Consider the following 111,001-nt stretch of genomic DNA (forward strand, 5'->3'; position numbering starts at 1 on the left):
AGGGGTTTCCACGGCGACATCGTAGACGCGGGAGGTGAGGATTTTCTTGACGTACTGTTCGAGCATCGGGAGAGCATCACTGACGAAAAGGGCAAGGCCGAGAAGTCTACCCCGCGCCCCGACCGACGACCACACGAAGACCCGAGTTTTAAAGGCGGCATATCGCTATAATGCCCGCCCTCAACAGATAGCCTCCTCGTTGTAGGAGCGTGCTTGCCCGCGATTGCGGTGTGTCATTCAACTTACCAGCGCCTGACACGACTCAATCGCGGGCAAGCGCGCTCCTACGAGAGCATTCCTCACCGGAGCCAACCCCGCATGACCCAGGATCAACTCAAACAGGCCGTCGCCCAGGCCGCGGTCGATTTCATCCTTCCGAAACTCGACGACAAAAGCATCGTCGGCGTCGGCACGGGCTCCACGGCCAACTGTTTCATCGATGCCCTGGCCAAACACAAGACCGCCTTCGACGGTGCGGTCGCGAGCTCCGAAGCCACCGCCGCACGTCTCAAAGGCCACGGTATTCCGGTGTACGAACTCAATACCGTCAGCGACCTGGAGTTCTATGTCGACGGCGCCGACGAAAGCGACGAACACCTGAACCTGATCAAAGGCGGCGGCGCGGCCCTGACTCGCGAGAAGATCGTTGCAGCCGTGGCCAAGACATTCATTTGCATCGCTGACGGCAGCAAGCTCGTCCCGGTGCTGGGTGCATTCCCGCTGCCGGTCGAAGTCATCCCCATGGCCCGCAGCCATGTGGCGCGGCAGTTGGTCAAGCTGGGCGGCGACCCGGTTTACCGCGAAGGCGTGATAACCGATAACGGCAACATCATTCTGGACGTGCACAACATGAGCATTACCGATCCGGTGGCGCTTGAAGCGCAGATCAATGCGATCGTCGGCGTGGTCACCAATGGCCTGTTCGCGGCGCGGTCGGCCGATCTGCTCCTGCTGGGCACACAGGAAGGGGTGAAAACCCTGACGCGCTGATTGCTCGGACGCAAGTCCTGTAGGAGCGCGTTTGCCCACGATAGCGGTGTATCAGTCACCATTGAGGTGTCTGGTTAACCGCCATCGCGGGCAAGCGCGGTCCTACAAGAAATACCTAGTCGTTTTCGAGTCATCGTTTCTTGAACACATAAAACAGGTTCGGCTCGCTCACCAGGTACAAGGTACCGTCATCGCCCATGGCAATGCCCTCGGCTTGCGGCACGGTCTTGCTCAGGCCCATGTTGCCCTTGGTCAGTGACACATTGCCCACTGGTCGGCCCTCGATATCCAGCTCCAGTATCTGGCGTGACTCGTCGGACAGCGCGAGCAGGTGCCCACTGCGCTCGTCGAACTGAAGGCTGGACAGGTCCCTCACGAACAGGCCCGCATCCCGGCGCCGACTCGAGGTGACTTCAAGACCCGCGCCCTGCTGGTAAGGAAAACCGCGCACCTCGATGATCTGCACAGGTCTGCGCTCCTTGGCCACGAAGAGGCGCTGGGCCTTGTTGTCATAGGCCAGCCCTTCGAAACCGCTGTTGCCTCCGGCGTCTATTCCCAGCGTGAGCTGCTCGGCATCAGCAGCGTCGAGAAAACGCGTCTCGTCGTCCACCTGGACTTTGATCAGCCGCTGGCTGTGCTCGTCGCTGATGACATAGACACCTGGGCTGATGTACTCCACGGCTTCCGCATCCCCGAAACCGCTCAGCGGGATGCGCCGCAGCACACGGCCATCCAGGCTCAGCTCGATCAATTCCGGATCTTTATTGGTGACGGTAAACAGGGTTTTGCGGTCGGGATCGAAGCTCAACGCCGACACGTTGTCCTCCAGCCCTTCGATCACCCTCGCCTCGACCGCCACCTCGTAGTCGTCCAGGCCCAGCGCCTGGGCGTCATTGGACTGCCAGAACACCTGCCAGTTGAACCAGAGATGCTCGGGGACTCGAAATTCGCGAGCGGCGACGTAGGAAATGGCCAGAACGACCAGAAGCAATAACGCGAACGGAACCGTTTTCGGGCTAGACAGATAACGCATGCATGACGCTCGGATTCAGATGACAGCGTATTAATATCACGCAAAACTGAAATGAAGCTGAAAGCAGGCGCAGCCCTGCATCAGGCCGGCATCATTTTTTCTTGAAGGAGTAGAACAGGTTCGGCTCACTGACCACATAAAGGGTGCCGTCATCGTCCATGGTCACACCCTCTGCACGTGGGATAGTGTGGTCCAGGCCGTTGAGCCCACGCACCAGCGCCATGAAGCTGACGGCATCGCCTTGATCGTCGAGCTCCAGCAACAGGTGCGACTCCGCCGACAGGGCCACCAAATGCCCGGTTTTTTGATCCACGTGCAGGGCCGACAGGTTACGCATGATCAGGTTGTCATTGACCCACCTCTGCTTGTCGCCCTTAAGCATCGCGCTGCCATCGGACTTCCAACTGAACAGTGCGGGCGGACGCTCTTCCCCCAGCAGAAGACGCTGGTTGCGCGCATCCCACGCCACGCCTTCAAAGGCTTTGTTCTGGTCGGCCGATGGGCCGAGGTCGTATTTGGGAAAATCGTTGATGTTCAGCTTGTCCGTATCGGGCGACACCGTGACCATCGACAGCATGTGCTCACGCTCATCGACAATCGCGATCAGGCCGTTGCCGAGAACCGCCACGCCCTCGGGATTGCCCCAGCCAATCAACGGAATCTTGCGCAGCACGTCCCCCGTCAGGCTCAACTGGACCAGAAGCGGGTTCTTGCCCATGACCGAGTAGAGGGTCTTGGTGGACGCATCGTAAGACAGGTCGGAGGCCTCGTCCTTCTCCAGTCCTGCCAGCGGCTTGCCATCGATGACCACCCGATAATCCGGCAACCAGATACTCGCATTGCGCTGCGCGGCCGACGCCGTCTGCTCCCTTAGCCACAGCAGGCCACGAGCATCCCAATGCCAGGCATAAGACAACCCAGCCAGAATCACCACCAGGGCGATCAATAACCAGGCCCCCCGAAAGCGCAGCCGGCATGCGGGAGGAGTCAAAGACTGGGTGTCAAAGGACATGGCAACCATCCAGAAAAGTCGATGGGCGCAGCAGAGGCGCTGCGATCGGCGGACGATTATCCACATCGTTTGTGAAAAAAACGGCAACTCGCTCGCCAACCGCGGACATCAGGCTCGCCGATGAAATGCCAATGCCGCGTGCGTGAACCCACTGCCAAAATGGTTCACGCAACGCGTCGGCAACTCAGCGCACGTCGCTTTCGAAACGGCTCTGGCCAGGCAGCTCCAGCACGATCTGGTCACCCACATTGAACGGGCCTACCCCCGCAGGCGTGCCCGTGAGGATCACGTCACCGGCCTGCAGCGAGAACTGCGACGCCATGTGTTGAATCATCGGCACGATAGGGTTGAGCATCTGGCTGCTGTTGCCGTCCTGACGCAATTCGCCGTTGACGGTCAGGCGGATGGCGATATCCGTCAGATCCGGATAGGCGTCCGCCGATACGAAGGGAGCGATAACCGCTGCACCGTCGAACGACTTGGCTATTTCCCACGGCAGGCCTTTCTCTTTGAGCTTGGACTGCACGTCGCGCAGCGTCAGGTCCAAAGCCGGTGCAAAACCGGAGATTGCGTCGAGCACCTCCTCGCGGCTGGGGTTCTTGCTCAGCGGCTTGCCAATCAGCACGGCAATTTCGGCTTCGTAATGCACCGATCCACGGTCCTGCGGAATGCTGAAACCGCCTTCGAGCTCGACGACGCAACTGCCTGGCTTGATGAACAGCAATGGCTCGGTCGGAACCGGGTTATCCAGCTCCTTCGCATGCTCGGCATAGTTACGGCCGATGCAGACCACCTTGCCCAGCGGGAAATGGACCTTGGTACCGTCGAGGTATTTGTGCTGATAGCTCATGAGCGTTCCTCTATTTGAGCGTCTGTTCTGGGATCGGCGCTTACAGCGCGAATATCTTGCCGGGATTCATGATGCCATTCGGATCGAACACCGCTTTGACCGCCCGCATGTAGTCGATCTCCATCGGCGACCGGCTGTATTCGAGGTAGTCACGCTTGACCAGCCCTACGCCATGCTCGGCGGAGATGGAACCGTTGTACTTCTCGACGATTTCGAACACCCACTTGTTCACCTTCGCGCAGGTGGCGAAGAACGCTTCCTTGGGCAGGTTTTCTGGCTTGAGGATGTTCAGGTGCAGGTTGCCATCGCCGATGTGGCCGTACCAGACGACCTCGAAATCAGGGTAGTGCGCGCTGACGATTGCGTCGATTTCCCGGAGAAAGGCCGGCACCTTGGAGACCGTGACCGAGATGTCGTTCTTGTAGGGTGTCCAGTGGGAAATGGTTTCGGACAGGTATTCGCGCAGCTTCCAAAGGTTCTGCAACTGCTGCTTGCTCTGACTCATCACCCCATCGATGACCCAACCCTGTTCGACGCAGTGCTCGAACGTCGCCAACGCCTGATTGGCGATTTCTTCGTTGCTGGCTTCGAATTCCAGCAACGCATAGAAAGGGGTCTTGGTCGCGAACGGCTCGGGGACATCGCCCCGGGCCATGATACGGGCCAGGCCTTTGTCGGAGAAGAACTCGAAGGCGGTCAGGTCGAGCTTGCCATGAAAGGCATGCAGCACCGGCATGATGGAGTCGAAATCCGGCGTGCCGAGCACCATGCACGTCAGGTTGTTGGGCGCGCGATCCAGACGCATCGTGGCCTCGACGACGAAGCCCAGCGTGCCTTCGGAGCCGATGAATAGCTGACGCAAGTCGTAGCCGGTCGCGTTCTTGATCAGGTCTTTGTTCAACTCCAGCAGATCGCCCTTGCCGGTCACCACCTTCAGCCCCGAGACCCAATTACGGGTCATGCCGTAGCGGATGACCTTGATCCCCCCGGCATTGGTGCCGATGTTGCCGCCAATCTGACTGGAGCCGGACGACGCGAAGTCCACGGGGTAATACAGGCCGTTTTCTTCGGCGAAGTTCTGCAACTGCTTGGTGATCACGCCCGGCTGGCAGCGCACAGTGCGATCGGTCACGTTGAGCTCGAGAATCTGATTCATGTAGTCGAACGAGACGACCACTTCACCGTTCATCGCCACTGCGGCGGCAGACAGGCCGGTGCGCCCACCCGAGGGAACGAGTGCCACCTTGTGCGCATTGGCCCAGCGCACGATCGCCTGAACCTGCTCGGCGGTTTTCGGGAACACGATGGCGCTGGGCGCAGGATCGAACTGACGGGTCCAGTCCTTGCCATACGCCTGAAGCGAATCGGGGTCGGTCAGGACCTTTCCAGGCTCGACCAATGACTTCAGTTCATCTATCCACGCAGGCTGGGTCATCAACGGAACTCTCGAACAATTCATGGTCATCCTGAGAACGGCTCACGTCGCAGGAGCAGGTATTTAGCGGGGCACATATGCTAGCATACCGCCCCCGCAGCGACGTGCCTGAGGCCGACCTGCGATGGCGCCGTTGCGCCGTGAGGCCAACCTCCCAGCTGGCCACTCCCTGCCATTTTTCTCCGGGACACAGGTTTACGCAGATGAGCAAGACTTCCCTCGACAAGAGCAAGATCAAGTTCCTTCTTCTCGAAGGCGTCCATCAATCCGCCGTCGACGTCCTCAAGGCCGCGGGTTACTCCAACATCGAGTACCACACCAAGTCCCTGCCTGAAGCCGAACTGAAGGAAAAGATTGCCGACGCTCATTTCATCGGGATCCGCTCACGCACGCACCTGACCGAGGAAATCTTCGACGGCGCCAAGAAATTGGTCGCGGTGGGCTGCTTCTGCATCGGCACCAACCAAGTGGACCTGAATGCGGCCCGCGAGCGCGGCATCGCGGTGTTCAACGCCCCATACTCCAACACCCGTTCGGTAGCCGAGCTGGTCCTGGCCGAAGCCATCCTGCTGCTGCGCGGCATCCCGGAGAAGAACGCTTCCTGCCATCGCGGGGGCTGGATCAAGAGCGCCGCCAACTCCTTCGAAATCCGTGGCAAGAAGCTTGGCATCATCGGTTACGGCTCGATCGGTACGCAGTTGTCGGTCCTGGCCGAGAGTTTGGGCATGCAGGTGTTCTTCTACGACCCGCTCACCAAGCTGCCGCTGGGTAACGCCACTCAGGTCACCAGCCTGACCGAGCTGCTGGGCCTGGCGGACATCGTTTCGCTCCACGTGCCCGAATTGCCGTCCACGCAGTGGATGATCGGTGAAAAAGAAATCCGCTCGATGAAGAAGGGCGCGATCCTGATCAACGCCGCACGCGGCACCGTGGTCGAGCTGGAAGCGCTGGCCGCCGCCATCAAGGATCAGCACCTGATCGGCGCAGCCATCGACGTGTTCCCGGTCGAGCCTCGTTCCAACGATGACGTGTTCGAAAGCCCGCTACGTGGCTTGGACAATGTGATCCTGACGCCGCACATCGGTGGTTCTACTGCCGAAGCACAGGCCAACATCGGTCTGGAAGTCGCCGAGAAGCTGGTCAAGTACAGCGACAACGGCACCTCGGTGTCCTCGGTCAACTTCCCGGAAGTCGCCCTGCCCGCTCACCCTGGCAAACACCGCCTGCTGCACATCCACGAAAACATTCCGGGCGTGCTCAGCGAAATCAACAAAGTGTTCGCGGAAAACGGCATCAACATTTCCGGCCAGTTCTTGCAGACCAACGAGAAAGTCGGTTACGTCGTCATTGACGTCGATGCCGAATACTCGGACCTGGCCCAAGAGAAGCTGCAACAGATCAAAGGCACCATTCGCAGCCGCGTGCTGTTCTGAACCTCTGACTGAAATGAAAAAGGAGACCTTCGGGTCTCCTTTTTTTGTACCGGCTACTGCGTAACTGGGGATCACTTCACGGTGATGGTGATCTTCTGAGACTCGACCACCGGGTTCAGCGGGATGTGACTCTTGTCACCCACCAGCAATTGCAGGGTGTGTTGGCCGGGTGCGAGGGTCAGTTCGGTTTCGGTCTGGCCTTTGCCGTAATGGCGGATGTTGTCTGTGGTCGGCAGCGGAGCGTTCATGTCCGGCTGATCCTTCACGTCGATCAACAGGTGGTGATGACCGGTATCAGGGATGTCGACACCAGCGGGCGCAACGCCCATGCCCTTGAGGCCGAACTGCACTTTGAAAGTCCCGTTGACGGTCGCGCCATCCTTGGGCGAGATGATGTAAGCCTCAGCGCCCGCAGGCGACGGCGTGCGCGGCACATCGGCGGCGTGGACCAAAAACGTCGAACCGAGCAACAGTCCAGCCAAGGCAGTTCTAGCAAATGAGGTGTTCATGGTCTCTCCCGTTATTGAGGTGATGCGTCGACCGGGCTGGGACCACGGGCCTGCCGGCCCGGTTCAGGGTCGATCGCCAGACGGTCCGGCACGGTGAATACCTTAGCCCGGTCTGCTGCACGGGGTCTCGGAAGAGCGGGCTCATGCCGAAAATTTCATCTTGGGGCCAATTGCGCCACGCGGTGCAGGGCAGCGGCAATGAACACGCCCTGCCCCAATATTTAGAAGGGCTCGTTTCCTCGCCGTCGAAACCATCCGGTCAACGACAGACGCTCACGGCTCGCAGGCAAGACTTCATGGGGCATGTCACCTGACAGGAATACCGCCAGGCTGCCACCGACGGGCAGCACATCGAGGACTCCGCCGCCCTCTGGAAACATGCGCAGTTGCCCACCCTGCTCTGGCAGCCAGTGATCATTGAGGTACACCACGGCGGAGACCATGCGCTTGTCGTCATCCTGAAAGCGGTCCACATGCCTGCGATAGAACGCGCCCGGCGGATAAAGCGCGAAATGGCTCTCGAAGTCTTCCAGCCCCAGAAACAGGCCGCGATTGAGTGCTTGACGCAAGCTGTCCATCAACTCCAGGTACTGATCGCAGGAGGCAGACTGGCCCGGCTCCAGCCACTGGATATGATCGCCGCGAATCCCCTCGCGCACCTCCTGCGCGGCACCGCGCCCGACACCCGCGGGTGCCAGCTCACCTTCAGCCGCACGCTTGCGGCACTCGCGGGCCAACTCACCGGTCAGCGATTCAGGCAAAAACAGGCGTTGCCGCGACCAGCCGCGTTCGGCCAGGTCGTCGACGATGTGCGTCAGCAGTGAGTCATCGGGAGATAGGTGCATGCCGCGCATAGTATCCATACGGCGCCCGCTCCAACAGAGCCTGCAGGCCGGGAACCGAAGAATCTTTTCCAGGGTTTGACGCGGCAACACCCGTTTGCCCAAAACACGGCCGAACCCTCGGATTTTATTGGGGTCTGGCGACTGTTAACTCGACAAATCCCTGCCACCCCACCGAGAATAGCCGCCTGCCGACAGGAGTCCCTAATGCGCCGTCTGTTTTTCCTGCTGTTGATGTTCTGCACGCTGCCCGCATGGGCAGACGGCTACGACCAGTTGTATAACGTCGCGGGCTGGCCAGAACAACGCGCGCACTTTAACGACGCCCTCAAGGCGGCGCAGCAGCGCTACAAAAACAGCCTGCCGCCTGCAGTGTTCGATGCCCTGGTGAACAACAGCAATCAGCGGTTCGCGCCGCAAGCCATGGATCAACGGGCCGCACAGAAGTTACGCCAGACGCTTCGGGATCCGAACCCGGCCCTGCAATTTTTCCAGTCACCGTTGGGGCGCAAGATCGTCAATGCCGAGTTGACCGCTACCCGCCCGGATCAATTGGCGAAGAATGCCCAAGGGTTGCCAAAGATGCAGGCTGACGACAACCGAGTGTTGATCATCGGTCATCTGGCCAATGCCCTGCCTGCCAAGGAAGCGGGGGCCGAGGTGAGCCTGGCAATCGCCGGGGTGGCTGCCGACAGCCTGAGCTCGATGATCCCGGGCCTGATGGGGGGTGGCTCGACCCAAGGCATGCTCGAAGGTCAACGCCAACGGTTGATGCAACAGATTGCCGCCGACATGAGCAATACCATGCTGTATGTCTACCGCGACCTGACCGATGCCGAACTGGAAGAGTTTTCGACTTTTGCCGAGTCGTCTCAGGGCCAGGCGTATTACCAGGCGGCGCTGGCCGCGATTCGGGCGGGCCTTGCAGTCGGGCAAAACCTGAACTGATACCCAGCGCGCTGCTAGCGTACTCGACGGTCAGCGCCCAGCGTCATAGCCCTGCCCCATCCGCGAAGTCAGAAACTCGAAGAATCGCGCTCTCAGCTCAGGCAATTCATTGGCCAGATGATGCCGGGCTTCATGCATCATGAAGATCTGGGGATGGGCGAATTTTTCATTCAGCACCGCCAGGTTGTGGCTCCAGTCCACGGTCATGTCCGATTCGCCCTGCACGATCAGCGGGCTGCGCGCGCTGTGCGGGGCGCTTTCGATGCGCACGATCCACTTCGCCAGGGCACCCACCCACTCGGTGGGCAAGCGTCGAGGCTGCAAAGGGTCGGCCATTAGAAAGGGCAAAAACGCAGGCGCGTTGGAATTCTCACTGAAGCGTCGATCGATGCCTTTGACGAACGCCCGCAGCAGGTAGTAGCTGACCTTCGACCACGTCCAGCCGCGCGGCCGCACCAAGGGCGCCAACAGTATGGACTGGCCATCGATCGGGCTTGCATCGCCGTGGTGGAGCAAGTGATCGATGACAATTGCACCGCCTGTGCTTTGCCCGCAAATGTGCCACGGCTTGGGTAAACGGAGAGCGTCAGCTTCGGCGAACAGCCGCTCCAGCACCGCTTGGTATTCGGCGAAATCGGTAATACTCGCCCGCGTGCCACTCGACAGACCATGGCCCGGCAGGTCGCAGGAAATCACTGCGAACCCCAGTCCCAGGGCCCATTCGATGACATGCCGATACAGGCCCATGTGGTCGTAGAAGCCATGCACCAGGACCAGCGTCGCGACCGGCTGTTCCGGGGTCCATAATTGGGTGACGATTTCATAGCCGCCGACCTCGAAACGCCCGAGACGACTGGTAATCCGACCCTCACGTCCCAACCCCGCCAAGCTGTAGAAACGCTGGTAGGCCTGTTCCTCCTCGGAGGGCATAAGCCCGGCAATCAGAGGTTGCAGACCGGCTCGCAGGCGTTCAGGGTCGAAGGTGTTGGACATCGGCATTCCAGATCCGGCAAATAGGCACACAGTGACGCAGCGTGGTGAGTTTCTTCTGTCCGCAGAGGCGTGGCAAGCTACGTCACCCCAATCGAAGCCCGACCATGACCGCCCGATCACTCGCCCGACGCCGTACTGTTGCAATCGCGCTGGTCGCCATCCTGTGTGCAGCGGCCCTTTGGCTGGGATTCCGGTGGTTTGAGGGCCGATACGTCCGGGCGTTCAGTGACCGAGCCGTTCTTTTTACCGGAGACAGTCTGGGTTTGCCCGAAGACATGGCCGGCCCAGGGCGCATTCGGGTCGTGCATTTCTGGGACCCGGCCTGCCCCTGCAACGTCGGCAATCAGGAGCATTTGAGCGAATTGGTGGCCCGGTTTTCCACCGACCGCGGCGTCGATTTCTACGCCGTACAAAAGCCGGGCTCGCAAGGACGGTTGCCTGCCAGCCTGAGCGCGATCAAACCCCTTGGCAGTGTGCCGGGCGCGGATCGAATCCCTTCGAGCCCAGCCATCGCCATCTGGGACCGTCAAGGCCGACTGGCCTATTTCGGGCCGTACAGCGAAGGGCTGGTCTGCAATTCGCAGAACAGCTTCGTGGAGCCGATTCTGCAAGCGCTCATGGCTGACAGAACCGTGAGCGCGACCCATACGATGGCGGTGGGTTGTTACTGCCCGTGGCTTGAGCATTGAACGGGCTCCTCAGCGGATACCTCACGAGATACGCGCCGAGATACGAAGATCATCACGGGACGGAATGCTTCTACACAGGCCGACCACAAATCTGTAGCCTTCCGGGCTTATCTCTGATCGTTCGGGCCTTTGGATGAAACGCAGCCTTTTCGTCATCGCAGCCGTACTTGTCCTGCTCGCAGGCGGCGGGGCCTGGTATGTCCACAGCAAGCAACCGATGCGCAATGGTGAAATGGCCCTGGCCCATCTTCGCGCCCCGGTCAGCGTACGTTACGACGAGCGCGGCGTGCCGCACATCAAGGCCGAGCATCAGGACGACCTGTACCGCGCATTGGGGTATGTGCACGCGCAGGACCGGCTCTTCCAGATGGAAATCCTGCGTCGACTGGCCCGGGGCGAGCTCGCGGAAGTGCTGGGGCCCAAGCTGGTCAACACCGATAAACTGTTCCGCAGCTTACGCATTCGCGAGCACGCCGATGCATACGTCGCCCGGCAGGACAAGAACACCCCGGCCTGGCAAGCCTTGGAGGCTTATCTCGACGGCGTGAACCAGTATCAGGCCAGCCACCCGAGGCCCATCGAATTCGATGTGCTGGGCATCGAGAAACGGCCGTTTACCGCCGAAGACACGCTGAGCATCGGGGGCTACCTGGCGTACAGCTTCGCCGCGGCCTTTCGAACCGAACCGCTGCTGACTTACGTCCGGGATCAATTGGGCCCCGAGTATTTGAAGACCTTCGACTTGGGCTGGCAGCCCGATGGCGCGCTGCCCTCCAAACCCGCCCTGAGCGGCAATGACTGGAAGGGGCTGAGCGACCTGGCGCTGCTCAGCCAGCAAGCGTTGGAAGACGCAGGGTTGCCTCAATTCGAGGGTAGCAACGCATGGGCCGTATCAGGCCGTAGGACCCAAAGCGGCAGACCGCTGCTGGCGGGCGATCCGCATATTCGCTTCTCGGTGCCAGCGGTGTGGTACGAAGCACAACTGACCTCCCCCGATTTCGAGCTGTACGGGCATTTCCAGGCCCTCAACCCCTTCGCCCTGCTCGGCCATAACATGGACTTTGGCTGGAGCCTGACCATGTTTCAGAACGACGACCTGGACCTGGTCGCGGAAAAGGTCAACCCGCAGAACCCGAATCAAGTCTGGTACCACGGCGCCTGGGCGGACATGACCTCACGCCCTGAACAGATCAAGGTCAAAGGCGAGTCGCCGATTACCTTTACCCTGCGTCAATCTCCCCATGGTCCGATCATCAACGATGTTCTGACGGCCAGCGGCATTCAGGATCACGCCGACACGCCCGTGGCGATGTGGTGGTCCTTTCTGGAATCGGACAACCCGATCCTGCAGGGTTTCTACGAGGCGAACCGCGCCGACACACTGGACAAAATGCGCACTGCCGCCGCGAAGATCCATTCGCCAGGTCTGAATGTGGTGTACGCCAACGCGAAAGGCGATATCGGCTGGTGGGCAGCCGCCCAACTGCCGGTGCGCCCGGACGGTGTCAATCCGGCGTTCATTCTCGACGGGAGCACTGACCAGGCAGACAAGACGGGTTTCTACCCTTTCAGCGCCAACCCGCAGGAAGAAAATCCGGCGCGTGGCTATATCGTCTCGGCCAACTTCCAGCCGGTGTCGCCGACTGGCATGGAGATTCCCGGCTATTACAACCTCGCCGAGCGAGGCCGTCGTTTGGACAGGCAACTGAGCGACGGGACGGTCAAATGGCACCTGGAGAACAGTAAAGCGCTGCAATTGGGCACCCAGACCGATTATCCGCAGCAAGTCTTGACGCCGCTGCTTCCCGTGCTGCGTCGGGTGATCAGTGATCCCGAGGAGCACGACCTGATCGAGCGTCTGGCCGCCTGGAAGGGTGACTACCCTCTGGACTCGGTGGGCGCCACGCTGTTCAACCAGTTCCTGTACAACCTGTGCGATCAGACGTTCCGCGACGAGTTGGGTGACGGCCTGTTCGCGACGCTGCTGTCCACACGCGTGATCGACATGGCGCTGCCCAGACTGGCCGCCGATGCCAAGTCGCCGTGGTGGAACAACCGCAATTCCAACGAGACCGAGAGCCGCGACAATACCGTCAAGATGGCCTGGCATGCAGCCGTTTCCCACTTGCGTTCGCTGTATGGCCAGAACCCGAGTGAGTGGACATGGGGCAAGGCCCATACCCTGACCCATGAACACCCGCTCGGTCGCCAGCCACCGCTGGACGCACTGTTCAATATCGGTCCGTTCGCCGCACCGGGCACCCACGAAGTGCCGAACAACCTGTCGGCCAACATTACCACCGCGCCGTGGCCAGTGACTTATGGGCCTTCGACACGACGGCTGATCGACTTCGCCGATCCGGCACACGCGCTGGGTATCAATCCGGTCGGACAAAGCGGGGTGTTGTTTGACAAGCGCTATGCCGACCAGGCCAAAGCCTACATCAGCGGACAGTACCTGCCGGAGCGGTTCAGTGAGGACGATGTGGCGGGGAATAGCAAAGAGGTGTTGAGGTTGGTGCCGTCCGACTGACACACCCTATCCCGATGATCGTCCCCACGCTCCGCGTGGGGACGCAGCCCAGGATGCTCCGCGTCCAGCATCTGGCGACGCGGAGCGTCGGTGGATGCGTTCCCACGCGGAGCGTGGGAACGATCAGTGCGCAATCGAACCCGGAATTAAACCGTTTCCACCTGCGGGCGACGCACCTGCGGCTGTTTCCAGCCGTCGGCCGCAGCTTCCTCGATGGCCTGCTGAATGGCCTTCTTGCGGTTTTCTTCAGCGCGGCGGCTGAAGAACCACACCAGAAAGGTCGCCAGTGACACTGCCAGCAGGATGAGGCTGGCGATCGCGTTGATCTCAGGCTTCACGCCCAGGCGCACCGCCGAGAACACCTCCATCGGCAGGGTCGTCGAGCCTGGACCGGAAACGAAGCTGGCCAGCACCAGATCGTCCAGCGACAGCGCGAACGACATCATGCCGCCCGCGGCCAGTGACGGCGCAATCATCGGGATGGTGATCAGGAAGAACACCTTCCAGGGACGCGCGCCGAGGTCCATGGCCGCCTCTTCGATGGACAGGTCCAGTTCTCGCAGGCGCGCCGACACCACCACTGCCACGTAGGCCGCACAGAAGGTCGTGTGGGCGATCCAGATCGTGACGATACCGCGTTCCTGCGGCCAACCGATCAATTGCGCCATGGCGACGAACAGCAGCAGCAGCGACAGCCCCGTGATGACCTCGGGCATGACCAGCGGTGCGGTGACCAGACCACCGAAAAACGTGCGGCCCTTGAACCGAGTGACGCGGGTCAGCACGAACGCCGCCATCGTACCCAGCGCCACGGCAGCCACCGAGGTGTAGCAGGCGATTTCCAGAGAGCGCGCGACAGCGGCCATCAATTGGGTATTGTCTAGCAGACCGACATACCACTTGACCGACCAGCCCCCCCAGACAGTTACCAACTTCGAGGCGTTGAACGAATAGATCACCAGGATGACCATGGGCGCGTAGATGAATATCAGGCCAAGCACCAACATCAGGTTCGAGAATCGGAAGCCTCTCATGCCTTGCCCTCCAGTTCTTTGGCCTGGCTGCGGTTGAACAGAATGATCGGGACGATGAGGATCAACAGCATCACCACCGCCAGCGAAGACGCCACCGGCCAGTCGCGGTTGTTGAAGAACTCTTGCCACAAGACTTTGCCGATCATCAGCGTCTCGGGGCCGCCGAGCAGTTCAGGGATGACGAACTCACCCACCACCGGAATGAACACCAACATGCAGCCGGCGATGATGCCGTTCTTGGACAATGGAACGGTGATCTTCCAAAAGCTGTTGAAGGTGCTAGAACCCAGGTCGGACGCAGCCTCGAGCAGGCTGGGATCATGCTTTACCAGGTTGGCGTACAGCGGCAGAATCATGAACGGCAAATACGAGTACACGACGCCGATATAAACCGCCAGGTTGGTGTTGAGGATCTGCAGCGGTTCGTTGATCACACCAAGCCACAACAGGAAGCCATTGAGCAGGCCGTTGTTGCTGAGAATCCCCATCCACGCGTAGACCCGGATCAGAATCGCGGTCCAAGTGGGCATCATGATCAGCAACAACAGCACCGTCTGCATGTCCTTGCGGGCAATGGAGATGCCATAGGCCATCGGATAGCCGATCAACAGGCACAACAGGGTGCTGAAGAACGCCATCTTCAACGAGCCCAGATACGCCGAAATGTACAGGTCGTCCCCGGTCAACAACGCGTAGTTGGCGAAGTTGAGCACAATGTCGAGCTTTTGCTCGGCGTAGGAAAACACTTCGGTATACGGCGGAATCGAGACGTCAGCCTCTGCGAAACTGATTTTAATAACGATCAGAAATGGCAGAGCGAAAAACAGGAACAACCACAGGAATGGCACCCCGATCACCGCTTGGCGGCCATTGGGTACGATGCGATTGAGTGCGCGTTTGACTTTGCGAATTTTCATGAGCGAAGCACCACGCCGCTGTCGTCTTCCCACCAGACGTAGACCTCGTCTTCCCAGGTCGGACGCGCGCCTCGGCGCTCGGCGTTGGCGACGAACGACTGGACCAGCTTGCCGCAGGCCAGTTGTACGTAGAACACCGAATGGCCGCCCAGGTACGCGATGTCATGCACCTTGCCGCGCGACCAGTTGTACTCGGTAGTGGGCTGCTCGGTGGTGATCAGCAGCTTTTCCGGGCGGATCGCGTAGGTGATGTGCTTGTCTTCCACCGAGGTGCTCACGCCGTGGCCGACGTAGATGTCACGCTCCAGCTCGGGGCTGCGGATCCGCGCAAAGCCTTCCATATCTTCGACGACCTCACCGTCGAACAGGTTGACGTTGCCGATGAATTCACACACCAGACGGCTGGTCGGGGTCTCGTAGATGTCCACAGGACTGCCGATCTGCGCGATCCAGCCCAGGTGCATGATCGCGATGCGTTGGGCCATGGTCATGGCCTCTTCCTGGTCATGGGTCACCATCACACAGGTCACGCCCACGCGCTCAATGATCTCCACCAGTTCCAGTTGCATCTGCGAACGCAGCTTCTTGTCCAGTGCGCCCATCGGCTCATCAAGCAGCAGCAGTTTCGGTTTCTTGGCCAGCGAACGGGCCAGTGCCACGCGCTGACGTTGGCCACCGGAGAGCTGATGCGGCTTGCGCTTGGCGTACTGTGTCATCTGCACCAGCTTGAGCATCTCGGCCACTCGGGCCTCGATCTCTTGCTTGGGCAATTTGTCCTGCTGCAGCCCGAAAGCGATGTTCTGCGCCACGGTCATGTGCGGAAACAGCGCGTAGGACTGAAACATCATGTTGATCGGGCGGTCGTAGGGCGGCATGTCAGTGATGTCGACGCCGTCGAGGAAGATCCGACCCTCGGTCGGACGCTCGAATCCCGCCAGCATGCGCAGCAGTGTCGACTTGCCAGAGCCGGAGCCGCCGAGCAAAGCGAAGATCTCGCCTTTGTTGATCTGCAGAGAGACATCGTCCACAGCAACCGTCTCGTCGAACTTCTTCGTGACCCGATCGATCTTGACCAACACCTGTTTAGGTTGCTGACCACCCTCAAGGGCTTTTTTGTAGGCGCCGGAGGCAACTGCCATGGGTGAAACTCCCAACTGTTCGTGCGTCCGGCCGGTAGAGCCGGGCGCCAGGTCTTTATTTACCGGATTTGATCTTGGTCCAGCTGCGGGTCATCACGCGCTGGATCTTCGGTGGCAACTCGGAGTTGACGTACAGCCGCTTCTGCACGTCTGCAGAGGGATAAACCGACTCGTCGTTACGGATTTCCTGATCCATCAGCTCCCCTGAAGCCGGGTTCGGGTTGGCGTAACCCACCTGGTCACTGACCTTGGCAATCACGTCCGGTTTCAGGATGTAGTTGATGAAGGCATGAGCGGCTTTGACATCCGGCGCGTCAGCGGGGATTGCCAGCATGTCGAACCACAAGTTGCCGCCTTCTTTCGGGATCGAATAAGCGATATTGACGCCTTTACCAGCCTCTTGCGCCCGCGCTTTGGCCTGGAAGACGTCCCCCGAGAAACCGGCCGCCACGCAGATGTCGCCGTTGGCCAGGTCCGTTATGTATTTCGAGGAATTGAAGTAGGTGACGTACGGCCGCACCTTGAGCAACTTGTCTTCGGCCTTCTTGTAATCCTTTTCGTCGGTGCTGTTAGGGCTCAAGCCCATGTAGTTCAGCACGGCAGGCATCATCTCGTCGGCCGAATCGAGGAACGCGACGCCACACTTTTGCAGCTTCTTGATGTTCTCGGGCTCGAACAACACCGCCCAGGAGTCGATGGTGTCGACGCCCAGGGCTTTCTTGACCTTGTCGACGTTGTAACCAATCCCGTTGGTGCCCCACAGATAGGGGACCGCGTACTGATTGCCCGGATCGTTCTTCTCCAGGCGCTTCATCAGTTCGGGATCAAGGTTGGAATAATTGGGGAGCAACGACTTGTCGAGTTTCTGGAACGCACCGGCCTTGATCTGCTTGCCAAGGAAGTGGTTGGAAGGGACCACAACGTCATAACCGGTGTGGCCGGCCAGCAGCTTGCCTTCCAGGGTTTCGTTGGAGTCGAAGACATCGTATTTGGTCTTGATCCCGGTGGTGGACTCGAAGTCGGCGAGCGTCGTGTTGCCGATGTAGTCGGACCAGTTGTAAATACGAACGGTGGATTCCGCGTAAGCCCCGACGGCGAGGGTCAGACCGGCGCCCAGCAGCAAGCCTTTGGAAAATAAAGAAATAGACACGTTTGCAGTCCTTTTCAGTGGGTGGGCCTGAAGGCCGTGCCGACGACAGTAGTGGCTGCCTGTGACAATTCCGGCGCGCAACTTACCGTCGATGAACGCTTCTCGCAAAAAAAACTTTTGAATACGCAGATTATTGTGGGGGGGTGAGGACCTGAGCCCTCACCCCGCCAGGCTTATTTGCCCGACTTGATATTGGTCCAGCTGCGGGTCAGCAGGCGCTGAGTCGCGGCAGGCAGGTCTGCGATTGCATACAGCTTGGCCAGGACATCGGCGGGTGGGTAGACACCTGGGTCCGAGGTGATTTCCTTGTCCACGAATTCGGTCGCCGCTTTGTTGCCGTTAGGGAAGTGGACGGCATTGGTGATTTCGGCCATCACTTTAGGCTGCAGGATGAAGTTCATGAACTTATAGGCGCCCTCGACGTTTTCAGCGTCTTTCGGGATGGCAACCATGTCATAGAAGCTGCCCGCACCTTCCTTCGGAATGTTGTAGCTGACCTTCACCTTGCCACCCGCTTCTTCGGCGCGGGCTTTGGCCTGATAGATGTCACCCGAGTAGCCCACGGCTACGCAGATGTTGCCGTTGGCCAGGTCCGAAATGTACTTGGACGAATGGAAATAGGTGATCGAAGGACGAATCTTCTTGAACAGTGCTTCGGCTTTCTCGATGTCTTCTTTCTTCTGGCTGTCGGTTGGCAGCCCCAGGTAATGCAGCGCTACCGGGATCATTTCGGTCGGCGAATCGAGGAAGCTAATGCCACAGCCTTTCAGCTTGGCCGCGTTTTCAGGCTTGAAGAGCAGGTCCCAGGAGTTGGTCGGTGCGTTGGCACCCAGCGCGGCCTTGACCTTGTCCGGGTTGAAGCCAATGCCGATCGAACCCCACATGTACGGGAAAGCGTGCTTGTTGTCCGGGTCACTGACCGAGACGGCTTTCAGCAGCGCGGGGTCGAGGTTCTTGTAGTTAGGCAGCTTGGACTTGTCCAGCTCCTGATAGACGCCGGCCTTGATCTGCTTGGCCAGGAAGTTGTTGGACGGAACGACGATGTCGTAGCCCGATTTGCCTGCCAACAGCTTGGCTTCCAGGGTCTCGTTGCTGTCGAAGACGTCATACACCACTTTAATGCCCGACTCTTTTTCGAAATCGGCGATGGTGTTCGGCGCGATGTAATCGGACCAGTTGTAGACGTGCAGAGTTTTGTCATCGGCGTTCGCAGCGGCCACTGCGCCCATCAGGGACAAGGCGAGAAGGGTTTTGCCAAATTTCTTCATTCGTACAGCTCCAATGTTTTATGTTAGCGGCGACTGAAACAACCGTTAGTCTGGCAATTTCCCGGGCGGCGTTACAAGCAGAGCGGCCTGCCTTAATGCATAACTTTCAAAGATTTCATCTGCACGCCAATAGCCCTCCGGACCTTACAGGAGCGCGCTTGCCCACGATTTGCGACATACCTGCAACGGATGTGTGGCTGACACATCGCAATCGCGGGCAAGCGCACTCCTACAACGAGTGACCGTTTATCACGCAATCACCGGCTCAATCACTTCTGCAACTCGGCCAGCGTCAGGTCCAGGCATTTGCGTGCCTTGTCCACCAGTTCATCGATTTCCGCGAAGCTGATCACCAACGGCGGCGAGATGATCATCGTGTCACCCACCGCACGCATGATCAGTCCGTTATTGAAGCAAAACGTCCGGCAGATCATGCCCACTCCCCGGCCGGCATAGCGCTCCCGAGTGGCCTTGTCCTTCACCAGTTCAATGGCGCCCAGCATGCCGACGCCGCGCACTTCCCCTACCAGAGGGTGATCGTTCAACTCGCGCAAACGCTTTTGCAAGTATGGTGCCGTTTCTGTTTTCACCCGCTCGACGATCCGCTCTTCCCGCAGGATGCGGATGTTTTCCAGGCCGACCGCCGCCGCCACCGGGTGACCGGAGTAGGTGAAACCATGGTTGAAATCACCCCCTTCGTTGAGCACGCTGACCACGTCATCGCGCACGATGACGCCACCCATGGGGATGTACCCCGAGGTGAGCCCCTTGGCGATGGTCATGAGGTGTGGCTGCAGACCGTAGAAATCGCTACCGAACCACTCGCCGGTGCGGCCGAAGCCACAGATCACTTCGTCTGCCACGAACAGGATGTCGTACTTGGCCAGAATCTCTTTGACCTTCGGCCAGTAAGTGTCCGGAGGAACGATCACGCCGCCCGCGCCTTGGATAGGCTCGGCGATGAACGCTCCCACGCTGTCTTCGCCCAGTTCCAGAATCTTCTTTTCCAATTGCTCGGCAGCCCAGATACCGAACGCATCCGGCGTCATGTCCCCGCCCTCGCCGAACCAGTAAGGCTGGGGAATGTGGACGATGCCGGGAATCGGCAGGTCGCCCTGCTCGTGCATGTACGTCATCCCGCCCAGGCTCGCGCCCGCCACGGTAGAACCGTGGTAACCGTTCTTGCGACTGATGATGGTTTTCTTGCCAGGCTTGCCTTTGACCGCCCAGTAATGGCGGACCATCCGCAGCACCGTGTCGTTGCCTTCGGACCCGGAGCCGGTGAAGAACACGTGATTCATTCCTGAAGGGGCAACCTCGGAAATGGCTTTGGCCAGTTGCAGTGCAGGAGGGTGAGCGGTCTGGAAAAACAGGTTGTAGTAAGGCAACTCACGCATTTGCTTGCTGGCAGCGTCAGCCAGTTCATGCCGGCCATACCCCACGGCCACGCACCACAGCCCGGCCATGCCGTCGAGGATCTTGTTGCCTTCGCTGTCCCAGAGGTAAACGCCCTCGGCGCGGGTGATGATGCGTGGGCCATTCTCTTTAAGCTGCTTGAAGTCGCTGAAGGGCGCCAGGTGATGATCGCTGCTGAGCGCTTGCCATTCGCGGGTTTGCGGATTGTTGGAACTCATGAACCACTCCATTAGCTGCATATCGCGTGTAGGCGCCGCCCGACTCCCGGGCTGGGCGGCGCCTCGGATCTTCAGACGGCAAAAAGCAGGAATTCCCGCTCCCACGAACTGATGACACGCTTGAAGTTTTCGTGCTCGGCGCGCTTGACCGCGACGTAACCGGTCACGAACGTCTTGCCGAGGTATTTCTCGACGGTCTTGCTGTTCTCCATACGCTCCAGAGCGTCTTCGATGGTCAGCGGCAGCCGCAGATTGCGCCGCTCATAACCACGCCCCACCACCGGCGCACTCGGGTTGATGCCCTCGACCATGCCGATGAAGCCGCACAGCAGGCTCGCGGCAATGGCGAGATACGGGTTGGCGTCGGCACCCGGCAGGCGGTTTTCGACGCGACGGTTCTGCGGGGTTGCATCCGGAACGCGCAAGCCAACGGTGCGGTTCTCCTCGCCCCACTCCACGTTCACTGGCGCTGAAGTGTCGGGCAGGAAGCGGCGGAACGAGTTGACGTTGGGCGCGAACAGCGGCAACAGCTCGGGAATCAACTTTTGCAGACCGCCGATGTGTTGCAGGAACAACTGGCTCATGGTCCCGTCTTCATTGGAGAAGATGCTCTTGCCCGTCTCGATGTCGATGATGCTCTGGTGCAGGTGCATGGCACTGCCCGGCTCACCGGTCATTGGCTTGGCCATGAAGGTCGCTGCCACGTCATGCTTGAGGGCAGCCTCGCGCATCGTGCGCTTGAACACGAGAATCTGGTCGGCCAGGTGCAGGGCGTCGCCATGACGGAAGTTGATTTCCATCTGCGCCGTGCCGTCTTCGTGAATCAACGTATCGAGATCGAGGTTTTGCAGTTCGCACCAGTCGTAGACGTCTTCGAACAGGGGATCGAATTCGTTCGCTGCCTCGATCGAGAAGGACTGACGGCCGGTTTCCGGGCGGCCCGAACGGCCCACCGGCGGCTGCAACGGGTAATCGGGATCGTCGCTGCGCTTGGTCAGGTAGAACTCCATTTCAGGCGCCACGATCGGCTGCCAGCCTTGATCGGCATACAGCTTGAGCACTTTTTTCAACACGTTGCGCGGCGACAGCTCAATGGGGTTGCCCTGCTTGTCGTAGGTGTCGTGAATCACCTGCGCGGTCGGCTCGATGGCCCATGGCACCAGAAACACCGCATTCTGGTCAGGACGGCAGAACATGTCGATGTCCGCTGCGTCCAGCAACTCGTAATAAATATCGTCTTCGACATAGTCCCCGGTGACCGTTTGCAGCAGAACGCTCTCGGGCAAGCGCATGCCTTTCTCGGCAATGAACTTGTTGGTCGGAGAGATTTTGCCGCGGGTGATACCGGTGAGGTCGGAGATCATGCACTCGACTTCGGTAATCCTGTGTTCTTTCAACCAATCGGTGAGCTGGTCGAGGTTGGTACTCATAAATACCTCAGGGGTTGGATGTCCTGCGTCCAACGGTGGACTCAGGCGTTATCTGGACGCTTCGGCGTCACGTTGTATTGCGCGTTTTCGACAGGCCTCGCCAAAGGCCTGCAGGATTGAAAGATAGTCGGGGTTCTCCGTGACTTGCCACTCCGGGTGCCATTGAACGCCGAGGGCGAACACTTCGGGCGAAGCAAAAGGCACGCCCGATGGTACGGAGATCGCCTCGATCAGGCCATCCGGCGCAGTCGCTTCGACTCGCAAACCGGGTGCAAGGTGCTCGATGCCCTGGCCATGAATTGAATTGACACGAATTTCGTCCGGCAATCCCAGCCCGGCCAGGACACCACCCGGCTCGATGTGCATGGAGTGGCTCGCAGCGTATTGAATTTCAACGGGTTCATTGTCGGGTTCACGGTGATCCATGTAGGTTCCCGTCTCATGAACCTGCTGATGCAGCGTGCCGCCGAACGCCACATTCATCTCCTGAAACCCCCGGCAAATCCCCAATACCGGCACGCCGGCAGCCACAGCGGCGCGAATAAGCGGTAAGGTGGTGCGGTCGCGCGCAGGATCATGAGCAGTGCCCGGCGCGCTGGCTGGCCCGCTATAGTGGTAGGGTTCGACGTTGGAAGGAGAACCGGTGAAGAGCAACCCGTCGACTGCCGCGAGGATATCGGCCGGGTCGATGAGCTCTGCCAGCGACGGCAGAATGAGCGGCAGGCCCCCGGCAGCGACAGCCACCGCACGGACGTATTTGTCGCCGCTGACGTGATAGGCATGCAAGCCGATTTGCTGAGTGCAGGCTGTGACGCCAATCAGCGGAAGGCGAGGCATATGACCCCCGGTGTTATTGCTGTTATGGGCTGCGACCGAGCTTAGCGTTGTTCATTTTTTTACACAACAACCCCGTAAAAAATAAAACACGCCCCGCTCAAGATCGCAGTTCCCGAGACTTACAAGGCTCCAATTGCGCCCTAAAACGCAGCAAAACTGGCGCCAAGGCGCCGTTTTAGGGCAAAGAGGGGCTCTCTTGACTTCATCTGGGCTTTCGGATTGACTGAACCCCGTAATGCTCGATGATTGATATTTTCAACAACAAAGGTGTTGCATCATGTCGGTACCCCCGCGTGCCGTTCAGCTCAACGAAGCGAACGCGTTCCTTAAGGAACATCCTGAGGTTCTATACGTTGACCTTCTGATTGCAGATATGAATGGAGTGGTGCGCGGCAAGCGCATCGAACGCACCAGCCTTCATAAGGTTTACGAAAAAGGCATCAACCTCCCAGCCTCTCTATTCGCACTGGATATCAATGGCTCGACGGTGGAAAGCACCGGCCTGGGGCTGGACATCGGTGACGCAGACCGAATCTGTTATCCCATCCCCAATACCCTCAGCAACGAACCGTGGCAGAAGCGCCCGACCGCACAACTGCTGATGACCATGCACGAACTGGAAGGCGAGCCGTTTTTCGCAGACCCGCGCGAAGTACTGCGCCAGGTCGTCACCAAGTTCGACGAGATGGGGCTGACCATCTGCGCAGCGTTCGAGCTGGAGTTCTACCTGATCGACCAGGAAAACGTGAATGGCCGCCCGCAGCCACCGCGCTCGCCTATCTCGGGCAAACGTCCGCACTCGACACAGGTGTACCTGATCGACGACCTCGACGAATACGTCGATTGCCTCCAGGACATTCTGGAAGGCGCCAAGGAACAGGGCATTCCCGCGGATGCCATCGTCAAGGAAAGTGCCCCGGCTCAATTCGAAGTCAACCTGCACCACACCGCTGACGCGCTGAAGGCCTGTGACTACGCCGTGCTGCTCAAGCGGCTGATCAAGAACATCGCCTACGACCATGAGATGGACTCCACCTTCATGGCCAAACCCTACCCCGGCCAGGCGGGTAACGGGCTGCACGTCCACATCTCGGTTCTGGACCGCGATGGCAAGAACATTTTCACCAGTGAGGATCCCGAGCAGAACGCCGCGCTACGTCACGCGATCGGCGGTGTGCTCGAGACCCTACCGGCGCAGATGGCGTTCCTTTGCCCGAACGTCAACTCCTATCGCCGGTTCGGTGCCCAATTTTACGTGCCCAACTCACCCACCTGGGGGCTGGATAACCGGACCGTGGCGGTGCGGGTGCCCACCGGCAGCGCCGATGCCGTGCGCATCGAACACCGGGTCGCCGGTGCAGATGCCAACCCTTACCTGCTGATGGCTTCGGTGCTGGCCGGCATTCACCATGGCCTGACCAACAAGGTCGAGCCACCGCCGCCCGTGGAAGGCAACTCCTACGAGCAGCATGAGCAAAGCCTGCCGAACAATCTGCGCGACGCACTGCGCGAGCTCGATGACAGCGAGGTCATGGCCCGTTACATCGACCCGAAATACATCGACATCTTCGTCGCGTGCAAGGAAAGCGAACTGGAAGAGTTTGAACATTCCATTTCCGACCTTGAATACAATTGGTACCTGCATACCGTGTGATGCCGATGTGAGATAAAAAGAACGCTCTGGATCCATGTGGTTGAGGGCGTTTTTTATTTTAGACGGCGAAATTTCTGTAGGAGCGCGCTTGCCCGCGAATGCGGTGTGCCTGTGACGAATCGGGTGTCTGATTTACCGCAATTGCGGGCAAGCGCGCTCCTACAACGGATATGGCCCGCCTCAGGACCTCGCGTACAATGCTCCCGGCCCCGATCAAGAGAACGCGCAATGACCCGCCCCGCCATGCCCCGCAAACCCCGTGCACGCAGCCAGGCCCGGATCGAGTCGATCCTCGACGCCGCGCGGACACTGCTGGCATCCGATGGGGTGGCAAGCCTTTCGATCTACAGCGTGGCTGAACGCGCGGGCATTCCCCCTTCCTCGGTGTATCACTTCTTTGCCAGCGTCCCGGCCTTGCTCGAAGCCCTGACCGCCGATGTGCACGCCGCCTTCCGCGAGAGCTTGCAGCAACCGATCGATCATACTCAGCTCAACACCTGGCACGACCTGTCGCGACTCGCCGAAACACGCATGCTCACGATTTACAACGATGACGCCGCAGCTCGCCAGTTGATCCTCGCTCAGCATGGTCTGACCGAAGTCACCCAGGCCGACCGTCAGCATGACATCGAGCTGGGCAACCTCATGCACGAGCTGTTCGCCAGACACTTCCAACTGCCCGCCCTGCCGGATGAGGTCGATGTCTTTGCGCTGGCACTGGAGCTGGCGGATCGCGTCTACGCCCGCTCCGTGCAACTGCACGACACCATCACCCCGCGCATGGCCGAAGAAGGCCGACGCGTGTTCGATGCGTATCTGGGGCTGTACCTGCCGCCGTTTTTGCCGAAGCATTCGCACGTAGCACCCTTGTAGGAACGCGCTTGCCCGCGATGACGGTGTGTCAGCCACCTTTCACACACCCGACACTCCGCCGTCGCGGGCAAGCGCGCTCCTACAGGTCCGTGTGTAATGCCCGAACACCCCCCCAAAGGGCTCGCACCCTTCAGGATTGGTCACCACACATCAATCACAACTTGGAGATCGATACTTCACGCGCGAACTGCCGCCTAGGGAGCCCGGATCAGGTGGTCTGGCGGTTTTCGCACGCCCGGGACTTGTTCGGCGCATCCAAAGAAGCACTGCACTTATAATCTCCTGATTTTACCGTGGCGTGCGTATATGAAGCTGATTAAGTGAGTCATGTGCACTGACGAGCTGACGTATTTGGAATAAATTATCGAAAGACTACTTCCAATGATTCTAACTAATTAAAAGTCGCGCAGCTATTCTGAATGAGCAGCTTGAAAATTTTCTAAGTTGAAAGAAAATTTTAGCAACATAACTATCAATGGAGAAATTGATCATGGATATTAAAGATTTGCCGAGCGAGCTTCAGGCAGGTAGTAAAGAAGCGCCAGCAGGTTCAAACTTTAGCGGTCTGTTGAAGTGGGGCGATCTGGATCCTGTAAAGTTCTATGCTGACATCGTTACTCTGGATACTGAGGTGGGTTACCCCAGAGTTATGGGAATGTCAGTGAAGAATGTTCCGCCCCCCACAGGGGAACGCATTGTCATTAATGTTTATACAAATAAAAGCGGGGATTATATCCTAGGGCCTGATGGCTATGAAGACCAATCCGGTGTATATGTCGCTGGACTCTTAGCTCACGGCGACGAATATGGGTTTCTTCACGATCAGGACGGCAAGATCTCCGTAACGCTTAATCCGAATGGCAGTTTTTCAGCTAAATTTCAATTTACCTTCACCCTTAATGGTCAGAGGGGGGAATTTTTGAATGGATCTGTAAACATCCCAGCTTCTGAATAGTTGTAGGACGGTAACGTTTTAAAGTTGGCATTTTTTTCGTACTCCTAGGGCTGTTCCGATCAACTTTCCTTCGTTAAGTGGCAAGTTGATCGGAGTATCACTAAGCTCGCCTGCACACTCAATGAACACGCCACTCCGGATAACCAGTGTTGGCTACTGTCAGAAATGACAGGAGGCACTTTGCCATGCTTTAAAAAAACCCCGAAGGGCTCGCACCCTTCGGGGTCGTTCACCACGCATCGCTCACAACTTGGCGATCGACACCTCAGTGGACTTCACGAATGCGATGACTTCGCTGCCCACGGTCAGCTCCAGTTCTTTAACCGAGCGGGTGGTGATCACGGACGTGACGATGCCGGAAGCGGTCTGAACATCGATTTCGGACAGCACGTCGCCGGTGACGATTTCCTTGATGGTGCCTTTGAACTGGTTGCGGACGTTGATGGCTTTGATAGTCATGGTATGGCTTCCTTTTTTGAGACCAGTGCCAGGCGCGACATTGCGCCCGGGTTAATTCGCCCAACGCAATTGCGTGGGCAGCGGTGAAGTGGGTTCGGGTTCGGGCGGGCTGCCAGGAATCGACAGCACGCGGTTGAGGACTTCGGTTTCCAGCGCCGCCAGGCGGTAAGAACCGCGTGCGCGAGGACGGGCAAGGTCGACCTGCAAGTCGAGGCCAATACGCCCCTCTTCGATCAGCAAGACGCGGTCGGCAATCGCCACGGCCTCGCTGACGTCGTGAGTGACCAGCAGCACCGTAAAACCGTGCTTTTGCCACAGGTCTTCGATCAATTGCTGCATCTCGATGCGGGTCAACGCATCCAATGCGCCAAGAGGTTCGTCGAGCAGCAACAACCGGGGCTGGTGAATCAAGGCACGCGCCAGGGCCACGCGTTGCTTTTGGCCGCCGGACAGTGCGGCTGGCCATTCGTTGGCGCGCTCGGCCAGCCCGACGGCGGCCAGCGCTTCGAGTGCCTTGCCACGCCAGTCACCGGTGAGGCCCAGGCCGACATTGTCGATGATCCGTTTCCACGGCAGCAAACGTGCCTCTTGGAACATCAGGCGAGTGTCTTCCCGTGCGTCGGCCAGTGCTGCGCTGCCCGCCAGTAATTGACCGCTGGTAGGCTGATCCAGCCCCGCCAGCAAGCGCAGCAGTGTGCTTTTGCCACAACCGCTGCGACCCACCACGGCGACAAACTGCCCCGCTGGGATGTGCAGATCGATATCTTTCAGAACTTCCCGCGCGCCGAAGGTTTTCTTCAGTTTGCGCACTTGCAGCGGGATGCCGCGCAACAGGTTTGCCGGTTGTTGAAGAGTGCTCATCGCGCGCCACCTTTCGCTACTTGATACGCGGGGTGCCAACGCAGGCAGACCCGTTCCAACCCTCGCGCCGCGAGGTCCGCCAGTTTTCCGAGTACGGCGTACAGAACGATCGCCAGCACCACCACATCGGTTTGCAGGAACTCACGGGCATTCATCGCCAGATAACCGATGCCTGAGCTGGCCGAGATGGTTTCGGCGACGATCAGCGTCAGCCACATGAACCCCAGAGCGAACCGCACGCCGACCAGAATCGAAGGCATCGCACCCGGGAGGATCACATGACGGAACAAGGCGAAGCCCGACAACCCGTAGCTGCGCGACATCTCCACCAGCGCCGGGTCGATGTTACGAATACCGTGGTAGGTATTCAGGTAGATGGGGAACAGCGTGCCCAGCGCCACCAGGAAAATCTTGGCACTCTCATCGATGCCGAACCACAGGATAACCAGCGGAATCAACGCCAGGTGCGGCACGTTACGGATCATTTGCACAGAGCTGTCGAGCAAACGCTCGCCCCATCTGGACAAGCCTGTTATGAAGCCCAGCGTCAGGCCGATACCGCCACCAATCGCAAAACCGATCGCTGCGCGCCAGCCGCTGATGGCCAGGTGCGTCCAGATCTCCCCGCTGCGCACCAGCGCCACGCCCGCTTCGATGACCGCGCTGGGCGCTGGCAAGATCCGAGTGGACAGCCAACCGGCGCTGACCGCCAGTTGCCAGATGGCCAGCAACAAGACCGGTAGCAGCCAGGGCGCCAGTCTTTGAGTGATTCTTTCAATGCTCATGGAGTTGTCTCCGCTTAATGCCAAGGGCTCACTGCGCTTTCGCGACAGCAGCGGGTGGCGTCCAGATCACGTCGGCGATGCTGAGCGGTTTGGGGATCAACTTGAGTTGATAGAAGGTGTCAGCAATTTTCTGCTGGGCGGCGACCGTTTCAGGCGAGATGAACGATGCGCCATAGCCCTGACGCTTGACGAAAACGCGGGCGATGTCTTCGGGCAGGCCCAGCAGCGGGGCAACCTGTTGGGTGACTTCGTCCGGGTTGGCCTTGGACCACTCACCCACAGCACGCACCTGTTCGACCAGCGCCTGAATCACTTCAGGATGCTGCTGCGCGTAAGGCCGGGTCGCGAGGTAGAACTGGTTGTTGTCGACGATGCCTTTGCCATCACGCAGGGTTCGCGCCTGAAGCTGTTGCTCGGCCGCGGCCTGGTAGGGGTCCCAGATGACCCACGCATCGACGGCGCCACGCTCGAACGCGGCACGCGCGTCAGCCGGTGGCAGGTAGACCGTCTGAATGTCGCTGTACTTCAACCCCGCTTCTTCAAGAGCGCGGACCAGCAAATAGTGAACGTTGGAGCCTTTGTTCAGCACCACCTTCTTGCCTTTGAGCGCCTTGACGGATGTGATCGGGGAATCTTTGGGCACCAGAATCGCCTCACTGGTCGGCGCAGGTGGTTCCGAAGCGACGTAAAGCAGGTCCGCGCCTGCCGCCTGGGCGAAAACCGGCGGCGTCTCGCCGGTTACGCCGAAGTCGATCGAGCCAACGTTGAGCCCTTCCAATAGCTGCGGGCCGCCTGGAAATTCCGTCCACTGCACCTGCACACCCTGCTCGGCCAGCTTCTTCTCCAGCGAACCCTTGGCTTTGAGCAGAACCAGCGTGCCGTACTTTTGATAGCCGATACGCAGGGTGTCGGCTTGAGCTTGGGTGAGGACGCCGAAGGACACCGCCGCAGCAAACAGAGCGACCAGGCCTCGACGCAAAATGACAGTGCGCATGGCACGCTCCTTTGCAAAATAGCTTTCAGGTGGCACCTGCTCGTCCGATGGCGGGCAAGTAAGGTGGATGGGATTCATGACCGACGACTGCATCAGTGCAACGACATTAACAGTCGGCTTATATTCTTTAAAATCATATTTATTCATTTGGTTAGCACCAAAATGAATATGTTGCATTTTCATGGACCCGCCGTTTCGGGAGGCGTCAGACGGGCCCGTCATGTCCCAATCGGGACCTTGAAGGCGGGCCGGCCAGCGGTCAAAAAAAAGGGCCGAATAGTCGGCCCGAATGTCGTGGTTGAAATCGGTGTGTCAGCGATTGGGCTGGGGCGTCAGACGCAGGTAAGGCGTGACGGCCTTGTAGCCTTTGGGGAAGCGCTGCTTGATCTCTTCTTCATCTTTGATGGAGGGCACGATCACCACATCCTCGCCATCCTGCCAGTTCGCCGGGGTCGCCACCTTGTGACTGTCAGTCAACTGCAGCGAATCGATGACGCGCAGGATCTCGTGGAAATTTCGCCCCGTACTGGCTGGGTAAGTAATGGTCAGGCGCACCTTCTTGTTCGGATCGATCACGAACAGCGAGCGGACGGTCAGGGTTTCACTGGCATTGGGGTGGATCAGGTCATAAAGCTCAGACACTTTGCGATCAGCGTCAGCCAGGATTGGAAAGTTGACCGTGGTGTTCTGGGTAGCATTAATGTCGTCGATCCACTTGATGTGGAAATCGACCGGGTCTACGGAAAGAGCGATGGCTTTCACATTGCGCTTATCGAACTCGTCCTTGAGCTTAGCCGTGAAACCCAGCTCCGTGGTGCAGACAGGGGTGAAGTCGGCCGGGTGGGAAAACAACACACCCCACTGATTGCCCAGCCATTCGTGAAACTTGATACGGCCTAGGCTGGAGTCCTGTTCGAAATCGGGGGCGATGTCGCCAAGTTTGAGGCTCATGCAGTCAGCTCCTTTAATAAGTGTTATGTGGACACTGTGCCTGCAAACCTCAAAAAATTGAAAGACCGAATGGCAATGGCGAATGCGCGTTTCGCTATAAAAACCGAACACCGCTTTTATTTTCAGCTATAAAAAAAGCCCCGCCGAAGCGGGGCTCTTTTCAACACATCGACGCTTATTTGAAGGCGTAGGTGTAGTTGAAGATCAGACGAGTCTGGTCTTGGTCAGCGATACCGGTAGCGTCGCCGCGGTAGTTAGCACGACGCAGGGTAGCGCCGAAGCCTTTCAGTGGACCGTCCTGGAACACGTAGTCGATACGCATGTCACGTTCCCACTCGGACGCATCGCCACCAATACCATTGGTAGCCTTGATGTCGGTACCGTGCAGGTAAGCGAAGGCGGCTTTCAGACCTGGAACGCCGATACGAGCGAAGTCATACGAGTACTGACCGAATGTAGTGTTCTCACCCGCACGGGCAAACTGGTTGATCATCGAGTCAGTGAACAGGTAGAAGCTTGAACCACCTTCACCTTCCGGACGGTTGTTGCCGTCACGAACGGAACCTTGGTTCAGCCATACGAAACCGCCGTCGTCGTTCACACGCTGGTGACCGAGCAGAAGGGCATGTCCGCCGAGAGAGTAGGTGAACATTGCAGACCAGGTTTTGTTGTCAACTTCACCAGCGTGCTTGGCATAGCCACCGTTGTTGTTGAAGCCATAACCTGTAGCACCCTGGCCGTTCTTGCCATCAGAGCTGCTGTCGAAATAACGCAGGTCAGTTTTGAACGACTGGTCTTCGCCGAGTGGCAGAACATGTACCAGACCCAGGAAGTGCTGCTTGTAGAAGTCTTCCAGGTTCGAGTAGTAGTACTGAACGGTCAGGTCTTTGGTGACCTTGTAATCAAGACCGCCAAATACGAAGTTGTTCGAGTCGCGGGTTGCACCGTTGACCGACAGGCCGGAGTAGTTGCTCGAAGCACGAGCTGCTTGGTGCTCCAGCTTACCGCCGTTGAAAGTAAGGCCATCGATTTCTTTGGACTGGATGGTGCCACCGGTGAAGGTTTGTGGCAGCAAACGACCGTCGTTCGCAACCAGAATTGGCAGGTTAGGCTGCAAAGCCGTACCGATTTTCACCTCGGTCTTGGAGAACTTGGCCTTGGCGTTTGCACCGCCACGAGCCCAGTCCGCAACTGCCGAACCGTCGCTGTCGCTTGGGAAGAAACTGTTGTTGTCAGGGTGACGACCTTTACCACCATCAAGGTGCAGACCGTACATGCCTTGCACGTCCAGACCAAAACCTACGGTGCCTGGGGTGTAGCCAGAAATGAAGTTGAACAGCAGACCTTCACCGGCCTCACGCTGGTCGGTACCGCCGTCGCGGTTGTCGCTTTCGAACCACATGGTGCGGGAACTGATCGTTGCTTTGCTGTCTTCCAGGAAACCGGCAGCACTTGCCTGAGTGGCCATGACAGCTACAGAGATGGCCAAGGCCAGGGTGGACTTCTTCATTATGTTTCGCTCCTCTTGAATCTAATTTTTGTAGTTCCTTGGTACTGAGACCGAAGGCTCAAGACCGCGGATGCGCGATTAGCGCTGGACCTGACTCGGCGAGTCAATGGTCCCAAGACTAATTGACTAGACCGCGTTAACAGTTGGCTGCAAGGTAAGGGAAATCCTTTAAACCTAAAAAGACTCATTTCTCCTGCTTTTATGCTAAGCAGTTATATGTCACAAGCCGTTTCAGCCGTCCGATGCGGAGTGTATCGGCGTCTTTGGCTAATTCCCAAAAAATATTTCGATCCCGTTCGTCAGATCGATCAGTTTCGCGATGTCACATGACCGACAGCCGACCGACCGGTCACCATCCCTCTGTGAAACCAGGTGAGCATTACCGCTATAACACATTGAAAAATAAGCCTTTGGTCAACCGGTAGACGTTATTAGCGCAATTGTCACCCTGCTTTCCGTCATTTTTTTGAGCCGCACGGGTCGATGTCGTCGGTTGACTGGCTGTAACGTTGAAATTTCTGACAGCCCTGCGCGCTGCCTTGCGCCAACTAACCCATGTATGAGCAGCATCCTCTTGGCGAGCGGCCTGATCCTATGTATCGACTGTGACGATTCAATGAACGGTCAGAGCATCACCGCATTTTTTCATCTTGTTGAGGTCGCGCGGCGTCGCATTACGCGGTGGATGACTATCGGCCACAACGCCGCGTCATGCACCGCGCCACCATTTTGGGAGACGTCCCTTTTTAACGCACGGTGAGCCCTTCCTGCCGCGCGGCACGTCGCAGGCAGGACGCGGCAGCGGATCAGCTCTGCTCGAAGCCCTCTCGGTAGGTCAACTCACGGATCAAGTGCTCTTCCTCGGTGTCGTACGCCCGCTTCAGCGCCGCGAACTCGTCGCCCAGCTCATCGATCGTTCGGCCAGGATGTTGATCGGGGAGTGACGTCACGCGGGTCAGGTAGTCTTCCTTCAACGCGTCGAAGCGTTCAGCGTAGGTCTCACGCAGGTACTGGACCCAGAAGTCCCGCTGGGCCGCGTAACGCATGAAAGGTTCGCCCTGCTCCCCCAACTGAACGCGCGCCAACGCCGCATCCAGTTCACCGGGGCGGATACAGGCGTGCACCTGATACAGCATGTTGCTCGGAGGCAACGGCAAATCCAGCTCGGACGCCCAGCGCAGGCGATAAGCCAGACGCACCTCTGCCTCGTCCCGCCCTTCCGCCTGCTCACGGGCTGTAGCGTCCAGCTCGTCGAGCCGGTACAGGCGTCGGGTAAGGCGATAGAGCGATGCCCCCCGCGTCCCCTGCGCTGCGTCGCCCACTGACTGCTCGATGAACATCTGGATTTCAATCTGGTTGAACACCAGCCAGGCGCCGTCATGGCAGGTCTGGAAGCCAGTGTCGTCGTGGAGCAGCGCCTCTTCGGCGATGCCATTGAAGAGCAGACGACTCTCCAGACGCTGATCGGCCACCTCGAGCACACGCCATACTCGCTCGGCAAACGCATTGCGCGTTTGCAGGTTGCGATAGGGAGCCGACTGCGTGAGTCGGCCAACGAGTGCCATCAGGTTCGGCGCATCCGCCCGCTGATCGAGCCGCTGCCAAAGCGTCTGATGCGCGGCATTTTCGTCCGGGGTGCCCAGCAACCACTGCTCCGCGTCGGGTAGCTCTTCCGGCGGCACAGCGGACGGACTATTCAGGGCACCGGATGAATCGGAGCCGGACGCGTAATCGTCCGAGTCCGAGTCCGACCATCGTCGCTCCGGCGGCAGCATCAGGATCTCGTCCGGCCAGTCCATCACAAAGGCGTAGGCGCCATGGTAACGCTCCGCAAGATGTGCCCTGCGCAGCGTTTCGTAGGTCAGCGGGTTGCCGCGCACGGCGATCTCCGTCTGTGTGTGGTCACTGCGTGGGTTCTCCAGAATATGATCCGGTAGTTCGGTCAACCGATTGCGGTCCAGTGTCAGCGCTTCCAGTGGCATCAGGTGTTCGATCCATTCCGGCCACGCTTCCAGCCCGGTATCATCCAGCGCCAACCAGCGCAGCCGGTGCCGAAAGCCGGAAGCGTCCGAGATTTCGCCCAGCGTGTTGCCGCCCAGATCCAGCGACTCCAGGTGCGGCAACCCTCCCAAAAAGGTGATCGCCTGCTGATCGATAAGCCGTCCCTGATCTCTCAAGCTCAAGGCCCTAAGGCGAGGCATGTGTCGCAGTACCGAGGGCAGCTCGGGCAATGGTTCGGTACGCCCCGTCATTTCCAGATTCTGCAATTGCGTGAACCGCGCCAGAAATGGGTTCAACTCGGAAGCGCCAGCACTGACTCGAACAAGTTGCACGTTGCGCACACCCATGTAGAAAAAGTCGGGTAACGAAGGAGGAAACTGCGCCAGTGAAATGCCTTCCAGCGTAAGGACCGCATGGGTCTGCCCTTCGCTGTAGGCGCGCCAGAAGTCCATTACGTGCTGCCGCGTGACACTTCGTGCCGCGACGGTGCTTTCAGTCAGGGGCTGCGTCGAAGTCGAGGCGTGTTCCCAACTGTCCAGCGCTTCCAGCAACTGTTGCCTCTCGCGCCTGAGCAGCGTCACCTGAGCGCTTAAGTGATGCGGAATATCGACCTGAAAGCGCAGGCGATTGGTCGGGCTCTCTTCCAGTCGAATGCGAGTCAGCATCACCCGAGACAGCGGATTACCCTGCAAGTGAATCTCGACCGACTCAACAGCCGATGCCTGCTGGGACACCAGACTATTCGGAATCTCCGTCAGGCGGTTGTTGCGCAATGAGAGCTCGCGAAGCGTCGACGACGTCAGGTCTCCCAGCCAAGCAGGCCAGTGATCGAGTCCCAGGTTGTCCAACCGCAACGTGCGCACCTGCAGTTCGAGCATATTCGAGGGCGGCGTGATGCTGATGTGATTACCGCTCAGGTCCAGTAATTCCAAATGCTGGAGTCGGGTCAACGACTCGACTTCCATGAAACTGATCCAAAGATCCTGATTGACCAGGCGCAAGCTCCGCAACCCTGGAAAAGACTGAACGATCAGGTGCGGCATTTGGAACACCAGCGGTTCACGGCCTACGGTATTGGTCCGGCTCACCTCCAGTGCCTGGACGCCGGGAAACCGGCCGAAGAAAGCCTCCAATGCCAGACGCTGATCCACGCTGGCGAAAACCGGTCGAGGTCCTGAGGCGGCGGGCCGGCTGACGTTGATATCCACCAGTTCCAGCCGACGGACCTGGTGCTGGAAGAAGTCAGGCAGCGACGGGGGAAAATCGCTGAGCACAATGTGTTGTAACCGCAGTACGGGCGGTTGACCGGCCGTCTCCGGCAAAGACGCCGCTGCCCAGTGACTCCAGATCGCGCGCTGGATTTCCGCGCGACTGGTGAGCTCGCGTTCGAGGCCAGGGTCGCCGTCGTCCCAGAGCCGCAGTGCGCTCTCCAGGACATTGCGCTCCTCCAGCATCTGGCTGAGCCGTTGATGAATCTGCACGCGACTGAGTCCGGCACCTTCCAGAGTCTGCAAGATGTGTTCTGCCGAGGTGTCGGCATCCAGATTGAGCGAACGCACGAGGTCCAGAAGGGTGTCTCGCCCGATCATGTCAGCCATGGCGCCCTGGCCACTCAATGCATAACCCAGGCGCCCATCGGCCAGCCGCATGGGGGAAACACGACCGGGTTGCGCGGGCTGCATCTTCATGACTTCACGCAACCTGTGCCGAGGCAGCAACGGTCCGAGTTGAATCGCCCGTTTCAGGCGAGGGCCGTCCCACGTGCCGGGGAAGCCCAGCGCGGTTCGCTGCGCATCAGGCAAGGCATGCAGGATCGAAGCGTAGATGTCGTCTCGGCCATGCAGAGAGTGACCTTGCTCGTCGAACGTCTCAAACCCGTCATCAGTGCGCACCAGCACCTTGCGCAGCGCCGAATCAGCAGGCCCCACGGCGTCGACCAAAGGCCCACTGAAGCTACGCGTCCGCACCTCCAAGCGTAACGCGGGCGACCAGCCCTCCAGCGTTGCGACGGTATGCAGAATGAGGGTATCGGTATCAGGGTTACGAACCGACTCGAGATACAGCCCTTCATAAGCGCGCGCCAGCCTGATCTGCTGCTGATAGACACGCACTTCCTGCGCCAGACGGACCGGGACATGACCGTGCGCCAACACCTCAAGCTCCGAGGCTGTGGCAGCACGGATCAGTTCGTCGACCACTCCCCCCGGCAATTGGGGGTAGCGATGTGTGATCGAGCCTGCTCTCGGGTCTCGGCTCTGCGACTTTTCCCGGTATCGCGACTCGAAGAGGGCTGCGCGTCGCGAGGCGGATTCACCGTGCTCGGCAGCCTGCCGAAGCTCCTGATCCAGACGGAAGCGGCAGATCGTGTCGTCCAGGAGGGCTGCTGGCCGCTCACTTTCGGCCAAGGCTCTGCGCAGCGCGGTTTCCGAGGTACCGCTGACTTGCAGGATGCGTCGAGCGTCCAGCGCTGAGAAGTCATCGACACGATGCCCCAGCCGCCTGAACAACTCCACGCCTTGCCATTCCAGCGGCCGGTCCGCCGGATGCAGCCACGCGCCTGCGCCGTTGCTCTTCAAAGGCGGTTGCCAAGCCTCTGCCTTCGTAGGGTGCAGGACGCGATACTGCCCGCTCGAAGGGTCTACCCGAACCGCATACACCTTGTCATCGACGCTGACCCAGGTCTTGTTTTGATAGTGATAGATGCCGGATTCGTCAGGTTGCAAACCTCTCGGCAGTACGGTGTCATGAGCGAAAGGCGCGAGGTCCGGCTTCCACAGCCGGCTTTTGCCATCCGGCGCCTCGACCACGTCCAACTCTTCGATGAAGGACGGCGTTTCTACCGACAGCGTTTCCATGGCCGGGGTTGCGCCTTCCTGAGCGAGCCCCAGCGACGCCATCAGCGCGAGGTTTTCGAGCACATCCGAGATGTAACCCCAACCTTGCACCCATTCGCCCCGCGTCCAACTATCGACACCTTCGAACACCTCGACGGCCAATTGAGCAGCCGTCACCGCCATCATCGCCGCACCAACGGCAGGCACGACGAAACCTACCGCATTGAGAATCTGCAGGGCCGCACTTTCGAAATAGTGCACGCGCTGGGCAAAGGTCTTTTGATCTTCCTCTGCGGTTGGCACCGCGTGAAACAGCGCATCGTCCTTCAACATGAAGGTTTTCTGTTGGACGAGCGCCGTTAACACACCTGTCGTGATGACGGATTCTCGAAGATGAAGCGTTGCCGTGGCGTCGGGTTGCTGGTCGTACCAGCCCATTTCGCGGTTCCAGACGGTCGGCCAGAGACGCTGGCTCAGCAGGCCATGCAGCCGCACCCAGTGACGTGCCGGAACATAGCGCCGGAAGAACTCCAAGTAGCCTTTCTTCAGCATTCTGTCGCGAAGCGCGTGGCAGAAGGCGATGGTTGATGGGTATTCCTTGATCGGGCTGACAGGATCGTCCGGCAGGTAAACGACCACGGGTTGTACCTCTTCGGCGTGGTCACGCGCCGGACCGATCACCACGATGCCGGTCAATTCGACGTCCCAAAGTTTCAGAAAACTCCACGTCATCGGCTGCGTACCGAGTTCGACGGTTTTGCGGTTTTCCGCGACGCTCAGCAAGGCACGATAAAGTGGGATCCCGAGGTCGCCTTTGAGGTGTGCGAGGTGAACCTGAATACGGAATGCGGTCTGTTCGACACGCTTCAACAGCCCACGTCGATTGAAAGCAGCGGCATCCGGCGCATCACCAGGCTTGGACGGCGGGCTGAGAAAGACACTGATTTTTTTCTGATACTTCCCGCCCAGATCCAGCTCCCGGCAAAGGCCGGCGAACTCATGAGGCAAAATCGGCAGAGCGGACTGCTCAACCGACGATCCGGCAATCGCGCGTTGCTCGTACAGGTAGGCCTTGTGCCGTGCATCCAGATCGAGCCCACCAGGCTCGGTTTCCCACAATTCGAAATTCTGCAAGGCAGCGTGCAATAACGTCTGGGTGGCGGCCTTCTGGGCATTTTGCAGCTGAACGAATGGGTCCGCCGAGGCGCCCGCAAATGAATCGTCCACCTGCACGCGCCGTGCGTGAAACAAGTAACTGTCACGCACATCAAGCGTTACGCCGAAACGCTCTTTTATTGCGGATGCCAGCAGGGGCTCGGCAAATGCTTCAAGACTCGGGAGTTCACCGAGCGCGCCAGAAAGTTGCGCCTCATTGAAAAGATGAAGTCGATAGTCTTGCTGTAACGCGGTGGCAACTTCGGGTCGGCTTCGTTGCAACCGCTGGAACCAGGACTGCCCCTGCAAACCGCCCTCCCGTAGCGCCGAATGTACAGCGGATGGGGCGCGGACCAACCACTGCGGCAACTTTCCTTGCACGAGTGCAAGGTGCGAACTTGCGGGGATACCCGGTGCAAAGGGCCCCGAGAAGTTTGTATTGGAAGACATGAATAACGCCTTAAGAGCCAAATGGAGCTCCCGAGCTTATTCAGAACGCACGTTGAAAAAAGACTAAATACCCAATAGTAAAACTGCTGATTAGATATAAATTTGAAATGAATAAAATAGATAAATGTTACCCGCGCACCTTAGTACTGCCATACGCGAAGCCTCGGAGAGCGTGCATCACTTTGGTGTTTTCACGCCGAAAATGCACGGATAGCGTGCAAGGCTGATAGCGCTCATTTTCGGACTTCAGAGCACGACTCGAGCGAGCATCCACCGAACTCAGGTAACCGCCATGTGCAAAGCCAAGCAAAATCAGTGCATTAGCGAACAATAGCGTTTTTTTCGAAGGTGCTTTTGAAAAGTGGCACGCGCCCTGCATTAGGCTAAGCATCCACCAGTTTTGGGGACCTTGGTACAGGCAGGCCGGGGATTCCCCTCTTTTATTCCTCTCGGAGACTGACCTCCAGTCTCCAGCGACCGTTCTGAGCTGCACCGTGCCAATCGCCGCGCAGTGGACGGGTCGCCAGTAGAGTCAGCAGTAATCCCTTGTCGCTTTTCTGAACCCTCCAGCGCACGTCTCGCCCATTGAGCTTGAACGTTCCCCGCTGGGCGGCCCCCTGCGCGTTGAATAGCAAAGCCACGGTGCCCTCGATCATTTCGCCGTGCAGTTGCGGCTCGCGGTTGAACCAGACCGCCACCCCGGCGGGCAGGACTTCGATGGTCTGCAGCTCTAAGGGGTCCGGCGTCGTCAATCGACCAATCATCAGCCCCACCATCACCCCAAATATCGCGATGGAACCCAAAAACCGCCGCCATAGCTTCGGCCTGGGGTCTTCTTCGGGGGTAGAATGCATCCCGTCCTTATGTTCGGAGCCGTGCATGTTTCACGTGATCCTTTTTCAACCAGAAATTCCGCCGAATACCGGCAACATCATCAGACTCTGCGCCAACAGTGGCTGCCATCTGCACCTGATCGAGCCCCTGGGCTTTGAACTGGATGACAAACGCCTGCGCCGCGCAGGGCTCGATTACCACGAATACGCCACACTGCACCGCCATGCCGACCTGGCCAGTTGCCTGGAGAGCATCGGCCATCCGCGCATGTTCGCTTTTACCACAAAGGGTTCGCGCCCCTTCCATGATGTGGCCTTCCAGGAGGGTGACGCCTTTCTGTTCGGCCCGGAAAGCCGAGGCCTTCCCCCCGATGTGCTTGACCCCCTGTCGAGCGAGCAGCGTCTGCGCCTGCCCATGCGCGAGGGCTCGCGCAGCCTGAACCTGTCCAACACCGTTGCCGTGGCCGTCTACGAAGGCTGGCGGCAATTGGGGTTTAAGTAACCCAGCAGTCAGAGTGGAGGTGCATGGCGTTGGATTGCTAGATGGATACCCTGCGGGCCGGTCGCGGGCAAGCGCGCTCCTACATTTGTTTAAACGTGCCGCATGCTGACAGACCCCGTTGTGAGCCTTTGAAGCAGACCGCGAGTCTCTCGCCAGGCAAAAAAGGCTAGCACCGCGGTCCATCAGGCCATGGCACGTTGCAGCAAATGTAGGAGCGCGCTTGCCCGCGACAGGCCCGCAGGGCATCAAAATAAGAATCTCAACCCCACCCGCACAAAAAAGCGCCCGTACAGGCGCTTTTCTCATTCAGCCAGACGACTTACTGAACGGTAGGGGTCTCGCCCGCTTCCTGCATGCGTTGCAGCTCTTGTGCGTACAGGGCGTCGAAATTCACCGGCGCCAGCATCAGTGCCGGGAACGAGCCGCGAACGACCAGATTGTCGATGGCTTCGCGTGCATACGGGAACAGCAGGTTCGGGCAGAAAGAGCCCAGGGTGTGGCTCATGGAAGCCGCATCCAGGCCTTTGATCAGGAAAATACCGGCTTGCTGGACTTCCGCGATGAAGGCGATTTCCTCACCGTTCTTCACTTCGACCGACAGGGTCAGCACGACCTCGTAGAAATCGCCTTCCAACTGCTTCTGGCGAGTGTTCAGATCCAGGCTGACGCTTGGGGTCCACTCCTGACGGAAGATCGCCGGGCTTTTCGGCGCTTCGAACGACAGGTCACGCACGTAGATGCGTTGCAGGGAGAATTGTGGGGCTTCTTCGTTGGAAGTGGCGCCGTTATTCGTTTGATCGGTCATTTCAGATCCTTTGTCTAGAGGTCTTGTACAGTTCGAATTCAGGCGCTCAACAATGCGTCGAGCTTGCCGGCGCGCTCCAGCGCGTAGAGATCGTCGCAGCCACCGACATGGACCGAACCGATCCAGATCTGCGGCACCGACGTGCGCCCGGCCTTTTGGGTCATTTCAGCGCGAAGCTGTGGCTTGCCGTCGACCCTGATCTCTTCGAAATCGACGTTCTTGCTGGCAAGCAGGTGTTTGGCACGTGAGCAGTACGGGCAATAATCGCTGGAGTAGACAACGACCTGGGCCATGTCACTTCACCAGCGGCAGATTGTCGGCCCGCCACGATGAAACGCCACCCGACAGCTTGGCCGCCTTGAAACCGGCCTTGAGCAGTTCACGGGCCACGTGCCCTGCGTGCTGACCAGCCGCATCGACGATGATCAGCGTCTTGGACTTGTACTTCTCAAGTTCCGAGGTGCGGGTCATCACTTTGTCCTGCGGGAAATTCAGGGCCCCGACGATATGGCCGGTGGCGTACTCTTTCTTGGCGCGAACGTCGATGACCACCGCTTCGTCGCGGTTGACCAGCGCAGTCAGCTCGCCGGTGCTCAGACTTTTGCCGCCCTTGTTCAGTTCTGTCGCGATCAACAGCGCCAGCAGGATGACAAAGGCGCCAGAGATCAAATAGTGGTTCGTGGCAAAAGCAATCAGGTGTTCAACCATCATCGGGTTCCAGGGCGTTAAAATGTCGGCCAGTATACACAGGCCCCAAGGTCGGCCAAAGCCCGTACGGCGGTCACAGTGACGCCGTTTGAACTTCACCTTAAGATGTCGATCTTTTTTCTACTTCACCCTATTAGCCAAGAGTGGGATTCATGACTACCACGCCTAAACCTCTGGTTCTGATCATCCTGGACGGCTTCGGTCACAGCGACAGCCACGACGGCAACGCAGTCTACGAAGCGACCGCCAGCAAGAAGACGCCGACCTTCGATCGCCTGTACAAGACCATGCCCAACGGCCTGATCTCCGGCTCCGGGATGGATGTCGGCCTGCCAGACGGCCAGATGGGCAACTCCGAAGTCGGGCACATGAACCTGGGTGCCGGCCGCGTGGTGTATCAGGATTTCACCCGTGTGACCAAAGCGATCCGCGACGGCGAGTTCTTCGAGAACCCGGTCATCTGCACGGCGGTGGACAAGGCGGTCGGCGCGGGCAAGGCCGTGCACATCATGGGCCTGTTGTCCGATGGCGGGGTCCACAGTCATGAAGATCACCTGGTGGCGATGGTGGAACTGGCAGCCAAGCGTGGCGCCGAGAAGATTTACCTGCACGCGTTCCTCGATGGCCGTGACACTCCCCCACGCAGCGCGCACAAATACCTCGACACCATGGAAGCGGCCTACGGTCGCTTGGGCAAAGGTCGTACCGCGACGATCATTGGCCGTTATTTCGCCATGGACCGCGACAACCGTTGGGACCGCGTCGAGTCGGCCTACAACCTGATCGTCGACAGCACTGCGCAATTCCAGGCGGCAACGCCAAAAGCGGGGCTGGACGCGGCCTACGAGCGTGGCGAGAACGACGAATTCGTCAAAGCCACCCGCATTGGCGAGCCGGTGAAGGTCGAAGATGGCGACGCAGTGGTCTTCATGAACTTCCGCGCCGACCGGGCCCGTGAGCTGACGCGCGTGTTCGTCGAAGACGACTTCAAAGACTTCGCGCGCGCCCGTCAGCCGAAGCTGGCCGGCTACGTTATGCTGACCGAATACGCCGCATCCATCCCCGCCCCCGCCGCGTTCACCAAAGGCAGCCTGGACAACGTGCTGGGCGAATACCTGGCAAAAAACGGCAAGACGCAACTGCGCATCGCCGAAACCGAGAAGTACGCCCACGTGACGTTCTTCTTTTCAGGTGGCCGTGAAGAGCCGTTCGAGGGTGAAGACCGCATCCTGATCCCGTCACCAAAAGTGGCGACTTACGATCTGCAGCCGGAAATGAGCGCGCCGGAGGTCACCGACCGGATCGTCGACGCCATCGAAAATCAGCGTTACGACGTGATCATCGTCAACTATGCCAACGGCGACATGGTGGGCCACAGCGGAATCATGGAAGCCGCAGTCAAGGCCGTCGAGTGCCTGGACGTGTGCGTAGGCCGCATCACCGATGCCCTGGAGAAAGTCGGCGGGGAAGCATTGATCACGGCGGACCACGGCAACGTCGAGCAGATGACCGACGAACACACTCATCAACCTCACACTGCGCACACCTCCGAACCTGTGCCGTTCGTCTACGTCGGCAAGCGCGACCTGAAAGTCCGCGAAGGCGGTGTGCTGGCGGATGTGGCACCGACCATGCTGACCCTGCTGGGCCTGGAAATCCCGAAAGAGATGACCGGCACCTCGATTCTGGTCGCCAGATAAGTCGGGGCAAACCGGTCTGCTCGTCCTCGGCAGGCCGGTTTTTGTATGAAATGTCTGAAAGCAGCGCCCTGTGAGCGTTTTTTTTGCAGCCTGCGGCGGGCATACTAAGCCCGTCCTCACTCCCGGTATCGCCCAACTCCATGCTTCGCGTCCTGATCGCCCTCGCTTTGATGTGTCTGCTCAATCCGGCCTTCGCCGACGACGAGCGCGCACAGACCCAAAAACAGCTGGATGCCACGCGTCAGGACATTGCCGAACTGAAAAAGGCCTTGGGCCAGCTTCAGGAAGAGAAATCCGGCGTACAGAAAGACCTGCGCTCCACCGAAACCGAAATGGGCAAGCTGGAAAAGCAGGTGGAGGCCCTGCAAAAAGAACTAAAAAAGAGCGAAGCCGAGCTACAACGGCTCGATGATGAGAAAAAAAAACTCCAAAGCGCCCGCGTTGAACAGCAACGCCTGATCGCTATCCAGGCTCGCGCCGCCTACCAGAATGGCCGCCAGGAATACCTCAAACTGCTGCTCAATCAGCAAAACCCCGAAAAATTCGCCCGCACCCTGACCTACTACGACTACCTGAGCCAGGCGCGCCTGACGCAACTGCGCAACTTCAACGAAACCCTGCGGCAACTGGCTGAAGTCGAGAAAGACATCGACCTGCAACAGGCACAATTGCTGGTCCAGAAAAGCTCGCTGGAAGACCAAAAGGCTCAGCTCGACACGGTGCGCCAGGAGCGTCAGGTGGCGCTTGCCAAGCTGAATCAGGATTACAAGGCACGCGACCAGAAACTTCAGGCGCGCCAGCAGGATCAGGCAGACCTGACGAAAGTACTGAAAACCATCGAAGAAACCCTCGCGCGCCAGGCGCGGGAAGCGGAAGAGGCGCGTCAGAAAGCCCTGCTGGCCCAGCAGGAGGCCGAGAAGCGGCAGCGTGAACAGGAAGCGCTGGCGAAAAGCCGTGGCAAAGGCGACAGCGACGAGGCGCCCCGGCGCCCTGCAAAAGTGCCCGGTGCGCTGGTCTCCAGCGCAGGCCAGTCCTATGGCGGACCTTTTGAACAGGCAAAGGGAAAACTTCCTTGGCCTGTCGATGGTCGATTGTTGGCGCGTTTCGGTGAATCCCGTGGCGACGATGACCGAACCAAATGGGACGGCGTCATGATCAGCGCCTCGGCAGGCAGTCAGGTACACGCCGTGCACGGCGGTCGAGTGGTGTTCGCCGACTGGTTGCGCGGCGCGGGCCTTCTGGTCATTCTCGACCACGGAAACGGTTATCTGAGCTTATACGGCCACAACCAGAGTCTGTTGAAAGAAGCTGGGGACATTGTAAAAGCCGGGGAAGCGATCGCCACCGTCGGCAACAGCGGTGGCGGCCAGGACACTCCGGCACTGTATTTCGCTATTCGTCAGCAGGGTCGCCCTAGTGATCCGGCGCAATGGTGTCGCTCTCAAGGATAAGTCGACGCCTCACTCAGGAGTTCGTAAGACATGCTGTTTTCGTCCCGCCTCACCTCGCTGGCCTTGACTATCGCCGTGGTTATCGGTGCTCCTCAGGCATTCGCTGCCGGTGCCGCCCCGACAGCGACCCCTGCCGCCTCCGCGTCCGCCACTGCCGCTAACGCCAAGGCACCGCTGCCACTCGACGAGCTGCGCACCTTCGCCGAAGTGATGGACCGGATCAAAGCCGCCTACGTGGAACCGGTGGACGACAAGACCCTGCTGGAAAATGCCATCAAGGGCATGCTGAGCAACCTTGATCCGCATTCCGCCTACCTCGGGCCGGAGGACTTCCAGGAACTGCAGGAGAGTACCAGCGGCGAGTTCGGCGGGCTGGGCATCGAAGTGGGCGTAGAAGACGGTTTCATCAAAGTGGTTTCGCCCATCGATGACACGCCTGCGTCCAAAGCTGGCATCGAGGCAGGGGACCTGATCGTCAAGATCAACGGCGCACCGACTCAAGGCCAGACCATGCAGGAAGCGGTCGACAAGATGCGCGGCAAGATTGGCGAGAAGATTACCCTCACGCTGGTGCGCGACGGCGGCAACCCATTCGACGTGACCCTTGCCCGCGCCACCATTCAGGTCAAGAGCGTGAAAGCGCAGATGCTGGAGCCGGGTTATGGCTACATCCGCATCACGCAGTTCCAGGTCAAGACCGGCGAAGAAGTCGGCAAGGCATTGGCCAAGCTGCGCAAGGACAACGGCAAGAAGATGAACGGGTTGATCCTCGACCTGCGCAACAACCCGGGCGGCGTGCTGCAGGCAGCGGTGGAAGTGGCCGATCATTTCCTCACCAAAGGCCTGATCGTCTACACCAAGGGCCGCATCGCCAACTCGGAACTGCGCTTCTCCGCCGACCCGGCCGATGCCAGCGAAGGCGCGCCTCTGGTGGTGTTGATCAACGGTGGCAGCGCCTCCGCTTCGGAGATCGTCGCCGGTGCCTTGCAGGATCAGAAACGCGGCATCCTGATGGGCACCGATACGTTCGGCAAAGGCTCGGTGCAAACGGTTCTACCGCTGGCCAATGACCGCGCGCTGAAACTCACCACAGCGCTGTATTTCACGCCGAACGGCCGCTCGATCCAGGCTCAAGGCATCAACCCGGACATCGAGGTCAAACGCGCCAAGGTCACCACCGAAGCCGATGGCGAGAACTACAAAGAGGCCGACCTGCTCGGGCACCTGGGCAACGGCAACGGCGGTGCGGACCGTCCGACCACCAAAGCCAAAGCAGCCAAGGCGCGTCCACAGGACGACGACTACCAGTTGAACCAGGCCCTCAGCCTGCTCAAGGGCTTGAGCGTCACACGCGGCAATTGATATGCACGCTCGGTTGACCGGGCTCCTCGGAGCCCTCGTTCTTTTCACGTTCGCGATCACCGGTGCAGCCCACGCGGCCCGCGCCCACGCATCCGACGCCAGCGCCTCGAAAGTCGCCTACATCAGCCTGATCATCGACGACCTGGGGCAGAGCCCGCAGCGAGACAGCCGCGCGCTGGCCCTCCCCGGCCCGGTGACGCTGGCCATCATGCCGGACACGCCCCACGCCACCGACTTCGCCCGCCAGGCCCACAAGGCAGGCAAGACGGTCATGTTGCACATGCCCATGGACCCCGCGACCGGCCCTTATGCCTGGCGCCCGGACCTGCCGTTGACGGAGCTTGAGTCACGGCTCAACGCTGCGCTGTTGAAGGTGCCCTATGCGGCAGGTATCAATAACCATGAAGGCAGCCGCATGACAGCCGAACCGGTGGCGATGAGCTGGCTGGTCGGTGAGTTGCAACGCCGGCATCTGTTTTTCGTCGACAGCCGTACCAGCGCTAAAACCGTCGCTGCAGCAGAGGCGCAGAAGATCGGCCTGGCCAGCCTATCGAGGGATGTTTTCCTGGATGACGAGCGCACCGCCGAAGCGATCACCGGCCAGCTCCAGAGCGCAATCCGCCTGGCACACAAACAAGGCTCGGCAGTGATGATCGGCCATCCTTATCCCGTGACCCTGGACGTACTGGAACGGGAGCTGCCAAAGCTGAAAAGCCAGGGCATCGAATGGATCGAACTGCGTCACATGATCGGGTTGCGCGGTAATCAGGCCATGGATGGGCATGGGAAGAATGGGGTGTATCGGTGAGCTGAACGCCACCCCTTGTAGGCGCGCATTTGCCCGCGATTGCGGTGTGTCATTTTGGCGATGAAGTCGCTGCTCCAGTGCAATCGCGGGCAAGCGCGCTCCTACAAGAGGCGTCTTGGCTCAAAGGTATTTCGCGAGAATACTGTCGACCACCCCTTCCTTGCGCAGCTGATCCAGCGCCGTTTGTAGCTTCTGAACCACTTCATCGGGCGTGTCCCTGTTCAGCGCCAGAAACAGTTCGGCGCTGTTGAAGCGCAGCACCGTCTTGAGTCCGGTCACCCCTTCTTGCCGCGCCAGATAGCGCCCCGCAGGATCTCCCGTGGCCCAGAGATCGATCTGGCCATCGATGAGCTTTTTCGCATTGTCCTTGTCGCTGAGTACGGTGATCGGGTGCATGCCTTGCCGCCCCAGTTCTTCGGCGATCGCGTCGCCCTTGTAGGCCCCGATTCGGTACTGCCGGGCGTCTTCAAGGTTATTCAAACGGACTGGACTGTCCGCTTTCGCCAGCATGATCCAGTCATCGGGCCCGATCGGCCCAACCCACTTGAACAGCTTCTCGCGCTCGGGCAAACGTGCGGTGACGAATACACCATAACCCGGCTTTTCCAGCGCCAGTTTGTAGATGCGATCCCACGGGAAGCGCAGGGTCATGTTGTAACCGATCCCGGCACGCTTGAAGGTCTGGCGAACGATCTCGACGGCAATGCCCTGGATGTTGTTTTCCTGGGCGAAGTTCTTGCCATCGATGGCCATGTTGTAGGGCGGGAAATTCTCAGTGAGCAGCACCACTGAATAGTCTGTCCTTTTTCCTTCACCCGTACCGATAGCCGGTTCATCTGCATACGTCCCCTTACTCGGCATCAAAACGAACAGTGCGAGAAAACACGCAGCAGGTTTAAGCATACGGCTGTTCCTTATCCATGGCTGTGGACAGAGTGCGGACCTCAAATGCCGTTGTCCAGAGTCTTCATTGCATCGCGTATTTTTTTGAGCACGCGATACCTATGTATGCGCCCTGAACAGCGTTTGTCTGACTAATTGAGGGCTTCACTGACCGCTTACAACGTGAGCGGAAGCCCTCACTTTAAAGACAGGTACCACCATGCAACATCGAACAGCAGCCTATGTGTTCGCAATGATCACGCTTTTGTCAGCACACATGGTCCAAGCCCGGGATTACGGCGAAGGCGGGGCTAACCGCTCTGCTGCCATCGCCCTCGATAATGCACAGCGTCGCCACGAACACTGGCGCGCGATCGGGCGTCTGCACGTCGACCAGGCTTCGCAAAGGTCGCGCTGCACAGGCGCACTGATCGACTCGCGTGACCGAGAAGCCCACGCCTCCGGGCCTGCCTATATCCTCACCAGCGGGCACTGCGCAACCCGCCACAGCCTCAATTTCACCCGCGACACGCTGGTTCAGGGGCATATCGATTTCGACTACTTTCTCGGCAACATGCACAGGACGCAACGTCACGAGTTGAAACACATCGTCAGAGCGACCATGCGCGGCGCCGACCTGGCCCTCATTGAACTGAAAACGCCCTTGCAGGAATTGCTGGATCTCGGTATCGAGCCCTTGAAGCTGAGCCCTCGACCACCCACGGATGGCATGGACCTGATGGTCGTCGGGGCGCCGTCCGGTCACGAGAGTGCACCCGGACTGAGGCTGTCGCTGTGTGCTTACGAAGGCGAAGAGGATCTGGTCGAGGAAGTGTTTGTCTTTCGCGGCTTTTACAAACACCGCTGCGCTGGAATCGCTCCGGGAAGTTCCGGCAGCCCGCTGCTGGATCGCCGCTCAAACCGTATTGTCGGGGTGGTCAGTACATCGACCGGCCTCGCCAAGGAAGAAAACCGCTGCCAGACCAACGCGCCTTGCGGGATAAAGGCCGGCCAGCCGGCATGGTCAGCGGATACTCAATACTCAAGTCCTGCGATGGGGCTGCAATCGTGCTTCGTCCGAGGTCAATTCAACCCCGATGGTCAAGAATGCATACTTCGATCAACGCTCGAAATGACGCTTGGCGAAGATTACTCACCCAACACCTACCAACGCATCACACTGGATCGACAGGGTAACCCTGTATTCCCGACCTGGTCCTGGCCGTTCTCGCTGGACACCCCGATGTATCGCTACAAAGCCACTCGCAGCGCCACGGAATGCGAAAGCCCGCATTACTACAGCGATGCAGCCGACGCTGCCAGTGCGTTGATCGATGATCCAGTCGGGCCTGAGGCGGGCATGCACTTTCTGTGCATCATCGGCGTGACATCGCAGGCGCAACGACCCGCCCGCGAAATGATGAAAACGCCCGTGGTGATAGCGATGGAGTTGGCACCGGCAGGCCCGACTCGCATGCCGGAACTGACGATTGATCGCCTGAACGATGGGGGTTATCGGGTAACGCCCTACTTCTCCACCCCATCGCTGTGGGTATACACATTCAAATCAGGGGCACCCGATACCGTACGCTGCGATGAGCAGGAAGGTTACACGCCCCACTTCGAGGGCGCGAAAACCTTCGAAGCATCGGAATTGCCCATCAAGCTGTGCTCAAAAGCCCACGACTTGTCGAAACAGGCATCACTGCCGCGCACCGATCTACTCGAGCCGTGATCAGCGAACGACAATCCCTTGCTGCGCCATGAACGCCTTGGCTTCCGGCACGGTATATTCGCCGAAGTGGAAGATGCTCGCCGCCAGCACCGCGCTCGCGTGGCCTTGCAGCACGCCATCGGCGAGGTGCTGGAGGTTGCCCACGCCACCCGACGCAATGACCGGAATGCCCAGCGCATCGCTGATCGCGCGGGTCACGCCCAGGTCGAAACCGTTCTTCATGCCGTCCTGATCCATGCTGGTCAGCAGAATTTCACCCGCGCCCAGACCTTCCATCTTCTTCGCCCACTCGACGGCGTCCAGACCAGTCGGTTTGCGACCGCCGTGGGTGAAGATTTCCCAGCGTGGGGTCTCGCCGGGGCCTGAGACTTTCTTGGCGTCGATGGCCACGACGATGCACTGCGAACCGAAACGCGCAGCCGCTTCGCCCACAAATTCAGGAGTGAACACCGCGGCGGTGTTGATCGACACCTTGTCGGCGCCAGCATTGAGAAGGTTGCGAATGTCCTGAACGGTGCGTACGCCGCCGCCGACGGTCAGCGGAATGAAGACCTGGCTGGCCATCCGCTCGACGGTATGCAGCGTGGTATCACGGCCATCCACGCTGGCGGTGATGTCGAGAAAGGTGATTTCGTCGGCGCCTTGCTCATCGTAACGACGGGCAATTTCTACCGGATCACCGGCATCGCGGATGTTTTCGAACTTCACGCCCTTGACCACGCGACCGTTGTCGACATCCAGGCAGGGAATAATACGTTTGGCGAGGGCCATTGGGGTCAACCTCTGAAATTTGGAACACCTGCAGGAGCGCGCTTGCCCGCGATAGCGTTGTATCAGTAGCCATGAATGTCACAGCCACACCGCCGTCGCGGGCGAGCGCGCTCCTACAAATCAGACCGCGTACCGATCACAGAACGCCTGGGCTTCTGCGACGTCCAGCGTGCCTTCATAGATCGCGCGGCCGGTGATAGCACCGATGATGCCCGGCGCCTTGGCATCCAGCAGCGCCTTGATGTCGCCCAGGTTGTGGATGCCGCCCGACGCAATCACCGGGATTTTCGTGGCTGCTGCCAGCGCTGCAGTGAACGGGACGTTGCAGCCCTGCATCATTCCGTCTTTGGCAATGTCCGTGTAGACGATGGCCGAGACGCCGTCAGCTTCGAAACGCTTGGCCAGGTCGATCACCTGGACCGAGCTGACTTCCGCCCAGCCGTCGGTGGCGACGAAACCGTCTTTGGCGTCCAGGCCGACGATGACTTTGCCTGGAAACGCACGACAGGCTTCGGCGACGAATTCAGGCTCCTTGACCGCCTTGGTACCGATGATCACGTAGCTCACGCCCGCTTTGACATAGTGCTCGATGGTCTCCAGCGAACGGATGCCGCCGCCGATCTGGATCGGCAGGCTCGGGTAGCGCTTGGCGATGGCCGTGACCACTTCCCCGTTGACCGGCTGGCCTTCGAATGCGCCGTTCAGGTCGACCAGATGCAGGCGGCGGCAGCCACCGTCGACCCATTTGGCAGCCATGCTGACCGGGTCATCGGAGAATACCGTGGAATCTTCCATGCGGCCTTGGCGCAGACGCACGCAGGCGCCGTCTTTAAGGTCGATAGCGGGGATGATCAGCATCAGCTTTTCCTTCGTCACAAGAGCAGCAAGTTGCAAGCGGTGAGCTGCAAGCAGGCACGCGTGGATCAGTCTTGCAGCTTTAAGCGTTGAGCTTGTCGCTGCCCTTAGTTTTTTTCGAGCGACCAGATGTCGCTTTCGAGGATTTCAAAGCGCTCTTTCAACAGCGCCTGGGCATCGAAAATCGCTCGGTTGTAATAGTGCGGCGCGATTTCACGGGTGAACAGCTCAAGGATTTCCGCCGCTTCGAATGTGCCAAGGGCCAATTCGAAGCGGTCCTCCATGAAACGCTTGATCTGGTGACACGCTTCGCTCTCCTGTTCGGGAGTAAGGGTCAGGATCGGCGCCTTGTTCTTGCGGCTCATTACCAGCGGCCGTCCCACGCGGCGAAGTTCTGCAACAGTTGCAGGCCGTGGGTATGGCTCTTCTCGGGGTGGAACTGCACGGCGAACCGCGAACCGTCCGCCAACGCGGCAGCGAAGTCACGACCGTAATGACCGCGGCCGACGATCTGACGCGGGTGCGGCGAGTCGATGAAGTAGCTGTGCACGAAGTAGAACCGGGCTTTGTCGGGGATGCTGTGCCACAGGGGGTGATCCACCGACTGCTCGACTTCGTTCCAGCCCATGTGAGGCACCTTCAAGTGCTGGCCGTCTTCGTGAAGGTCCTTGCCGAAGAAACGCACCTGACCGGGAAACAGACCGATGCAATCGACGCCGTCGTTCTCTTCACTGCGGTCCATCAAGGCTTGCATGCCGACGCAGATGCCCAGGAAGGGGCGGTCCTGACTGACTTCGCGCACCAGGGCGTCAAAGCCCAGACGGCGGATTTCGGCCATGCAATCGCGGATCGCGCCGACACCGGGAAACACGATGCGATCGGCTTCACGGATCACGTCTGCATCACTGGTGATCAACACGCGACCGGCGCCGACGTGCTCCAACGCCTTGGCCACCGAATGCAGGTTGCCCATGCCATAGTCGATAACGGCAACGGTCTGCATTACAGCACGCCCTTGGTGGATGGCATCTGCCCGGCCATGCGGTCATCCAGCTCCACGGCCATGCGCAGTGCGCGGCCGAAGGCCTTGAACACGGTTTCGATCTGGTGGTGGGTGTTGTGCCCGCGCAGGTTGTCGATGTGCAAGGTCACGTTGGCGTGGTTCACGAAGCCCTGGAAAAACTCCTGAAACAGGTCCACGTCGAAGCCGCCCACGGTGGCGCGAGTGTAAGGGACGTGCATCTGCAAGCCAGGACGGCCCGAGAAGTCGATGACGACGCGCGACAGCGCTTCGTCCAGCGGTACATAGGCGTGGCCGTAGCGACGAATGCCTTTCTTGTCGCCGATGGCTTTGCTGAACGCCTGTCCCAAGGTGATGCCGACGTCCTCCACGGTGTGGTGGTCGTCGATTTCCAGGTCGCCTTTGCAATCGAGTTCGATGTCGATCAGCCCGTGACGGGCGATCTGGTCGAGCATGTGTTCAAGAAAAGGCACACCGATATCGAATCGGGCCTTTCCGGTGCCATCCAGGTTGATCGAGGCTTTGACCTGGGTTTCCAGGGTGTCGCGCTCGACGAACGCTTTACGTTCGGCCATCACCAGCTCCGCAAAATCATTGGGCGAAAAGGCGGACATTATAGGCGTGTGGCAGGGAAACAGAAACACGAGACGTGGGATGGTAGACGGGATGACGCAGGTAGACATGTCTGTACAAGACACGAACACCCCCGCATCGCAGGAGCGCGCTTGCCTGGGACGGCGATGTGCCTGTGACGTTTTCAGCGTCTGACACGGCCCCATCGCGGGCAAGCGCGCTCCTACAGCTTTAGCGTGTGCGAACAGCCTTAATGGAACAGCACTGCCGTTTTCTGCAGCGTGATCCATACGCCCCACGCCAGCGGGATACCCACCGCCAGCCAGGCGAGAATGGCCAGCGGCTTGGTGCCTGCGTCGGCCTTCCACTCCAGCGAGGTGGTGTGATCAGCGCCTGCATCGTGGCCGATCGCCTGTTCGGCTTTCAGCTCTTCGTCGGTCATGAAGTACTTGTCGGCTACCGGGCGCACCAGCATGTTGCAGATGAAGCCCAGCACCAGCAGACCGGCGAGGATGTACAGGGTGATGTCGTAGGCGTCGGCCCGCGCCACACCGTGGCTGAGCTGGTACTCACGCAGGTAGTTCACCAACACCGGCCCCAGCACGCCCGCGGCAGCCCAGGCAGTCAACAGGCGACCGTGGATCGCGCCCACCATTTGCGTACCGAACAGGTCCGCCAGGTAAGCCGGAACGGTGGCGAACCCCCCGCCGTACATCGACAGCACCACGCAAAACGCCGCGACGAAGAGCGCAACGCTGCCCAAGTGGCCCAGCGTCGGCACCGATGCGTAAAGCAGGAAGCCCAGCGCGAAGAACACGAAGTACGTGGCTTTACGGCCGATGTAGTCGGAGAACGACGCCCAGAAGAAACGACCGCCGATGTTGAACAGGCTCAACAGGCCGGTAAAGCCCGCCGCGATGGCCGCGATGGCCGCCAGTTGCGAGGCGTCCAGTTGTGCGAAGCCCTGATCGGTCCCCAGCAGTTTGCCGCCAAACACTTCCTGCAGCAGGGGCGAAGCCATGCCGAGGATGCCGATACCCGCCGAAACGTTCAGGCACAGCACCAGCCATACCAGGCGGAACTGCGGGGTTTTCCATGCCACGCTGACGTGCACGTGACGGTTGGTGATCATCGCGCTGTTGGTTTTCTTTGCCGGCGCGGTCCAGCCTTCAGGCTTCCAGCCGGTTGGCGGAACGCGGTAAGCCAGGGCGCCGCCGATCATGAACGCGAAATAGATCGCGGCCATGGCGACGAAGCTCTGCCACACGCCCACGCTGTCAGGCGTAGCGAAGTGGCCCATCAGCGCGGTGGCCAGTGGCGCACCCACCATGGCGCCGCCGCCGAAGCCCATGATTGCCATGCCGGTCGCCATACCGCGCTTGTCCGGAAACCATTTGATCAGGGTCGAAACAGGCGAGATGTACCCCAGGCCCAGACCGATACCGCCGATCACGCCCGAGCCAATCCACATCAGCCAGATCTGGTGGGTATAGACACCCAGCGCCGAGATCAGCAAGCCGCCGCACCAGCACAATGCCGACACGACACCCGCTTTACGTGGGCCTGCGTGTTCCAGCCAGCCGCCCCAGATGGCCGCCGAGCAACCCAGAAAGATGAAGAACAGAGTGTAGATCCAGCCCAGCATCGAAATCGGCCAGTCACAGCTGGACGAGAAGACCTGTTCGAAGAACCCCATGTCCGGCGAGCAGGCCACGGCCGTCTTGATGCCGATTGCCTTGGACAGCGGCAGCCAGAACACCGAGAAACCGTAGGCCATGCCGATACACAAATGGATCGCCAGTGCCGCTGGCGGAACCAGCCATCGATTGAAGCCACGCTTGGCAATGATGCGTTCTTTGGACAAGAACGCAGGCTGAGCGACAGTGCCGCCCAGAGCAGTGCTCGTAGTCATTGTTTGTTTTGCCCCTATTTATAGTTGTGCCACGCCAGAACCACGGCAACGGCTCTGCCACTTCTCTTGACGCCACATGCATCGGAAGCTTTATCGGCAGAACGGCCTCATAACGTGACAATTCGACGCAAGTATTTCGCGAACGGCGAGAGATTAGCATTTGCAACGTGACATAAAGCATTCTGCTACTACCTTTTTTATGCCGTCTGTCATGCGATCACGCCATGAAAAGCCCTGCGTACGCTCGGCGAATGACCGGAATTTCCTGCTGTCCCAGTTCCGCGTACCTTTACCTGGCCACTGCGCAAGGTCGAACGAGGCCCGGCGCCTGCGTGAGAACGCTATACTCGCGGGCTAAATTTTGAACGAATCGATTAAAGGACTCGCCCATGAAAGCGTTCGGCAAAATCCTGGGACTCTTCATTCTCGGGCTGTTGCTGATCATCGTGGCTCTCGGCTTTGCCTTGACCCATCTGTTTGATCCCAACGACTACAAAGACGAGATTCGCAAACTGGTACGCGACCGGGCCCATGTCGAACTGACCCTCAACGGCGACATCGGCTGGAGCCTGTTCCCCTGGCTGGGCCTGGAGCTGCATGACGCCAGTGTGGCGACACTGACCGAGCCGACCAAACCCTTTGCCGACCTGCAAATGCTGGGGCTGTCGGTACGCGTCCTGCCGCTGCTGCGCAAAGAAGTGCAGATGAGTGACGTTCGGGTGGAAGGCCTGAACCTGATGCTGACCCGGGACGAAAACGGCCATGGCAACTGGGAGGACATCGGCAAGACGCCCGCTACCGCGGCCAACCTGACGCAGCCCTCCACGCCTGCGGCCCAACCCGCACCCGACGCGAACGCCCGCCCGGAACGCAGTTGGCAGCCCCTCAAACTGGACATCGACAGCTTGACGGTGAACAACGCACGCATCGATTTCAACGATATCCAGAAGGCCCGGCAATTCACCGCCGAAAGCATCCAACTGAGCACCGGGCCAGTCCACAACGCCACGGACATCCCGATCAAACTGACGGCCTTTCTCAGCACCAATCAGCCTGTGGTGCGCACCAAGACGGAGTTGACCGGCAAGTTGCGCTTCGACCGTGCCCTCAAACGCTATCAACTGGACGACATGCGCTTCTCTGGGGAGGCCGCTGGCGATCCCCTGCAAGGCAAGACGCTGAGCTTTTCCGCACAAGGTCAATTGTTAGCGGATATGTCGGCCAACGTCGCCGAGTGGACCAACCTCAAGCTGTCCGCCAACCAATTGCGTGCATTGGGCGAATTGCGTGTGCGCGATCTGGACAAGGCACCTCAACTGAGCGGCGGTATCTCCATCGCCCAGTTCAACCTGCGTGAGTTCCTCGACAGCATTGGCCAGACCGCACCCACGCTGGGCGAAAACAGCCTGACCCGGCTGGAAATGGTCAGCCGCATCGCCGCCACTCAGAACAGTGTGTCCCTGGATGACCTGACCCTGCGACTGGACGACAGCACCATTACCGGCCATGCGGCCGTGGAGGACTTCGCGCGGCAATCGCTGCGGCTGCAACTCAAGGCCGATACCTTCGACGCCGACCGCTATCGCCCGCCGCAGACCGAGCAGGCAAAGGCCGCTGGCGCTGCGCGCAAATCCGAGGTCCAGAGTGGCGAGGCCGAGGCCATGGCTGCCTCGGGCACTTCGCCTCTGCCCAACCAGCCCACACAGGGGGCGTGGAGCGACACACGCCTGCTGCCACTGGAGCGCATGCGCAAACTGGACGTCGATGCGGACCTGAGCTTTGGCAAGCTGACCGTGGAAAAGCTGCCTATCCAGAACGCGGCCCTGAAAACCTCGGCGCGAGACGGTGTGGTCACCGTCGACAGCCTGCGCGGTGAACTTTACAACGGCAATTTCGAAGTCAAAGGCAACCTCGACGTGCGCCCGGAAGTACCGCTGGCTGCCGTGCAGACGCGCATCGTCCGGGTACCGGTCGAGCATTTCATCCAGAGCCAGGGCACGACGCCTCCCTTGCGGGGGCGGCTGACGCTGAACAGCGATGTGACCGCCAAGGGCAACAGTGAAAAAGCCTTGGTCGAAAGCCTCAACGGCACGGCCAACTTCGCACTCAACGATGGCGTACTGGTCAACGCCAATCTCGAGCAGCAGCTCTGCCGCGGCATTTCAGTGCTCAATCGCAAAACCTTGAGCGGCGAGCCACGGGGCAAGGACACCCCGTTTCAACAACTCAATGGCAATCTGGTGTTCCGCAACGGCGTGGCCAGCAACCCGGACCTGAAGGTGCGCACGCCGGGGCTGACCGTCAACGGCGATGGCGACATCGACCTGCGGGTACTGGGCATGAATTACCGCGTCGGCGTGATTATCGAAGGCGACAAGAGCGACATGCCGGATCCAGCCTGCGAAGTGAACCCACGCTTCGTGGGGATTGAATGGCCGATTCTCTGCCGCGGCCCGCTGGAACTGGGCGCCAAAGCCTGTCGGCTGGATAACGAAGGGCTGGGCAAGGTCGCCGCGAAGCTGGCCACCGACCGCATCGGCGACAAGATCGATGAAAAGCTGGGGGACAAGGTCAGTCCCGAGCTCAAGGATGCCATCAAGGGATTGTTCAAGCGGTGACTGCACACCGCAAAACCCTGCAAGAGCGCGCTTGCTCCGCGATAGCTGTCTATCAGACGCCGATTGAGTGCCTGATCTATCGCATTGCGGGCAAGCGCGCTCCCACAGTCGCTAACCTATATTCCCTGAACACCGGAACCATGATGCAACCCGAGCAGTTCTCCTCCGCCGTTCTTGACTGGTACGACCGTCACGGCCGCCATGACCTTCCCTGGCAACACGACATCACGCCATACCGCGTCTGGGTATCGGAAATCATGCTGCAACAGACGCAGGTCAGCACCGTCCTCGGCTACTTCGACCGCTTCATGGACGCTTTGCCCACGGTTCAAGCGCTGGCCGAAGCACCGGAAGATGAGGTGCTGCACTTGTGGACCGGGCTGGGCTACTACACCCGCGCCCGCAATCTGCAAAAGGCGGCGAAAATTATCGTCGCCGAGCACGGCGGAGAATTCCCGCGTGACGTAGAAAAGCTCACCGCGTTGCCGGGTATCGGGCAGTCCACCGCCGGGGCGATCGCCAGCATCAGCATGGGCCTGCGCGCCCCGATTCTGGACGGCAACGTCAAACGGGTGCTGGCGCGCTTCACCGCGCAAGAGGGCTACCCGGGCGATCCGAAAGTGGCCCGGCAGATGTGGGCAACCGCGGAGCGCTTCACGCCCCACGCCCGCGTCAACCACTACACTCAGGCCATGATGGACCTCGGCGCCACCCTCTGCACACGCAGCAAACCCAGTTGCCTGCTTTGCCCGCTGGAGCGCGGCTGTGAAGCCCACATGCTTGGCCTTGAGACACGCTATCCCGTTCCCAAGCCACGCAAGGCGGTTCCGCAGAAACGCACACTGATGCCGATCTTCGCCAACCGCGAAGGCGAAATTCTGTTGTACCGCCGCCCATCGACCGGCCTGTGGGGTGGACTGTGGAGCTTGCCGCAACTGGACGAGATCGACGACATGCAACACCTCGCCGATCAACACGCGCTGGAGATGGGCGCCCCGCAGGCCCTACCCGGGCTGGTTCATACCTTCAGCCATTTTCAGCTCACCATCGAGCCCTGGCTGGTCCGCGTCGAAGAGTCCGCTCATCACGTGGCCGAGGACGACTGGCTCTGGTATAACCTCGCCACCCCGCCGCGCCTGGGCCTCGCCGCCCCGGTGAAGAAACTGCTGAAACACGCAGCCGACGTATTGAATGCAGGAGAACCGTCATGACCCGCACCGTAATGTGCCGCAAATACAAAGAAGAACTGCCTGGCCTGGAGCGCCCGCCCTACCCTGGGGCCAAAGGTGAAGACATCTACAACCACGTCTCTCAGAAGGCCTGGGCCGATTGGCAGAAACACCAGACGCTGCTGATCAACGAGCGCCGCCTGAACATGATGAACGCCGAAGACCGCAAATTCCTTCAAACCGAAATGGACAAGTACCTCTCTGGAGAGGAATACGCCAAGGCCGAAGGCTACGTTCCTCCTTCCGAATGACCCCGCGCGGGCGGCATCCATCGTAAGCGGAGGAAATAATTCAAATTTTTTTCAACGACACGCTTGACGCCCTCCGGAAAAACACGTCTAATGCGCCCCGTTGCCCAGATAGCTCAGTCGGTAGAGCAGGGGATTGAAAATCCCCGTGTCGGCGGTTCGATTCCGTCTCTGGGCACCACTAATACCGAAAAACCCCTGCATCGAAAGATTCAGGGGTTTTTTATTGGGCGCAATTCTCGGCCAACTCTTCCGGCCCCAGCTTGGCAAATCGACCGGCTTGGGTTTTCATAGCCCGCCTCCCTTGCCCACCAAAGGACCCACTTGCATGGCCTCCGCAGACAAACAGCAAAAACGTGCCCAGCGCGCCAAAGCCAAGGCCAAGCAAAACCGTTCCGGCAAGGGCAAACAGAACGTCGTGCATCCGGTGCTGAATCATGCCTTCGTCGACGAACCCTTCGATGACGTAGCCATTGACCTGAGCACCTTCGACTTCAAGGACATCGAAGAAAATGGCTTCGACCCTGCGGATTTCGACGACCTGTTCGAAGCCATGAAGAAAGCCGAAGACATCAGCCTGCTGGCGATGTGCGTCGTGTTCCTGCAGTACCCGGTGCTGGAACTGGTCATCGCCGAGGAAGACGAGGAACCGGCCACCGACTTCATGATGGGGCTGCTGATCACCTACCGCGGCATTTTTCACGACGAAGACGAAGACACCGCCGTGGAATGGATTGGCAGCGAGACCTTTCAGAAAGCCTACGGCGAGGCCTCGCAAATCCTGGAGCGCAAGAACGCGCGAGACGGCAGCCGTCGCTTTTAAGCCGTTTTTTGATTTACATGACCCCAATCAAGACGGTAGCTTTGCGCCATCACGAGAATGCAATTCCTTCTCACTAAGGCTACCGTTGTGAAACTCCCTCGTTCCCCCTCATCCATTCCGGCTTTCGATAGAGCGGGCACCTACACCAAGCCCCGAATTTTCCTGCACTGGCTGTCGGCGGCGATTATTCTGTGGGCCACGTTCAGCGGCTTCGGCGTCGTGCTGCTGGCCCCCACCGATCCGTTTCGGCAATGGGTCGAGTCGTTCAATCCACAGATCACCAGCCTGTTCATCCCCTTCTTCGCCTGGCGCTTGTGGCTGGCCATCAAGGCAAGCCCGGCGCAACGGCGCACCACGACACAGGAACGCCTCGCCAGCGTTGCCCATACGGCGATCTACGCAGCGGTGACCGGCGTACTGATCACTGGCGTGTTGATGATGAGCCACCCTGTGTTGCTGCTGGACCTCGTGCCTTTGCCCCAGTTGATCCATTCGAAGATAGCGCTCCTGGAGCTGCACGAACTGCATCACGTGCTGTGCGCGATTCTCGCGGGACTTGTGGCGTTGCATTTGGGAGCAGTGGTGCTGCATCAACTGCGCGGCAAACCGGTTCTCGACAGAATGCGTTTGAGCCGATAACAAGGCACCGCGCCTCCTTGACCTGCTATTCGCCTATCCAGAGAACGGTGCCTCAAAAAAAACGGCCACCTTCATGCTGAAGGCAGCCGCTCTTTCTGCTCAGGCAACGCCCGCTCAATCAGCTCAATTGAGCACTACCTTGCCTGCCTTCACCGCCTTGCGACGATTCGACACGATCAGGCCTGCAGCGACCACCAGGATGCTGAGCAGCCCCGTCGCGATGATTTCCATGCGATGCGCTTCCTGAAACAGCATGACCGTCAGGACCGCGACGATGAAAACGATCACCAACCAAGTCAGCCCCGGAAACAGCCACATCCGGAATGCGATGGCCTGGCCCTCGGCTTCACGCTTGCGACGCATGCGCAGTTGCGAAACGGCGATCACCAGGTACACCAGCAGCGCAATGGCGCCGGAGCTGGCAAGAAGGAAGTCGAACACCGCGGCAGGGGCGACGTAGTTGGCGAACACGGCGGCGAACGCCGCGGCTGTGGAAAGCAGAACGGCCCAGTAAGGCGTACCCGCCTTGCTGGTGCGCTGCGAAACGGCCGGGGCATCGCCACGCTTGCCAAGGGAAAAGAGCATGCGCGAGGCGGTGTAAAGCGCCGAGTTGAGGCAACTCGTGACCGCCACCAACACCACGAGGTCGACGATCAGCTTGGCATTCGGAATGCCCATCAGGTCGAGCACGGTCTGGTAAGAACCCACCTGCGCCAGGCGACTGTCATTCCAAGGCACCAGCGCGACGACCAGGAAAATCGACACCAGGTAGAACAGGCAGATCCGCCAGATCACCGAGTTGGTGGCTTTGGTGATTTGCTCGCCGGGGTTTTTCGACTCAGCCGCAGCGATGGTGACGATTTCGGTGCCCATGAACGAAAACATGGTCGTCAGCATGGCAGCCAGCACGGCGCCCATTCCGTTGGGCATGAAGCCTTGGGTGTCGAACAAGTGGCTGACGCCGCTGACCTGGCTGTTCGGCAGCAGGCCGAATACGGCGGCCACGCCCAAGATCACGAAGCCGATAATCGCCAGGACTTTGATCAGTGCGAACCAGAACTCGAATTCTCCGTAGTTCTTGACGCTGAACAAGTTGGTGGCGGTCAGTACCAGCGTGATCACCAATGTGAATGCCCAGATCGCGACGTTCGGGAACCAGGCATGAAGAATCGTCGCGGCGGCGTTGGCTTCCAATGGAATCACCAGTACCCAGAACCACCAGTACAGCCAGCCGATCGTGAAACCGGCCCAGTGGCCGATCGCGCGGTCGGCATAGGTTGAGAACGAGCCGGTGTCCGGCGACGCCACTGCCATCTCGGCCAACATGCGCATGACCAGTACCACGAGCGTGCCGGCTGCGGCGTAGGCCAGCAAAACCGCTGGGCCCGCTTCGGCGATGGCATGTCCGGAACCGACGAACAGACCCGCGCCAATTACGCCCGCGATGGACAGCATGGTGATATGGCGCGGTTTGAGCCCCTGATCGAGGTTTGAAGAATTTCGGGTAGTGCTCATGTAAGCAACCTTTAAAATTTGTACGGATCAGGGCGGTTTGCGACCCGCGTAAAAAGATCGCAACAGCCCTGTTATTTATTTTTTACGCAAGAACTACGCCAATACAGCTCAAAAGCGACGTCGCGCGTGGATATGCCCGCTGCAGGGGCTTTCGGTAAGTGCTTGAGAGAAATGGCCTTTCGACATTTCTGAAGAGAGTGTTACCGAGTGCTACAGGATAGAGACGTTTTGTCGCACCGAAAATACACAGGAGGCGACAGAAGGCACCAAATAAGCGCACAGATCCGACCTTCCATCGCCGTGCTGGCCGAAATAGCCTTCCACACGGCGTTTAAAGCTGGCACCATCGCGCCCTTTTTGCGCACGGCCACACCGCTCAACGTGCGTGAACAGCATTGAAACTGTAAGGACCCGACATGGCTCATGCCGCGCCCGCCCTCGAAATTCGCAACCTGCATAAACGCTATGGAGCGCTGGAAGTCCTCAAGGGCGTCTCCCTGACCGCACGCGACGGCGACGTCATCTCGATTCTCGGCTCGTCGGGTTCAGGCAAATCCACCTTGTTGCGCTGCATCAATCTGCTGGAAAACCCGCACAACGGTGAAATCCTCGTCGCCGGTGAAGCCCTCAAACTCAAAGCCTCGCGCAGCGGTGAACTGATTGCCGCTGACCATCGTCAGATCAATCGCCTGCGCAGCGAGATCGGTTTCGTTTTCCAGAACTTCAACCTGTGGCCCCACATGACCGTTCTGGACAACATCATCGAAGCGCCACGCCGGGTGTTGGGCCAGAGCAGGGCCGAGGCCTCTGATGTCGCGGAAGGATTGCTGGCCAAAGTGGGCATGGCTGACAAGCGCCATGCCTACCCGAACCAGTTGTCCGGCGGTCAGCAGCAGCGCGTGGCCATCGCCCGCACACTGGCAATGCAGCCTAAAGTCATTCTGTTCGACGAGCCGACCTCTGCGCTCGACCCGGAGATGGTGCAGGAAGTGCTTGGCGTGATCCGCGGCTTGGCCGAAGAAGGCCGGACCATGCTGATGGTCACGCATGAAATGAAGTTCGCCCGGCAGGTGTCCAGCGAGGTGGTGTTCCTGCATCAGGGGCGAGTGGAGGAGCAAGGTTCGCCCCAGCAGGTTTTTGACGACCCGCAGTCGGCGCGCTGCAAACAATTCATGTCCAGCAATCGCTAACGGAGCAATATCGATGCAGACCCTGAAATCCTTCCTGGCGGCCGCGCTTCTGTTGGCGACCTCCAGCGCTTTTGCTGCCGAAACCCTCAAGATGGGCATCGAAGGCGCGTACCCGCCGTTCAACAACAAGGACGCCAGCGGCCAAGTGGTGGGCTTTGACGTTGAAATCGGCAATGCCTTGTGTGCCAAGATGAAAGTCACCTGCGAAGTGGTCACTTCCGATTGGGACGGCATTATCCCGGCCCTGAACGCACAGAAGTTCGACTTCATCGTCTCCTCGATGTCCATCACCGAAGAGCGCAAGCAAGCCGTCGACTTCACCAACCCTTACTATTCGAACAAGTTGCAGTTCATCGCGCCCAAGGCCAGTAATCTCGGCGCCAACAACGACGCCATAAAGGAAGCGCTGAAAGGCAAGACCATCGGTGCACAACGGGCAACCCTGTCTGGCACTTGGCTGGAAGACAACTGGGGCGACGATGTCACGATCAAGCTCTACGACTCGCAGGAAAACGCCTTCCTTGACCTGGCTTCCGGCCGAGTGGATGCCTTACTTGGCGACAAGTACGCCAGCTACGAATGGCTGAAAAGCGATGCGGGGAAAAACTTCGAATTCAAGGGCGAACCCATGTTCGGCGAGGACAAGATCGGCATTGCCGTCCGCCAGGGTGATCCGCTGCGCGAGCGCTTGAACACCGCGCTGAAAGAAATCATCGAAGACGGCACCTACAAAAAAATCAACGACAAGTACTTCCCTTTCAGCATCCTCTGACTGCCCAGGCCGCCCCGCCATGCCTCTCACGGCGGGGCCGCTGCCTAACGAAACAACACAATGAACCTCGATCTCCAAGGATTCGGCCCCGCCCTTGCGGCCGGTGTGCTGATGACCATTCAACTCGCGCTGTCGGCGCTGTGCCTGGGTTTAGTGCTCGGCCTGCTGGGCGCATTGGCCAAAACCTCGTCCAATCGGGCCCTGCGCTGGCTCGGCAGCAGCTACTCGACGTTGGTGCGCGGCATCCCTGAATTGCTTTGGGTGTTGCTGATCTACTTCGGCACGGTCAACGCAATGCGCGCCATCGGCCATGTGTTCGGCATTCCCAACCTGTCCCTCAGCGCCTTCGCCGCAGGCGTGATTGCCTTGGGCCTGTGCTTCGGCGCGTACGCCACGGAGGTGTTTCGCGGCGCCATGCTGGCCATCCCCAAAGGCCATCGTGAAGCCGGGCTGGCGCTGGGGCTCTCGGGCCCGCGCATCTTCATCAAGCTGGTCATGCCGCAGATGTGGCGCATCGCCCTGCCGGGGCTGGGCAACCTGTTCATGATTCTGATGAAGGACACCGCGCTGGTCTCCGTCATCGGCCTGGAAGAAGTCATGCGCCACGCGCAGATCGCCGTCACCACCACCCGGCAGCCGTTCACCTTTTATATGGTTGCAGCGTTCATGTACCTGGGCATGACCGCCGTGTCGATGCTGGGCCTGGCATGGCTGGAGCGACGGGCAGCGGTCGGTTTCGTGAGGCGCGCAGCATGAGTTGGGAATTCGTCCTCAAATGGCTGCCCAAGTTGCTACAAGGCGCGGCCCTGACACTGGAGCTGGTGGCGATCGCCGTTGTATGTGGGCTGATCCTGGCAGTTCCGCTGGGCATCGCGCGCGCCTCGCGTCACCCTTACGTGCGCGCCCTGCCCTTCGCCTACATCTTCTTCTTTCGCGGCACGCCGCTCTTGGTGCAACTGTTCCTCGTCTATTACGGGCTGGCGCAGTTTCAAGCGGTCACGCAAAGCATGCTGTGGCCTTACCTGCGCGAGCCGTTCTTCTGCGCAGCGCTGACCATGACGCTGCACACCACGGCCTACATTGCCGAAATCCTGCGCGGCGCGATTCAGGCCGTGCCGCCCGGAGAAATCGAAGCAGCCCGTGCGCTGGGCATGTCCAAAGGCAAGGCGCTGCTTTACATCATCCTGCCCCGCGCCGCGCGCATCGGCCTGCCGGCCTACAGCAACGAGGTCATCTTGATGCTCAAGGCCAGCGCCCTGGCCAGCACCGTGACCCTGCTCGACATCACCGGCATGGCCCGAACCATCAACGCCCGGACCTACATGCCGGAACAGACCTTCTTCATCGCGGGGATGATTTACCTGGTGATGTCGTTCGCGCTGGTGCAAGGCTTCAAATGGCTGGAGCGGCGTCTGCGGGTGGACGCCCACCAAGGCGCCTGATCGGGAGGTTCGTGGGGTGGCGGTGCTCGCCAAGGCTGCCGCTCACGGGGTAAAGCCCGTAAGCTTCACCCCACCGCCACAAACCGCCGCTCACACCATGCTGCTCGCCGCCGATCTCACACCCCGCTTCCTCGCGCTCGACGCCTTCCTGCATGAGCACGAGCACCTGTGGCGACCAAAACCCTTCACCCAGCGCCGCTTAGCGTGGGAAGCCCAACACCCCGAACTGTCCACTTGGCTGCGCCAGCGGTCGTTGGCAGACGCCGAAGCTGCCCACAATCACCCGGAATACCTGGACGCCCCCGCCCCTTTCGCACAGCTTGCGAGGCAATCTCGGGCACTGAGCGAAGTCGACGCATTCCCCAGCCACGCCCTCGCCGCCCTCGGATCGCGAGTGAGCGTCGACGTACCCGGTCGCAAATGGCAACAGATCGAAGCCTTCGCCAGCCGCTTGAGCTTTCGCCAAACGCCCACCCACTGGCTCGACTGGTGCGCCGGTAAAGGTCACCTCGGCAGACGCCTTGCCCATGACGGCCAAGCCCTGACCTGCTTCGAATACGATGAACACTTGGTCGAGGCCGGCCGTCTGCTCAGCCGCAAGCTCGGCATCAACGCCTTGCACTTGCAACAGGACGTCATGGCCGACAGCGCCGCCGCCCGCCTTGCCGCGCATCACACCCCAGTCGCCCTCCATGCCTGTGGCGACTTGCACGTGCGGCTCATGCAACTGGCCAGCGACGCCCGCTGCCAACAGATGGCCATCGCCCCATGCTGCTACAACCGCATCGCCGGCGAACGCTACCAACCGCTGTCCGCCGAAGGCTTGGCCTCTCCCCTCACCCTGTCCATCGACGACCTCGGCCTGCCGCTCAGCGAAACCGTGACCGCAGGGGCCCGCGTCCGCCGTCAGCGCGACGCTTCGATGGCGCGTCGTTTGGGCTTCGACCTGCTGCAACGCCAACTGCGCGGCATCGACCACTATTTGCCGACCCCCTCCCTGCCCAGCGCCTGGCTGGAAAAACCCTTCGCCGACTACTGTCGCGACCTCGCCGCACTCAAGGCACTCCCCGCTCCCGGTGACCAAGACTGGGACACGCTGGAAGCCGCAGGCTGGCAACGCCTGGCCGAAGTGCGCAACCTCGAACTGCTGCGCAACCTCTTCCGCCGCCCCCTCGAACTCTGGCTCACCCTCGACCGCGCCCTGTACCTGCAACAGTGGGACTACGAAGTCCGTATCGGCACGTTCTGCGAGAGCCAGGTCACACCGAGAAATCTGCTCATCCTCGCCGAGCGGATGTAACCGTCTCGCCCACCGCGCCCTGTGGATAACTCTGTTGATGGTTTACCGCTGTGCGCACATAAATCCTAGCCTGCGCGCCATTTCACAATTTGTTCATTTTTTAAGCAGCGGCGAATCGCTCGGAAAAACAGTAGCTTGCGAACAAATGAGAATGCTTCCACAAACCCACCGCTCATCGGCCTGCAAAACCCCGCTTTGTGAATAACGATCATCGTGGTCAGGCATAAGCCACGCAAAAAAACTGAAATTAAGGCTTTACTCGACAGACCAAATCCCTATAATCAGCGCCCACACGCCGGTATAGCTCAGTTGGTAGAGCAACTGACTTGTAATCAGTAGGTCCCGGGTTCGACTCCTGGTGCCGGCACCATACGAAACAAGGGCTCGCAGAAATGCGGGCCCTTTGTTTTTCCGGCCCACGTACAATTCAACGTACATTATCTTTGCAACGCCCTCCGCCCGCCTTCGGGTTATCCACAGCCATTACTCGACCCGCCGACCCGCCGCTGCTTCCCCCAGCCGCAATTCGTCACCGGGATTGGCATCTATGCGCCATACTCGATTACTGTATATCCAAACAGTACATGAGGAATTGCCGTAGACAATGATTACGACGCTGAAAGCGTGCAGCTCATCGAAATTGAAAATGAAGCATTGCGCGAGGAGGTGGTGCGCCATCGCCAGAACGTTGCGCGACTGGTCGACATGCTGACCCTGGTCACCGATGAACGCGATCAGCTGCGTCGGGAGATTGCTGCCAAGGCTAAGACGTCGCTGGTGATGCGGATCGGGGAGATGTCCAGCCTGACCCAGAACAACCAGCAGCTATACGAGCAGAATCGCCACTTGCAAGACAAGGTGCTCCATCTCGCCGCATCGCGCAGCGAGCTGCCACCATTCTGATCAACGAGCAGATAGTTTGGCGAGCTTTACGCAACTCCTGCCTTAAGGCTAGCATGATAGCGGTTAGCCACTGGAGATCACGTAATGGATGCAAAATCTCGCCTCATTCAAAAAATCACCGAGAAAAATCAAGAAGAATTAGTTACTGCCAGCCGTCGGCAGCACCTGCTAGACAGCTTCAAGAAAGATCTTTCAGAGTTGCATGCGCACCTTCGTAATATTGTTGAGGACATACCTGGCGTTACCGTCTCAACCTTGCCGAGTAGGGTTGACGACGTGGTATTTGATGATGGCTCGTTTTCGATTGAGCTGTTCGGTAACGAGATGACTTTCAACGTTGCTCACGACGCCAACAGATTTGGCGTGAAGGTCGGCAATCTCTGGCGGCGTGACACTTTTTTGGTGGCTGAAAGGAAAAACCTGTGGTCCTCCCCTGCCAGAACATCCGAGCCGTTATTTCTCAGTGACAATGAGATTTTTGACAAGCTGTCAGAATTCGTTGATAGCCCAGTCGAAAAAGGGGTGCATCTTTGGGATTGATGGGTTACGCGGCGCTCAACGCCCGCTGCACGCCCTCGGCGATCACCGATGCCGCGTAAGGCACTCCGCCGTTCTCATGCTTGATGATTCCGGTCGTTATGGCGATTAGCGTGCGGAAATTGCGCAGTTCGATCGGCTGATTCGGCGCAACACCCACGCCGTTCGCCACGGCCTTGATATAAGCCTCAGTGTCGTTCTCGACTCCCGGGGCCCACCGGTTGATGACCTCGCGCACCGTGTCGATGCCGGGTGCGCCCACGCCTGGCATCCCATCTTTCCCCCGATACGCCAGCACAAGCTTGGCTAACGCGCGGATGCCGTTCTCCGCGGTGTCGAAACGGGCAAAGCGCTTCTCGATCGAGGGATCTGGCGGGAGCTGGCCCAGCCACTGGTTGCGCGGGTTGTAGTCGATATTGCCAGGGTTGTTCAAACGTACCCCACGGGTGACAGTTGGCATTCACTTTTCTCCAGGCATAAAAAAACCCGCTCAATGGCGGGCCGGGTCGCGTGATCGCGATCAGACGGTGTCAGGTGCAACGGCAGAAGCTTTAAGGGCATTCACCTCGGCGCGCAGTTCCTTGATTGCGCCCATGAGGTCAGTGATCAGGGCGATAGGCTCAAGTTGTTGGATGACTGGGTTACCCTCTTCATCCACGCCGTCCTTTTCGCCACTTACAGCCAGCGGATTTATGGCTTGGACCTCATGGGCTATCAAACCTTGATATGTTGTGCCGTCGCCTCTAAACACCTCGCCGAATACCTTCTTCTGAAACGTCACGATCCGATATGCGTCGATTCTGTCCAGAAACAATGAAGGTGCCGACCCTTCAGACATTTCGCGCTTGTCTGAAAGTGTCTTGATGAACTTCTTGATTCGATAATCGGACGTGAACAGGGATACGGAACCGACATATGTCGCATCGATGTAAGCGTCGATTGCTGAGCCGGTCCAATTGAAGTTGTAAACCGTCCCGCCCCGCGTTCCGCTAAATCCCGTCCTGCACCAGGTGCCACTCGAGCCAAAGCGACCTGCTAGAGTGAGAGTGCCCGCAGCGTCATTGATTAGTCGGACGTCGTAGTCAGCGGAAGTATTGTTGTAGTGCCAATCGATGTAGGGAGCGGCGGCACTCAGCTCAAACCCCGCAAACTGTACTTGCTGTGCCGGCCCTACTCCTAAAGCGTTACGGGCAGCGATCTGGGTATTGCCTCCGGTGCCGCCAGAGGCAATGGCGATGGGGGCGCTCGTCACGCTCAAGGTCGGGACAGTGAGCAGGCCGTCGTAGGAGTAAGTCATTGAAGGGCCAGTTGCGGTGTTGCCAGCGTTCACCGAGCGCCAGCTAAATCCGCCGAGTCCACCTCCTCGGTTGACTATGAAATGGCCTTCTCCCTGGGATGAAGAGTTCCACCCCATGTACATGCCTTGAGTATTGTACCGAGCAGCTGCTTGCTGAACACCAACCTCGGGAAAAATCGCACGACCATCCGAAACGCCGGTGCCACCTTTGGCCAGGGGAACAACGCTCTCGATGGCGACCGATCCTAAACCGAGGCCGCCTCTCGCGGTAGCTTGGTCATTGCCGCCTGTACCACCCTTCGCCACTGGCAAGATGTCGTAGTTGCCGGTGGTGCCCAAGGCAGCCAGCTTGGTGCCAAATTGGTTGACCAGTGCGCGGAGCGCGTCCGCGGAGTCCTTGACGTAACCTTGCAGCGGCGCGAGCGCGTAGCTGCCCGCATTGTTCGTCGCGCCTTGATAGTTCGGCGAGATCGACATCGCAGTATCACTGGCGATGTTGGTGACCTCGTACCAGCCACCGTCCGGCCCACGAAAGCCATCGCCAACGCGCGCATTTGCGATGAAGGATGTGCCTGCGCCGATAACGGCGTTCGAATTTTGGACGACAGAAACCGTCCCGGCCTTATACCAGGGCATAGTGTGGCTCTCTTAGTTGACTGTACGTTTAGCGAATAAAGCGGGGATCTGGAAGTCGATTGGATTGCTGAAACCCATCGTTACCGCCCATAGCGTGTTTGTTGGCCAGTCCCACCAGCAGGAAATACTTCTGCCGATATTATCGTTGGACACCAGTGTCATACCGAATTGGTTGACCATCTGGAATTCGCCGCTTGCGAAGTTGAAAGGCGTTGAGTAGTAGCGCCGCAGAGCAGTCGTGTCCGTCGACTCAATCTTAACGAAGGCCCAGTTCTGCGCAGATCTGGTGAAGTTCGCGGCCGGTGACGCCGAGTCAAAAAGCAGATTGCTGCCGCCGTCCCATATACGCAGCCCATACTGGGCGGCCGGTACGCTTCCAAACTGGCAAGCGAACCATTCGCCTGGAGCAAAAATTGCCGATTGAACGTAGGTCGAGACGATCTGGAAACCGGTCCACGCCCCCGGTGAGCCCACCGGCATGAACGTGGACAGGCTGACAGCCCATCCATTGTTCGGGTTGGATGGTTTGACGAATATCAACGGTGGTTCCTGAGTCGTGATGGTTCGCCCAAACATGTTGGTCGAGTTTCTATCGGAACTGCCGTTGTTGTTCAAAGAGCCCGCAGCAATAACACACATCCGGGCAAACTCGGAATCAAGCACGACGCTGTCGCTGTTGTTGATGAATTGAAGCCCGAAGCTCATTTGAACCTCACCACCATAAGTCTCATGGTTCCCGTTGAAACGTTGTTGATGGCCGGGTTTTCGGTCAGGTAGTTGTACACGGTCACCGTCCCATCATTGTTTAGGACAGCCTTGTGCTGACGGGCCGTGCTGTTGTAGACGCCGATTGGCACCATCACCGCGACGGCATTCTGCTGGTTGCATCCTGCAGCAGAGAAAACCTGCGATTGCTTGGCTGAGCCGGAGAAGGTGACCAGGTACGAAGCCGCGATCCTCATGGTGAACGAGTTTTCATCCAACTGGAGCGCCCCGTCGGCGCCCCATATCCGCATGCCATAGGCCATCGATCACCCCAGATATCCAAGACGCACGCGAAGCACTCCGTTGGCGTCGTAAACCGAAACGTTCTGCGCGTTGATCACCAGTCGCCCTTGCCCAGGAACAATGCCGTTGATTTCCAGCGTCCCGTCCTTGTTAAAGATCCAACCCTGCTGGCCTGCCACATAGTTCGTCGAACTGATGTAGCTGCCGATCTTCGCGTTGGTGATGGTACCGTCTTGGATGTACGCCTGATTCAGGAACACCTGGCCGCCCTGCACGGCGAATGGAACAGACATAGCCCCGCCCGCCAGAGTGTTCACGATGGCGAATCGATCCGCCGAGACAAGGAACTGGCTTTGCAGCCCGGCGCCGGTGTTCTCGATGCCCAACCCAATGCCCGCAGCCACGTACTGGCCGTTGGCGTTGAGCTGCATTTTCACCGACCACATCGTCGACAGCTTGCCAGAGGTGTCTGCGTAGGCAGTAGCTGTCTGCTGAATCGAGGAAGTGTTGTCGTCCACCCGGGCGTTGACCTGGGTAAGCGCAGTGGCGGTAGCGGCCTTGTCGGTGGCCACTGACTGCCTGAGGTCAGTCACTTGCGCCACGTTGTCGTTGACTTGGGCGGTAACCACCACCAACTGCCGAGCTGTTGCCTCATTTTCAGACGCCCGGACTTTCGATTCGGCCGCGATGCTCGCGGTGCTGCTCCAGCCCTTCAGAGCGTCCGCCAGATCACCCTCGCCGTTATCGTCCCGGAAGGTAGCTCGTAGCGTCTGCGTGCTGGTAACCTCAGCCGCGAGCGCATCGACTTCGGCTTTGGTCTGCTCCAATTCCTGAGCGAGACCGGTGGCCGTCTCAACGCTCTGGCCAACATCGATCCAATGGGCTGGATCAGGGGGCGGCGTATTGACTGGCACAGAACCGGAAGCCTGGTAGATCCTGCCATCGACGATGACCATTTGGCCGTCGGTGTAGGTATCGTCTGGGTCGTAAGCCTTCAGCCCGTCCAAAGCGTCTATCTGGTCCTGCAGGTCGTCAATCTTGTTGATTTTGTTCTGCAGGTCCTGGCCGAGCTCCGTTTCGCCAATTTGCCCGGCGATCATGTCGAGCATCGGCCCGGCCTCGGAGCTGCTCTGCCCCATCACGCCGATGCCGACCGGGTACCACGGCCCGATGTTGCCTGTGCGATCCACCAGCCGTGCCCAGAAGAAGAACGTCACGCCCGCAAGCAGCCCTTGCATGGTGTAGTCGGACTGCGGATAGGCCAGATCGCTGAGTTTGGTCGCGGCTTCCAGATCCGTGGTCGGGCCGTACCAGATCTCCGTCCGCTGAGTGTCTTCCGCACCTGGTGGGAAAGTCCATTTCAGGTGTATTCCGAAAAGCAGTGATGTGGCCACAAGCGAGGTCACGGCCGGTGGCAATCCTTCCTTGCCGTTGAGTTGGGTCGGCTCGCTATAAGCCCATACTGAAGCGGCATTGAGCGAGTTCAGCGCGGCCACGCGCACCAGATACGTGCCTGCATAAATGCCGGAAACCTCAATGCTCGCAGAATAAGTCCGGCCCGCGTAAATCCAATCGTTGCTATTGCGACGCCACCAAACATCGTAGGAGACCGCATTGGCTGGGGCATCCCACTCCGCGCGCATGGTGGTGTTCGCGATCCCTTGGTCCACGGCGCTGAACGACGAAAGACGCACATTAGTCGGCGGCGCCTGAACGCTCGATGGGATCACTGTGACCGGTAGCTGAACGATCTGCGCGCCGTTATCGACTGCTGGATATTTACCTGCGACGTGCTTCACAGCCGTGATGTCGTACTTCATCGCCGTGTCGCTGAAATTTTCAGCGACGGACAACACACGGTATGTCTGCGCGACGAGGGCATTGGTCTCGATCGCAAAAACGGACTGGGCGACCGGGATTGAGGTCCAAGAACTCCCTACGGTCACTTTGCGGTCGGAATAGCCGGTAACGGTTTTCGTCTGGGCAACCCCCGTCGGCAAGATAACCGTAATGGAATCACCCACCGCTACGGTGGTGTCTGCGTCCAGGGTGACAGTCCGGGCAGTGGCAGCCTTGATACGACCACCAATCCGCCGACCAGCACGATCAGCGTCGGCCACGCGGATGATCTGGCCAGGCCGAGCAATGGTCCCATCGAGACCTGCCGAAAAGCTGACGGTTTCGTTTTCCAGAAGATTCGTCAGCAACGTGTAATGCCCGAGGCGCTGGGCTTGGCCCTGCGACGTGCAGCCGAAGGCTGACAATTCGGTTTGCTGCACACCGTAACGCCCCAGCGCCTTCTGATCGCTGACGTATTCGACCTTCTTTTCATAGAAGTTCGCGGGGTCATTCCAACTGACCAGAGCCACCGAGAAGCGCGTGCTGCGGGCACTTCCAACGTAGGTGAAAAGCCCATCTATCACGTTGGCATTGGTGTAGGTGTACACAGGATCACTGGGCATATCGGCAGATGCCACGACAGAGCCTGCCGCCCAGTACGCCATGCCACGGAAGATGCTGGCCAGGTCCTGAAGCACCTGGAGCGCATCGGCGCGCGTTTGCAGATAAAGGTTGCAGGTAAAGCGCGGTTCTGTGCCGCCTTTACCGTCAGAGACGAGCTCGTCGCAATACCCCGCGATCTGATAAAGGCCCCACTTGTCGACCTGCGCGGCGGTGATCTGTTGGCCCAGGCCATAGCGGTCGTTCAGGATGAGGTCGTAATAAATCCAAGCTGGATTGTCGGTCCACGCTAGCTTGAAAGTGCCGTCCCATGAGCCGCTGTAGGAGCGTGTTTCTGGCGTGTAGTTCGAGGGCACCCGAACGATGCGCAACTTGCAGTCGAACGCGCGCGACGGAATGCTCGAGAATTGAGAGGCATCGACAGTCAGGCCGACCATGGCCGTGTAGGGGTAGCGCAGTTTGGCGTCGATGATCTCGGTATACGACGCAATGTTGGTGGTGCTTTGGATGTTCGAGGTGGTCGAGTCTGCGGTCAGGCGCCTGACGCGCACGCGCCAGCCGGTAGTCGAGGGCGGCAGGTCGATGCGATGGGAGCGCTCGTAAGTGCCGGTGGTCTTGCCGTTGAACGACGTATTGATCACCTCGACATAGGCACCAGAGTCGGTGGCCAAGTCGATTGCGTAGTCCACCTTGAAGCCGTTGATGTTGCCTTTGCTGTCAGTAGAGGTCAGATAGGGAACCGCCAGGCGCACGCGGACTGCCGACAGCTCGGTGTTGCTGATGGTCTGCACCCATGGGGTGGCAAACTTCAACTCGACGCCCACGGCCGTTTCACTTTCGACCGATGGGAAGCCCGGAATGTAGTCCTGATCGGCTTCGCCAGTGCGGACCGCGACCGTCACGCCGGTGAAGTTCAGGCTGCCATCAGCGTTGGCCAGCGGTGTGTTGTTGAGGAAAATCGACTGGTTCCCGTTGGCCAGACCTGCAATCGGCCCCTCACTGATGGCGTCTAACACTTTTGCATAGGCGATGCTGATCAAGCTGTCCGGCGTCTCGGTTGGCGACTTCTGGCTTTCGCCGCCGCCCTTGGCACCGCTGATCTCTTGGAACGAACCCATGCACTTTTCTCCGGGCGTAAAAAAACCCGCCGAAGCGGGTTCAGACAACTTATATGGAAATCAAAGACAGGATTTGACTAATGGCTGGAGCTCTTTACCGATCATGCCGCTGCCGTAATAGTCGATCCGGGTACGGTATCCCTTTGCAGTAACATCTACGAAGAAATCACTTTGTCCCGCTGATACGGTGCTGCCCCCGTGCTCGTTGGGCTGGATCAAAACGCTCAAGGGCGAGCCATACCAAGTGTATTTTTGCCAGTTGAAGAAAACGCATCGCGACACCTGGTCAACTGGTTTTGCAGAAGTGAACACTTCTGTGGGACCGTCTGCACGCTGCTCTTCAAACGAACTTGCGCACCCAGTCAAGACTAGGAAAACCAAAGCGGCTAACAGATTTCGCATTGTCACATCCCCTGTTGAGTAATAGAACTCTATCAGGAAGCATCCTCTGCGTAGATCCCCGCGCTTACAACCGCGCTTCCCACGATCATGCGGCCATAACCCAATGGAACAGGATTCCCTTGTGCCTGGGTATTGACTGGCCCATTGAATCCGTAGCTGGGCCGATTATCTGCTGAGTCTTGGCTGCCTAAGCCTTTAGGGGTTCCGGCGATCATCTGGGAAACCCCACCGAGCGCTAAAGACAAACCCACGGCTCCAGCTATTCCCCAAGTAGCAGCCCCGGCACCCACCGTACCGAATAGGCCCGCTCCCCCCGCTGCAATACCGCCTGAGAAAAAACTTGCCGCCGCAACAATCGCGACGCCCACCACGGTCTGCAGCAAACCAGCACGTTTGCTGCCCTGGATCACGGGAGCAATACGAATCTCGGCTCGCCCTGGCGGGTCGGTGAGCTCTTCCTTTCCGATATTGCGCTTGCCATGAAACACCGCGAACGCCATGCCCTTGTCTTTCGACTCAACCATGAACTGCTCGAAGCCAGGGAACAGCACACCCAGCGCGCGGCATGCCTCGGACGCGCTGTTGACGGCCAATGTGTGAACTCGTCCAAAGCGGGCGCCCAAGGTGCCGTACAGCCTGATCGTGCGCAGGCGTTCGTTCGGAGCGTAATTGACAGCGCTCATTTCAATAGATCCTTGTGTCGTAGAATAAGGCGGGTTGCCTCAGTCCAAAATGCCCCGTAGACGTCCCGTCGACCGTCACGGCCGTAGAGGTGGTGCAAGATTGAGCCGGGCGCCGGATAGTGTTCCGGCTCGGTCTTCAGGATGCCGTCGGCCAAGTAGATCCCGGCGTGATTCGGTACCGGCGACCGAACCTGCATGATGATCACATCGCCCTGCTGCAGGTCGTTCACTGAGGTGAATCCGGCATCCGCGTAGTTCTCCATGTACAGATTGCCGCCGTTGCTCCACCAGTCATCCTCCCGCCCGTATTGCTTGAGAGTTATACCAAGCTCACGCTGGTAGTAGTCGACAATCATCTGATAGCAGTCGAGCGTCCCATGGTGGAAAGGACGACCGATTAGCGGTGCTTGGTAGCCTGTAGGTGCAAAGCTTACGAGTTCTCCCGTAGCGATCCGACCTTCATCATCTTTGCGCACCTCAATGATGTGCCAAGGTAGGCCGCTAGCCTCGCACGCCACCAGGTCGGCCTCGCTTGGCTGGGGCGAGTAGTCAGGGTGGCTATGCACGACCGCCAGCACCGTTCCTCGGTCCTCGGCTGCTGCATACTCGGCGGGATCGATCCGGAAATGCTCGTTTCTCGAGGCGGCCACGTTTTGGCAAGGGAAGAAAACTTGTGCGCGCCCAGACCTGACAACTAAGCCGCAGGACTCGGCCGGATAGCAGGCTACAGCGTGCGCAGTGATGCTATCAATCGTCGATTTGGTTAACTTCATCCCACCCTCCCTGCCGACGGAAATGAGCCGAAACGTAGCTGCCCAGTCTCTCCGTAGCGGAACTTGCAACCCTTGAGGGTGCCGCTGCACATATCATTGGCGGCGTCCGTCGTGATGATGTCGTCCGAGGTCGCCACCGGCCCTCCTGTGTACCCGCAGTAGGGCCCACGGTATCCACCGATCGACAACCACTGGCAGCAGTTCGCGACGATTTGCCTCCCGGGCAATTGTTTGTTGTTCAGGCTGATCGCCGACGCCAGGGAAAATTCCACCTTGGTTTTGTCCTCACCGATCTTCTGCTCGATGTACCAGACGTCTGGGGAAAACTCCTCGTCAGGATCTGCTTCGGAGTTGCCGCCGGCGAAATTGACAGCATCGAGATAGCGGCCCAGCGTTCGGCGGCGGGTGAGTCGCGCCCCGATCAAATCCTCGAACCCCAAGCAGAGCGCACTGATGAAGCCAGTCACATTGCCCACCAGCAGGGACGGGTTCGGCTGCTGGGCATCGCCGGTGATCTCGAACTTGCTCGCCTGGATCGGCCATGGCGAGTATTCCAGCCCTTGCCACCAAATTGAGCCGATCTGGTTGTACCCATGGAATCGGTAGAGCTCGGCGCCGACGACTGTTGCGTCGAGTTCGAAAAGCTCCACGCGCGCCCCCGGCTCCAGCGTCTGGATATCGGCATTAATGCCCATGGTTACCTCACGGTGCGAAGAATTGATCGAATGTGGCGGTCAGCGTGTACATACCGCCACCGAGAGGAGTTATTCCGTAGGTTTCGCACGTCCACAGCGATTGCTCACCTAGCGGCGGAGTCCAATAGAAGGATTGGGAGCCGCCACGATCGAGCAAGAATTGCTTGATGGGCTTGATGTAGGCCTCAGAACCGCGAAAGGTCAGCGGCCAAGTCTCTGACCGATTGTTGATGCCGTCCGCTGCGACCTGCTTGTAGCCATCACCGAACTGCGCCTTCTTTGTCTTCATGATGCCATCGCCCGTGGGCTCAACGACTGGGCACCAGCTGAACGTTTCAGGCATCACTATCTCCCGTTGATAGCCCTGCGAATATTGCCTTGCGAGCCCAATGACTTCGCCTCAAGTTCGCGGTATTTCTGTGCAGCAATCTCACCCATCTGCCTACCGAATTCCTGGAGCCCGGTGGTATCCGTGGTGGCCTGGCTGTTTCCGTTGCTATCGATGTGGATGTTCACCTGAGGCGCTTGGCTAGTCGGGGCAGCGGCAGAGTTTGTACCGCCATGCCCGAGCCCAACGTACCCACCGTCCGTATAGCCTGGCTTTCCGGACTTGTTCAGCCGCTCGAGGTATGCGCGCATCCCTGGCTGCTGAACCACTTCCTTGCGAATGACCACTTCTCCGCCGTGGACCACGCCTTTTGGCTCGTACTTGCCGCCGTCACCGGTGTAGCCACCGTCCCAATGTTGAGCAGACAGCCAGCTTTGATAGGCCGTGCCTGTGTAATCAGAGGCAGCAGAGCCTGCCGACGCGCCACCACTGAACAGCCCGCCCAATGCCGAAACGCCAGCCGACAGCAGGCCAGTCGAGGCCTGTCGTGCGGCGATGCGCGCGAGGTCGGCCAGAACCGACTTAGTGAAGTCTGCAATCGAAGCTTTCCCGGTAGTGGCGAAGCTGACCACAGAGTCCTCAAGACCGCTGAAAACCCCTGTGAACAGACTTTTCGTCTGTCCCGCCACATCCTTGGCGCTCTGCAGATAGTCGTTGTAGGCGGCGGACGCTCCCTTGGTCCAGTCTGCCTGGGCGGCGTCGACGTCCTGGTAGTACTTCTGCTGCATGGCAAGGCGCTGGTCCAACGCACTCTTGAGCGCGGCGGTTTCCTTGTCATAGAGCTCGGTGCTGAATTGATCCTTGCTGCTCTTGTTGTAGTCCGAGGTCAGCTTGTCGAGTTGTGACTGGTACGACTGCTGGATGCTGCGCTGCTCTTGCAGTCGTTGCCGTTGAACATCGCCCAGGCCAATACCGGCCAGATTGTTGTCCAGCCCCTGCTGCGCGCTGGAAAGCTGGCTTTTAAGGTTCTCTTCGAATGCGGCAAGCTTGCGCTGGGTATCGAGCGCCTTCTCCCGCAGCGTATTCTCGTTTTCCAGAGCCGCGTTGCGCTTGAGCTGGGCGGTGATCAGATCCTGGCTCGCCAGCAGCGATTTCTGATCAGCCGTCAGCGTCTTCTTGGTCTTGATGTCGGCGAGTTGCTGCTCCCACTCGACCAGCTTTTTCGCGTTGGCGCCCAGTGTCTGACTGGCTGCGTTCTGGTCGCCGATCAAGGCGCCCTGCTGTTGCAAAGCTGCGTATTGCTGCCGGGCAGCGTCGAGCGCCTTGATACCGGCGTCTTCGCGGTACTGTGGGGTTTTCTTGACCGCCGGGTCTTTGTACTTGTCGTTGATCGCCGCGATGTCTTTCGCCTGCTGCTCTGCGGAGATCAATTGGGAGCTATCGCCGGTCTTCTTCGCCCGGGCGATGTTCCGCTCTACCAACAGGCGGTAATCAGCGACCTCGCGCGCACGCTTGTCCGCGTTGCTCTCCGTCTCCTTGCGCAGCTTGTCCAGCTTTAGCTGGTCATCAAGAGCCTGTTGCTGTTGCTGCTGCTGAAAACCTTTCGCGGCCGCCCGCCGCTCCTGCTCGGACTTCAGCACCAGCTTGTCGGTTTTCTCCCGCTCCAGCGCATCCTTGCGGAAGCTGTCATCAGGGGTCAGATTGCTGAGCGGATCGACAAGCTGGCCGCGCGAGTTCCGCTGGTTGCGCCGCGCCGCACTTTCGGCGATCGCGTTCAACTGCTCGTCAAGCTGGGCAATCTGCTGATCGAGAGTCTGCTCGCGGCCGATATTGAGCGCAGCATCCCATGCTTGCTTGGCTGCCGACTTGACCCCGGCCCACGCTGTCTCAAGTGTGCCGAGGCTGTTTTTGATCGAGGTCGAGGTACGGTTCAATCCGTCCTCATAGGCGGCAGTGGCGATTGCGGCCGCGTCCTGGGTCTTGCCCTGCTCCTGCAACGACCGGATATTTTCGTAGGTCGTTGCCGTCAGGAAATTCATCGACTCATTGAGTTTCAGAATTGCCCCGACGGGGTCTTTCGCGATCTGCTCGAAGTTCTTGACCGTTTCCTCGGCTGCGGTACCGGTAGCCGACTCAAACTTGATCGCCGCTTCTGCAATCGACTCGAACGCCGTCACCGGAATGCGAGTGGAACTGGCAACCTGCGCCAGCACTTCTGCAGCCTTGCCGACGGTGCTGCCCGACCGGGACACCTGCCGAGCGAGGTCAGCCAGTCCGCTCGCGCTGGTACCCGCCGTATTGCCCGTCATCGCCAACGCGGCGCTGTAGGCAGTGGCCTCGTCGCTACCCTGCTTGTAGGCCAGCGCCAGCACCGCAGCAGCGGCTGCCGCCACGGTAAAAGGATTGACCAAGCCCAGCACGTACCCGCCCAGGGCTTTAGCCGCGGGGCCAATGCCGCCGAACATATCTTTCAGTTGGCCGCCCTGCTGCAGCAACACGGTCAACGGAGCCTGCCCACCCTGGAGAGACACAGCGATATCGGTGAACTGAGCAGGCACGCCGCGCAGCGCGGCGTTGTAGGCCTTGGCGGACATCCCCCCCTTGGTCATCGCCGCATCAGTTTTGCCGATGGCGTCCCGCTGTTCGTTGAGCTTCTTCAGGTAATCGTCGAAGTCGCTCTTGTCCAGCCGCCCAGCAGCCCGATGCTTGCGCAACTGCTCTTCCATCTTGTCGAGCCGGCCGTAGGCGCCCACCACCGGGTCAATCTGACCGACCAGCTTTCCCAACTGATCGGCCTGATATTTGGCCTCCCGGGTCGTAGACTTGAGCTTGCGCTCCGCCTTATCCATGCCCCGCTCGAAACCGCCGGTGTTCGCGATCAGGTCGACCGTCAACGTGCCGAGATTGTCACCAGCCATTAATCACCCCTTCGCGCGTAGCAGCAACGCCAACAAATCTTGCGGCGTGGCCGCCGCTGGCTCGGGCCTGAACCCTCGATCCGGTAGAAAGTCGTCAAACTTGGCTTTTCCGCCGTGTACGTTGTTGAGCACGGTGGCCAGCAACGCAAAACCTTCCTCGAGCCGAATCCCGAGATTGAGCGGCCCGGTCTGTCGCCGGTACCGCATCCAGTCCATCGCCTCGACGTAGCTCAGCCTTTGCTTGGCTTCTGCGATCGTGCGGCCGCCGACCCCCGCGAGGACGAGCTCGTGCCAGAACTCTTCCTCGGGTTCGATTTTTTTTCGAGGACTTCCTCCGGCACCTTGTTGACCTCGCCGATCGCCGCAAGCAGGACGATGGCCAGTTCAGCGCAAAGTGGCCCGTGACCGGTCTCCGGACCGCCGACGACATCTGCCAGCGAGAAAACCGGTTTGCCGTCCTTGTCGACGATGCAGGAGGCGATCCGTTGCGCGGTGATATCCGCGCCCTGGTGCTGCGCATCCCAGCGCTGAGTAATCGAGATGAACGACTCATGGGCCACGTAAACTGTGGCCGTCTGAGGCTTGCCGTTCGAGTGCCAGGTGATTTCCTTCTTCACTGGCGGCGCAGCAAACGCGCCAGCAGCCGCCAGCGCTTGAATGGTGAGGTCCATGGAGTTTCCTTATGCGGAAGTCTTAGCGATCAGTGCAGGCTCGCCCGACACTTGGATACCGACGGTGGATTTGACGACATCGCCCAGGCCAAACGTGAACGGGAAGCTGTTCATGTAGCCTTCGAAGGTCAGCCAAGTTCGAGTGTTCGGCAGTTCGAAGTCGACATCGTCCTCGACTACGGCGCGCGCGGTAGCCCCGCTGCCAGACCCGCCCGTCAGCGAAACTGTCGGGGCACTGGTGTAGCCGGCGCCGGGGTTGGTGATGGTGAAGCCAGTGACTTTGCCGTCGGCGATCTGTGCGGTAGCCGTCGCGCCCGACCCGCCGCCGCCGGTGATGGCGACGGTTGGCGCCGAGGTGTAGCCGGTACCCGCCGAGTTCAGCACCAGTGCGGCCAAGGCGCCTGGCGTGCCGATAAGCGGCTGAATGCCTTCCTCGGTATCGAAGTTGTACCCGTCCGACCAGCCGACAGCCCACCTCAACTTGGTCCCAGCGATCTTCAACTGATGAAGACGCAGATGGACAGGGTTTTTGGGATCGATGTTCAGGCCGAAGGAAGCGGAACCTGGCTCCGCAAGCCCCGCTTCGTACTCACGTCCTTTCGAGGTCGTGCACGTCACATCAACCTGGGCAACCGAGGTGTCGATACCGTCGAGAGTGGTAAAGCAGCCGACGTTCAGCACGCTGTTATCGGCTGGGTCGATGGCGAACAGCTCGGTGCCTTGAACATTAATGGTCAATTTGAAAACTCCCAGATTTCCAGAGAAATCACTTATCAGCGGGCATAAAAAAACCCGCCGGAGCGGGTGGTTCTTTCAGAGTTTCCGGCTAGAGACTGACCAGCCAGGCAACATCGAAGCCTTTGCGGTAGTTCTTCGTCTGCGTATCGCGCGTGTCTACGCCGAAACCGGTGATATAGGCATGTCGGCCAATGGCTTTGCGCATCGCGACCATTACCGCCTCGGCCTGATTCGGGGTATCGGCGTAAATGTCGACCTGCAACCCATAACGGTCGGTGTCCGGCTGGCCATTGGCATAATTCAGTGGTGACCCGCTCACGACCTGCCAGACCGCGTAGGGCTTGGCCACATTCTGCGGTGCATCCCCGTGGGGGTAGAGTCGCAACGGGCTTTGACCGAGCAGAGCCGTTACCGCTGGATCTGCCGCGCAGACATTCACGATGGGAGCGGACATCAATCGACCCCGAGTTTGAGAAGCTGGAATTTCGCCGAGCTCAGGAATTCCTTGAACACGGCCTCTCGATTGTTCTGCAGCGCCGGACGGAGAAACGGTTTCGCCCGGTTTTTCTCGGTGCCGAGCTCGACCCACCACCAATAGAAAGTGTTGCCGCCGCCCTGCCCCCGGCTGCGCTTTCGCACACCTACCGACATGACCACGGCGCCGATCTCGACACCGATGGCCTTGCGCTGGACGAGCGCGATGTTTTTGGGGATGAAGTTTGCGGTCACTGGGTCATCGATCCGCGCAGCGCGGTCCTTCGCGTCGACCAGAACGATGTCCATTGCGTCCTTGGCCGCAGGCGTGACCACCTTGCGGCGCATTTCTTCCGTCAGTCCGCGAAACCTGGCCGATAGCGCATCGGCGCCGGTGAGCTTGTAATCGACCCAGTCAGCCATCGTTGACGCCCTCGCTCGCTGGGAAAGTCAGATATTCCTTACCTGAGGTCGGGTCCCTGAGCACGCCGTGGAGGTTGTAGATCTTGCCGTCATGCCGCGCCCGCATGTCCGCGGTGAAGCCATCGCGGTACCGGGTCACGATCCGGCATGTGACCTCGGACTGGGTAGACAGGGCCGCGATGAACTCGCGCACGCTCAAGTCCTTGATCGCTGCCCACACGGTCACGAACTCGACCCATGTCACGATTTCCGCGTTGGAGCCCGGTTCGTTGGTAGTGACCTTCCGCTCGAACGTCACGCGATGACGCAGATCCCCCGCTCTCATCACACCCCCAAGTCAACGCGAAATGGCGCCAGCAACGAACGAGCCCCCATGGGCAATATCGTCCCCGAAGTGCCGACGATGACATCTTCCCGATTTGCATACAGGTGGCCGAGGATCAACAAGCATGCAGCGGTGATCGACTTGTTAATAACGAGCGGGTCTTCGCCGGCTGAGCCATCCAGCACGGCTACAGCGAGCGCTTCAGGGTCGACGTAAAAAGACCGGTTGAGGAATGCGGAGGCCGACTCCTCTGCCGCATCCAGCAGCAGTTGCACATGCTCCTGGTCGGCGTCCTCCGCCCGGCAATGGCGCATCGCGACTGAGATATCGATCACCGCCATCTTAGTCAGCCTTCGACTTCGCCGACGACTTCTTGGGCTTGGCGTTATCGACCGGCGTGGCAATGGAATCGCTAGTGAGTACACCAGCGCCAGCCGCTTCTTCTTCGGCCAAGGTCACCGCTGGATCGCCATCAGCATCCTCTACCGCGTAGCCCTTCGTGATCAGTTCACGGCCATGCTGTTCGATGGTCTCGAACGGCGTGCCTTCAACCAGGGTCTGGCCGCCGAGATACAGCGGCTTGAGAGTCTTAAGTTTCATGAACGTCTCCTGTGGGGCCGCCAGGACGACGGCCCAGTCCGGATTAAGGAGCGGTTGGGGCAGTGAAGCTGCCGTAGATGAACGCCTCAGGACGCTTGACCGCCAGCGCCAGCCGTTCTTCGCAACGGATCGAGATCAGGTTCTTCTCGAAGTCATCGGCGTTCTCGGTAGAGATCACCACGTTGGCGTCTTCACGATCGAACAACTGCGCGCCGGTCTGAAACGCACCGGTCAGGAACTTGCCCTCGAAGCCAACGGCTTCGGTGGCCACCACTGGCAGTCCCCACAACACAGGACCGGCCAGGCCCAGCGGGTTCGCGAGGATGTAGCGGCCCAGGGTGTCCTTGGTCAGCTCGATCTTCGCCCAGTCGATGAAGTGCAGAACGTGACCGGACGCAGGCAGGCGAGCCAGTTGAGCTTGCAGCATGGCCAGGCGCAAATCGTCGATGCCCGACTGGTTCTCAACCTCGAATGCCGGGTCGAAAGCCGAGGCCTGCGGCACGATACCGTGCAGATGCACGCCGGTACCGTCGCCGAACAGAATCTCGCTCTCTTCCACATACTTCAGGCCGTAGCGCATCTCGACATCGATTGTGGAGCCAAGCTGCGCGAAGTCGTCCAGGATCTGCTTGGAAGCCTTGAACATGTGAGCGATAGTCGAAACAGCGGTGAGCTTCGACGCGAACGTGATGTTCGAGTAGGGCTTCTGAGTGCCCTCGGCCACCACTTTTGCCGCGTTGGTAAAACCGGTCTGCTGCACCCAGAAGATCGCGGGGGCAGTGGTTCGGCCAGGCGCGATCAGGTCGCGAATGAAGAGGCGTTGCTTCGGCGCTACATCGATGCCGGGCAACCGCTGCGGCTCGACAATCCCTGCCGGTACATCGGTGGACAGCAGCGCAGCGCTGACCGGGATATTCACGCGCTTTCCGCCTTCCACGCTGGCAGCGAACTGTTTCAGGGCCTCGCTCTTGACCACCGCGCCGCCCAGGCTGTCACGGGTCTGCGGCGCGCTGGCCGATGGCAGGCGGGCGAATTCTTGCTCGACTTCGCCGAGCTTGGCCTTCAGTTGCTTCTCGGCCTCGGTCAGAGAGTTGAATTTGAGGGCCAGTTCATCGACTGCAGCCTTCGTTTCGGTCGACAGGGCGCCGGCTTTCTTTGCCTCATCCAGCGCATTCTCGGCCTTTTTGCTGAAGTCGCTGGAAGCCTTTTCCAGTTCAGCGGTGACTTTTTTCAACAGGTCAGCAGTTTCGTCTGCCATGGGTTCAATCTCCGGTTACTTGAGAGCTGCTGCCGAAAACCGCGACATCGCGGCCTGTAGGTCGGCAAAGTGGTTGGCCAGATCGGCCTGGGGGTCGGCAGCGGTGCGCGTACCGGAGGGGGCAGCGCCGGGCGTGCCTCCCTTGAGTTCTTGAATCAGGTTGCGGCGCTCTGATCGCGGCATGCCCTGCTTGGCAAGGATGTTATCCAGGCGGCGTGCGGCGACCTGTTGTGGCGCAAGGGCCTGCGTCTCCTCCTGCGTGGCATCGGAGGGAAGTAATGCGTCGGCGAAACCAGCCTCGACCGCCGCGGTACCGCCCATCCACGTCTCGACATCCATCAAGCCCCTCATGGCTGCAGCATCGTCGCCGGTGCGAATCGAATAGATGTCAGCGAGGGTGCCGTCGATTTGGTCGAGGAAGTCCGCCACTTCGGTGAAGTCGTTACGGTCGCCAGCGGCGATCGTCCAGGCGTTGTGAATCATCATGAAACCGGCGCGGGCGATCTGGATCTCGTCGGCGGCCATCGCAATGAACGAGGCAGCAGACGCGGCCAGGCCCAAAACCTGAACGGTAACCTTGCCTTTGTGCTCGCGAAGCAGGTTGTAAATGGCCAACCCTTCGAAGACATCCCCGCCCGGGCTGTTGATCTTGACGGTGACATCCTTGTCGCCGATGTTGCGCAGCGCGGCGCTCACTCGCTTGGCGGTGACACCATCGCCTGTCCACCAGTCATAACCGATCGGGTCATACATAGTGATCGTGGCATCGTCGCTCGCGGCCGCCTTGATCGCCGGGTTCCAGCGCTCCATGGCCTTAGGCAGCAGGTCCGATTCCACGCGCGCGTGCGGACGCACCGACGGAGCCGCCGGTAGGTTCTTGATCGTCATGATTACTCCGCTGGCTCTGTGACTTTGAGCCGTGTGACCGAGAGAAGAGCGTGGGCCATCGCGGGCGCGTCGGGATCTCCGCCGTCCAGCGCCATGCAGATGTCTTGCAGCAATTGCCGGGTGGCCTGCACGTCGCTTTCCTTGTGCGCGTGAAGGGCCTTGGCCATAAATCGGTTGAATTTCGCCGAGACGTCGTCGGTCTGTCCGAGGCTTTCGAGCGAGACCATTGCCGACTGAACGGTATAGGTGTCGCCACCGGGTATCGGCGGCAGGTTCTCTAAACGACGCACTTCGTTTCGGCTCATCCAGCCGTTCATGAGAGCGGTGTTGTACCAGGCGCCACGCCCTGAGCTGTCGGCGCGCAGTAAACCCTCTACCGAGAATTCCGCGAAGTATTCATCGGCGTCTGCCTCACCGATCAGGCATCGGGTGATTTCCTGTTCGATGTTCACCAGCAACGGGCGCAGGCTGTTGGTCAGAAAGTGCAAGTTTTGCGCCTCGACGCTGGCCGCCCAGCTTGATTGCTTGTCCATGTGCCCAACCATGAAAGGCGGCACGCGGAACCACCGGCAAATCTCCTCAACGTTGAACGCCCGTGTCTCCAGCATCTGCGCGGCTTCAGGGTTCATCGTGATGCCCTGATACTTAAGGCCCGCCTCGAGCACCATGGTTTTGCCCGCGTTCTTGGAACTGCTGAACGCTGCCAAAGCCTTCTTCAGTTGCTCGCGCTGCTTCGGTGTAAGCGTACCGGCGCCCTGGGCGGCGCCGCCCTCGACCGTAAGGAAGCCGGAAGCCTGCAGGCCGTTGGCAAAGACCTTGGCCGCTGCTTCTTCGGACGCCATTGAAGCACCAATCAAATCCCGCCCTGTCGTTATAGGCAGCATCCCGCACACGCCATCGAGGCCAAAGCCGCGGATGTGCATGATGTTTTTTTCCGGGATGTCGCGCTCGACGCCGTTTTCGATGTAGGTGTACTTCAATCGGCCGTTGGCCTGCCGCTTGACCGTCATGCACTGCGGAAGCAGCGGGTCGAGCGCGACGATACGGCTGCCGATGAACTTTTTCTCGACGAAGGCGTTGCCACGCAGGCAGATACTTGCCACCACCATCAGCATGAAACGTTGCGGCGTCATTTCCGCATTGGGAGACCGGCACAACACCCGAAACAGCGGGTGATCCTTCGCGGACTCGCGTGAGCCATCATCTTTGCGTCGGTAGAGCTTCAGCGGCAGAGTCGATACCGACTCGGACAGGAGCCGTACACAGGCCCACACCGTGGAGAGACGGATCGCGCCGTCGACGGTAACGTTTTTGCCGCTGCTCGAGGTGCCGAACCACTCCTGCCAAAAAGCTTCGGTGGTCAGTCCAACAGGGACACCCAGCCAGTTCTGAAGAGCGGAGCGAATCCGCCCCGTTTTCTTGTTACTCGCCATCAGAGCCCTGCCATTATCGGGTCATCGAAGAAATCGTCGACGTTGCCGCGCGCTACGGGGTTGCGCGACATGAGCTCGACTGCGTTGAACAGCGCCATCAGGGGGTCAATCTTGGCCGTGCCAGAGGCCTGCTTTGTGATCAGGATCGCGTTACCGGCCGGAACGACTTTCGCGTTGCCACAGCACCAGGCCATCAGCGGCTGGCCGCCATGGACCAGGCCGCCCTCGGCCAGCTTGCGTTCTGTTGTTTTGATCGCACCGCACAGGCGCCAGCCTTGTGAGATACCGATGACCAGTTCTTTCGGGATTCCCAGAGAAATCAGCGCATCGAGAATCGCGCCCACGCCGGCCGGGTCAACGCCGATCATGTCCAGCAGACCGGATTCGTAGATTTGCAGAACCAGCTCGGCCACTTCATCGACGTCCTGGCCGATCCTGTCGACGAGGATCAGGTCGCCGTCTTTAGCGAAGTCGTGGAATCTCGGCGCTTCGCTTTTCCGTCGCTCCAGCACAGATGGATGAGCCCAGGCTCGCGTCCACGCGATCCACTCGCGTGTTATGGCATCACGGCCGACAGCAGCGAGGCCAAGCAAGTCGTCAAGGCCGCCGCCGTCGATGCCGACATCGATCACCTCGGCGCGTTTGATCAGTTGCTGCAGGGTGACTTTCTTGACCTTACCCTGGCGCTCCCAGAAGTCGGTGCCAGGCCAGCGATTAGCCCGCAGGTTCATGCCGATCTGGATGTTCAAGTGCTTGGCTAGAAATTTCTGCCGACTGCCCGGCTCCTTCTGGCTTTCCTTGATCATCTGGTCTTCCAGCCACTCAGCGCTGACCGACCGCCCCATGTTGGGGTTGGTGACGTAGAAGTTTTGAGGCTGCAGGTACTCCTCGGAGTCGATCATCGACTGGGGAAATTCGTACAGAACGCCCAGCGACTTCTTGTCCTTGACCTTGCCGTCGCGTACATCGCGGTAGTAATCGAGCTTTTCCTTAAAGACGCCCGCTGGCGGCTCATCGCTCTGCGTCGACAGGAAAATCACGAATCCTTCGTCACGCGAGATCAGCCCGCCCGTGGCCTCCATCAGCATCGCGTCGGCATTGGGCCGCTTACCGAAAACCCATAGCTCGTCGATCAGGATCTTGCCGGATTTCTTGCCCGAGACCGTGTCGGAATCGGCGGCGACCACCTTCAACGAAGCCTTGGTGTTGAGGTGAGTGATTGTGCGCAGGTGATCCTGCACGTTCATCATCTCCTCGAGGACCGGATCGGCCCGCACCATCGCCGCGGCGGGCTTGAAGCTGTTCTGAGCGACCTCGATCGTCGGGGCCAGGATCAACAGCTCCTCGTTTTCGCGCCAATTGCGCACCAGCGCCGTCACCATGATCCCGGCGGCGATGGTCGATTTCGAGTTTTTCTTGCTGATGAGCAGGAAGAACTCCCGGATCTTTTGCTGGCCGGTTTCGGCATCGTAGGCGCCGAACACGGCGGATACGAAGTCAAACACCCATTGTTCGCAGCACTCGCCGAATGTGGGTTGACCAGGTACATCGACGACCTTCAACGACTTGAACAGGTCGAGCGCTTCTTCGGCTTCGGTACGGAACAGCGGCGGAAACGGAATCAATGATTGCCGCGACAGGATGCGGCGCTCCCAGTCGGGGCACGCGGTTGACCACTCCATCACTTAACAACCTTGAGTGGCGGCTTTCCGGTGCCGTATCGCCCGGTAGCGGCAGTCTTGGCCGCGTCGACCTTCGCCTCTTTCTTCCCAGTCTCGCCCTTGCGCTGGTGAACGAACGGCATCAGTGCCTTCGCCGCATCGATCCGAAGCTTTGGGTCAGTCTCGGGATCGTTCATGGCGGCCAGCAGGTAGGCTTTCGGGTCCGAGTAGTGAAGTGCCTTGTTCAGGTCGAAAGCGGCAGTGAAATCCTCGTCTTCCGGTTCTGCACTGGCTTCGTCGGCAGGTTCCACAGCGGTTTCAGGCCGTTTGTCTTTAACAGTTTTTTTAACATCCCCCTTAACAGGGTGCAGTGCATTGAGCTTGTGCAACTCAGCGACCACATCCGGGTCCTTCGCCATTCGCGAACCGGCTGCGGACGCCGATTTCTCTGAGTATCCCGCGGCAATGGCTGCGTCTTTGTTGGACGCACCTTTCCTCAAAGCGTCAATAAATAGGCGCTTTTTGGATGTTAAAGCCATTAACAAAAATCCTACGGGAGGAAAAAAACTCTGAATGGGGTCGGGCGCGGTCTGGAGCATGAAAGGCACAGACTCTCAAGACACCCCCACCCATAGATTTTGCCTAACGCACCACAACGGTGCATGCGAAATGGGAATCTCTATCATTACCGACGAACGGTCACTGCCCACGCCGCTGCGCGTTCTCCTCACGCTGCTTCACCGAGGAGTGGCAGGTCGCGCAGAGAGACATCCAGTTCGATCGATTCCAGAACAGAGCCATGTCGCCCCTGTGAGCCTTGATATGGTCGACCACTGTAGCCTCGGTCACTCGCCCTTCACGTTCGCAGTACGCGCACAACGGGTGATGTCGAAGCCAGCCTTCACGCGCCTTCTGCCACTTGTAGCCGTAGCCGCGCTGGTGTGCCGTCGCTTTTGTTGCTCGCCAGGAGTCGGGGCCAATTACCGTGAGGCGCTCACCTTGGGTGCTGAGCCTGCTTCCCAGCGTCTTGAGCCTTGGCATCTGGTTCGGCCTTGCGTGATGGATTGATCAATGACCGCGCTCGGTCTGCGGCGATTGCGAACCACTTCGCCGCCCGAGAGCGCCGTGCCGCACATCCAGCGCAGGCCATCAGTGGGCCTGTGCGACCGGAGCAGTCTCATCGACAGGGGATTGCTCCACCTGCTTGATCAACTGCACAGCGAACCCGGCCTCCAAGACCAGCACCTTGCACCCAAGCGCCGAAAGCTTCGGCACCACGCTATCAATCAGCTTGGTTCGCTGGTCGGGCTTAAGTTGGTGCTCGACCTTGAGGATGAGCAGATCACCTGGCGCAGGCTGCAGAACGTTGGCATTGAGGCTCACGCCCAGTTCAAGGGATAGGTCTTGGATGTTCATGGTGCTACCTCGTAGGTGAAGTCGGTGTCGCGGTTCAGGTTGGTCACGGCGCGATGTGAGTCGAATTCCACAGCGGTCCGGATCGAGCGGGTGTATGGGGTGGTGGTCTTGCCTTCGAAGCGCTCGCGGTGGACAACGCGGCGACCGGACAGCAGTTCGATGACAACAGCACCGAGAACGTGGTTGACGGTGATCTTCATGAGTTACCTCGCGCCACGAAATGGACGCATCTGAAAACGTGGCGCGGCTCAACGGGCCTTCATCGCTGCCGAGTACAGCGACTCGCACAACTGGCCAGCTATTCGACTTCGGTCAAGCGCTGCTGCCAGGCTTCCCGCTTCTTCGTCAGCCTCTCGACGCAGGTCGGCGAGCAGATCGGCAAGGTCGTCTCTTGTCTTGCCTGTGCTGGCAAGGGAGACATCACAACGCTTTCGCTGGGCGAGCAGACCTGTGATCTGGTGCTGCAAGCTGCGAGCGCGGCCATCGGCAACAGCAACAGCAGCCGTAACACGCTGGGTTTGTTCAGTCGCATGGTCGGCCGCCTTGTTTGAGTCGTCTGTGAGCTGGCGCTGTAGCGTCAGTGTTTGTTTGATCGATGCGGCGCGGGCGCTGGCGGTGTCGCGCTCGTCGGTCACGGCAGCAAGGCTGGACTGGGCATGTTCGAGCCGGACGTAAGTCACACCGCCGAACAGCACCAGGGCCAGAACGACCCAAGCCCAGATAGGTACGAGCCTGAGTTCGTTCACGATCAATTCACCCCAGTCGCTTTTTCTACCGCTTCGGTCGCCTTCTGCGCTGCCTGATCTGCTTTGTTGGCAGCCGCTTCTACCTTGGGCGCGACACCGCGAATCAGGTCGATGTTCGCTTGGTTCAGCTCGCGGATTCGTTGAACCCGGCGCTCGTCTTGCCGTTCGTGCGACTCGACCAGCACCTTCACGGTTTCGGACGTGCTGGCCGCGTTGAAAGCACTGCCTGCCATGAAGCAGCAGAGGCCGACAAAGCACAGCAAAAGCCAACTTCCGTGCTGGTTCCAGAAGCGTCTACCGCGGCCTTGGCGGCGTTTAAGTTCTTCATCACTCATGGGGCAATCCTCGATTGGATCTGAGCCTTCAGGCTCGCGATCTCGTCGGTGAGGTAGCCGATCTGAAGTGTCATCTTGGCATTATCCGCTTTGATGTCTGCAAACTCCCTGATCAGCGTGTTGTTCTGCTCCCGTGCGGCGTCGCGTTGGCTTTCGACGTCTTTTCGTAGGGCTCGCTCTTCGGCAAGCGCGGCTACAAGCCGGTCAATCTCGCGGTTATCACCGCGCCGTTCCGACCATGCCTTGGGGAAGTAAATGACAGCCGTGACAACAGCAGCCGCAACCCAGCCGAGCCAGCCCGACAGTGTTGTTGGCAAGGTCTCGAACATTGGGCGTCCTTGGTGAATCGGAGGAAGGAAGAAAAATCAGCGATTGAAGCGGTGCAGCATGCCGCCTGGGCGAAGCTCGTCGACAATGACTTTGCGAATCCGTTTCGCGAACTGCTCGTCCTGCTCTTTCATACCCTGCGCGATTTCGGACTCGCTGATCTGGCAAGCGAGCAGGTCAAGGACTTTCTGGGCATCTCCACCGGCAATGGCCAGCTCAATCATCGATTTCGGTTGTTCCTCTTTGATGGCGAACTTGTCGGCGGACACCAGGATCTGCGAGCCCAGTCCAATGCCTGCGACGACTGGGTAGCCCCTTGCATTGAGCTTCATGTTCACTCGCCAGTCTTCAGGGAGCTTTTCGCTCTCGATGACTCCATCGCGAACCATGGCGCTTTTCAGGAAAACCTGATCAGCCTCAACCACGAACGGCTCATCCATTTTGCCGATCTGCACGCGCACCACTCCGTCCTGGATGACCGTCATGCAGTCGTTTGTGATACTGACCTTGGTGCCTGCCACCTTGGCGCGCTCAGCCCGAGCCGCGGCTTCTGCCACCGTCTCAGACCGGGAGTAAGTCAGGGTGGTACGGATGTCTGAGCCATCACGATCGTAGGAATGATCTTCGGTCGAGAACTCGGCGCTATCGCGGTAATCGCTCGGGATCTGATTGACCGCATCGCCGATGAGCTTGTATCGCTCCAGGGCGTTCGCTGGCATATCCCACTCTGCCCATTCTGCAGCAGTGATCGTCACCATCTGAGGTGCTTGAGACAACTCGCCATTCGTGAGCACCACAGGGATCGGCTTTCCATCGCGAGAGCGGCCACAGTACACAGCGTCAGCATCGGTGCCGCGAACACTGTTCAGGTCCGAATGCAGTTCAAAGGCGCCAGTGACAGTATCAATCTTCCAACCGGAGACACCCGGCACGTAGTTTTCGCTTTGCATCGTGTGCTCCAGAAGTGAAAAAGCCCCGGCAAATGCCGAGGCTCGAAATGTGTGATGTCTTTCCATCAGTCCGCCAAAGCCGCCCCCAGCACATCAGAGGAATGAGGCGCCTTGGCTGCCGGTGTTCTTTCCGTACGCGTGACTTCCGGCTATACCGCGTCCAGGCCCTACCCGTAGGCCCACCCTGGCTATGGTCACCTTTGCAACAAATTGGAGCGGATACAGGGAATCGAACCCTGATCAGCAGGGTGGAAACCTGCATAGCGACCGGCGCTACCCGCAGAAACAAAAAACCCCGCACTGGGCGGGGTTTGTCAAACGATCAGAATCTATTGTGGCCGCAAAGGAATAAATGCCTGGGTTAACTTTTCGGCCATGACCCCGTGAGCATCTACTTCCAAGATTTTCAACATAGCCTGATACGCCTCACGTCCACGTTGCGTAATTCCCACCACGCGCTCGAAGTGGGATTTAATCAAGCCATTCGCCGTGGTGTCGTAGATAACACCATCCCTTAGGCTCTTGGCGTAAGCCGAATCACGGCTGTGGAAAGACGTAGCACTTGCCCCATCAAACTCTCCGGCTAATTCGGCCTTCTCAAAAATATCCAGCAGTACGCCAATCACTGTCTCAGTCATTTTCATCTCCCTGATATGCCATTAGCGTTTTTCGCATGGCTCCCAGGAAATACCACAACTATGCGGCCAAGACAAAAACCCCAGCACTTGGCTGGGGTCTGATTGTTTAGGTGTCCGCGCTGCATGCGTTGAACACCGTGCCATGAAAACAGGTGTTTATCCGGCCTGAAAGAACTTTTTACGCTGCTTCGCGAAAATGTTCCAAAGCCGAATCAACCCATGCCACTCCCTGCCTGATCACTTCGCGGGCAGAGCGCTCCGACATCTTGTTAGCCTCCCCGATACGCACCATCGGCCATTTGCCGGCGAAGTACCACCAGATGAAGTCACCCATTTGCTGATTGCGCTTGATCAAACGGGCAATGATCGAGTCGACCACCATTGCAGCGTCATCAGTGATGACATAGGTCAGCTTGCTCGGTTCTGAACTGCAATGGTTCATCAGCGCTGCCAATGGCGAGACATAGCGCGGCACGCCCATCCCCGACATTCTCCAGCTTCCCCACTGCTCGAGCAGATACTCGGTGTCGCCCAATGGCTTGTCGGTGTAAGTGCGTTTCTTCATGCCGCCTTCCTCGGGTCAGGGTCATTGAGGCCAAACAACTCGCGCAGCAACTGGTTAGCAATCTGGTTCTTCGCATGCCCCTCGGTGATCCACCGGCGGGCGTAATCCTGAAAGCCAAGGCTGCCACGGTGATTACCCCAGTCGGCGACCATGTCCATCAGTGCCGCGGCGCCGATCCGACCATTGGGCTTGTCGAGCAACAGCCGGTTGCCCTGTTTCAGGAAGTCACGCTCGCCAGAAGTGAGGATCTTCCGAGGTGCTGCATTCGTCACGGAGGTCATTTCAAAATCTCCACAATCACTATGTTTTGGATACGGTCGCACGCCTTGCCCGGTGCGGGCTGGCGGCGATTCCCGATTTCACGGCATTGGGCGTATGTCAGGTTCAGAGTTGTCATGCGGCGCCACTCCAGACGTGCAAAACTTCGTTCGGCTGCTGGTCCTTGCGGGCCGCAATCGACACCGCGCGCGCCCATGACCGATAGGCCTCGGCGGGACTGTCACCAACGCCAGCCCATGGATGCCCGTCCGCCACGCACCAATAGGTGCCCCGGCTGCCTGTGATCTTCACCTTCGGCAGACGACCGGTGAAACCCACCTTCCCGCGCACGAGCCAGGCCTCCACGGCAGGCCAGATGATCTGCTGCTCTGGTTTCTTGAAGCCCTGCTTTACGCCGTTACTGATCACTTCGGCCAGGCCGTAGTCCTCGTTCGCCACCCACAGAGTGAAGCCCGTCGGGACGTGCTGGAGTTCGTAGCCCTTAAAACGCCACGCCCAATCATCGGGGAATTCGCGCAGTGACTCGGCGATGCGCTCGGCCTCGGGATATTTCGCCTCAGCCAATTGGGCAAGTGTCTGCCCATGCTCGAGCAGCACAGCCCCGGTCTCATTCGCCATCTGCGCCAACACCGATGGAGAAGCGTTTTCCCGAATCGACTTTGGCTTGAGCCAATCAAAAATTCGCATGGTCTGGTCTCCCTTTGCCGTATCTGCGAGTCGAACTTGGGCGGTTCATTTCCACATCTTCATCGCTGAAAGACCCAGGTATCAGTTCGACGAATCGGTGATAGGCCCCCTGGTGCTGAACACGGCAGGTGCCGGTGGGTCCATGGCGGTTTTTGTCGACGATCAGCTCGGTGACGCCTGCCTGCCCTGCTTCCGACTCGCCGTCGCGGTGGACGAGGATCACCACGTCAGCATCCGCCTCGATCTGCCCGGAATCGCGCAGGTCGCTCTTGGTCGGCTTCTTGCTGGCTCGGGCGCTAGGGCCGCGATTCAGTTGCGCCAACAGCAGGATCGGAATGCCGAGTTCCTTGGCCAGGCGCTTGATGCCCTTCGAAACGTCGGTGACCACCTCATAGCGGCTGGCTGATTTGCTCTCGCCATTGATCAGGCCCAGATAGTCAATTCCCACTATCCCCAGCCCGTGCTCACGCTTGACGGTGCGGCAGATCTGGCGAATGTCGCGCAGCGTCAGTGTGGAGTCGTCACAGAAGATCAGTGGTGCATCGTTGAGCTGGGCGACCGCCTTGGTGAGCCCCGGCCAGTCTGAATCGGCCATAGAGTGCCCTTCGGCAATGTGCTTCAGCTGGACGCTGCCCACAGACGACAACGACCGGTTCGTCAGTTCGATGTCTGTCATCTCCAGCGAGAAAACCAGCGCCGGGATCTTCTTGAGCAGTGCCACCCGCTCCGCCATGTTCAATCCGAGAGTGGTTTTGCCCTGACCCGGCGCACCGGCGACCACCACCACATGCCCAGGGCAAAGGCCCGGAATGAATTCGTCCAACGAAGGCAGGCCAGTATCAAAACCAAGGGAAACCGCCCGGTTGAAACGCCGGTCGATCCCATCCATGGCTTCCGGAAGGATCTCGCCGATAAACCGGTACCGGCGCCGGGCATCAGTTCCTTCCGACTCCAGCGCCAGCCATGCTTGCTGTCCCTGCGCCATGACCTCGTCAAGGGGATCGCCAGCCATGAGGCGCTCAGCCATAGCTTGGCCTGCCATGATCACGCGGCGAGCTACAGAGCGTTCTTTGACGATCTTGGTGTAGGCATCGAAGTTCGCAGCGCTCGGGGTGCCCTGCACGATCTTAGCCGCCACCGCCAGCGTGCTCTGGCTGTCCGCAAGGTGCGAGCGAGCATCGGATAGGGTCACTACGTCGATCCCTATCGACTTCGAGCGCAGCGCTAACAGCAACTCGAACAGTTCCGCGCAGGCCGGGTGGTGGAAGTCCTGCACCTGCAGCCGGCCGCCAGCGTCGTCGATCAGGTCGTTCTGCTGGATCATGCTGCCGATCAGTGCGTACTCGGCTTCGTGGCTGTACAGCTTCGATTCCAGCGGCCCACCGTGCTCAGGTGGCGACTCCATCAGGAAGGCGTTCATACGGCACCTCCCGCACGGGCGGACACCCAAGTGAACGGCGCCAGCAGGCCACCATTCTCGCGCAAGCGGTCAACGGCACGCGGGCCAATGAATTCGTGAAGGCTGTCCTTCGTCTGGTTGCTCACCAAAACGCTCGGAAGCACACGCTGATAGCGGGCATCGATGACTTCGTGAAGCAGGCTCGGCGTGAAATCCTTGCCGGGCTTTGGCGTGTGGAAGCCCACCTCATCGATCACCAACAGATCCACACCCGTCAGTTCTGCGATCAGCTCAGACTTCGATGGCCCGGCATTGCTACGGAAGCTGTCGGTCACCGCTTGAGTGATCGATTCGGCGGTGACGATCAGGCCTGTCTTGCCTTCGTGACGAACAATGTGCTGCAGGATGGCGCAGGCCAGGTGGGTCTTGCCACACCCGATCTCACCCAGCAGCATCAGGGCGCGACCGTCCTTGGCGTGCTGCTCGAAACCCTCTGCGTATCCACGGCAGATGTTGAGCGCCCGCTGCTTGGCCCTATCGCCATCCGTGAGGTACGTGGCAAAGCTGCAATTGCGGAACCGTGGCGTGATGCCCGTGGCCAATAAAGCGGCGTTGAGGTCTTCGGCCATGTCCTCGGCGAGAGCGTTGCGGTACTCGTCTTGGTCTTTCGGCGTGTTGTTCAGGGCCTGCCAACGGCATGCTGGGCAAACGCTGGGCTTCCATGAACCGTCAAACTGCTCGACCAAGCTGCGCTGGTGCTGGATGTGCCCCGCGACGCCACAAGAGTGCATGCGCGTTTCGGCCAGCCTTGGCGCCGGGCTGAATTTAGAAACGGTCATTAGGGTAATCCTCTTGGTGATGCGACGGGACGGACAGCACGGCGCTTTGTTGGCGGGTCTTCGCTCCACTCCCCGGCAAAACCGAATCTGGGTAAACATCGCTCCAACTGCTGGTGGTGGATTTATCGAGCACGGCATCCGGATCGGGATGGCTGGCCAGTTTCATCGCGATGTTCTCGCAGGCTTTCCGAGTCAGTGGTGCCCGCTTGGCTTTCCGCATTTCGCAAAAATCCGCCCAGGCTTGTTCTGATGCGTTCGAGGGCTTGGCAGTGAGCGGGTCAAATTTCGAGCTTTTCGATTTCCCCGACTTCGGTGCGTCAGCGCCTTCTTTTTGGTTAAGGATGGGTAATGGGTGGTTAACTGATGGATTGGGTGCACGCTGTGCACCCCGTTCTGTCGTGGCGTGCACCCCGTTGTGTTCTGGCGTGCACCCCGTTGCGTCGTGGCATGCACCCGGTGCACACGGTGCACCCCGTTCCATGGCCAGGTCGTAACAGACCGGCACACGGTCACGCTGGCTGATGTAGGCCGATGCAATCGCCTGATTCCCGCGCTTGATCAAACCCATTTCCTCGAGTTCGCGAAGACGATACTGGACGGTTCGAGGCGCCAGGCCGGTGTCCTGTGCGAGGCTTGATACGGCCGGAAATGCCGCACGGCCCGATTGGTCGGCATAATTGGCCAGACACAGCAGGACGTGACGAGCGTGCGACTCCGTGATGATCTGCTGTGACAGCGCCCATGACATAGCTTGCACACTCATATGTCGAGCTCCATGCAGACGCGAGCAACAAAGGCGCCGTAGCTCTCGCTCATCACAACACCTCGATCTTCCAGCGCGCGCCGGGTCGCCTTCGCCGACTCATAAATCTGCCAGCGGTCACGCTCCGGCAAGTGGCGACCATTTGTGTAGGTCGGCCATGGTCCGGCCACCACCTCTGCAGGTGGCAAACTACCCGGATTTTGGGTAGTTGATGGGGATGTAATGGTCATTGTGGCTTCCCTCCTCCGACTACGGCCAGAACCGGCGGAAGCTTGGGACCAAAAGGCGCACCAGGGGCAAAAGGGTCTGGAAGCAGGTGGCGCGGGCATTCGTGGAGAAAGTCCGCAAAGGCAAGATGGCACGCGTTGAAGAGAGGCGTGTCCTTCCAATCCTGACCACGATGCACAGCACTCTCTTCAAGAGCTTCGACAAAGACAATTTCCGCGATGCCGGACACACCGTCAGCCCTCGCCTTTTCGCGTTCTATGACGTTCACGCCCAGCAGGTCGCACACGCGATCAAAGCCCAGTCCTGCGTACAAACCTTCCGTATCGAGCATGAGCGAACGACCAAACGAGCTCAGGACTTTGCGCAGGTCCTCGCGTTGTTGTACGCAATGCTGCACGGCCTGCTCCTGAAGCTCTCGCACGCGGTCAGTTGTGAATGGTAGGTAGCGGCGCAACTTCCCAGCCTCGCGGCTAAGAGCGCGGCTCTCCTCGCGGATGCGTTCCAAACGCTCACCGAAGATCCGGCAGATTCGACGAGTTGTGATCAGGCTGGTACCCAGCGTGGCTCCCGGCTTGCTCGCAATTTCGACGAGAGCTGTAACAACACTGAAGTTCTTTGGCAGCGCAGCAGTATTTGCTGTTTTCATGCTGAAGCCCTCGGGCGAATTTTGAACCGTCCCTGGCGGATCTCTGGGTGGGTCGCGCGCTCGGCTGTGACGTAGGTGCATTCACCAACGAAGCGATCAAAGCGGCGGGTAATATCGGCAATCGGCCAGATGGCGTAGGGCTGCGCGCCTTCATCAGCGTGCTTGCTGCGAACCATGGCGAACGGCAGCGGCGCGCCAGGCACGTCACGCATAACAGCGTTGATTACCCATGGCGGGATGCCGTGGCGCAGGTTGATGCGCTCGCGGATGCAGGTCATCGACTCGAAACCTGCTGGCCTCGAATCCAGATACCGGACCTGTTCAACGCTGGAGACGCGACTTTCGATGCGTTCCAGGGCCACCTGCTGCTCGGCCTGCTGACGCTCGATGTTGATCACCGCCTGGGCTTGCGCGAGCAGTTGCTCGCCGGGCGTCATAGGGCGCTGGTAGCTACCGGTCTTGCGGATGGATGGCAGCACCTCGGCCACGACCCATTCTTCAAAGCGCTCTGCTGCAGGAAGGTTCGATTTCATCACTAAGCGATACACGTCTCGCTCCGGGATGATCGTCATGAAACCACCACCCTGTTTCGGGGTAGTGGTAGCGGCTTTGCAATGTCGGGCTACGGCGTTTTCTGGCTTAACGTATCCAAGGGCCACCGCAATATCGTTCGCCACAAACCAAGGATCGCCCTGCTCATCAGTGGTCACGCGCACGCAGGCGCCGCTGAAATTGAAAAGCGTAAGATTCATTGGGAGACCTCCACCGAGCGACGTTGTGTAGGGAACGGTTTCTCTTCAATGGCTACGTACCCGTCCGCCGAATTGCCGGTGACAAAAATCGAACGACCTTCGCGAATGGCTTTACTCAACGAACCTTGGGTCATCCCCAGCTCGCTCGCGACAATGGCATGGCGTCCTCTTGCGAATTCAGCCAACGACACCCGCGAGTCGTTCGCGCCACGATTTGCAATCTCGGCGCTTTGTGGCGCGGATTCGCTCAGGCCCTTGAATTCGCAGATAGCGCTATGCACACCGCTGAAGCCGGTGTCGCTCAAAAAAGCCGCAAGCTGGGCTAGGTGTGCGGCGTACTTCCCGCAACCGTGGGTATGGTCAAGCTGAATTGCGTTCGCAAGCGCCGTAAGCCAGTTGAGTTGATCGGCTGCGCACAGCAGTTGGAACTCGGCATCAGCCGCAAGATCCTGCATCGATGGGATTGGCTTGTTCATTGCGGCACCCCCAGATCAGTAGCCATCTGAGATAGTTCGCGGTAAGCCGAGCCCGCAATCAGGCGGACGGCCGCCTGAATGCCAGCCTCACAACGGTAGTTCAACTGCGGCTCGGGATTGGCATCATCAGCGCTTTCTCTGGCTATCGTGTTCTCGGCCAGCACATCCGTCAGAATTCCGATGACGTCCAGAGATTCAGCGATCTTTTTGAAGCCGTAAGCGCAATCTTGAGGCGTCCTCATTGGCTTGCCTCCTGTGACGCGGCGGCCTTGAGCCCATAGCTTGCTGCACGGGTCAGTGCACAGACTGCGTTGCTCAGAAAGGCCAAAGCACGAACCTCAGCCGTATAAGCGATCTCGCCGTCGTTGATACTTTCGTGAAGGCGCATGCAAAGCTGTGTCAGTCCGTCAGACAAATCAGCAGCCATTTCCAGGCCGTGGTCTAAGCTGATGTCCTCTTGGACGCAAAAAGGCAAAGAGCTGTACTCCATCAGCGGGTCGCCGAACTGCAATGACTTAAGGGTTGGGAGTTGCGTTACCGGAATGCCGGTGGTATTTTTTGGGCGTGACATATCGTTCTCCTGGAACGAAGATTCAAAGAAAGTCCATTGGCGTGGACTGGTTAAGAAGGCTCGCGAATGCGGGCCTTTTTGTTGCCTGCGATTTCTAGCCGGACAACAAATATTGGGAATGCGGGCAGGTGTTCATGGCAGGACCTGAAGACGGGGTTTTTCAGGGATGTTCAAAACGAGCGTCATCTGCAGCAGCTCTCGCCCTCGCTCGATCTCGTTGATGAGGGCGGGCTTAACGCGCTTCCACGCATTCAAGTTGCGACCGCTCTCACTGGCGATTGCCTCACCGTCGTCAAAGTTCTTGCAGGCGCGATTTAGACGCTCAAGCGCGGAGGGTGCGCCGAGGAGAATGTCTTCGATGCGCGCGTCACACCAAACTGAAAACTTTGCGCTGAGCCAGCGAGCGAAAGCGACTGCCAGTTTCGGATGCAGCCATGTGCCGCCGCCCCGATCCACTCGTGCTTTGCTGGTTTTTACATACCCGGAATTCCGGGTATCTAGAATTTTGGATTCGGCACCGGTCAAATGCTCATCAAGTGCCTGGATGTACTCAAGCGTGTCAGCATTATCCAGCCAGTGATCAATGCGCTTGCCGAATCGGTCTGCCAGCTTGGTTGCATGAAGCCAGCCTTCGGTATTGAAGCGCACAGGCTTGCCCTCAAACTCGAACGGGATGACGTTATTCACTGCGCGCCTCCGGCACTGGATGCTTGAACAGGGGCATCGGCCGTCTTTTTTGAAAGCCTCTCAACACCTACCATTTGGTTCATGGTGGGGGCCGGATCTGGATAGATCTCTGGGCTAAGAACCGATCGATGGATTCCGCTTGCTGCTTCAATTTTTAAAACGTGCTTGGCGGGAATTCTCCCAGTGGCGCACATCCGCTGAACATTTTGCGGCGTGCAACCCAGAATTTTTGCTAAGGCGGTTTGGCTACCAACGATCTTGACTGCTGATGCCATCGGGCTTGTGCTCATGGTCTTCGCCTGCGGAATTTTGACATTGACGCAAAGGCTACAAACCTGAACTGCATTTTACAAGTGATATTTGCAATGAGGCTTACAACGAATGGTTGTATATTTGATCTATGACTAATTCATCTATTGCTGCCATCATCACGAAGGAGCGAGAGCGGCTTGGACTGAACCAGTCCGAGCTCTCTCGGCGGTTAGGCGTCACTCCACAAGCGGTGCAGGCTTGGGAGTCGGGAAGATCGGTTCCACGTCCGAGAAAGCTGATCGAAATTGCTGAAGCGCTTGGGATTTCTTCACACGTGCTGTTCAACGCAAGTGGGTTACTTTCTGGGTCGTTCAATAAAGTGCTTGAGAATTTAGAGCTCAAGGCTCCGGCACGGAAGGCGGAAAAAGAGGCCGAGATAGACGGTGTTATCTTCCCGTGGGACGACGATACGCCGTTGGACGATGATGAGGTTTATGTGCCTTTTCTCAAGGAAGTGGAGCTCTCCGCCGGATCTGGGCGAACCGCGGTGGAAGTGTCAGAAACCAGAAAGCTGAGATTCGGCAAGCTTACGATGCGTAGGCAAGGTGTTCAGTTCGACAAAGCACTGTGCGTTACTGTTCATGGGGACAGCATGAGCCCGATGTTGCCAGACGGCAGCACTGTAGGTATTGACACGGGGTCAACCATCGTTAGAGATGGGAAGGTCTATGCGATCAACCAAGGAGGGCAGCTCAGAATAAAGTCTCTACATCGCATGCCTGATGGTGGCATTCGGATGAGGAGCTTCAACAGGGATGAATACCCAGACGAGTTCTACACCTTGGAGGAGATGAACCAGTTGGATATCACTATCATAGGGCGAGTTTTTTGGTCCTCGGTCCTCTGGTGAAAAACGTCATTCAGCAAACGCCAGGCCCACGCCTGGCATTTTTTTGCCAGAAATTACAAATACCCGTTGCATCATACAAATTTAGTTTGTAGATTAGGTCCAACACAACCCAGCAAGGAGCTCCATCATGATCACTTCCACCCTCAACGTTGGCTCTTGGACCGGCTTCCTCGGCCGTGGTCTAGCAGAGCGTGAGCTGGAGGCAACCTTGCTGGCCGCAGGCGGGATGACAGTGAAACAGATCGGGCGAGCGATGAATATTGAGCCAAAGACGGCAGAGAAGCGACTCGAAGCCGCACGTTTCAAGATGGGCTGCCGCACCATTCGCGACTTGGTAGTGGCATCTATCACGCAGGGCCTGATCGCATTTTCTACCCCTGCGCAGACACCTCAAGGTCACGAAGATCATGATCTTGAGAAGGGAGTCTTCCTGGCGTAACGCCGATGCAGCGGCGTGCGCCTTCGGATATAGGACGCAGTCCGGTGCTGGAACCAACGCCTGAAACAATGGGAGTCAATTGATGATCAGCCTGAATATACAGATTGAAGCCGAGCCCGCTCAGCAGGCGGCAGTAGTTGGTCAGGCCAGCACTACGAAGCCCAAGCTGACCACGATCAAAGAACTGGCTGAGGTGATCAAGATGGACCGAAGCGCAGCACGGCGCTACGTATTGCGCCTGGGCATCGAGCCAAAGCGTGCGCGCACAGCATCAAGCGGTTTCCAGACTGCACTGGTGTTTACGCCGGAACAGGTCCGTCAGATTGTCGAAGCACGAACGAATGACGGGTACTGCTAAACGGGTAACTTCGAGTACCGCGCAAGGTTAGTCTTAGCAACATCAACAAAACAGCAAATTTCCAGAAAGCCGAGTTACTCGGCACGGCGAAGCTTTGCCTTAAAAAGGGAGAAACACCATGTTGATACTCACCCGCCGCGCAGGCAAAAGCATCCAGATCGGCGACGAAATCGCTGTAACGCTTTTGGGCGTTCAAGGTCTTCAAGCTCGCATCGGCATCAAGGCGCCCGCCAGTGTCGAAGTCCATCGCGAGGAGATCTTCCAGCGCATTCAGGCCGAACGCTCCGCCGGCGATCGACACATCGACAACCGCATCAAGGAAGCAGTGGCAGAGCCGGTGTTTCTGACTGTTGTCTTCAAGTTGCCAAACGCCCAAGCGGCAGGAGCGCTGGTGAACCAATTGCCATACGGCCAACTCGCTTTGGGAACACAGGCGCGCGTGCACGGTATGACCATCGGCAACTTGATGGAGGGCGAGTCATGCGCGGACTGATCCTAATCCTGCTGGTCACTTTGACCAGCCTCGCCCAAGCAGATCAGCCGCAGCAGGTCATCGATGTGCAGCACGACGCCCGCCGCCAAGTGACGTGCTGGATCATTCCGGGGACCGGCATCAGTTGCTTGCCCGACAGCCAGTTGCGCCAGCGTACCCCGGCGCCGGATAGCTCTCAGGCCAGGCCAGACCCGGCGAGCACCCCTGCCCCGCGCAAGCTCGTTGAGAGGGTTCAACTATGACAATCACCACACAGGGAAGCCGCGTCACACTCCAGTACGAACTCGGAAGCCTTGGCGAGCGCCTGATCCGTTTCGGGCAAGCGCTGCAGAACCCAGAAACAACCGTCGGCCAGCTCACGACCTTGGCGAATTCTTGCGGGATTGCGCTGAAGCTGCGGACGGTCGCTGAGTCCGGCGAGAGCATCGATCGTGGCTAACAGGTCGCGCAAGGGCGTGAAACGTTGGACTGCGGCCGAAGATGCGCTTGTGCGGCAGTTCTACAAGGACCGCAGCAACGAATTCATGCTGGCGCTGCTGCCAGGGCGAACGCTTCAAGCGATCTGTCAGCGAGCCGGGGGGATGGGAATCAGCAAAACCCACGAACACCGTAGCGCAGCCTCCCGCAGGAGCTTCCTCGCCTTATGCGAGCGGCGCGGTGTGAAGCCAGGCACGCAGCCGAGGCCAATAGGCGCCACGCACAAAAAAGGCCGCTACACCATGATCAAGGTCGCGCAGCCGGACGTGTGGAAGCCGCTGCACATCCACACTTGGGAGCAGGAGCACGGACCGGTTCCGGAAGGAATGCAAGTGTGGGCGAAAGACGGCAACCCGCGAAACGTAGCGCTGGAAAACCTGACGCTGAGCACCTTGGCCGAGATCCATCTGCGAACCAACTTTAACTATCGCGGCCTCCCCGATGAGGTGCTGGACATCCTGCACCTGCAGAACGAGATCCGCAAAACCATCAAAAGGAAACGCCGCAATGAAAAATAAACTTTCCGATCTGCGTGACCACTTGTTCGTCGCGCTGGAAAACCTGGCCGAAGCCGAGGGTGAGGACCTGGAGCGTGCAGTCAAGAAGGCCGACGCAGTAAGCAATGTGGCGAAGGTGATCGTAGACAGCGCGCGGGTTGAGGTGGAGTACATCCGTCATGTCGGTGGCCAAGTTGAAAGCAGCGTCTTCATTGAGTCCAAGCCGAGCCTGCCTGGCAACCGCACCTGACGCGCCAGCTTTAACAAGAAACCAAAACCTGACGAGTCAGGAAGGGGCAAGCCGCCATGAGTGCAGCTAAGGTATTGGAGTTCGAGGAATTGCAGCGGATAACCGGCTACACGCGGCGCGCTGACGTAGAGCGGGCGCTCCGTGGGGAAGGGATTCGAATCTTCCTCGGCCGTAAGGGGCCGTGGACAACCGTCGATCTGGTGAACCAGGCAGGCGGGCTGAAGCCAGTCGATCAGGACAAGTACGACGCGGAGATCGTATGAAGCGAGGCAGGAAGCGCCAGCATAACCCCAACATCCCCAAGCATATCGACCAGACCGCGCTGCCACGCGACGTATATTTTGATCACCGGGGATCTGGTTGCTGGTACACGCTTTATTTCAATGAGGCGGGACGGCGCCAGCGCACCAACCTGTGCGCGGCAAACGTCACGCTGTCGGAGCTGCACCGGCTCATCGAGGAGCGCAACGGGGTCGACCGCGATAGCCTGCAGTACCTCTGCGATGAGTTTCATAAAAGTCAGCAGTGTACTGAGCTCGCCAAAAAAACTCAGGAGGATTACTGCTACTCCCGCGATATTCTTCTCGCGTATCCGACGAAGCTCGGGAAGCCGCTGGGCGAACTGGCGGTGCGCAAGTTTACGCCCGCGATGATCCAGCGAATCATCGACAAGATCGCGCAGGAAGGCACGCCCTCAAAGGCAGCACATGCTCTGCGATACCTCAGAAGATTGCTGCAGTGGGGCCGCAACCGAGGCTTTGTTACTGACAACGCTGCACGCGGGATCGAGGCGCCGAAAGAGCGCAAGCAGCGCCGACTGCCCGACTCGACGGTGATGGTGAACCTCATCAAGTTCGCCCATCAACAAGGTCAGCTTAAGCGCGGCGAGAAAGGCGCGTGCTCGCCGTACCTCTGGTATGTCATGGAGATTGGCTATCTGTGCCGGCTACGCGGCATCGAGACGATCACTTTGACCGACGAGAACGAGCTGGAAGAAGGTGTGTTGACCAATCGGCGCAAAGGCAGCCGGGACAATATCGTTCGTTGGACGCCGAGGCTACGAGCCGCGTGGGATGCGGCCAAGGCAGAGAGAGCAAAAACCTGGCAGAAGATGAAAAAGCCTGTACCGTTCCGTCCGGACCAGCGCTTCCTCATTGTCTCGGCTAGTGGCGGGCAGCTGTCGAAGTCAGGCCTAGACACGGCATTTCAGCGCTTGATAACCCAAGCGATCGAGAAGAAGGTTCTCACCGAAGAGCAGCGCTTCGGGATGCATGACTTTAAACGTAGGGGTATCACTGACACAGTGGGAAATAGAGCGGACAAGCAGCAGGCATCGGGTCACAAAGACGAATCAATGATGGATGTATACGACCTCAGCGTCCCCTTAGTCGATCCATCATCCCCTTGATCATCCTCGTGCTATAGCTTCGTGCATCCTGCAAAAGTGAATGGAAAGCTTGAACGAAAGCAGATAGTGACCCACCTGAGTAAGAGAGGTGAGCTTCGCCTTTTCCAAATGCCCGTCAAAGGCTTTATAAGGGATTGAGGTGGTCCGATCCAAGAGCGCGACGCCATCTTGGTCCATACCCTGACCTGAAGGCAGAAATAGCATGCTGGTTATTTTTTGCGCCCGGATCGCCTCTACCTTGGCCTGAATGGCACCCATATCAAGACCGTGTTTTTCCAGCACCTGGACATAGCCGGCAAGGCCGATGACCGGTGCGTAGGTGATATATACGGGCAGATCGCGCTTGTTATCCGGCGAAATGTCACAGCTATTCGATAAAACGAGAACCCTAGCTTGCTTGATTTGACCAGATGGAAAGTCCATCAATGGGCTCTTGCTCCACAAATCACCCTGTAGTGTCTCGCCTTGAAACACCGACGTATAGAGATTCGTCTTGTCCGAAAAATCCTTCAAAGCGCTAGCTAGGCCGATCCGCTGCTCTTCTGTGAGGTAATAGGGCAGAAAGTCCTTGTAATCAAACTGATCAATGTTCATCCAAGAGTTTTACCCGAGCACCAAATCCCAGAAGTGATCTTCCAAGACCGCCGCAAATTCGGCGCCCAAAGGCTGCATGCCCAGCGACATCTGAGCGACGAAAGCCTGAGACGCATCGTCTAGGTAGCGGCTGGCGTCGAAAGCTCCATACGCTACGGCGTCACCGACATTTACGCCGATGGTGGGGCTTGAGCCGAACTCGCGATAGTGCCCAACCGCCATGGTAGAAGGCTTCGCTGGTAGATCAACGCTGTCCATAGCTTCCGCCTTGGCCTGAGCGGCCAATATAGTTGCGAGTACCAGTGCTCCTGCTGCCGCGCTGTAGGTAGCGGGCGAAAGCTGAAGCGTGTAATTACTCATAAGTAGGCTCCAGATACGCCAGTGCTGCGGAAGACAAGCAGTCAAAAACAACACGCTTATTGGCGGCGTGAAGCTCGTTTGCTCGCTCGGACAGCTTACTCAAAAAGACCTTAGGATCCTCTGAGCCAATATTGTAGACAGAATCGATGTCCAGTACAGGGCCAGAAAGCAACTGCCCACCCGCCAACTCGTACTGAGCTGCCGATCCCACTTGTATCATGTGGAGCAGAGCGCCCTCGCGTGAGTCCATCCTAACGTGGAAGGTGCTCTCGGTAGGAGACCTGCCACCGAGGGTCAGCTCAAATTTGAAGCATTGGCTGGCATCCAATGGGATGCTGTCAAGTATGTCCACGTATTTTATGGAGCACCTGTTCACTGCAGTAACCATGTTTGTACGCAGTACCACGCCAAATGCCGTATCTATAGCCGCTGAAAATTTATCCCATCCTGAGTAGGGAAGCTTCGCGGCTACACAAAATACTCTGTCGCCTATCAGAATCCAGAAGTCGCCCCAACTGATCCGGCAGAGTGGAGAATGCACAAGGTTGGGATCTTGATCACGGATCTCCTTCGGTAAGGAGACAAGAGGGAGATTCTCCATGGATTTTTCGCCTGGGAGCTCGCCATAAAGCATGCCTGGCCAAATAGAGGCAACAGGCATCTGACTGTCGAATCGCATCTCGAACACAGCATCCACAAGCGGCTCCCGCCCTAGCTTGCTCGGCAAAGCTGTTCCAGTCATCTCTCGTGCCACCCGCCGTTCCCCTTCCGAATACGCAGAAATTTAGTCTGTAAACCAAAATCTCACCGCAGCGGTCCTGAGTTGCCGCAGCGCGCGAAGTCTATAGCAGCTTCCGATGCGTGTCGATTAACAGACATCACGGCAATACGCAAATTCGATCCGGCTGGTCCGGTACTCACGGGTCGGACAGATCTGCATCAATTTGCTCACGAGTCACGCGCACACCGACGCTAGCGGAATCTTCCCAAGTGTCGGCTTATCCACAGAATCCTTGAGCAATCGCAGCGTACAATAAGTGGTCACCCTCTTACCATTCGAAGGCTGCAGGCTGGGCCTCGCGTACATTTCCATGGCTCAAAGGCCCGCATTTGCAATTCAGAGCAACTGACTTGTAATCAGTAGGTCCCGGGTTCGACTCCTGGTGCCGGCACCATATAAGGTTCCAGCGAAGGCTTTAAACTTCTCTAGAATCCCCCGAAAAAACCCGCCTTATGGCGGGTTTTTTCGTTTTGGTATTCGGGTGGGGTTGGAAGGTTGCCAGCGCTGATGAGGGTAGTTTTGAGGATAGAGGTGCGTTTCGATATCGGGCCCGCCTCACAGCCCCGCTAACAGACATCGCCCGTCGCACGGCAAAGCCCGGAGAGCGCGAGACAAGCGCTTCGACGGCGAGGAATCTCTAACTGCTGGTGCGGCGCAACTGCCGCAGTGGATAACCGCACATCAGGTGGCCCGTATCTTCAAGGTCACGCCGCGCTCGCGATGGTTTTTCCAAAGGCAATTCGCATCCGGCAGCCCGCCCGGTCCTCACAGTGATGGATGCGCTTACACATCTGGCCCTCTTGTGCCAGAAACACCGTACCTCGCTGCCTTTTCAGCAACCTATCCGCTCAGCCGAATATTGCTGCGTGACAAACGCCAATGTCACCACCAACAGCGCTGTCGATGATGGTACCGCAGACCACAGAATGGACTGCACCTGACTGACAGTCAGGCATGCCCCGGTCATCGCATTGCTGCTTGCACCTGGCTCAGGATCTCGCGGCGCTGGTCACGTCAGCCAATGCAGCCTCCGCCCGCCCACCGGTAACGGTGCTCAGGAGGCCAGATCATGCGATTCCCTTGCTCCCGGACGTAAGGAGCCGCCAGTCCCGCGTAGAGGACATCCCCACAGGTCGCAGGGGCCGTGATCCCTGATAACACTCAGCATTCTTGCCGGGATGACGTGGGGCGAGGATCGGAGAGCAAGAGAAGAGGTAACCGACATAGCATTGGTAGGTAGACGCTATGGCCGCAATTTCGATTACGGCAAGCAATTGAGCTACTAGGGGCCGCAAGCGCTGAAAAACATATTCGGCGCAGGCCATTACGGCACGGTCAAACCGCACAGTGATCGGTGGCAGGCATTCGTGAACTGGTGCCGCTCGGAATACGGGCCCGGTGTCAATGATGCGCAGCATTAATCGGAAGGTATTGGCGGACTATGCGGCCTATCTGCGCGAGCTGGTTAGGGGCGGTGAACTTGCGCTTAGCACCTCACATTAACCGCCTTTCCAGCGTTAACGGGACTATGGCAGCGCTTCGCGGTGATCAGTACGTGGCACTGCCCAGTCCGAGCAAGGCGTTGGGTATGCAGCGCAGCGGAGTTCGACACTCAGTGCCGCAGGGCCAAGACAATGAACAGATTAAGCAGATTGTCGATGTGCTTTGCCGCGATCATCAGCCACGGGCCGCTGCAATCGTTCTACTGGCGCGAGCCACCGGCATGCGCTTAAGTGAGGCCATCTTGGCTGACCTGCCACGATTAAGTCGTGAGGCTCGAGACATTGGCAAGATCAACATCCAGGATGGCACCAAAGGCAGCCGTACCGGCGCCTCGGCACCACGTTGGATTGCGGTGGACGACCATGTTCGACGTGCACTTGGGTTTGCTCGGCAGGTGTCGCCTGCGGGCAGCCGCAACCTGATTGCTCCTGACGAAAGTTACCGGAGCGTTCTGCAGGAAATCATCCGCCCAGCTCGGGACATCCTGCATGCACACAACCTCAAAGGCTTCCATGAGCTACGAGCAGCGTACGCATGTGAGCGCTACGAGCAGATCACCCGATGCCCCGCGCCAATCAATGGCGGCAATTGTCACCAGTTAGATAAGAACCTTGATCGTGTGACCCGGAGAGAAATCAGCTACGAGCTGGGGCACGGTCGGATCGATGTGGTCGCTGCCTACATCGGGGGAATGGCATGAGCAAGCCATTCGATATGGAAACGTTCTTGGCTGGCGTGCTGACCGGCTCGCATGCGACACGGCAGCGTCATCTACGACAGGCAAAAACTATCCAAGCTGAAATATCAGAACGCTGGAATCGAGACACACCCTGGGGGTGGAAGCGAAAGCATGTGGCTTGGTTCCTCAATTATCGCCTCAGCCAGCACAGTGAGGCGACGCGGTACTACTACTTGCTGACGGTACGGCTGCTCGCATATCGTTTAGAAAAGTCATGGTCTTTCAACCTATGATCTAGGATCTAATTTTCTTGTTCACGAGCTACACCGACCGACCCAATGTGTCTTACACACTGCGGGAGACGACGCACCTACCCTCGAAATGACGATCCATCAGAGATTGTCTGGCTCGGGTAGTCTGCCATTCAGGAAGCTGGTATAGAACGTTGAGGTCCTAATGAAGGATCTCGAAAAAAAATCCTCAGGGGGGAGAACGATGGAAACGTTCCACAATCCGGACCGGTTTATGTCCGATCTACGGCAAGTGCTATCTCAGGGAAGAAAGCGTATCGGGATTCTTGTCGGCGCAGGAGCTCCCCTCGCGATTCGTGTTAATGAGAAGAATGAAATAGACCCTAAAGGCAAGTCGCTAATCCCGGGTGTTGAAGCGCTGACTTCCCAAGCTACCACTGGGCTTACAGAGACGCAGACATTGGCGGTTAATTCGATAAAGGAAAGCCTAGGCAGCAATGCCAATATCGAATCTATTCTTTCCCACATTCGTTTGCTAGAACAGGCCTTGGGAAAGACTGTAGTTCAAGGACTAGACTCTAATGGCTATAAAGATCTCGGCAGAGATATTTGCAAGAATATTGCAAAAATCGTAGGGGTTTATTTACCAAAAGAACGGAACGCCTACTCTGATTTGATCGCCTGGATAACGGGAACGGTCCGCACAAACTCTGTAGAAATATTCACCACAAATTACGACTTTTTGTTTGAGGAAGCATTTGAGAGAGTTCGGAGCCCCTACTTCGACGGATTTTCAGGCGGTGGCAAACCGTTTTTCGATCCGGTTTCAGTCGCTGGTGATGACTTGCCTCCACGATGGGCAAAGCTTTGGAAAATGCATGGATCTCTAGGTTGGGCATTGGAGGATGGAGCCGTCGTCCGTGGACATGGCAGGGAAGCAGCCGAGCTAGTTTATCCAGACCACTTAAAGTATGACCTAACGCAAAAACAGCCCTACTCAGCACTTTTTGAAAGGCTTAAGCGCTTTTTACTAACCCCAGACTCCTTGTTACTTACAATAGGGTTTTCCTTTAGGGACGCTCATATATGTGCAGTTCTTGATGAAAGCTTGGCGATGAACGCCAACTCGGCAGTTTTGGCTTTCCAGTACCAAAATCTCGTAAATGAAGAACCCGCTGTTAAGTTAGCAAGCGACAGACCAAACCTTAGTGTCTATGCAGCTGACGGGGCTGTGATAGGAGGTGTACCTGGAAAATGGCGTCCAGGTGAACTACCAAAAAACTGGGGAAGTATACGCGAAAGCTTTTGGGCACCACGTTGGCCGAAAGAGCCTGATCTATTCTTGCTGGGAGACTTTTCAGCAT

The 111,001-nt window shown here is 58.9% G+C and carries 119 protein-coding genes, 3 tRNA genes and 4 pseudogenes (1 of these 126 cut by a window edge); 42 read left to right on the top strand and 84 right to left on the bottom strand.

What is annotated here, in order from left to right; all coding sequences use genetic code 11:
* Positions 1-318 precede the first annotated feature (318 nt).
* Complete coding sequence (gene rpiA, locus N5D61_RS04800; protein WP_279891148.1) at positions 319-990, top strand: ribose-5-phosphate isomerase RpiA; 672 nt, start codon at positions 319-321, stop codon at positions 988-990.
* A gap of 130 nt (positions 991-1,120) precedes the next feature.
* Here rpiA and N5D61_RS04805 read toward each other — a convergent pair whose 3' ends face one another.
* The 4 genes from N5D61_RS04805 to N5D61_RS04820 all read right to left on the bottom strand — a co-directional run bounded on the left by N5D61_RS04805 (position 1,121) and on the right by N5D61_RS04820 (position 5,320).
* Positions 1,121-2,023, bottom strand: a complete 903-nt coding sequence (locus tag N5D61_RS04805; protein WP_108237481.1) for an SdiA-regulated domain-containing protein — start codon at positions 2,021-2,023, stop codon at positions 1,121-1,123.
* 91 nt (positions 2,024-2,114) lie between these two features.
* The gene (locus N5D61_RS04810) at positions 2,115-3,035 is read right to left on the bottom strand and encodes an SdiA-regulated domain-containing protein (protein ID WP_279891149.1); all 921 of its coding nucleotides are present in this window, start codon (positions 3,033-3,035) and stop codon (positions 2,115-2,117) included.
* A 184-nt stretch (positions 3,036-3,219) separates the two neighbouring features.
* Positions 3,220-3,885 (bottom strand): fumarylacetoacetate hydrolase family protein, encoded by a 666-nt coding sequence (locus tag N5D61_RS04815; protein ID WP_108237483.1) that lies wholly within the window; start codon positions 3,883-3,885, stop codon positions 3,220-3,222.
* A 40-nt stretch (positions 3,886-3,925) separates the two neighbouring features.
* Entirely contained in the window at positions 3,926-5,320 is a 1,395-nt protein-coding gene (locus N5D61_RS04820; protein ID WP_279891151.1) for an FAD-binding oxidoreductase, read from the bottom strand.
* A gap of 203 nt (positions 5,321-5,523) precedes the next feature.
* On the opposite strand from N5D61_RS04820, the gene serA reads away from it, so the two are divergent.
* The gene (gene serA / locus N5D61_RS04825) at positions 5,524-6,753 is read left to right on the top strand and encodes a phosphoglycerate dehydrogenase (RefSeq protein WP_108237486.1); all 1,230 of its coding nucleotides are present in this window, start codon (positions 5,524-5,526) and stop codon (positions 6,751-6,753) included.
* A gap of 71 nt (positions 6,754-6,824) precedes the next feature.
* Here serA and N5D61_RS04830 read toward each other — a convergent pair whose 3' ends face one another.
* Together N5D61_RS04830 and N5D61_RS04835 are read right to left on the bottom strand one after the other, a co-directional pair.
* Positions 6,825-7,262: a DUF4399 domain-containing protein gene (locus tag N5D61_RS04830; protein ID WP_108237487.1), complete on the bottom strand. Its 438-nt coding sequence runs from the start codon at positions 7,260-7,262 to the stop codon at positions 6,825-6,827.
* A 221-nt stretch (positions 7,263-7,483) separates the two neighbouring features.
* Entirely contained in the window at positions 7,484-8,116 is a 633-nt protein-coding gene (locus tag N5D61_RS04835; RefSeq protein ID WP_279891602.1) for a 2OG-Fe(II) oxygenase, read from the bottom strand.
* Positions 8,117-8,311: 195 nt separating this feature from the next.
* On the opposite strand from N5D61_RS04835, the gene N5D61_RS04840 reads away from it, so the two are divergent.
* Complete coding sequence (locus N5D61_RS04840; protein ID WP_108237489.1) at positions 8,312-9,052, top strand: DUF2059 domain-containing protein; 741 nt, start codon at positions 8,312-8,314, stop codon at positions 9,050-9,052.
* Positions 9,053-9,082: 30 nt separating this feature from the next.
* On the opposite strand, the gene N5D61_RS04845 is transcribed toward N5D61_RS04840, so the two are convergent.
* The gene (locus tag N5D61_RS04845) at positions 9,083-10,045 is read right to left on the bottom strand and encodes an alpha/beta hydrolase (RefSeq protein ID WP_279891152.1); all 963 of its coding nucleotides are present in this window, start codon (positions 10,043-10,045) and stop codon (positions 9,083-9,085) included.
* Positions 10,046-10,149: 104 nt separating this feature from the next.
* Here N5D61_RS04845 and N5D61_RS04850 point away from each other — a divergent pair, with 104 nt between their 5' ends.
* Positions 10,150-10,734, top strand: a complete 585-nt coding sequence (locus tag N5D61_RS04850; protein WP_279891153.1) for a DUF6436 domain-containing protein — start codon at positions 10,150-10,152, stop codon at positions 10,732-10,734.
* A 133-nt stretch (positions 10,735-10,867) separates the two neighbouring features.
* Positions 10,868-13,267 (top strand): penicillin acylase family protein, encoded by a 2,400-nt coding sequence (locus tag N5D61_RS04855; RefSeq protein WP_279891155.1) that lies wholly within the window; start codon positions 10,868-10,870, stop codon positions 13,265-13,267.
* Positions 13,268-13,413: 146 nt separating this feature from the next.
* Here N5D61_RS04855 and N5D61_RS04860 read toward each other — a convergent pair whose 3' ends face one another.
* The 8 genes from N5D61_RS04860 to N5D61_RS04895 all read right to left on the bottom strand — a co-directional run bounded on the left by N5D61_RS04860 (position 13,414) and on the right by N5D61_RS04895 (position 22,676).
* Positions 13,414-14,301, bottom strand: a complete 888-nt coding sequence (locus N5D61_RS04860; RefSeq protein WP_108237493.1) for an ABC transporter permease subunit — start codon at positions 14,299-14,301, stop codon at positions 13,414-13,416.
* A complete protein-coding gene (locus N5D61_RS04865) occupies positions 14,298-15,218 on the bottom strand; it encodes an ABC transporter permease subunit (RefSeq protein ID WP_108237494.1) in 921 nt (306 codons plus the stop codon). The genes N5D61_RS04860 and N5D61_RS04865 overlap by 4 nt, the downstream gene beginning before the upstream one ends.
* Positions 15,215-16,357 (bottom strand): polyamine ABC transporter ATP-binding protein, encoded by a 1,143-nt coding sequence (gene potA / locus N5D61_RS04870; RefSeq protein ID WP_279891159.1) that lies wholly within the window; start codon positions 16,355-16,357, stop codon positions 15,215-15,217. Before potA ends, N5D61_RS04865 begins: the two co-directional genes overlap by 4 nt.
* Before the next feature lie 55 nt (positions 16,358-16,412).
* Entirely contained in the window at positions 16,413-17,507 is a 1,095-nt protein-coding gene (locus N5D61_RS04875) for a polyamine ABC transporter substrate-binding protein (RefSeq protein ID WP_279891161.1), read from the bottom strand.
* 173 nt (positions 17,508-17,680) lie between these two features.
* Entirely contained in the window at positions 17,681-18,775 is a 1,095-nt protein-coding gene (locus tag N5D61_RS04880; RefSeq protein WP_108237497.1) for a polyamine ABC transporter substrate-binding protein, read from the bottom strand.
* A gap of 269 nt (positions 18,776-19,044) precedes the next feature.
* Positions 19,045-20,409 carry an aspartate aminotransferase family protein gene (locus N5D61_RS04885; protein WP_279891164.1) on the bottom strand — a complete coding sequence of 455 codons (1,365 nt, stop codon included), beginning with the start codon at positions 20,407-20,409 and terminating at the stop codon, positions 19,045-19,047.
* 71 nt (positions 20,410-20,480) lie between these two features.
* Positions 20,481-21,839 carry a glutamine synthetase family protein gene (locus tag N5D61_RS04890; protein WP_108237499.1) on the bottom strand — a complete coding sequence of 453 codons (1,359 nt, stop codon included), beginning with the start codon at positions 21,837-21,839 and terminating at the stop codon, positions 20,481-20,483.
* A gap of 48 nt (positions 21,840-21,887) precedes the next feature.
* Positions 21,888-22,676, bottom strand: a complete 789-nt coding sequence (locus tag N5D61_RS04895) for a gamma-glutamyl-gamma-aminobutyrate hydrolase family protein (protein ID WP_279891166.1) — start codon at positions 22,674-22,676, stop codon at positions 21,888-21,890.
* 277 nt (positions 22,677-22,953) lie between these two features.
* Here N5D61_RS04895 and N5D61_RS04900 point away from each other — a divergent pair, with 277 nt between their 5' ends.
* The 3 genes from N5D61_RS04900 to N5D61_RS04910 all read left to right on the top strand — a co-directional run bounded on the left by N5D61_RS04900 (position 22,954) and on the right by N5D61_RS04910 (position 26,158).
* Positions 22,954-24,330, top strand: a complete 1,377-nt coding sequence (locus N5D61_RS04900; RefSeq protein ID WP_108237501.1) for a glutamine synthetase family protein — start codon at positions 22,954-22,956, stop codon at positions 24,328-24,330.
* A gap of 228 nt (positions 24,331-24,558) precedes the next feature.
* Positions 24,559-25,203, top strand: a complete 645-nt coding sequence (locus N5D61_RS04905; protein ID WP_108237502.1) for a TetR/AcrR family transcriptional regulator — start codon at positions 24,559-24,561, stop codon at positions 25,201-25,203.
* A gap of 490 nt (positions 25,204-25,693) precedes the next feature.
* Complete coding sequence (locus N5D61_RS04910) at positions 25,694-26,158, top strand: hypothetical protein (protein WP_279891168.1); 465 nt, start codon at positions 25,694-25,696, stop codon at positions 26,156-26,158.
* Between the two features lie 243 nt (positions 26,159-26,401).
* Here the strand turns inward: N5D61_RS04910 and N5D61_RS04915 are convergent, their stop codons facing one another.
* From N5D61_RS04915 to N5D61_RS04940, 6 genes are all read right to left on the bottom strand, one after another.
* Positions 26,402-26,617, bottom strand: a complete 216-nt coding sequence (locus N5D61_RS04915) for a TOBE domain-containing protein (RefSeq protein ID WP_108237504.1) — start codon at positions 26,615-26,617, stop codon at positions 26,402-26,404.
* 51 nt (positions 26,618-26,668) lie between these two features.
* Positions 26,669-27,478: an aliphatic sulfonates ABC transporter ATP-binding protein gene (gene ssuB / locus N5D61_RS04920; protein ID WP_108237505.1), complete on the bottom strand. Its 810-nt coding sequence runs from the start codon at positions 27,476-27,478 to the stop codon at positions 26,669-26,671.
* Positions 27,475-28,263: an aliphatic sulfonate ABC transporter permease SsuC gene (gene ssuC / locus N5D61_RS04925; protein WP_279891169.1), complete on the bottom strand. Its 789-nt coding sequence runs from the start codon at positions 28,261-28,263 to the stop codon at positions 27,475-27,477. Before ssuC ends, ssuB begins: the two co-directional genes overlap by 4 nt.
* Positions 28,264-28,291: 28 nt before the next feature.
* The gene (locus tag N5D61_RS04930) at positions 28,292-29,257 is read right to left on the bottom strand and encodes a sulfonate ABC transporter substrate-binding protein (RefSeq protein WP_279891170.1); all 966 of its coding nucleotides are present in this window, start codon (positions 29,255-29,257) and stop codon (positions 28,292-28,294) included.
* 312 nt (positions 29,258-29,569) lie between these two features.
* Positions 29,570-30,208, bottom strand: a complete 639-nt coding sequence (locus N5D61_RS04935) for a peroxiredoxin (protein WP_279891172.1) — start codon at positions 30,206-30,208, stop codon at positions 29,570-29,572.
* A 175-nt stretch (positions 30,209-30,383) separates the two neighbouring features.
* Positions 30,384-31,718 (bottom strand): OprD family porin, encoded by a 1,335-nt coding sequence (locus tag N5D61_RS04940; RefSeq protein ID WP_279891174.1) that lies wholly within the window; start codon positions 31,716-31,718, stop codon positions 30,384-30,386.
* Positions 31,719-32,390: 672 nt separating this feature from the next.
* On the opposite strand from N5D61_RS04940, the pseudogene N5D61_RS04945 reads away from it, so the two are divergent.
* A pseudogene (locus N5D61_RS04945) lies at positions 32,391-32,468 on the top strand (hypothetical protein); the annotation flags it as partial.
* A gap of 56 nt (positions 32,469-32,524) precedes the next feature.
* Here the strand turns inward: N5D61_RS04945 and N5D61_RS04950 are convergent.
* Both N5D61_RS04950 and N5D61_RS04955 read right to left on the bottom strand, forming a co-directional pair.
* Positions 32,525-38,158: a DUF6543 domain-containing protein gene (locus tag N5D61_RS04950; protein WP_347881574.1), complete on the bottom strand. Its 5,634-nt coding sequence runs from the start codon at positions 38,156-38,158 to the stop codon at positions 32,525-32,527.
* 440 nt (positions 38,159-38,598) lie between these two features.
* Entirely contained in the window at positions 38,599-39,039 is a 441-nt protein-coding gene (locus tag N5D61_RS04955) for a hypothetical protein (protein ID WP_279891176.1), read from the bottom strand.
* Here N5D61_RS04955 and trmL point away from each other — a divergent pair.
* A complete protein-coding gene (gene trmL / locus N5D61_RS04960; RefSeq protein WP_279891178.1) occupies positions 39,038-39,493 on the top strand; it encodes a tRNA (uridine(34)/cytosine(34)/5-carboxymethylaminomethyluridine(34)-2'-O)-methyltransferase TrmL in 456 nt (151 codons plus the stop codon). The two genes, N5D61_RS04955 and trmL, sit on opposite strands and share 2 nt — an antisense overlap.
* A gap of 319 nt (positions 39,494-39,812) precedes the next feature.
* On the opposite strand, the gene secB is transcribed toward trmL, so the two are convergent.
* Genes secB through N5D61_RS04975 form a run of 3 tightly spaced genes read right to left on the bottom strand, consistent with a single transcriptional unit; the run spans position 39,813 to position 41,006 of the window.
* On the bottom strand, positions 39,813-40,298 hold the full coding sequence (gene secB, locus N5D61_RS04965) for a protein-export chaperone SecB (protein ID WP_108237526.1): 486 nt from the start codon (positions 40,296-40,298) through the stop codon (positions 39,813-39,815).
* A 38-nt stretch (positions 40,299-40,336) separates the two neighbouring features.
* Positions 40,337-40,591, bottom strand: a complete 255-nt coding sequence (gene grxC / locus N5D61_RS04970; RefSeq protein WP_279891181.1) for a glutaredoxin 3 — start codon at positions 40,589-40,591, stop codon at positions 40,337-40,339.
* A gap of 1 nt (position 40,592) precedes the next feature.
* Complete coding sequence (locus N5D61_RS04975) at positions 40,593-41,006, bottom strand: rhodanese-like domain-containing protein (protein ID WP_108237528.1); 414 nt, start codon at positions 41,004-41,006, stop codon at positions 40,593-40,595.
* A gap of 152 nt (positions 41,007-41,158) precedes the next feature.
* Between N5D61_RS04975 and gpmI the strand changes: the two genes are divergently transcribed.
* From gpmI to N5D61_RS04995, 4 genes are all read left to right on the top strand, one after another.
* Positions 41,159-42,706: a 2,3-bisphosphoglycerate-independent phosphoglycerate mutase gene (gene gpmI, locus N5D61_RS04980; protein ID WP_108237529.1), complete on the top strand. Its 1,548-nt coding sequence runs from the start codon at positions 41,159-41,161 to the stop codon at positions 42,704-42,706.
* 140 nt (positions 42,707-42,846) lie between these two features.
* Entirely contained in the window at positions 42,847-44,157 is a 1,311-nt protein-coding gene (locus N5D61_RS04985; RefSeq protein ID WP_279891183.1) for a murein hydrolase activator EnvC, read from the top strand.
* A 30-nt stretch (positions 44,158-44,187) separates the two neighbouring features.
* Positions 44,188-45,519 (top strand): S41 family peptidase, encoded by a 1,332-nt coding sequence (locus tag N5D61_RS04990; RefSeq protein ID WP_279891184.1) that lies wholly within the window; start codon positions 44,188-44,190, stop codon positions 45,517-45,519.
* Position 45,520: 1 nt separating this feature from the next.
* Positions 45,521-46,327, top strand: a complete 807-nt coding sequence (locus tag N5D61_RS04995) for a divergent polysaccharide deacetylase family protein (protein WP_279891185.1) — start codon at positions 45,521-45,523, stop codon at positions 46,325-46,327.
* A gap of 120 nt (positions 46,328-46,447) precedes the next feature.
* Here the strand turns inward: N5D61_RS04995 and N5D61_RS05000 are convergent.
* Positions 46,448-47,125: pseudogene (locus tag N5D61_RS05000) on the bottom strand (ABC transporter substrate-binding protein); the annotation flags it as partial.
* Between the two features lie 304 nt (positions 47,126-47,429).
* Here N5D61_RS05000 and N5D61_RS05005 point away from each other — a divergent pair.
* Positions 47,430-48,944, top strand: a complete 1,515-nt coding sequence (locus N5D61_RS05005) for a serine protease (protein ID WP_279891187.1) — start codon at positions 47,430-47,432, stop codon at positions 48,942-48,944.
* Here the strand turns inward: N5D61_RS05005 and hisF are convergent, their stop codons facing one another.
* The 6 genes from hisF to N5D61_RS05035 form a co-directional block, all read right to left on the bottom strand.
* Complete coding sequence (gene hisF / locus N5D61_RS05010; RefSeq protein ID WP_108237534.1) at positions 48,945-49,715, bottom strand: imidazole glycerol phosphate synthase subunit HisF; 771 nt, start codon at positions 49,713-49,715, stop codon at positions 48,945-48,947.
* Between the two features lie 120 nt (positions 49,716-49,835).
* Positions 49,836-50,573: a 1-(5-phosphoribosyl)-5-[(5-phosphoribosylamino)methylideneamino]imidazole-4-carboxamide isomerase gene (hisA, locus tag N5D61_RS05015; RefSeq protein ID WP_108237535.1), complete on the bottom strand. Its 738-nt coding sequence runs from the start codon at positions 50,571-50,573 to the stop codon at positions 49,836-49,838.
* A 104-nt stretch (positions 50,574-50,677) separates the two neighbouring features.
* Complete coding sequence (locus N5D61_RS05020) at positions 50,678-50,935, bottom strand: DUF2164 domain-containing protein (protein ID WP_108237536.1); 258 nt, start codon at positions 50,933-50,935, stop codon at positions 50,678-50,680.
* Entirely contained in the window at positions 50,935-51,573 is a 639-nt protein-coding gene (hisH, locus tag N5D61_RS05025) for an imidazole glycerol phosphate synthase subunit HisH (RefSeq protein ID WP_108237537.1), read from the bottom strand. The genes N5D61_RS05020 and hisH overlap by 1 nt, the downstream gene beginning before the upstream one ends.
* Positions 51,573-52,166 (bottom strand): imidazoleglycerol-phosphate dehydratase HisB, encoded by a 594-nt coding sequence (hisB, locus tag N5D61_RS05030; protein ID WP_108237538.1) that lies wholly within the window; start codon positions 52,164-52,166, stop codon positions 51,573-51,575. The genes hisH and hisB overlap by 1 nt, the downstream gene beginning before the upstream one ends.
* Positions 52,167-52,414: 248 nt before the next feature.
* Complete coding sequence (locus N5D61_RS05035; protein ID WP_279891190.1) at positions 52,415-54,076, bottom strand: OFA family MFS transporter; 1,662 nt, start codon at positions 54,074-54,076, stop codon at positions 52,415-52,417.
* 389 nt (positions 54,077-54,465) lie between these two features.
* Here N5D61_RS05035 and N5D61_RS05040 point away from each other — a divergent pair, with 389 nt between their 5' ends.
* The 6 genes from N5D61_RS05040 (at position 54,466) to N5D61_RS05065 (ending at position 59,633) form a co-directional block, all read left to right on the top strand.
* Entirely contained in the window at positions 54,466-56,694 is a 2,229-nt protein-coding gene (locus tag N5D61_RS05040; RefSeq protein WP_279891191.1) for an AsmA family protein, read from the top strand.
* Positions 56,695-56,837: 143 nt separating this feature from the next.
* Entirely contained in the window at positions 56,838-57,905 is a 1,068-nt protein-coding gene (gene mutY / locus N5D61_RS05045) for an A/G-specific adenine glycosylase (RefSeq protein WP_279891604.1), read from the top strand.
* Positions 57,902-58,174, top strand: a complete 273-nt coding sequence (locus N5D61_RS05050; RefSeq protein ID WP_166594215.1) for an oxidative damage protection protein — start codon at positions 57,902-57,904, stop codon at positions 58,172-58,174. The genes mutY and N5D61_RS05050 overlap by 4 nt, the downstream gene beginning before the upstream one ends.
* Before the next feature lie 102 nt (positions 58,175-58,276).
* Positions 58,277-58,352, top strand: a tRNA-Phe gene (locus N5D61_RS05055).
* Between the two features lie 147 nt (positions 58,353-58,499).
* Positions 58,500-58,994 carry a hypothetical protein gene (locus N5D61_RS05060; RefSeq protein ID WP_279891194.1) on the top strand — a complete coding sequence of 165 codons (495 nt, stop codon included), beginning with the start codon at positions 58,500-58,502 and terminating at the stop codon, positions 58,992-58,994.
* Between the two features lie 87 nt (positions 58,995-59,081).
* Positions 59,082-59,633, top strand: a complete 552-nt coding sequence (locus N5D61_RS05065) for a cytochrome b/b6 domain-containing protein (protein ID WP_279891196.1) — start codon at positions 59,082-59,084, stop codon at positions 59,631-59,633.
* A gap of 123 nt (positions 59,634-59,756) precedes the next feature.
* Here the strand turns inward: N5D61_RS05065 and gabP are convergent, their stop codons facing one another.
* Entirely contained in the window at positions 59,757-61,148 is a 1,392-nt protein-coding gene (gene gabP / locus N5D61_RS05070) for a GABA permease (protein ID WP_279891198.1), read from the bottom strand.
* Between the two features lie 416 nt (positions 61,149-61,564).
* Here gabP and N5D61_RS05075 point away from each other — a divergent pair, with 416 nt between their 5' ends.
* The 8 genes from N5D61_RS05075 to N5D61_RS05110 all read left to right on the top strand — a co-directional run bounded on the left by N5D61_RS05075 (position 61,565) and on the right by N5D61_RS05110 (position 67,295).
* A complete protein-coding gene (locus N5D61_RS05075) occupies positions 61,565-62,338 on the top strand; it encodes an ABC transporter ATP-binding protein (protein WP_279891199.1) in 774 nt (257 codons plus the stop codon).
* A gap of 13 nt (positions 62,339-62,351) precedes the next feature.
* On the top strand, positions 62,352-63,110 hold the full coding sequence (locus tag N5D61_RS05080) for an ABC transporter substrate-binding protein (RefSeq protein ID WP_279891200.1): 759 nt from the start codon (positions 62,352-62,354) through the stop codon (positions 63,108-63,110).
* A gap of 60 nt (positions 63,111-63,170) precedes the next feature.
* Positions 63,171-63,866, top strand: coding sequence for an ABC transporter permease (locus N5D61_RS05085; protein ID WP_108237548.1), 696 nt, complete (start codon positions 63,171-63,173; stop codon positions 63,864-63,866).
* Positions 63,863-64,552 (top strand): ABC transporter permease, encoded by a 690-nt coding sequence (locus N5D61_RS05090; RefSeq protein WP_279891201.1) that lies wholly within the window; start codon positions 63,863-63,865, stop codon positions 64,550-64,552. The genes N5D61_RS05085 and N5D61_RS05090 overlap by 4 nt, the downstream gene beginning before the upstream one ends.
* Before the next feature lie 97 nt (positions 64,553-64,649).
* Positions 64,650-65,852 (top strand): methyltransferase, encoded by a 1,203-nt coding sequence (locus N5D61_RS05095; protein WP_279891605.1) that lies wholly within the window; start codon positions 64,650-64,652, stop codon positions 65,850-65,852.
* A gap of 294 nt (positions 65,853-66,146) precedes the next feature.
* Positions 66,147-66,222: transfer RNA gene (locus N5D61_RS05100), tRNA-Thr, on the top strand.
* Between the two features lie 254 nt (positions 66,223-66,476).
* On the top strand, positions 66,477-66,755 hold the full coding sequence (locus N5D61_RS05105; protein WP_279891202.1) for a hypothetical protein: 279 nt from the start codon (positions 66,477-66,479) through the stop codon (positions 66,753-66,755).
* A gap of 84 nt (positions 66,756-66,839) precedes the next feature.
* Positions 66,840-67,295 (top strand): hypothetical protein, encoded by a 456-nt coding sequence (locus N5D61_RS05110; RefSeq protein WP_279891203.1) that lies wholly within the window; start codon positions 66,840-66,842, stop codon positions 67,293-67,295.
* A gap of 4 nt (positions 67,296-67,299) precedes the next feature.
* On the opposite strand, the gene N5D61_RS05115 is transcribed toward N5D61_RS05110, so the two are convergent.
* The 47 genes from N5D61_RS05115 to N5D61_RS05345 form a co-directional block, all read right to left on the bottom strand.
* Positions 67,300-67,752 (bottom strand): structural protein P5, encoded by a 453-nt coding sequence (locus N5D61_RS05115; protein WP_279891204.1) that lies wholly within the window; start codon positions 67,750-67,752, stop codon positions 67,300-67,302.
* A gap of 60 nt (positions 67,753-67,812) precedes the next feature.
* Positions 67,813-69,225 (bottom strand): tail fiber domain-containing protein, encoded by a 1,413-nt coding sequence (locus N5D61_RS05120; protein ID WP_279891206.1) that lies wholly within the window; start codon positions 69,223-69,225, stop codon positions 67,813-67,815.
* A 12-nt stretch (positions 69,226-69,237) separates the two neighbouring features.
* Positions 69,238-69,930 (bottom strand): hypothetical protein, encoded by a 693-nt coding sequence (locus N5D61_RS05125; protein WP_279891208.1) that lies wholly within the window; start codon positions 69,928-69,930, stop codon positions 69,238-69,240.
* Entirely contained in the window at positions 69,927-70,253 is a 327-nt protein-coding gene (locus N5D61_RS05130) for a hypothetical protein (protein ID WP_279890688.1), read from the bottom strand. Before N5D61_RS05130 ends, N5D61_RS05125 begins: the two co-directional genes overlap by 4 nt.
* 3 nt (positions 70,254-70,256) lie before the next feature.
* Positions 70,257-73,811 (bottom strand): phage tail protein, encoded by a 3,555-nt coding sequence (locus tag N5D61_RS05135; protein WP_279891210.1) that lies wholly within the window; start codon positions 73,809-73,811, stop codon positions 70,257-70,259.
* A gap of 60 nt (positions 73,812-73,871) precedes the next feature.
* On the bottom strand, positions 73,872-74,213 hold the full coding sequence (locus tag N5D61_RS05140; protein ID WP_279891212.1) for a hypothetical protein: 342 nt from the start codon (positions 74,211-74,213) through the stop codon (positions 73,872-73,874).
* A gap of 32 nt (positions 74,214-74,245) precedes the next feature.
* Positions 74,246-74,896, bottom strand: coding sequence for a tail assembly protein (locus N5D61_RS05145; protein WP_279891214.1), 651 nt, complete (start codon positions 74,894-74,896; stop codon positions 74,246-74,248).
* Positions 74,893-75,669, bottom strand: coding sequence for a Mov34/MPN/PAD-1 family protein (locus N5D61_RS05150; protein WP_279891216.1), 777 nt, complete (start codon positions 75,667-75,669; stop codon positions 74,893-74,895). The genes N5D61_RS05145 and N5D61_RS05150 overlap by 4 nt, the downstream gene beginning before the upstream one ends.
* The gene (locus N5D61_RS05155) at positions 75,666-76,364 is read right to left on the bottom strand and encodes a phage minor tail protein L (RefSeq protein ID WP_279891217.1); all 699 of its coding nucleotides are present in this window, start codon (positions 76,362-76,364) and stop codon (positions 75,666-75,668) included. The genes N5D61_RS05150 and N5D61_RS05155 overlap by 4 nt, the downstream gene beginning before the upstream one ends.
* Positions 76,365-76,371: 7 nt before the next feature.
* Positions 76,372-76,707, bottom strand: coding sequence for a phage tail protein (locus N5D61_RS05160; protein WP_279891218.1), 336 nt, complete (start codon positions 76,705-76,707; stop codon positions 76,372-76,374).
* Positions 76,708-76,709: 2 nt separating this feature from the next.
* A complete protein-coding gene (locus tag N5D61_RS05165) occupies positions 76,710-79,610 on the bottom strand; it encodes a phage tail tape measure protein (protein WP_279891220.1) in 2,901 nt (966 codons plus the stop codon).
* Between the two features lie 3 nt (positions 79,611-79,613).
* Entirely contained in the window at positions 79,614-79,826 is a 213-nt protein-coding gene (locus tag N5D61_RS05170) for a hypothetical protein (RefSeq protein ID WP_279891221.1), read from the bottom strand.
* 14 nt (positions 79,827-79,840) lie between these two features.
* Positions 79,841-80,281, bottom strand: coding sequence for a phage tail assembly chaperone family protein, TAC (locus tag N5D61_RS05175; protein ID WP_279891223.1), 441 nt, complete (start codon positions 80,279-80,281; stop codon positions 79,841-79,843).
* A gap of 9 nt (positions 80,282-80,290) precedes the next feature.
* The gene (locus N5D61_RS05180) at positions 80,291-81,019 is read right to left on the bottom strand and encodes a phage tail tube protein (RefSeq protein ID WP_279891224.1); all 729 of its coding nucleotides are present in this window, start codon (positions 81,017-81,019) and stop codon (positions 80,291-80,293) included.
* An 88-nt stretch (positions 81,020-81,107) separates the two neighbouring features.
* Positions 81,108-81,473, bottom strand: a complete 366-nt coding sequence (locus tag N5D61_RS05185; protein ID WP_279891225.1) for a DUF3168 domain-containing protein — start codon at positions 81,471-81,473, stop codon at positions 81,108-81,110.
* The gene (locus N5D61_RS05190; protein WP_279891226.1) at positions 81,473-81,916 is read right to left on the bottom strand and encodes an HK97-gp10 family putative phage morphogenesis protein; all 444 of its coding nucleotides are present in this window, start codon (positions 81,914-81,916) and stop codon (positions 81,473-81,475) included. The genes N5D61_RS05185 and N5D61_RS05190 overlap by 1 nt, the downstream gene beginning before the upstream one ends.
* A complete protein-coding gene (locus N5D61_RS05195) occupies positions 81,909-82,241 on the bottom strand; it encodes a phage head closure protein (protein ID WP_279891228.1) in 333 nt (110 codons plus the stop codon). Before N5D61_RS05195 ends, N5D61_RS05190 begins: the two co-directional genes overlap by 8 nt.
* Positions 82,241-82,582, bottom strand: a complete 342-nt coding sequence (locus tag N5D61_RS05200) for a head-tail connector protein (protein ID WP_279891230.1) — start codon at positions 82,580-82,582, stop codon at positions 82,241-82,243. The genes N5D61_RS05195 and N5D61_RS05200 overlap by 1 nt, the downstream gene beginning before the upstream one ends.
* Position 82,583: 1 nt before the next feature.
* On the bottom strand, positions 82,584-82,841 hold the full coding sequence (locus N5D61_RS05205) for a hypothetical protein (protein WP_279891231.1): 258 nt from the start codon (positions 82,839-82,841) through the stop codon (positions 82,584-82,586).
* Between the two features lie 43 nt (positions 82,842-82,884).
* Entirely contained in the window at positions 82,885-84,099 is a 1,215-nt protein-coding gene (locus N5D61_RS05210) for a phage major capsid protein (protein ID WP_279891232.1), read from the bottom strand.
* A 15-nt stretch (positions 84,100-84,114) separates the two neighbouring features.
* Positions 84,115-84,987, bottom strand: coding sequence for a head maturation protease, ClpP-related (locus tag N5D61_RS05215; RefSeq protein WP_279891233.1), 873 nt, complete (start codon positions 84,985-84,987; stop codon positions 84,115-84,117).
* A 2-nt stretch (positions 84,988-84,989) separates the two neighbouring features.
* Positions 84,990-86,420 carry a phage portal protein gene (locus N5D61_RS05220; protein WP_279891234.1) on the bottom strand — a complete coding sequence of 477 codons (1,431 nt, stop codon included), beginning with the start codon at positions 86,418-86,420 and terminating at the stop codon, positions 84,990-84,992.
* Entirely contained in the window at positions 86,420-88,102 is a 1,683-nt protein-coding gene (locus N5D61_RS05225) for a terminase large subunit (protein WP_279891236.1), read from the bottom strand. Before N5D61_RS05225 ends, N5D61_RS05220 begins: the two co-directional genes overlap by 1 nt.
* The gene (locus N5D61_RS05230) at positions 88,102-88,620 is read right to left on the bottom strand and encodes a terminase small subunit (RefSeq protein WP_279891237.1); all 519 of its coding nucleotides are present in this window, start codon (positions 88,618-88,620) and stop codon (positions 88,102-88,104) included. The genes N5D61_RS05225 and N5D61_RS05230 overlap by 1 nt, the downstream gene beginning before the upstream one ends.
* Before the next feature lie 160 nt (positions 88,621-88,780).
* Entirely contained in the window at positions 88,781-89,122 is a 342-nt protein-coding gene (locus N5D61_RS05235; RefSeq protein WP_279891238.1) for an HNH endonuclease signature motif containing protein, read from the bottom strand.
* Between the two features lie 108 nt (positions 89,123-89,230).
* Positions 89,231-89,497 (bottom strand): hypothetical protein, encoded by a 267-nt coding sequence (locus N5D61_RS05240; RefSeq protein WP_279891239.1) that lies wholly within the window; start codon positions 89,495-89,497, stop codon positions 89,231-89,233.
* Positions 89,494-89,697: a hypothetical protein gene (locus N5D61_RS05245; RefSeq protein ID WP_279891240.1), complete on the bottom strand. Its 204-nt coding sequence runs from the start codon at positions 89,695-89,697 to the stop codon at positions 89,494-89,496. The genes N5D61_RS05240 and N5D61_RS05245 overlap by 4 nt, the downstream gene beginning before the upstream one ends.
* Before the next feature lie 48 nt (positions 89,698-89,745).
* On the bottom strand, positions 89,746-90,243 hold the full coding sequence (locus tag N5D61_RS05250) for a DUF2514 family protein (protein ID WP_279891607.1): 498 nt from the start codon (positions 90,241-90,243) through the stop codon (positions 89,746-89,748).
* 2 nt (positions 90,244-90,245) lie between these two features.
* Positions 90,246-90,578: a hypothetical protein gene (locus tag N5D61_RS05255; RefSeq protein WP_279891241.1), complete on the bottom strand. Its 333-nt coding sequence runs from the start codon at positions 90,576-90,578 to the stop codon at positions 90,246-90,248.
* Complete coding sequence (locus N5D61_RS05260; protein ID WP_279891242.1) at positions 90,575-90,907, bottom strand: hypothetical protein; 333 nt, start codon at positions 90,905-90,907, stop codon at positions 90,575-90,577. The genes N5D61_RS05255 and N5D61_RS05260 overlap by 4 nt, the downstream gene beginning before the upstream one ends.
* Positions 90,908-90,943: 36 nt before the next feature.
* Positions 90,944-91,855, bottom strand: coding sequence for a hypothetical protein (locus N5D61_RS05265; protein ID WP_279891243.1), 912 nt, complete (start codon positions 91,853-91,855; stop codon positions 90,944-90,946).
* A 211-nt stretch (positions 91,856-92,066) separates the two neighbouring features.
* Positions 92,067-92,136: transfer RNA gene (locus tag N5D61_RS05270), tRNA-OTHER, on the bottom strand.
* Positions 92,137-92,184: 48 nt separating this feature from the next.
* Positions 92,185-92,493: a hypothetical protein gene (locus N5D61_RS05275; protein WP_279891244.1), complete on the bottom strand. Its 309-nt coding sequence runs from the start codon at positions 92,491-92,493 to the stop codon at positions 92,185-92,187.
* A gap of 178 nt (positions 92,494-92,671) precedes the next feature.
* Positions 92,672-93,058 carry an antiterminator Q family protein gene (locus N5D61_RS05280; RefSeq protein ID WP_279891256.1) on the bottom strand — a complete coding sequence of 129 codons (387 nt, stop codon included), beginning with the start codon at positions 93,056-93,058 and terminating at the stop codon, positions 92,672-92,674.
* Positions 93,055-93,339 (bottom strand): hypothetical protein, encoded by a 285-nt coding sequence (locus N5D61_RS05285; RefSeq protein WP_279891258.1) that lies wholly within the window; start codon positions 93,337-93,339, stop codon positions 93,055-93,057. Before N5D61_RS05285 ends, N5D61_RS05280 begins: the two co-directional genes overlap by 4 nt.
* Positions 93,340-93,451: 112 nt before the next feature.
* The gene (locus N5D61_RS05290) at positions 93,452-94,024 is read right to left on the bottom strand and encodes a hypothetical protein (protein WP_279891260.1); all 573 of its coding nucleotides are present in this window, start codon (positions 94,022-94,024) and stop codon (positions 93,452-93,454) included.
* A complete protein-coding gene (locus tag N5D61_RS05295) occupies positions 94,011-95,444 on the bottom strand; it encodes a DnaB-like helicase C-terminal domain-containing protein (protein WP_279891262.1) in 1,434 nt (477 codons plus the stop codon). Before N5D61_RS05295 ends, N5D61_RS05290 begins: the two co-directional genes overlap by 14 nt.
* Complete coding sequence (locus tag N5D61_RS05300) at positions 95,441-96,262, bottom strand: ATP-binding protein (RefSeq protein WP_279891263.1); 822 nt, start codon at positions 96,260-96,262, stop codon at positions 95,441-95,443. Before N5D61_RS05300 ends, N5D61_RS05295 begins: the two co-directional genes overlap by 4 nt.
* Positions 96,249-97,025: a helix-turn-helix domain-containing protein gene (locus N5D61_RS05305; protein ID WP_279891266.1), complete on the bottom strand. Its 777-nt coding sequence runs from the start codon at positions 97,023-97,025 to the stop codon at positions 96,249-96,251. Before N5D61_RS05305 ends, N5D61_RS05300 begins: the two co-directional genes overlap by 14 nt.
* Positions 97,022-97,255, bottom strand: a complete 234-nt coding sequence (locus N5D61_RS05310; RefSeq protein WP_279891268.1) for a hypothetical protein — start codon at positions 97,253-97,255, stop codon at positions 97,022-97,024. Before N5D61_RS05310 ends, N5D61_RS05305 begins: the two co-directional genes overlap by 4 nt.
* Positions 97,252-97,899, bottom strand: coding sequence for a hypothetical protein (locus tag N5D61_RS05315; RefSeq protein WP_279891269.1), 648 nt, complete (start codon positions 97,897-97,899; stop codon positions 97,252-97,254). Before N5D61_RS05315 ends, N5D61_RS05310 begins: the two co-directional genes overlap by 4 nt.
* Complete coding sequence (locus tag N5D61_RS05320; RefSeq protein WP_279891270.1) at positions 97,896-98,615, bottom strand: BRO family protein; 720 nt, start codon at positions 98,613-98,615, stop codon at positions 97,896-97,898. The genes N5D61_RS05315 and N5D61_RS05320 overlap by 4 nt, the downstream gene beginning before the upstream one ends.
* Before the next feature lie 32 nt (positions 98,616-98,647).
* Positions 98,648-99,127, bottom strand: coding sequence for a Cro/CI family transcriptional regulator (locus N5D61_RS05325; protein ID WP_279891272.1), 480 nt, complete (start codon positions 99,125-99,127; stop codon positions 98,648-98,650).
* A complete protein-coding gene (locus N5D61_RS05330) occupies positions 99,124-99,369 on the bottom strand; it encodes a hypothetical protein (RefSeq protein WP_279891274.1) in 246 nt (81 codons plus the stop codon). Before N5D61_RS05330 ends, N5D61_RS05325 begins: the two co-directional genes overlap by 4 nt.
* Positions 99,366-99,698 (bottom strand): hypothetical protein, encoded by a 333-nt coding sequence (locus N5D61_RS05335; RefSeq protein ID WP_279891276.1) that lies wholly within the window; start codon positions 99,696-99,698, stop codon positions 99,366-99,368. The genes N5D61_RS05330 and N5D61_RS05335 overlap by 4 nt, the downstream gene beginning before the upstream one ends.
* 132 nt (positions 99,699-99,830) lie before the next feature.
* A complete protein-coding gene (locus tag N5D61_RS05340; protein ID WP_279891278.1) occupies positions 99,831-100,385 on the bottom strand; it encodes a KilA-N domain-containing protein in 555 nt (184 codons plus the stop codon).
* On the bottom strand, positions 100,382-100,675 hold the full coding sequence (locus N5D61_RS05345) for a YdaS family helix-turn-helix protein (RefSeq protein ID WP_279891280.1): 294 nt from the start codon (positions 100,673-100,675) through the stop codon (positions 100,382-100,384). Before N5D61_RS05345 ends, N5D61_RS05340 begins: the two co-directional genes overlap by 4 nt.
* Before the next feature lie 110 nt (positions 100,676-100,785).
* Between N5D61_RS05345 and N5D61_RS05350 the strand changes: the two genes are divergently transcribed.
* The 10 genes and pseudogenes from N5D61_RS05350 (at position 100,786) to N5D61_RS05395 (ending at position 105,469) form a co-directional block, all read left to right on the top strand.
* Positions 100,786-101,547 (top strand): helix-turn-helix transcriptional regulator, encoded by a 762-nt coding sequence (locus N5D61_RS05350; protein ID WP_279891282.1) that lies wholly within the window; start codon positions 100,786-100,788, stop codon positions 101,545-101,547.
* Positions 101,548-101,674: 127 nt separating this feature from the next.
* Positions 101,675-101,986: a LuxR C-terminal-related transcriptional regulator gene (locus tag N5D61_RS05355; protein ID WP_279891284.1), complete on the top strand. Its 312-nt coding sequence runs from the start codon at positions 101,675-101,677 to the stop codon at positions 101,984-101,986.
* An 82-nt stretch (positions 101,987-102,068) separates the two neighbouring features.
* Positions 102,069-102,344, top strand: a complete 276-nt coding sequence (locus N5D61_RS05360) for a hypothetical protein (protein ID WP_279891286.1) — start codon at positions 102,069-102,071, stop codon at positions 102,342-102,344.
* Positions 102,345-102,462: 118 nt separating this feature from the next.
* Positions 102,463-102,624: pseudogene (csrA, locus tag N5D61_RS05365) on the top strand (carbon storage regulator CsrA); the annotation flags it as partial.
* 200 nt (positions 102,625-102,824) lie between these two features.
* Positions 102,825-103,079, top strand: a complete 255-nt coding sequence (locus N5D61_RS05370) for a hypothetical protein (RefSeq protein ID WP_279891287.1) — start codon at positions 102,825-102,827, stop codon at positions 103,077-103,079.
* Positions 103,076-103,276, top strand: a complete 201-nt coding sequence (locus tag N5D61_RS05375; RefSeq protein ID WP_279891288.1) for a hypothetical protein — start codon at positions 103,076-103,078, stop codon at positions 103,274-103,276. Before N5D61_RS05370 ends, N5D61_RS05375 begins: the two co-directional genes overlap by 4 nt.
* Positions 103,277-103,361: 85 nt before the next feature.
* Complete coding sequence (locus N5D61_RS05380) at positions 103,362-103,832, top strand: HNH endonuclease signature motif containing protein (RefSeq protein ID WP_279891289.1); 471 nt, start codon at positions 103,362-103,364, stop codon at positions 103,830-103,832.
* On the top strand, positions 103,822-104,061 hold the full coding sequence (locus N5D61_RS05385) for a hypothetical protein (protein WP_279891290.1): 240 nt from the start codon (positions 103,822-103,824) through the stop codon (positions 104,059-104,061). The genes N5D61_RS05380 and N5D61_RS05385 overlap by 11 nt, the downstream gene beginning before the upstream one ends.
* A 56-nt stretch (positions 104,062-104,117) precedes the next feature.
* Positions 104,118-104,324: a hypothetical protein gene (locus N5D61_RS05390; protein ID WP_279891292.1), complete on the top strand. Its 207-nt coding sequence runs from the start codon at positions 104,118-104,120 to the stop codon at positions 104,322-104,324.
* Positions 104,321-105,469, top strand: coding sequence for an integrase (locus N5D61_RS05395; RefSeq protein ID WP_279891294.1), 1,149 nt, complete (start codon positions 104,321-104,323; stop codon positions 105,467-105,469). Before N5D61_RS05390 ends, N5D61_RS05395 begins: the two co-directional genes overlap by 4 nt.
* On the opposite strand, the gene N5D61_RS05400 is transcribed toward N5D61_RS05395, so the two are convergent.
* From N5D61_RS05400 to N5D61_RS05410, 3 genes are read right to left on the bottom strand one after another with little or no spacing between them, the layout of a single operon-like run.
* Entirely contained in the window at positions 105,470-106,063 is a 594-nt protein-coding gene (locus N5D61_RS05400; protein ID WP_279891296.1) for a hypothetical protein, read from the bottom strand.
* A gap of 9 nt (positions 106,064-106,072) precedes the next feature.
* Positions 106,073-106,423, bottom strand: coding sequence for a hypothetical protein (locus tag N5D61_RS05405; protein ID WP_279891298.1), 351 nt, complete (start codon positions 106,421-106,423; stop codon positions 106,073-106,075).
* On the bottom strand, positions 106,416-107,120 hold the full coding sequence (locus N5D61_RS05410; RefSeq protein WP_279891300.1) for a TIGR04255 family protein: 705 nt from the start codon (positions 107,118-107,120) through the stop codon (positions 106,416-106,418). Before N5D61_RS05410 ends, N5D61_RS05405 begins: the two co-directional genes overlap by 8 nt.
* A 1,382-nt stretch (positions 107,121-108,502) precedes the next feature.
* Between N5D61_RS05410 and N5D61_RS05415 the strand changes: the two are divergent.
* The 3 genes and pseudogenes from N5D61_RS05415 to N5D61_RS05425 all read left to right on the top strand — a co-directional run.
* A pseudogene (locus tag N5D61_RS05415) lies at positions 108,503-109,407 on the top strand (integrase domain-containing protein).
* On the top strand, positions 109,404-109,679 hold the full coding sequence (locus N5D61_RS05420) for a hypothetical protein (RefSeq protein ID WP_279891302.1): 276 nt from the start codon (positions 109,404-109,406) through the stop codon (positions 109,677-109,679). Before N5D61_RS05415 ends, N5D61_RS05420 begins: the two are co-directional and overlap by 4 nt.
* 163 nt (positions 109,680-109,842) lie before the next feature.
* Positions 109,843-111,001, top strand: the 5' portion of a protein-coding gene (locus tag N5D61_RS05425) for an SIR2 family protein (RefSeq protein ID WP_279891303.1). Its footprint extends 137 nt past the window's final position; the window shows 1,159 of its 1,296 coding nt (coding positions 1-1,159); the start codon lies at positions 109,843-109,845; the stop codon falls past the right edge of the window.

The sequence above is a fragment of the Pseudomonas sp. GD03842 genome (assembly GCF_029841165.1).
Classification (GTDB): Bacteria; Pseudomonadota; Gammaproteobacteria; order Pseudomonadales; family Pseudomonadaceae; genus Aquipseudomonas.

Bases quoted from the DNA above. Each gene is read 5' to 3' on its own strand.
- N5D61_RS05060 (WP_279891194.1), top strand. From the start codon at position 58,500: ATGGCCTCCGCAGACAAACAGCAAAAACGTGCCCAGCGCGCCAAAGCC.
- N5D61_RS05325 (WP_279891272.1), bottom strand. From the start codon at position 99,127: ATGAACAAGCCAATCCCATCGATGCAGGATCTTGCGGCTGATGCCGAG.
- N5D61_RS05085 (WP_108237548.1), top strand. From the start codon at position 63,171: ATGAACCTCGATCTCCAAGGATTCGGCCCCGCCCTTGCGGCCGGTGTG.
- N5D61_RS05370 (WP_279891287.1), top strand. From the start codon at position 102,825: ATGCGCGGACTGATCCTAATCCTGCTGGTCACTTTGACCAGCCTCGCC.
- N5D61_RS05275 (WP_279891244.1), bottom strand. From the start codon at position 92,493: ATGACTGAGACAGTGATTGGCGTACTGCTGGATATTTTTGAGAAGGCC.
- N5D61_RS05215 (WP_279891233.1), bottom strand. From the start codon at position 84,987: ATGACGATCAAGAACCTACCGGCGGCTCCGTCGGTGCGTCCGCACGCG.
- N5D61_RS05200 (WP_279891230.1), bottom strand. From the start codon at position 82,582: ATGGCGGTGATCGATATCTCAGTCGCGATGCGCCATTGCCGGGCGGAG.
- N5D61_RS05090 (WP_279891201.1), top strand. From the start codon at position 63,863: ATGAGTTGGGAATTCGTCCTCAAATGGCTGCCCAAGTTGCTACAAGGC.
- N5D61_RS04845 (WP_279891152.1), bottom strand. From the start codon at position 10,045: ATGTCCAACACCTTCGACCCTGAACGCCTGCGAGCCGGTCTGCAACCT.
- N5D61_RS04880 (WP_108237497.1), bottom strand. From the start codon at position 18,775: ATGAAGAAATTTGGCAAAACCCTTCTCGCCTTGTCCCTGATGGGCGCA.
- rpiA (WP_279891148.1), top strand. From the start codon at position 319: ATGACCCAGGATCAACTCAAACAGGCCGTCGCCCAGGCCGCGGTCGAT.
- N5D61_RS04865 (WP_108237494.1), bottom strand. From the start codon at position 15,218: ATGAAAATTCGCAAAGTCAAACGCGCACTCAATCGCATCGTACCCAAT.
- N5D61_RS05115 (WP_279891204.1), bottom strand. From the start codon at position 67,752: ATGCCAACTGTCACCCGTGGGGTACGTTTGAACAACCCTGGCAATATC.
- N5D61_RS05240 (WP_279891239.1), bottom strand. From the start codon at position 89,497: ATGAACATCCAAGACCTATCCCTTGAACTGGGCGTGAGCCTCAATGCC.
- N5D61_RS05395 (WP_279891294.1), top strand. From the start codon at position 104,321: ATGAAGCGAGGCAGGAAGCGCCAGCATAACCCCAACATCCCCAAGCAT.
- N5D61_RS05190 (WP_279891226.1), bottom strand. From the start codon at position 81,916: ATGGCTGACTGGGTCGATTACAAGCTCACCGGCGCCGATGCGCTATCG.
- N5D61_RS05230 (WP_279891237.1), bottom strand. From the start codon at position 88,620: ATGGCTTTAACATCCAAAAAGCGCCTATTTATTGACGCTTTGAGGAAA.
- N5D61_RS05390 (WP_279891292.1), top strand. From the start codon at position 104,118: ATGAGTGCAGCTAAGGTATTGGAGTTCGAGGAATTGCAGCGGATAACC.
- N5D61_RS05040 (WP_279891191.1), top strand. From the start codon at position 54,466: ATGAAAGCGTTCGGCAAAATCCTGGGACTCTTCATTCTCGGGCTGTTG.
- N5D61_RS05400 (WP_279891296.1), bottom strand. From the start codon at position 106,063: ATGAACATTGATCAGTTTGATTACAAGGACTTTCTGCCCTATTACCTC.
- N5D61_RS04995 (WP_279891185.1), top strand. From the start codon at position 45,521: ATGCACGCTCGGTTGACCGGGCTCCTCGGAGCCCTCGTTCTTTTCACG.
- N5D61_RS05300 (WP_279891263.1), bottom strand. From the start codon at position 96,262: ATGACCGTTTCTAAATTCAGCCCGGCGCCAAGGCTGGCCGAAACGCGC.
- hisA (WP_108237535.1), bottom strand. From the start codon at position 50,573: ATGCTGATCATCCCCGCTATCGACCTTAAAGACGGCGCCTGCGTGCGT.
- N5D61_RS05405 (WP_279891298.1), bottom strand. From the start codon at position 106,423: ATGAGTAATTACACGCTTCAGCTTTCGCCCGCTACCTACAGCGCGGCA.
- N5D61_RS04850 (WP_279891153.1), top strand. From the start codon at position 10,150: ATGACCGCCCGATCACTCGCCCGACGCCGTACTGTTGCAATCGCGCTG.
- N5D61_RS05075 (WP_279891199.1), top strand. From the start codon at position 61,565: ATGGCTCATGCCGCGCCCGCCCTCGAAATTCGCAACCTGCATAAACGC.
- N5D61_RS05185 (WP_279891225.1), bottom strand. From the start codon at position 81,473: ATGTCCGCTCCCATCGTGAATGTCTGCGCGGCAGATCCAGCGGTAACG.
- N5D61_RS05220 (WP_279891234.1), bottom strand. From the start codon at position 86,420: ATGGCGAGTAACAAGAAAACGGGGCGGATTCGCTCCGCTCTTCAGAAC.
- N5D61_RS05225 (WP_279891236.1), bottom strand. From the start codon at position 88,102: ATGGAGTGGTCAACCGCGTGCCCCGACTGGGAGCGCCGCATCCTGTCG.
- N5D61_RS05375 (WP_279891288.1), top strand. From the start codon at position 103,076: ATGACAATCACCACACAGGGAAGCCGCGTCACACTCCAGTACGAACTC.
- N5D61_RS05355 (WP_279891284.1), top strand. From the start codon at position 101,675: ATGATCACTTCCACCCTCAACGTTGGCTCTTGGACCGGCTTCCTCGGC.
- N5D61_RS04885 (WP_279891164.1), bottom strand. From the start codon at position 20,409: ATGAGTTCCAACAATCCGCAAACCCGCGAATGGCAAGCGCTCAGCAGC.
- N5D61_RS05140 (WP_279891212.1), bottom strand. From the start codon at position 74,213: ATGCGAAATCTGTTAGCCGCTTTGGTTTTCCTAGTCTTGACTGGGTGC.
- N5D61_RS05175 (WP_279891223.1), bottom strand. From the start codon at position 80,281: ATGGACCTCACCATTCAAGCGCTGGCGGCTGCTGGCGCGTTTGCTGCG.
- N5D61_RS05305 (WP_279891266.1), bottom strand. From the start codon at position 97,025: ATGAGTGTGCAAGCTATGTCATGGGCGCTGTCACAGCAGATCATCACG.
- N5D61_RS05280 (WP_279891256.1), bottom strand. From the start codon at position 93,058: ATGAAGAAACGCACTTACACCGACAAGCCATTGGGCGACACCGAGTAT.
- N5D61_RS05330 (WP_279891274.1), bottom strand. From the start codon at position 99,369: ATGAGGACGCCTCAAGATTGCGCTTACGGCTTCAAAAAGATCGCTGAA.
- N5D61_RS04895 (WP_279891166.1), bottom strand. From the start codon at position 22,676: ATGCCTCGCCTTCCGCTGATTGGCGTCACAGCCTGCACTCAGCAAATC.
- N5D61_RS05260 (WP_279891242.1), bottom strand. From the start codon at position 90,907: ATGTTCGAGACCTTGCCAACAACACTGTCGGGCTGGCTCGGCTGGGTT.
- N5D61_RS05295 (WP_279891262.1), bottom strand. From the start codon at position 95,444: ATGAACGCCTTCCTGATGGAGTCGCCACCTGAGCACGGTGGGCCGCTG.
- N5D61_RS05235 (WP_279891238.1), bottom strand. From the start codon at position 89,122: ATGCCAAGGCTCAAGACGCTGGGAAGCAGGCTCAGCACCCAAGGTGAG.
- N5D61_RS05345 (WP_279891280.1), bottom strand. From the start codon at position 100,675: ATGAGCACAAGCCCGATGGCATCAGCAGTCAAGATCGTTGGTAGCCAA.
- N5D61_RS05035 (WP_279891190.1), bottom strand. From the start codon at position 54,076: ATGACTACGAGCACTGCTCTGGGCGGCACTGTCGCTCAGCCTGCGTTC.
- N5D61_RS05145 (WP_279891214.1), bottom strand. From the start codon at position 74,896: ATGAGCGCTGTCAATTACGCTCCGAACGAACGCCTGCGCACGATCAGG.
- N5D61_RS04990 (WP_279891184.1), top strand. From the start codon at position 44,188: ATGCTGTTTTCGTCCCGCCTCACCTCGCTGGCCTTGACTATCGCCGTG.
- N5D61_RS05360 (WP_279891286.1), top strand. From the start codon at position 102,069: ATGATCAGCCTGAATATACAGATTGAAGCCGAGCCCGCTCAGCAGGCG.
- N5D61_RS05335 (WP_279891276.1), bottom strand. From the start codon at position 99,698: ATGTCACGCCCAAAAAATACCACCGGCATTCCGGTAACGCAACTCCCA.
- N5D61_RS04940 (WP_279891174.1), bottom strand. From the start codon at position 31,718: ATGAAGAAGTCCACCCTGGCCTTGGCCATCTCTGTAGCTGTCATGGCC.
- N5D61_RS05130 (WP_279890688.1), bottom strand. From the start codon at position 70,253: ATGGCCTATGGCATGCGGATATGGGGCGCCGACGGGGCGCTCCAGTTG.
- N5D61_RS05380 (WP_279891289.1), top strand. From the start codon at position 103,362: ATGCTGGCGCTGCTGCCAGGGCGAACGCTTCAAGCGATCTGTCAGCGA.
- N5D61_RS04930 (WP_279891170.1), bottom strand. From the start codon at position 29,257: ATGCGCACTGTCATTTTGCGTCGAGGCCTGGTCGCTCTGTTTGCTGCG.
- ssuC (WP_279891169.1), bottom strand. From the start codon at position 28,263: ATGAGCATTGAAAGAATCACTCAAAGACTGGCGCCCTGGCTGCTACCG.
- N5D61_RS05290 (WP_279891260.1), bottom strand. From the start codon at position 94,024: ATGCGAATTTTTGATTGGCTCAAGCCAAAGTCGATTCGGGAAAACGCT.
- N5D61_RS04810 (WP_279891149.1), bottom strand. From the start codon at position 3,035: ATGTCCTTTGACACCCAGTCTTTGACTCCTCCCGCATGCCGGCTGCGC.
- N5D61_RS04955 (WP_279891176.1), bottom strand. From the start codon at position 39,039: ATGCACGGCTCCGAACATAAGGACGGGATGCATTCTACCCCCGAAGAA.
- N5D61_RS05110 (WP_279891203.1), top strand. From the start codon at position 66,840: ATGGATGCAAAATCTCGCCTCATTCAAAAAATCACCGAGAAAAATCAA.
- N5D61_RS05350 (WP_279891282.1), top strand. From the start codon at position 100,786: ATGACTAATTCATCTATTGCTGCCATCATCACGAAGGAGCGAGAGCGG.
- N5D61_RS05005 (WP_279891187.1), top strand. From the start codon at position 47,430: ATGCAACATCGAACAGCAGCCTATGTGTTCGCAATGATCACGCTTTTG.
- N5D61_RS04820 (WP_279891151.1), bottom strand. From the start codon at position 5,320: ATGACCCAGCCTGCGTGGATAGATGAACTGAAGTCATTGGTCGAGCCT.
- potA (WP_279891159.1), bottom strand. From the start codon at position 16,357: ATGGCAGTTGCCTCCGGCGCCTACAAAAAAGCCCTTGAGGGTGGTCAG.
- N5D61_RS04815 (WP_108237483.1), bottom strand. From the start codon at position 3,885: ATGAGCTATCAGCACAAATACCTCGACGGTACCAAGGTCCATTTCCCG.
- N5D61_RS05135 (WP_279891210.1), bottom strand. From the start codon at position 73,811: ATGGGTTCGTTCCAAGAGATCAGCGGTGCCAAGGGCGGCGGCGAAAGC.
- N5D61_RS05210 (WP_279891232.1), bottom strand. From the start codon at position 84,099: ATGGCAGACGAAACTGCTGACCTGTTGAAAAAAGTCACCGCTGAACTG.
- N5D61_RS04910 (WP_279891168.1), top strand. From the start codon at position 25,694: ATGGATATTAAAGATTTGCCGAGCGAGCTTCAGGCAGGTAGTAAAGAA.
- N5D61_RS05420 (WP_279891302.1), top strand. From the start codon at position 109,404: ATGAGCAAGCCATTCGATATGGAAACGTTCTTGGCTGGCGTGCTGACC.
- N5D61_RS05020 (WP_108237536.1), bottom strand. From the start codon at position 50,935: ATGAGCCGCAAGAACAAGGCGCCGATCCTGACCCTTACTCCCGAACAG.
- N5D61_RS04830 (WP_108237487.1), bottom strand. From the start codon at position 7,262: ATGAACACCTCATTTGCTAGAACTGCCTTGGCTGGACTGTTGCTCGGT.
- N5D61_RS04915 (WP_108237504.1), bottom strand. From the start codon at position 26,617: ATGACTATCAAAGCCATCAACGTCCGCAACCAGTTCAAAGGCACCATC.
- N5D61_RS05125 (WP_279891208.1), bottom strand. From the start codon at position 69,930: ATGAGCTTCGGGCTTCAATTCATCAACAACAGCGACAGCGTCGTGCTT.
- N5D61_RS05095 (WP_279891605.1), top strand. From the start codon at position 64,650: ATGCTGCTCGCCGCCGATCTCACACCCCGCTTCCTCGCGCTCGACGCC.
- gpmI (WP_108237529.1), top strand. From the start codon at position 41,159: ATGACTACCACGCCTAAACCTCTGGTTCTGATCATCCTGGACGGCTTC.
- N5D61_RS04855 (WP_279891155.1), top strand. From the start codon at position 10,868: ATGAAACGCAGCCTTTTCGTCATCGCAGCCGTACTTGTCCTGCTCGCA.
- serA (WP_108237486.1), top strand. From the start codon at position 5,524: ATGAGCAAGACTTCCCTCGACAAGAGCAAGATCAAGTTCCTTCTTCTC.
- N5D61_RS05165 (WP_279891220.1), bottom strand. From the start codon at position 79,610: ATGGCTGGTGACAATCTCGGCACGTTGACGGTCGACCTGATCGCGAAC.
- grxC (WP_279891181.1), bottom strand. From the start codon at position 40,591: ATGGCCCAGGTCGTTGTCTACTCCAGCGATTATTGCCCGTACTGCTCA.
- N5D61_RS04905 (WP_108237502.1), top strand. From the start codon at position 24,559: ATGACCCGCCCCGCCATGCCCCGCAAACCCCGTGCACGCAGCCAGGCC.
- hisF (WP_108237534.1), bottom strand. From the start codon at position 49,715: ATGGCCCTCGCCAAACGTATTATTCCCTGCCTGGATGTCGACAACGGT.
- N5D61_RS05050 (WP_166594215.1), top strand. From the start codon at position 57,902: ATGACCCGCACCGTAATGTGCCGCAAATACAAAGAAGAACTGCCTGGC.
- N5D61_RS04840 (WP_108237489.1), top strand. From the start codon at position 8,312: ATGCGCCGTCTGTTTTTCCTGCTGTTGATGTTCTGCACGCTGCCCGCA.
- N5D61_RS04835 (WP_279891602.1), bottom strand. From the start codon at position 8,116: ATGCGCGGCATGCACCTATCTCCCGATGACTCACTGCTGACGCACATC.
- N5D61_RS05315 (WP_279891269.1), bottom strand. From the start codon at position 97,899: ATGAAAACAGCAAATACTGCTGCGCTGCCAAAGAACTTCAGTGTTGTT.
- trmL (WP_279891178.1), top strand. From the start codon at position 39,038: ATGTTTCACGTGATCCTTTTTCAACCAGAAATTCCGCCGAATACCGGC.
- N5D61_RS05120 (WP_279891206.1), bottom strand. From the start codon at position 69,225: ATGCCCTGGTATAAGGCCGGGACGGTTTCTGTCGTCCAAAATTCGAAC.
- N5D61_RS04935 (WP_279891172.1), bottom strand. From the start codon at position 30,208: ATGAGCCTCAAACTTGGCGACATCGCCCCCGATTTCGAACAGGACTCC.
- N5D61_RS05150 (WP_279891216.1), bottom strand. From the start codon at position 75,669: ATGAAGTTAACCAAATCGACGATTGATAGCATCACTGCGCACGCTGTA.
- N5D61_RS04900 (WP_108237501.1), top strand. From the start codon at position 22,954: ATGTCGGTACCCCCGCGTGCCGTTCAGCTCAACGAAGCGAACGCGTTC.
- hisB (WP_108237538.1), bottom strand. From the start codon at position 52,166: ATGGCCGAACGTAAAGCGTTCGTCGAGCGCGACACCCTGGAAACCCAG.
- hisH (WP_108237537.1), bottom strand. From the start codon at position 51,573: ATGCAGACCGTTGCCGTTATCGACTATGGCATGGGCAACCTGCATTCG.
- N5D61_RS04975 (WP_108237528.1), bottom strand. From the start codon at position 41,006: ATGGTTGAACACCTGATTGCTTTTGCCACGAACCACTATTTGATCTCT.
- N5D61_RS05385 (WP_279891290.1), top strand. From the start codon at position 103,822: ATGAAAAATAAACTTTCCGATCTGCGTGACCACTTGTTCGTCGCGCTG.
- secB (WP_108237526.1), bottom strand. From the start codon at position 40,298: ATGACCGATCAAACGAATAACGGCGCCACTTCCAACGAAGAAGCCCCA.
- N5D61_RS05265 (WP_279891243.1), bottom strand. From the start codon at position 91,855: ATGCAAAGCGAAAACTACGTGCCGGGTGTCTCCGGTTGGAAGATTGAT.
- N5D61_RS04860 (WP_108237493.1), bottom strand. From the start codon at position 14,301: ATGAGAGGCTTCCGATTCTCGAACCTGATGTTGGTGCTTGGCCTGATA.
- N5D61_RS05195 (WP_279891228.1), bottom strand. From the start codon at position 82,241: ATGAGAGCGGGGGATCTGCGTCATCGCGTGACGTTCGAGCGGAAGGTC.
- N5D61_RS05205 (WP_279891231.1), bottom strand. From the start codon at position 82,841: ATGAAACTTAAGACTCTCAAGCCGCTGTATCTCGGCGGCCAGACCCTG.
- N5D61_RS05245 (WP_279891240.1), bottom strand. From the start codon at position 89,697: ATGAAGATCACCGTCAACCACGTTCTCGGTGCTGTTGTCATCGAACTG.
- N5D61_RS05285 (WP_279891258.1), bottom strand. From the start codon at position 93,339: ATGACCTCCGTGACGAATGCAGCACCTCGGAAGATCCTCACTTCTGGC.
- N5D61_RS05080 (WP_279891200.1), top strand. From the start codon at position 62,352: ATGCAGACCCTGAAATCCTTCCTGGCGGCCGCGCTTCTGTTGGCGACC.
- N5D61_RS05310 (WP_279891268.1), bottom strand. From the start codon at position 97,255: ATGACCATTACATCCCCATCAACTACCCAAAATCCGGGTAGTTTGCCA.
- ssuB (WP_108237505.1), bottom strand. From the start codon at position 27,478: ATGAGCACTCTTCAACAACCGGCAAACCTGTTGCGCGGCATCCCGCTG.
- N5D61_RS04890 (WP_108237499.1), bottom strand. From the start codon at position 21,839: ATGAGTACCAACCTCGACCAGCTCACCGATTGGTTGAAAGAACACAGG.
- N5D61_RS05255 (WP_279891241.1), bottom strand. From the start codon at position 90,578: ATGAGTGATGAAGAACTTAAACGCCGCCAAGGCCGCGGTAGACGCTTC.
- N5D61_RS04985 (WP_279891183.1), top strand. From the start codon at position 42,847: ATGCTTCGCGTCCTGATCGCCCTCGCTTTGATGTGTCTGCTCAATCCG.
- gabP (WP_279891198.1), bottom strand. From the start codon at position 61,148: ATGAGCACTACCCGAAATTCTTCAAACCTCGATCAGGGGCTCAAACCG.
- N5D61_RS05170 (WP_279891221.1), bottom strand. From the start codon at position 79,826: ATGGACTGGATGCGGTACCGGCGACAGACCGGGCCGCTCAATCTCGGG.
- N5D61_RS05155 (WP_279891217.1), bottom strand. From the start codon at position 76,364: ATGGGCATTAATGCCGATATCCAGACGCTGGAGCCGGGGGCGCGCGTG.
- N5D61_RS04950 (WP_347881574.1), bottom strand. From the start codon at position 38,158: ATGTCTTCCAATACAAACTTCTCGGGGCCCTTTGCACCGGGTATCCCC.
- N5D61_RS05160 (WP_279891218.1), bottom strand. From the start codon at position 76,707: ATGCCTGAAACGTTCAGCTGGTGCCCAGTCGTTGAGCCCACGGGCGAT.
- N5D61_RS04805 (WP_108237481.1), bottom strand. From the start codon at position 2,023: ATGCGTTATCTGTCTAGCCCGAAAACGGTTCCGTTCGCGTTATTGCTT.
- mutY (WP_279891604.1), top strand. From the start codon at position 56,838: ATGCAACCCGAGCAGTTCTCCTCCGCCGTTCTTGACTGGTACGACCGT.